The sequence below is a fragment of the Brachyspira alvinipulli ATCC 51933 genome, assembly GCF_000518245.1.
In the GTDB taxonomy this organism is placed as follows: domain Bacteria; phylum Spirochaetota; class Brachyspiria; order Brachyspirales; family Brachyspiraceae; genus Brachyspira; species Brachyspira alvinipulli.
Window position 1 is genome coordinate 316,271 of the sequence record NZ_KI912403.1, and the last position, 115,343, is coordinate 431,613.

111 protein-coding genes and 1 pseudogene (2 of these 112 running past the window's edge) are annotated in these 115,343 nt (G+C 25.9%); 56 read left to right on the forward strand and 56 right to left on the reverse strand.

The features are described 5' to 3' along the window. The 8 genes from T324_RS0108900 to T324_RS0108935 form a co-directional block, all read left to right on the forward strand. Positions 1–250: the end of a hypothetical protein gene (locus T324_RS0108900; RefSeq protein WP_028329929.1), read on the forward strand. Its footprint begins 356 nt before the window's first position; only the last 250 of its 606 coding nucleotides appear in the window; its start codon lies beyond the left edge, outside the window; the stop codon is at positions 248–250. Between the two features lie 140 nt (positions 251–390). After that, complete coding sequence (locus T324_RS0108905; protein WP_038375155.1) at positions 391–1,788, forward strand: MATE family efflux transporter; 1,398 nt, start codon at positions 391–393, stop codon at positions 1,786–1,788. A gap of 147 nt (positions 1,789–1,935) precedes the next feature. Continuing rightward, positions 1,936–3,870, forward strand: a complete 1,935-nt coding sequence (locus tag T324_RS0108910; RefSeq protein ID WP_028329931.1) for a methyl-accepting chemotaxis protein — start codon at positions 1,936–1,938, stop codon at positions 3,868–3,870. 12 nt (positions 3,871–3,882) lie between these two features. Further along, complete coding sequence (locus T324_RS0108915) at positions 3,883–5,832, forward strand: methyl-accepting chemotaxis protein (RefSeq protein WP_028329932.1); 1,950 nt, start codon at positions 3,883–3,885, stop codon at positions 5,830–5,832. A gap of 2 nt (positions 5,833–5,834) precedes the next feature. Next, positions 5,835–6,290 (forward strand): CvpA family protein, encoded by a 456-nt coding sequence (locus tag T324_RS0108920; RefSeq protein WP_028329933.1) that lies wholly within the window; start codon positions 5,835–5,837, stop codon positions 6,288–6,290. Positions 6,291–6,356: 66 nt separating this feature from the next. After that, entirely contained in the window at positions 6,357–6,926 is a 570-nt protein-coding gene (gene yedF / locus T324_RS0108925) for a sulfurtransferase-like selenium metabolism protein YedF (RefSeq protein WP_028329934.1), read from the forward strand. A gap of 12 nt (positions 6,927–6,938) precedes the next feature. Then, positions 6,939–8,069, forward strand: a complete 1,131-nt coding sequence (locus tag T324_RS0108930; protein ID WP_038375158.1) for an aminotransferase class V-fold PLP-dependent enzyme — start codon at positions 6,939–6,941, stop codon at positions 8,067–8,069. Next, complete coding sequence (locus T324_RS0108935) at positions 8,063–8,284, forward strand: putative Se/S carrier-like protein (RefSeq protein ID WP_028329936.1); 222 nt, start codon at positions 8,063–8,065, stop codon at positions 8,282–8,284. The genes T324_RS0108930 and T324_RS0108935 overlap by 7 nt, the downstream gene beginning before the upstream one ends. Positions 8,285–8,358: 74 nt before the next feature. On the opposite strand, the gene T324_RS0108940 is transcribed toward T324_RS0108935, so the two are convergent. Both T324_RS0108940 and T324_RS0108945 read right to left on the reverse strand, forming a co-directional pair. Next, positions 8,359–9,531, reverse strand: a complete 1,173-nt coding sequence (locus T324_RS0108940; RefSeq protein WP_028329937.1) for a cyclically-permuted mutarotase family protein — start codon at positions 9,529–9,531, stop codon at positions 8,359–8,361. A gap of 21 nt (positions 9,532–9,552) precedes the next feature. After that, the gene (locus T324_RS0108945) at positions 9,553–11,082 is read right to left on the reverse strand and encodes a sodium:solute symporter family protein (RefSeq protein WP_028329938.1); all 1,530 of its coding nucleotides are present in this window, start codon (positions 11,080–11,082) and stop codon (positions 9,553–9,555) included. 203 nt (positions 11,083–11,285) lie between these two features. Here T324_RS0108945 and T324_RS0108950 point away from each other — a divergent pair, with 203 nt between their 5' ends. Next, positions 11,286–11,945: a Crp/Fnr family transcriptional regulator gene (locus tag T324_RS0108950; protein WP_028329939.1), complete on the forward strand. Its 660-nt coding sequence runs from the start codon at positions 11,286–11,288 to the stop codon at positions 11,943–11,945. A 34-nt stretch (positions 11,946–11,979) separates the two neighbouring features. Further along, positions 11,980–13,248 carry a tetratricopeptide repeat protein gene (locus tag T324_RS0108955; protein ID WP_028329940.1) on the forward strand — a complete coding sequence of 423 codons (1,269 nt, stop codon included), beginning with the start codon at positions 11,980–11,982 and terminating at the stop codon, positions 13,246–13,248. A 10-nt stretch (positions 13,249–13,258) separates the two neighbouring features. Here the strand turns inward: T324_RS0108955 and T324_RS0108960 are convergent, their stop codons facing one another. Next, complete coding sequence (locus T324_RS0108960; protein WP_028329941.1) at positions 13,259–13,699, reverse strand: RrF2 family transcriptional regulator; 441 nt, start codon at positions 13,697–13,699, stop codon at positions 13,259–13,261. A 181-nt stretch (positions 13,700–13,880) separates the two neighbouring features. Here T324_RS0108960 and T324_RS0108965 point away from each other — a divergent pair, with 181 nt between their 5' ends. The 6 genes from T324_RS0108965 (at position 13,881) to T324_RS0108990 (ending at position 19,466) form a co-directional block, all read left to right on the forward strand. Next, the gene (locus T324_RS0108965; RefSeq protein WP_028329942.1) at positions 13,881–14,822 is read left to right on the forward strand and encodes an SMP-30/gluconolactonase/LRE family protein; all 942 of its coding nucleotides are present in this window, start codon (positions 13,881–13,883) and stop codon (positions 14,820–14,822) included. A gap of 200 nt (positions 14,823–15,022) precedes the next feature. After that, positions 15,023–16,756, forward strand: a complete 1,734-nt coding sequence (locus T324_RS17065) for an amidohydrolase (RefSeq protein ID WP_051436825.1) — start codon at positions 15,023–15,025, stop codon at positions 16,754–16,756. 45 nt (positions 16,757–16,801) lie between these two features. After that, positions 16,802–17,581 carry a diadenylate cyclase CdaA gene (gene cdaA, locus T324_RS0108975; RefSeq protein ID WP_028329943.1) on the forward strand — a complete coding sequence of 260 codons (780 nt, stop codon included), beginning with the start codon at positions 16,802–16,804 and terminating at the stop codon, positions 17,579–17,581. Continuing rightward, on the forward strand, positions 17,578–18,567 hold the full coding sequence (locus tag T324_RS0108980) for a CdaR family protein (protein ID WP_028329944.1): 990 nt from the start codon (positions 17,578–17,580) through the stop codon (positions 18,565–18,567). Before cdaA ends, T324_RS0108980 begins: the two co-directional genes overlap by 4 nt. 15 nt (positions 18,568–18,582) lie before the next feature. After that, on the forward strand, positions 18,583–18,945 hold the full coding sequence (locus T324_RS0108985) for a NusG domain II-containing protein (protein WP_028329945.1): 363 nt from the start codon (positions 18,583–18,585) through the stop codon (positions 18,943–18,945). A gap of 8 nt (positions 18,946–18,953) precedes the next feature. Next, the gene (locus T324_RS0108990; protein WP_028329946.1) at positions 18,954–19,466 is read left to right on the forward strand and encodes a Gx transporter family protein; all 513 of its coding nucleotides are present in this window, start codon (positions 18,954–18,956) and stop codon (positions 19,464–19,466) included. Positions 19,467–19,468: 2 nt separating this feature from the next. On the opposite strand, the gene T324_RS0108995 is transcribed toward T324_RS0108990, so the two are convergent. Then, complete coding sequence (locus T324_RS0108995) at positions 19,469–21,211, reverse strand: LTA synthase family protein (protein WP_028329947.1); 1,743 nt, start codon at positions 21,209–21,211, stop codon at positions 19,469–19,471. Between the two features lie 188 nt (positions 21,212–21,399). Here T324_RS0108995 and T324_RS0109000 point away from each other — a divergent pair, with 188 nt between their 5' ends. The 4 genes from T324_RS0109000 to T324_RS0109015 are packed head-to-tail and all read left to right on the forward strand — an operon-like array spanning position 21,400 to position 24,654. Next, entirely contained in the window at positions 21,400–22,179 is a 780-nt protein-coding gene (locus T324_RS0109000) for a hypothetical protein (RefSeq protein ID WP_028329948.1), read from the forward strand. A gap of 34 nt (positions 22,180–22,213) precedes the next feature. Beyond that, the gene (locus tag T324_RS0109005) at positions 22,214–22,990 is read left to right on the forward strand and encodes a hypothetical protein (RefSeq protein ID WP_028329949.1); all 777 of its coding nucleotides are present in this window, start codon (positions 22,214–22,216) and stop codon (positions 22,988–22,990) included. A gap of 20 nt (positions 22,991–23,010) precedes the next feature. Continuing rightward, positions 23,011–23,811: a hypothetical protein gene (locus T324_RS0109010; RefSeq protein WP_028329950.1), complete on the forward strand. Its 801-nt coding sequence runs from the start codon at positions 23,011–23,013 to the stop codon at positions 23,809–23,811. 12 nt (positions 23,812–23,823) lie between these two features. Then, complete coding sequence (locus T324_RS0109015; RefSeq protein ID WP_028329951.1) at positions 23,824–24,654, forward strand: hypothetical protein; 831 nt, start codon at positions 23,824–23,826, stop codon at positions 24,652–24,654. 61 nt (positions 24,655–24,715) lie between these two features. Here the strand turns inward: T324_RS0109015 and T324_RS0109020 are convergent, their stop codons facing one another. Beyond that, positions 24,716–25,153 carry a PepSY-like domain-containing protein gene (locus T324_RS0109020; protein ID WP_028329952.1) on the reverse strand — a complete coding sequence of 146 codons (438 nt, stop codon included), beginning with the start codon at positions 25,151–25,153 and terminating at the stop codon, positions 24,716–24,718. A 294-nt stretch (positions 25,154–25,447) separates the two neighbouring features. After that, on the reverse strand, positions 25,448–25,882 hold the full coding sequence (locus T324_RS0109025; RefSeq protein ID WP_028329953.1) for a PepSY-like domain-containing protein: 435 nt from the start codon (positions 25,880–25,882) through the stop codon (positions 25,448–25,450). A 181-nt stretch (positions 25,883–26,063) separates the two neighbouring features. On the opposite strand from T324_RS0109025, the gene T324_RS0109030 reads away from it, so the two are divergent. Further along, entirely contained in the window at positions 26,064–26,303 is a 240-nt protein-coding gene (locus T324_RS0109030; protein WP_028329954.1) for a hypothetical protein, read from the forward strand. Between the two features lie 9 nt (positions 26,304–26,312). Here the strand turns inward: T324_RS0109030 and T324_RS0109035 are convergent, their stop codons facing one another. The 4 genes from T324_RS0109035 to dhaK form a co-directional block, all read right to left on the reverse strand. Next, positions 26,313–26,813, reverse strand: a complete 501-nt coding sequence (locus T324_RS0109035; RefSeq protein WP_028329955.1) for an ankyrin repeat domain-containing protein — start codon at positions 26,811–26,813, stop codon at positions 26,313–26,315. Positions 26,814–26,900: 87 nt separating this feature from the next. Continuing rightward, positions 26,901–28,340 carry a dihydroxyacetone kinase phosphoryl donor subunit DhaM gene (dhaM, locus tag T324_RS0109040; RefSeq protein ID WP_028329956.1) on the reverse strand — a complete coding sequence of 480 codons (1,440 nt, stop codon included), beginning with the start codon at positions 28,338–28,340 and terminating at the stop codon, positions 26,901–26,903. Between the two features lie 22 nt (positions 28,341–28,362). Continuing rightward, positions 28,363–29,004: a dihydroxyacetone kinase subunit DhaL gene (gene dhaL / locus T324_RS0109045; protein WP_028329957.1), complete on the reverse strand. Its 642-nt coding sequence runs from the start codon at positions 29,002–29,004 to the stop codon at positions 28,363–28,365. A 4-nt stretch (positions 29,005–29,008) separates the two neighbouring features. Then, positions 29,009–30,004 carry a dihydroxyacetone kinase subunit DhaK gene (gene dhaK / locus T324_RS0109050; RefSeq protein ID WP_028329958.1) on the reverse strand — a complete coding sequence of 332 codons (996 nt, stop codon included), beginning with the start codon at positions 30,002–30,004 and terminating at the stop codon, positions 29,009–29,011. A gap of 220 nt (positions 30,005–30,224) precedes the next feature. Here dhaK and T324_RS0109055 point away from each other — a divergent pair, with 220 nt between their 5' ends. From T324_RS0109055 to T324_RS0109090, 7 genes are all read left to right on the forward strand, one after another. Continuing rightward, entirely contained in the window at positions 30,225–30,947 is a 723-nt protein-coding gene (locus T324_RS0109055; RefSeq protein WP_028329959.1) for a HEAT repeat domain-containing protein, read from the forward strand. Between the two features lie 195 nt (positions 30,948–31,142). Next, the gene (locus tag T324_RS0109060; RefSeq protein ID WP_028329960.1) at positions 31,143–32,159 is read left to right on the forward strand and encodes an ABC transporter ATP-binding protein; all 1,017 of its coding nucleotides are present in this window, start codon (positions 31,143–31,145) and stop codon (positions 32,157–32,159) included. A gap of 22 nt (positions 32,160–32,181) precedes the next feature. After that, positions 32,182–32,889, forward strand: coding sequence for an ABC transporter permease (locus T324_RS0109065; protein WP_028329961.1), 708 nt, complete (start codon positions 32,182–32,184; stop codon positions 32,887–32,889). A gap of 20 nt (positions 32,890–32,909) precedes the next feature. Then, a complete protein-coding gene (locus T324_RS0109070; RefSeq protein ID WP_028329962.1) occupies positions 32,910–33,485 on the forward strand; it encodes an ankyrin repeat domain-containing protein in 576 nt (191 codons plus the stop codon). A gap of 480 nt (positions 33,486–33,965) precedes the next feature. After that, positions 33,966–34,739, forward strand: a complete 774-nt coding sequence (locus T324_RS0109080; RefSeq protein WP_028329963.1) for an ankyrin repeat domain-containing protein — start codon at positions 33,966–33,968, stop codon at positions 34,737–34,739. An 82-nt stretch (positions 34,740–34,821) separates the two neighbouring features. Then, complete coding sequence (locus T324_RS0109085; protein WP_028329964.1) at positions 34,822–36,414, forward strand: tetratricopeptide repeat protein; 1,593 nt, start codon at positions 34,822–34,824, stop codon at positions 36,412–36,414. Positions 36,415–36,436: 22 nt separating this feature from the next. After that, the gene (locus T324_RS0109090; RefSeq protein ID WP_028329965.1) at positions 36,437–37,636 is read left to right on the forward strand and encodes a MalY/PatB family protein; all 1,200 of its coding nucleotides are present in this window, start codon (positions 36,437–36,439) and stop codon (positions 37,634–37,636) included. Position 37,637: 1 nt separating this feature from the next. On the opposite strand, the gene T324_RS0109095 is transcribed toward T324_RS0109090, so the two are convergent. The 10 genes and pseudogenes from T324_RS0109095 to T324_RS0109155 all read right to left on the reverse strand — a co-directional run bounded on the left by T324_RS0109095 (position 37,638) and on the right by T324_RS0109155 (position 50,219). Beyond that, positions 37,638–38,579: an alpha/beta hydrolase gene (locus T324_RS0109095; RefSeq protein WP_028329966.1), complete on the reverse strand. Its 942-nt coding sequence runs from the start codon at positions 38,577–38,579 to the stop codon at positions 37,638–37,640. 109 nt (positions 38,580–38,688) lie between these two features. After that, on the reverse strand, positions 38,689–39,411 hold the full coding sequence (locus tag T324_RS17740; RefSeq protein ID WP_051436826.1) for an ankyrin repeat domain-containing protein: 723 nt from the start codon (positions 39,409–39,411) through the stop codon (positions 38,689–38,691). Between the two features lie 21 nt (positions 39,412–39,432). After that, the gene (locus T324_RS0109105; protein ID WP_028329967.1) at positions 39,433–40,533 is read right to left on the reverse strand and encodes a hypothetical protein; all 1,101 of its coding nucleotides are present in this window, start codon (positions 40,531–40,533) and stop codon (positions 39,433–39,435) included. 118 nt (positions 40,534–40,651) lie between these two features. Then, entirely contained in the window at positions 40,652–40,888 is a 237-nt protein-coding gene (locus tag T324_RS17080) for a Txe/YoeB family addiction module toxin (RefSeq protein ID WP_245580672.1), read from the reverse strand. A 22-nt stretch (positions 40,889–40,910) separates the two neighbouring features. Further along, complete coding sequence (locus T324_RS18130) at positions 40,911–41,084, reverse strand: hypothetical protein (protein ID WP_169730110.1); 174 nt, start codon at positions 41,082–41,084, stop codon at positions 40,911–40,913. A gap of 86 nt (positions 41,085–41,170) precedes the next feature. Continuing rightward, a pseudogene (locus T324_RS17085) lies at positions 41,171–42,449 on the reverse strand (hypothetical protein). A gap of 573 nt (positions 42,450–43,022) precedes the next feature. After that, the gene (locus T324_RS0109125) at positions 43,023–44,465 is read right to left on the reverse strand and encodes a hypothetical protein (protein ID WP_425387425.1); all 1,443 of its coding nucleotides are present in this window, start codon (positions 44,463–44,465) and stop codon (positions 43,023–43,025) included. Positions 44,466–44,663: 198 nt separating this feature from the next. Beyond that, positions 44,664–46,073, reverse strand: coding sequence for a hypothetical protein (locus tag T324_RS0109135; protein WP_051436827.1), 1,410 nt, complete (start codon positions 46,071–46,073; stop codon positions 44,664–44,666). 163 nt (positions 46,074–46,236) lie between these two features. Next, positions 46,237–47,664, reverse strand: a complete 1,428-nt coding sequence (locus T324_RS0109145) for a hypothetical protein (protein ID WP_038375160.1) — start codon at positions 47,662–47,664, stop codon at positions 46,237–46,239. 692 nt (positions 47,665–48,356) lie between these two features. Next, complete coding sequence (locus tag T324_RS0109155) at positions 48,357–50,219, reverse strand: ankyrin repeat domain-containing protein (protein ID WP_028329971.1); 1,863 nt, start codon at positions 50,217–50,219, stop codon at positions 48,357–48,359. 135 nt (positions 50,220–50,354) lie between these two features. On the opposite strand from T324_RS0109155, the gene T324_RS0109160 reads away from it, so the two are divergent. Beyond that, positions 50,355–51,131: a formate/nitrite transporter family protein gene (locus T324_RS0109160; RefSeq protein ID WP_028329972.1), complete on the forward strand. Its 777-nt coding sequence runs from the start codon at positions 50,355–50,357 to the stop codon at positions 51,129–51,131. Here the strand turns inward: T324_RS0109160 and T324_RS0109165 are convergent. From T324_RS0109165 to T324_RS0109175, 3 genes are all read right to left on the reverse strand, one after another. Then, positions 51,121–52,416, reverse strand: coding sequence for a PstS family phosphate ABC transporter substrate-binding protein (locus T324_RS0109165; protein ID WP_245580673.1), 1,296 nt, complete (start codon positions 52,414–52,416; stop codon positions 51,121–51,123). The genes T324_RS0109160 and T324_RS0109165 overlap by 11 nt on opposite strands. Before the next feature lie 475 nt (positions 52,417–52,891). After that, complete coding sequence (gene dnaN, locus T324_RS0109170) at positions 52,892–54,019, reverse strand: DNA polymerase III subunit beta (protein ID WP_028329974.1); 1,128 nt, start codon at positions 54,017–54,019, stop codon at positions 52,892–52,894. A gap of 130 nt (positions 54,020–54,149) precedes the next feature. Then, positions 54,150–54,722 carry an ankyrin repeat domain-containing protein gene (locus T324_RS0109175; protein WP_028329975.1) on the reverse strand — a complete coding sequence of 191 codons (573 nt, stop codon included), beginning with the start codon at positions 54,720–54,722 and terminating at the stop codon, positions 54,150–54,152. Between the two features lie 145 nt (positions 54,723–54,867). On the opposite strand from T324_RS0109175, the gene T324_RS0109180 reads away from it, so the two are divergent. Further along, complete coding sequence (locus tag T324_RS0109180) at positions 54,868–55,167, forward strand: Trp family transcriptional regulator (RefSeq protein ID WP_028329976.1); 300 nt, start codon at positions 54,868–54,870, stop codon at positions 55,165–55,167. Here the strand turns inward: T324_RS0109180 and hemW are convergent. The 3 genes from hemW to lpxC form a co-directional block, all read right to left on the reverse strand. Beyond that, on the reverse strand, positions 55,159–56,286 hold the full coding sequence (hemW, locus tag T324_RS0109185) for a radical SAM family heme chaperone HemW (RefSeq protein ID WP_028329977.1): 1,128 nt from the start codon (positions 56,284–56,286) through the stop codon (positions 55,159–55,161). The genes T324_RS0109180 and hemW overlap by 9 nt on opposite strands. 4 nt (positions 56,287–56,290) lie before the next feature. Next, entirely contained in the window at positions 56,291–57,145 is an 855-nt protein-coding gene (locus tag T324_RS0109190; RefSeq protein ID WP_028329978.1) for a sigma-70 family RNA polymerase sigma factor, read from the reverse strand. Between the two features lie 82 nt (positions 57,146–57,227). Then, positions 57,228–58,520, reverse strand: coding sequence for a UDP-3-O-acyl-N-acetylglucosamine deacetylase (lpxC, locus tag T324_RS0109195; protein WP_028329979.1), 1,293 nt, complete (start codon positions 58,518–58,520; stop codon positions 57,228–57,230). Between the two features lie 246 nt (positions 58,521–58,766). On the opposite strand from lpxC, the gene glyS reads away from it, so the two are divergent. Both glyS and T324_RS0109205 read left to right on the forward strand, forming a co-directional pair. After that, on the forward strand, positions 58,767–60,860 hold the full coding sequence (glyS, locus tag T324_RS0109200) for a glycine--tRNA ligase subunit beta (RefSeq protein WP_028329980.1): 2,094 nt from the start codon (positions 58,767–58,769) through the stop codon (positions 60,858–60,860). Positions 60,861–61,135: 275 nt separating this feature from the next. Next, on the forward strand, positions 61,136–61,885 hold the full coding sequence (locus T324_RS0109205) for a hypothetical protein (RefSeq protein ID WP_028329981.1): 750 nt from the start codon (positions 61,136–61,138) through the stop codon (positions 61,883–61,885). 50 nt (positions 61,886–61,935) lie between these two features. Here the strand turns inward: T324_RS0109205 and T324_RS0109210 are convergent, their stop codons facing one another. The 3 genes from T324_RS0109210 to T324_RS0109220 form a co-directional block, all read right to left on the reverse strand. After that, positions 61,936–62,415, reverse strand: coding sequence for a GNAT family N-acetyltransferase (locus T324_RS0109210; protein WP_028329982.1), 480 nt, complete (start codon positions 62,413–62,415; stop codon positions 61,936–61,938). A 147-nt stretch (positions 62,416–62,562) separates the two neighbouring features. Beyond that, the gene (gene thiD / locus T324_RS0109215) at positions 62,563–63,372 is read right to left on the reverse strand and encodes a bifunctional hydroxymethylpyrimidine kinase/phosphomethylpyrimidine kinase (RefSeq protein WP_028329983.1); all 810 of its coding nucleotides are present in this window, start codon (positions 63,370–63,372) and stop codon (positions 62,563–62,565) included. A gap of 11 nt (positions 63,373–63,383) precedes the next feature. Next, positions 63,384–64,091, reverse strand: a complete 708-nt coding sequence (locus T324_RS0109220; protein ID WP_028329984.1) for a response regulator — start codon at positions 64,089–64,091, stop codon at positions 63,384–63,386. A 161-nt stretch (positions 64,092–64,252) separates the two neighbouring features. Here T324_RS0109220 and T324_RS0109225 point away from each other — a divergent pair, with 161 nt between their 5' ends. The 3 genes from T324_RS0109225 to T324_RS0109235 are packed head-to-tail and all read left to right on the forward strand — an operon-like array spanning position 64,253 to position 68,947. Continuing rightward, positions 64,253–65,674, forward strand: a complete 1,422-nt coding sequence (locus T324_RS0109225; RefSeq protein WP_028329985.1) for an alpha-amylase family glycosyl hydrolase — start codon at positions 64,253–64,255, stop codon at positions 65,672–65,674. 28 nt (positions 65,675–65,702) lie between these two features. Then, positions 65,703–68,105 (forward strand): sensor histidine kinase, encoded by a 2,403-nt coding sequence (locus T324_RS0109230; RefSeq protein WP_028329986.1) that lies wholly within the window; start codon positions 65,703–65,705, stop codon positions 68,103–68,105. 38 nt (positions 68,106–68,143) lie between these two features. Next, positions 68,144–68,947: a hypothetical protein gene (locus T324_RS0109235; RefSeq protein WP_028329987.1), complete on the forward strand. Its 804-nt coding sequence runs from the start codon at positions 68,144–68,146 to the stop codon at positions 68,945–68,947. Position 68,948: 1 nt separating this feature from the next. On the opposite strand, the gene recR is transcribed toward T324_RS0109235, so the two are convergent. Beyond that, entirely contained in the window at positions 68,949–69,554 is a 606-nt protein-coding gene (gene recR / locus T324_RS0109240; protein ID WP_028329988.1) for a recombination mediator RecR, read from the reverse strand. 3 nt (positions 69,555–69,557) lie between these two features. After that, positions 69,558–69,989, reverse strand: a complete 432-nt coding sequence (locus T324_RS0109245) for a YbaB/EbfC family nucleoid-associated protein (RefSeq protein ID WP_028329989.1) — start codon at positions 69,987–69,989, stop codon at positions 69,558–69,560. A gap of 146 nt (positions 69,990–70,135) precedes the next feature. Here T324_RS0109245 and T324_RS0109250 point away from each other — a divergent pair, with 146 nt between their 5' ends. Next, positions 70,136–71,593: a CsgG/HfaB family protein gene (locus T324_RS0109250; protein ID WP_028329990.1), complete on the forward strand. Its 1,458-nt coding sequence runs from the start codon at positions 70,136–70,138 to the stop codon at positions 71,591–71,593. Further along, the gene (locus tag T324_RS0109255; RefSeq protein WP_038375162.1) at positions 71,593–72,195 is read left to right on the forward strand and encodes a hypothetical protein; all 603 of its coding nucleotides are present in this window, start codon (positions 71,593–71,595) and stop codon (positions 72,193–72,195) included. The genes T324_RS0109250 and T324_RS0109255 overlap by 1 nt, the downstream gene beginning before the upstream one ends. On the opposite strand, the gene T324_RS0109260 is transcribed toward T324_RS0109255, so the two are convergent. Together T324_RS0109260 and T324_RS0109265 are read right to left on the reverse strand one after the other, a co-directional pair. Then, positions 72,183–72,677, reverse strand: a complete 495-nt coding sequence (locus T324_RS0109260) for an FtsB family cell division protein (protein ID WP_028329992.1) — start codon at positions 72,675–72,677, stop codon at positions 72,183–72,185. The genes T324_RS0109255 and T324_RS0109260 overlap by 13 nt on opposite strands. Before the next feature lie 206 nt (positions 72,678–72,883). Beyond that, positions 72,884–73,603, reverse strand: a complete 720-nt coding sequence (locus T324_RS0109265; protein ID WP_028329993.1) for an SDR family oxidoreductase — start codon at positions 73,601–73,603, stop codon at positions 72,884–72,886. 124 nt (positions 73,604–73,727) lie between these two features. Between T324_RS0109265 and T324_RS0109270 the strand changes: the two genes are divergently transcribed. Both T324_RS0109270 and T324_RS17090 read left to right on the forward strand, forming a co-directional pair. Further along, positions 73,728–74,078, forward strand: coding sequence for a winged helix-turn-helix transcriptional regulator (locus tag T324_RS0109270; RefSeq protein ID WP_028329994.1), 351 nt, complete (start codon positions 73,728–73,730; stop codon positions 74,076–74,078). Between the two features lie 322 nt (positions 74,079–74,400). Next, a complete protein-coding gene (locus T324_RS17090) occupies positions 74,401–75,066 on the forward strand; it encodes an FkbM family methyltransferase (protein ID WP_038375165.1) in 666 nt (221 codons plus the stop codon). A gap of 76 nt (positions 75,067–75,142) precedes the next feature. Here T324_RS17090 and T324_RS0109280 read toward each other — a convergent pair whose 3' ends face one another. Beyond that, entirely contained in the window at positions 75,143–78,889 is a 3,747-nt protein-coding gene (locus T324_RS0109280; RefSeq protein WP_028329995.1) for a phosphoribosylformylglycinamidine synthase, read from the reverse strand. 145 nt (positions 78,890–79,034) lie between these two features. On the opposite strand from T324_RS0109280, the gene T324_RS0109285 reads away from it, so the two are divergent. Continuing rightward, positions 79,035–80,123 carry a DUF3810 domain-containing protein gene (locus tag T324_RS0109285; RefSeq protein ID WP_028329996.1) on the forward strand — a complete coding sequence of 363 codons (1,089 nt, stop codon included), beginning with the start codon at positions 79,035–79,037 and terminating at the stop codon, positions 80,121–80,123. A 57-nt stretch (positions 80,124–80,180) separates the two neighbouring features. Continuing rightward, positions 80,181–80,357 (forward strand): FmdB family zinc ribbon protein, encoded by a 177-nt coding sequence (locus T324_RS18135; protein ID WP_169730111.1) that lies wholly within the window; start codon positions 80,181–80,183, stop codon positions 80,355–80,357. Positions 80,358–80,360: 3 nt separating this feature from the next. Here the strand turns inward: T324_RS18135 and T324_RS0109295 are convergent, their stop codons facing one another. After that, positions 80,361–81,251: a DMT family transporter gene (locus T324_RS0109295; RefSeq protein ID WP_028329997.1), complete on the reverse strand. Its 891-nt coding sequence runs from the start codon at positions 81,249–81,251 to the stop codon at positions 80,361–80,363. A gap of 138 nt (positions 81,252–81,389) precedes the next feature. Between T324_RS0109295 and T324_RS0109300 the strand changes: the two genes are divergently transcribed. After that, positions 81,390–81,884: an STM3941 family protein gene (locus T324_RS0109300; protein WP_028329998.1), complete on the forward strand. Its 495-nt coding sequence runs from the start codon at positions 81,390–81,392 to the stop codon at positions 81,882–81,884. Between the two features lie 3 nt (positions 81,885–81,887). Then, on the forward strand, positions 81,888–82,457 hold the full coding sequence (locus T324_RS0109305; protein ID WP_028329999.1) for a hypothetical protein: 570 nt from the start codon (positions 81,888–81,890) through the stop codon (positions 82,455–82,457). A 59-nt stretch (positions 82,458–82,516) separates the two neighbouring features. Here the strand turns inward: T324_RS0109305 and T324_RS0109310 are convergent, their stop codons facing one another. The 5 genes from T324_RS0109310 to mgtE form a co-directional block, all read right to left on the reverse strand. Then, positions 82,517–82,984, reverse strand: a complete 468-nt coding sequence (locus T324_RS0109310; RefSeq protein ID WP_028330000.1) for a hypothetical protein — start codon at positions 82,982–82,984, stop codon at positions 82,517–82,519. 115 nt (positions 82,985–83,099) lie between these two features. After that, complete coding sequence (locus T324_RS0109315) at positions 83,100–83,591, reverse strand: periplasmic heavy metal sensor (protein ID WP_028330001.1); 492 nt, start codon at positions 83,589–83,591, stop codon at positions 83,100–83,102. Between the two features lie 37 nt (positions 83,592–83,628). Next, positions 83,629–83,850: a hypothetical protein gene (locus T324_RS0109320; protein WP_028330002.1), complete on the reverse strand. Its 222-nt coding sequence runs from the start codon at positions 83,848–83,850 to the stop codon at positions 83,629–83,631. 131 nt (positions 83,851–83,981) lie between these two features. Next, entirely contained in the window at positions 83,982–84,827 is an 846-nt protein-coding gene (locus T324_RS0109325; RefSeq protein ID WP_028330003.1) for a DUF4349 domain-containing protein, read from the reverse strand. A gap of 21 nt (positions 84,828–84,848) precedes the next feature. After that, a complete protein-coding gene (gene mgtE / locus T324_RS0109330) occupies positions 84,849–86,213 on the reverse strand; it encodes a magnesium transporter (RefSeq protein ID WP_028330004.1) in 1,365 nt (454 codons plus the stop codon). Between the two features lie 128 nt (positions 86,214–86,341). Here mgtE and pfkA point away from each other — a divergent pair, with 128 nt between their 5' ends. The 4 genes from pfkA to T324_RS18515 are packed head-to-tail and all read left to right on the forward strand — an operon-like array spanning position 86,342 to position 88,867. Further along, positions 86,342–87,322, forward strand: coding sequence for a 6-phosphofructokinase (pfkA, locus tag T324_RS0109335; RefSeq protein WP_028330005.1), 981 nt, complete (start codon positions 86,342–86,344; stop codon positions 87,320–87,322). Between the two features lie 27 nt (positions 87,323–87,349). Continuing rightward, entirely contained in the window at positions 87,350–88,099 is a 750-nt protein-coding gene (locus T324_RS0109340) for a WecB/TagA/CpsF family glycosyltransferase (RefSeq protein WP_028330006.1), read from the forward strand. 8 nt (positions 88,100–88,107) lie between these two features. Further along, on the forward strand, positions 88,108–88,389 hold the full coding sequence (locus tag T324_RS18510) for a M64 family metallopeptidase (RefSeq protein ID WP_245580674.1): 282 nt from the start codon (positions 88,108–88,110) through the stop codon (positions 88,387–88,389). Between the two features lie 7 nt (positions 88,390–88,396). Beyond that, a complete protein-coding gene (locus T324_RS18515) occupies positions 88,397–88,867 on the forward strand; it encodes a class I SAM-dependent methyltransferase (RefSeq protein ID WP_425387427.1) in 471 nt (156 codons plus the stop codon). Between the two features lie 9 nt (positions 88,868–88,876). Here T324_RS18515 and T324_RS0109350 read toward each other — a convergent pair whose 3' ends face one another. The 4 genes from T324_RS0109350 to T324_RS0109365 form a co-directional block, all read right to left on the reverse strand. Next, positions 88,877–89,917, reverse strand: coding sequence for a tetratricopeptide repeat protein (locus T324_RS0109350; RefSeq protein WP_028330007.1), 1,041 nt, complete (start codon positions 89,915–89,917; stop codon positions 88,877–88,879). 20 nt (positions 89,918–89,937) lie between these two features. Continuing rightward, positions 89,938–90,900: a hypothetical protein gene (locus T324_RS0109355; protein ID WP_028330008.1), complete on the reverse strand. Its 963-nt coding sequence runs from the start codon at positions 90,898–90,900 to the stop codon at positions 89,938–89,940. Positions 90,901–90,997: 97 nt separating this feature from the next. Continuing rightward, the gene (locus T324_RS0109360; RefSeq protein ID WP_028330009.1) at positions 90,998–91,855 is read right to left on the reverse strand and encodes a DUF368 domain-containing protein; all 858 of its coding nucleotides are present in this window, start codon (positions 91,853–91,855) and stop codon (positions 90,998–91,000) included. A 107-nt stretch (positions 91,856–91,962) separates the two neighbouring features. Continuing rightward, the gene (locus T324_RS0109365; protein WP_028330010.1) at positions 91,963–92,346 is read right to left on the reverse strand and encodes a RidA family protein; all 384 of its coding nucleotides are present in this window, start codon (positions 92,344–92,346) and stop codon (positions 91,963–91,965) included. 179 nt (positions 92,347–92,525) lie between these two features. Between T324_RS0109365 and aroE the strand changes: the two genes are divergently transcribed. From aroE to T324_RS17100, 3 genes are all read left to right on the forward strand, one after another. Continuing rightward, entirely contained in the window at positions 92,526–93,377 is an 852-nt protein-coding gene (gene aroE / locus T324_RS0109370) for a shikimate dehydrogenase (protein WP_028330011.1), read from the forward strand. A gap of 31 nt (positions 93,378–93,408) precedes the next feature. Further along, positions 93,409–94,128, forward strand: a complete 720-nt coding sequence (gene aroD / locus T324_RS0109375) for a type I 3-dehydroquinate dehydratase (protein ID WP_038375168.1) — start codon at positions 93,409–93,411, stop codon at positions 94,126–94,128. A gap of 75 nt (positions 94,129–94,203) precedes the next feature. After that, positions 94,204–95,160 (forward strand): leucine-rich repeat domain-containing protein, encoded by a 957-nt coding sequence (locus T324_RS17100; RefSeq protein WP_084548640.1) that lies wholly within the window; start codon positions 94,204–94,206, stop codon positions 95,158–95,160. A gap of 78 nt (positions 95,161–95,238) precedes the next feature. On the opposite strand, the gene T324_RS0109385 is transcribed toward T324_RS17100, so the two are convergent. The 4 genes from T324_RS0109385 to T324_RS0109400 all read right to left on the reverse strand — a co-directional run bounded on the left by T324_RS0109385 (position 95,239) and on the right by T324_RS0109400 (position 98,736). Beyond that, the gene (locus tag T324_RS0109385; RefSeq protein WP_028330013.1) at positions 95,239–96,048 is read right to left on the reverse strand and encodes an amino acid ABC transporter substrate-binding protein; all 810 of its coding nucleotides are present in this window, start codon (positions 96,046–96,048) and stop codon (positions 95,239–95,241) included. A 211-nt stretch (positions 96,049–96,259) separates the two neighbouring features. Beyond that, a complete protein-coding gene (locus tag T324_RS0109390) occupies positions 96,260–97,093 on the reverse strand; it encodes an amino acid ABC transporter substrate-binding protein (RefSeq protein ID WP_028330014.1) in 834 nt (277 codons plus the stop codon). Positions 97,094–97,319: 226 nt separating this feature from the next. Continuing rightward, complete coding sequence (locus T324_RS0109395; RefSeq protein ID WP_038375170.1) at positions 97,320–98,102, reverse strand: amino acid ABC transporter ATP-binding protein; 783 nt, start codon at positions 98,100–98,102, stop codon at positions 97,320–97,322. After that, a complete protein-coding gene (locus tag T324_RS0109400; protein ID WP_028330016.1) occupies positions 98,086–98,736 on the reverse strand; it encodes an amino acid ABC transporter permease in 651 nt (216 codons plus the stop codon). The genes T324_RS0109395 and T324_RS0109400 overlap by 17 nt, the downstream gene beginning before the upstream one ends. Before the next feature lie 313 nt (positions 98,737–99,049). On the opposite strand from T324_RS0109400, the gene lexA reads away from it, so the two are divergent. Then, positions 99,050–99,679 carry a transcriptional repressor LexA gene (gene lexA, locus T324_RS0109405; protein ID WP_028330017.1) on the forward strand — a complete coding sequence of 210 codons (630 nt, stop codon included), beginning with the start codon at positions 99,050–99,052 and terminating at the stop codon, positions 99,677–99,679. Positions 99,680–99,736: 57 nt separating this feature from the next. Here lexA and T324_RS0109410 read toward each other — a convergent pair whose 3' ends face one another. Further along, positions 99,737–100,234, reverse strand: a complete 498-nt coding sequence (locus T324_RS0109410) for a YajQ family cyclic di-GMP-binding protein (RefSeq protein ID WP_028330018.1) — start codon at positions 100,232–100,234, stop codon at positions 99,737–99,739. A gap of 47 nt (positions 100,235–100,281) precedes the next feature. After that, complete coding sequence (locus T324_RS0109415; RefSeq protein ID WP_028330019.1) at positions 100,282–101,763, reverse strand: glycogen synthase; 1,482 nt, start codon at positions 101,761–101,763, stop codon at positions 100,282–100,284. A gap of 139 nt (positions 101,764–101,902) precedes the next feature. On the opposite strand from T324_RS0109415, the gene T324_RS0109420 reads away from it, so the two are divergent. After that, the gene (locus tag T324_RS0109420; protein ID WP_028330020.1) at positions 101,903–103,180 is read left to right on the forward strand and encodes a tetratricopeptide repeat protein; all 1,278 of its coding nucleotides are present in this window, start codon (positions 101,903–101,905) and stop codon (positions 103,178–103,180) included. Positions 103,181–103,241: 61 nt separating this feature from the next. On the opposite strand, the gene purB is transcribed toward T324_RS0109420, so the two are convergent. Continuing rightward, a complete protein-coding gene (gene purB / locus T324_RS0109425; RefSeq protein WP_028330021.1) occupies positions 103,242–104,534 on the reverse strand; it encodes an adenylosuccinate lyase in 1,293 nt (430 codons plus the stop codon). A gap of 153 nt (positions 104,535–104,687) precedes the next feature. Between purB and T324_RS0109430 the strand changes: the two genes are divergently transcribed. Beyond that, positions 104,688–105,713: a threonine aldolase family protein gene (locus T324_RS0109430; protein WP_028330022.1), complete on the forward strand. Its 1,026-nt coding sequence runs from the start codon at positions 104,688–104,690 to the stop codon at positions 105,711–105,713. 50 nt (positions 105,714–105,763) lie between these two features. Here T324_RS0109430 and T324_RS0109435 read toward each other — a convergent pair whose 3' ends face one another. The 4 genes from T324_RS0109435 to T324_RS0109450 all read right to left on the reverse strand — a co-directional run bounded on the left by T324_RS0109435 (position 105,764) and on the right by T324_RS0109450 (position 110,685). Continuing rightward, entirely contained in the window at positions 105,764–107,581 is a 1,818-nt protein-coding gene (locus tag T324_RS0109435) for a methyl-accepting chemotaxis protein (RefSeq protein ID WP_028330023.1), read from the reverse strand. 119 nt (positions 107,582–107,700) lie between these two features. Next, complete coding sequence (locus T324_RS0109440) at positions 107,701–108,597, reverse strand: class I SAM-dependent methyltransferase (protein WP_028330024.1); 897 nt, start codon at positions 108,595–108,597, stop codon at positions 107,701–107,703. A gap of 2 nt (positions 108,598–108,599) precedes the next feature. Beyond that, positions 108,600–110,078, reverse strand: coding sequence for a transcription termination factor NusA (gene nusA / locus T324_RS0109445; protein ID WP_028330025.1), 1,479 nt, complete (start codon positions 110,076–110,078; stop codon positions 108,600–108,602). Positions 110,079–110,124: 46 nt separating this feature from the next. Next, complete coding sequence (locus tag T324_RS0109450) at positions 110,125–110,685, reverse strand: ribosome assembly cofactor RimP (RefSeq protein ID WP_028330026.1); 561 nt, start codon at positions 110,683–110,685, stop codon at positions 110,125–110,127. Positions 110,686–110,908: 223 nt separating this feature from the next. On the opposite strand from T324_RS0109450, the gene cls reads away from it, so the two are divergent. Genes cls through T324_RS0109465 form a run of 3 tightly spaced genes read left to right on the forward strand, consistent with a single transcriptional unit; the run spans position 110,909 to position 114,193 of the window. Continuing rightward, positions 110,909–112,426, forward strand: coding sequence for a cardiolipin synthase (gene cls, locus T324_RS0109455; protein WP_028330027.1), 1,518 nt, complete (start codon positions 110,909–110,911; stop codon positions 112,424–112,426). A gap of 38 nt (positions 112,427–112,464) precedes the next feature. Next, positions 112,465–113,415 (forward strand): hypothetical protein, encoded by a 951-nt coding sequence (locus T324_RS0109460; RefSeq protein ID WP_028330028.1) that lies wholly within the window; start codon positions 112,465–112,467, stop codon positions 113,413–113,415. Continuing rightward, the gene (locus tag T324_RS0109465; protein WP_028330029.1) at positions 113,405–114,193 is read left to right on the forward strand and encodes a carbon-nitrogen hydrolase family protein; all 789 of its coding nucleotides are present in this window, start codon (positions 113,405–113,407) and stop codon (positions 114,191–114,193) included. Before T324_RS0109460 ends, T324_RS0109465 begins: the two co-directional genes overlap by 11 nt. 59 nt (positions 114,194–114,252) lie before the next feature. On the opposite strand, the gene T324_RS0109470 is transcribed toward T324_RS0109465, so the two are convergent. Next, positions 114,253–115,343, reverse strand: partial view of a methyl-accepting chemotaxis protein gene (locus T324_RS0109470; protein WP_028330030.1) — the 3' portion only. It continues 763 nt past the right edge of the window; 1,091 of the gene's 1,854 nt are visible here — the last part of the coding sequence; the start codon falls outside the window, past its right edge — the gene reads right to left on this strand; its stop codon occupies positions 114,253–114,255.

A 115,343-nucleotide genomic window follows, 5' to 3' on the forward strand; every position in this document is an offset into this window, starting at 1 on the left:
AATTAATAAAATGATAGATGCAAATATTAAATTTAATTCTATTTTAGATTTAAATATATATTATTACCTAATAGCAAATGAAAATTCAGAAAACAATATTTCAGAAAATAAAGAAAATAGAAATAGAGTTAACATGAATGAAGATTGTGCAAGATTGACAACAGATTATAAAAGCCGTTATTTCAAAGATGTAAAAATATCATCTTTTGGAAGTTTTGAAAAAGACTTTATTAGTAAATATTTTAATTAAAGAAAAATTTTATTATATCTAGTAAAAAAATTTTATAAAACATATTGACAAATATACAATTAGTTATATATTACTTCACGTTTTTTATTAAATAGGCTTAAAACATACTTCTAAACACTAAAAATAAAGAGATTATACTTATGAATACCAATTCAATAAAATCCAATAATAAAATAACTATGTTCGGCAACTTTGATTTTTATAAATTATGCATATCCATTGCAGTACCAGTAATGCTTCAGCAGCTTATTATGGGAATGGTATCATTAATAGATAATTTCATGGTTGCAGAACTAGGTGATATAAAAATGGCTGCGGTAAATGTATCTAATCAAATGAACTTTATATATTTGGTTATACTAAATACATGTTATGGTGCTGGTGGAATATATATGGCTCAAAATAATGGTGCTGATAATAAAGAAGGTATGCAGCAGGCATTCAGATTCAAAGTTATACTTCCTCTTATAATATCTATTACTTATATGATATTAATGCTCGTTAATCCTGAAATATTTATGCGTTTAATGACTCAAGGAAATGCATCCCAAGAAGAAATATTAATATCCAGCACAAAATATATGAGTATAATAGCATTTACTTTTATACCAATATCAATATCAGGTGCTATAGGTACATCATATAGAGAAATAGGAAAACCTCATATTCCGCTTATAATATCAGTTATAGCCACATTCTGTAACACAGCTGGAAATTACATACTTATATATGGTAATTTTGGTGCTCCAAGATTAGAGGAAAAAGGTGCTGCTATTGCTACATTAATAGCTAGAATAATAGAAATGATTTTATTTATAGTATATATAAAACTTCATAAAGAGAAATTTTATGTAAGAACTAGAGAAATTTTAAAAGTCAAATTAAATGTATTTTATTCTATGCTAAGCAAATCAAGTTTAATATTTTTTAGTGAAATAAGCTGGGGTATAAGCGAAATGTTTATGACAGCTCTTTATAACAGCAGAGGCGGTGCAGAAACTGTGGCTGGTATGGCATCTGGCTTTACAATAGCAAATATTTTCTTTTTAGTATTTCAAGGAATATTTGTTTCCACTATGGTTGTTGTGGGAGGCACATTAGGACGCGGAGAACTTGATGATGCTAGAAAAAAAGCAAAATGGATACGAAGCGGTGCTATAGTGGCAGGTATTATAATAGGATTAATAGAAATGTCATCAATATTTTTAATACCTATTATATTTTCAAAATTAACACCTGATGCTCAAACAATTACTAGAAACTTGGTTATATTGGTATCATGCTATATGCCTGTATGGACTTACATTAATTCCCAATTTGCCGTTTCAAGAGCTGGAGGAGATACTATGTTCGGAGTAGCTGTAGATGTTCCTGTATCTTTGCTATTATTTGCTCCTATAGCTTTAATTTTAGCTAAATTCACATCTGTAGGTCCAGTTGCAATGTTTGGAATAGCTAAACTAACTGATTTCATAAAAATAACCATTGGAATCATAATGTTAAGAAAAGAACGATGGGTAAAAAAACTTACAGAATAAAAAAATACTATTGCATGTAAATAGTTAATAAAGTAATTCCGAATATATAAACGATATTTTATTTTTTAGTTAATTTTATTTTTTATGCTTTATAATTATAAAAATTAACTTATAATATCCTAAATAGTTTTATATTTTAGAGGACTTATGAATTATAATTTTACCATAATAACACTAGAATTAGGAATTCCTGTTATAGCAACTATCATATCATTAGTTGGTATAATATTATATGCATATATATATCTTCAATTATATGAAGAAACTCAGGCTATAATATTAGCTATAGGTTTTCTTTCCTTTGTATTCTCTGCTTTAGAGGCAGCTAATATAATTATATCATTGTCTAACCCTAATTCCGAAATTTCTCTTAATTTATATAAGTTTGAACAAATAGCATTATCACTTACTATAATACCATGGTTAATATATATAAAAAATAAATTAAAATTAAATGAAAGTTATCATTCTGTATTAGAAAAATTATATATAGCAGCTGTATTTTTATTTATTTTAATATCAGCAATAGCTTTATTATATCCTCAATTATTTATATCTACAAAAGATCCAATGACAACTCTTAATGAAACAATGCAAAAGAGTATAAAAAGTAGGGGGGAATTAGGAGCAGCATATATATTTAGAGATTTTGTATTCACAATATACTGTTTTGTTATAATATCTTCTTTTATATATGAAATGTCAGTGAATAAATTAGTTAGAGAGAATATATTAGGATTAGTATTAATATCATTAATATCTTTAGCGTTTTTTGATGATTTTAATGGTATATCAATATATTATCAATATTCAAGCGGTTTTCTAGTATTCCCTAATTGGACTTTTTCAAGAGTAACACTTGTTTATTCTATATTTAATATAATAATGATATATTCATCTGTAAGCAGATTTATATCAGCAATACATAAAAAAAGCAATCAATATTATGATCTGGAAAGCATCAAAGCTCAGGATTCTATTATAATAAATACAGCAATAACTACATCTGAAAAATTATCCGAATTAAAAGAAAGTTTTAAAGAATCTGTAAGTAATTTGGTATCTAAAGTAGAAAATACATACTCAACTATAAATAATTTTAAAAATGATATCAATAAAATTATAGATTATACAAATGAATTTATTACTATAGAAAGTTTCCAATTAAATGATGGTAATACAAATTTAGAAAAAATAGAGGAACTTATAAACACCTACCCTAATTTGCAAATGTCTGTAGAATTACAAAAGAAAACATTGGAAGAATCTAATGCAAAATTACAAGAATCTATAGAAAAAATATATTATTTACAATCTGAAAGTAAAAAAGTAATTACCGAATTTGAATATTTCCAAGATAAACTTAATGCAGAAGAATTAAATTTTGCTAAAGAACTTGGAAAATCGGAATCTTTTAATCAATTGAGTTTTCAAATTAATAGAATTATATTGTTTATGAATAATATGTCAGATAAAACCAAAACTCTAGCTATAAACTCAAGTATACAAGCATCAAAGTCAGGAGAATGGTATAATAACTTTTCTGTTGTATCAAAAGAAGTATCAGAACTTGTAACTGAAACAGCTCAAGCTACAAATAGAATGCAGAATTTATTATTCAAAATAGAAGATATATTCAAAAAATTTAATTATTCAAAAAATAATATTAACAATAATATATCAAGTTTAATAGAAGAAATATCAAGTTATTATGATAAGTTAAATAGATTTAACAGAGGTATGGAAAAACAAAATGATTATAATATGAATATTATAAAAAGTACAGACAAACTATATAGCTCTATATCCAATATGACAAATATAATAATTAATGAGGAAAATGATTTTGTTAATATAAAAAATAAAATAGAGGAAATTAATAATTACATAGAAAATATAGCAGAAAAAGCTTCTATACAAAATTTAGAAGTAAAAAATCTAATGCGCGATATGAATAAATTATTAGCTACCTCTGATGATTTAGAATCTGTAACAAATAAACTTAATGAAGAAATTACAAAATTCTTAGAATATACTGATGATTTAGAATCTAAAGTTGATGAATATTCTAAAGTTATATAAAGAGGAATAGTTATGAATATATTATCAAATTTAATATCTGGATATAATATAACAATATTAAAATTATTAGTACCAGTAATCGGTGTTTCTGTAATGTCAATATTTATTATGTTATATTTATTATTGGCAATAAAAACAAGAAAGGCAACATATATAACTATTTCTATTACACTTATATTAATTTTAATATATAATATTCTATCCCTTATTATAATATTCTTGGAATTATATGGAATAAATCAGCAACTTTCCTCTATATTAGTTATATCAAATAATATTATAATACTCGCTGCTGTAATATTAATGCCTATAAACTCTACAAGTTTTATAGGAAGCATAAAAGCATTAAAAAATATTAATACAGGAATATTTATCATTAGTATAACTTCATCAATTGTTTTAATGATTGTAAGTATAATGTATTCAAATACTTTTTTTGCAACTACTGTAAATTATTATGATTCTACAAGCATATCATATTTTATAAGACCAACTGGAGAGTTCTTTCTTTATAAGACATACATAATATTATTTGTATTTTTCTTAACATTTATATCCATAATATCAGATATGATTATAAATTATAACTATAAAAATAATATAATTATGGTCCTTTCAAATATATTAGCATTAATATTGATAATTAGATATATTTATGTAGATAAAACATTAAATGGATTAGATTTTGACAGAATAGGTTTAGCTATTATAATATCTTCTTCTTTTAGATCTATAGCTATATTTGCATCATTTACTAAGAATGCTCTTGATTCTATAAAGAAAGAGAGTTTATTAAATAACAGACTTCATTTAAATTTAAAAACATTAAACAATATAGATAGAATATCTGAAGCATTAAATACAATAGATAAAAATTTAATGGATACTTCTATGTTTGTATTTGAAATAGATAAAGAAAGTAAAGATGCTTATAATATTATTAATCATAAAATAGATGCTATACTAGAAGCAAATGAAAATTTAGTAGATGCAAAAAACACAAAGAAAAACATAATAAAAGACGGATTAAAATATACAAATACAATTTTTACGTTCTTTGATAAATATAAAAACCAAATGCAGGATCATTTTAGAATATTAAATCAAACCATTGCTAACATGAAAGAATCTGACTTTTCTAATGATCAGATTATATCATTAAATAATGATCTAAAAAACATAAAAATAGGATTAAAGGAAACTTCTGATAAATTCTTAAATAATATAATGGAATCAGCTAACCAATTTAGAGATGTAAATAATATAACAGATTCCATATATGAAACTATAGAATATATCAAATCCATAACTAATAAAACAAACCTATTATCAATAAATGCCGGAATTCAAGCATCTAAAGCAGGTTTTTATGGTAAAAGTTTCTCAGTCGTAGCAAAGGAAATAGGTACTCTGTCATTTGAAATTTCTAAAGGTACAGAATCTATAGAAAAGATGCTTACAGATATATTTGCTGGATTGGTAGTTATAGAAAACTCTTCTTTCTATATAAAAGACCGTTGTAAAATAATAGAAAGAGAAGTTAATAAAATGATAAAAGGTATTGATAAATACATAAACGATATAGAAACAAATATTAATACTGATTCTAAAAAACTTAGTCATTTTAAATCATTAGATCAATATAATGAAACTATGTCAAATATATTAGTAAATCAAAATTTAATAGTATTAGCTGTTAAAGAAAATATAGCTGCTATGCTTGAAGTTCAAAACAATTTGAACTCTAAAATAGATTATCAAAATCAGGATATATCTAAAATATTCAATAATTTTAATAATATGATAAAAGCGAAAAATGAATTAAATGATATAACTAAAAAGATAGGAAATTATTCATCATTTTCACATACTGATATAGAAGCATTATCTAATATTATTAACACTCATAGAAAAAAAAGCAGCTTTACATTTGCACCTATAATTGCTTTATTAAAGAAATAATGATGTTTACAACAGTTGATACTGTATTGATTATAATATTATCCATACTTTTTATATATGGTTTTTGTAAGGGTTTTATATCTATGACTATACCTATTATAGCAATAGTTATAACTCTTATAGCAGCACCATTAATATATAATCATATGTCCAAATATTTTAATCATTCTCTCATACTAAAAATAATATCACTTATAGCTAGTTATTCTATTATAAGAATAATTCTATCAAAAATAGAAATAAATTTTAAAAAAATATTAAAAGCAATATTTTTAGATTGGGTTGATAGAGTTCTTGGAGCGATAGTATTATTATTTATATCATGTTTCATTATTGCAATAATAGTTTCTTTGCTTATATCATTAGATAGTAAATACAATGATATAATCAATCAATCAAAAATAGCAATATATATTTATAATATTTTTAGTAAAAGTAATTATAGTTTATTAGTTTAATTATAATTGACAATAAAATCATTTTATTATATTATATTATTGCAAATTTTATTTAAGGAAGTAAATATGAAAACAATAGACGCTAGAGGCATACCTTGCCCAAAACCATTAATTCTAACTAAAACTGCAATAACAAATGCAGCATTAAATGAGGAAATAGAAGTATTAATAGATGATGATGTTGCATTTCATAATATAACTGATTTCCTAAAAAATAATGGTATTACTTATACTAATGAAGGTAAAAACTTTAAAATTACAAAAAATAAAGAATTATCTTTAACATCTAACAAAGAAAAGTCATCAGGACCTATAATTGCTGTTGTTGATAAAAAAGTTATGGGACAAGGAAATGATGAGCTTGGAGAATTATTATTAAAATCATTTTTAGGAGCGTTAAAAGATTCTACGCCTAAACCTGAAGCATTATATTGCTATAATGGAGGAGTTTATTTAGGCGTAGAAGAACCTTATAAAAAATTATTACAAGAATTAAGAGATGCTGGAATAAAAATATTTTTCTGCGGAACTTGTGTAAAATTCTATGAATTAGAAGGAATAAAAGTAGAAGAACAAACAAATATGCTTGGCATTATAGAAGCTATGGCAAATGCATCTGCTGTAATAAGAGCATAAGTTTAATTTATTATGGAACATAAAGATTATTATTTTGATAATTCCACAACTAGTTTTCCCAAACCTAAAGAGGTAGCTGATGCAATGTATGATTTCATAGTCAATATTGGTGGGACATATGGTAGAGTCAATACTCAAAGGGGAAAAAAAACAACACAAAAAATAGAAGAATGTAGGGAAATATTAGCTAATAAATTTATTGGCACCAAAAATGATGCTAATGTAATATTCACCCCTGGTGCTACTAGATCTATAAACGATATACTTAATGGTCTTAATTTGCATGACTGTAAAATTCTTATATCAACATTAGAACATAATGCAACATTAAGACCGGTTCATAAATTAAGTAAAAACAGAAATGTAGAATATAATATCATACCTTCTTTAGATGGAGGTACAATAGACATTGAAGCACTTTCCAATATTATAAAAAAAGATAAAATATCATTAGTTATTATAAATATGGAAAGCAATATAAGCGGAGTTATACAGCCTATACAAAAAATAAAAGAAGCTATAGGTGAAATACCTCTGCTTGTAGATGCTACACAAGCATTAGGAGTACATGAAATAAAAGCTGATGAATGGAATGTGGATTTTATTGCTTTTACTGGTCATAAAGGATTACTTGGTCCTACTGGTACTGGAGGATTTTATGTGAAAGATCCAACAAACTTACCAGCAGGATATTTCGGAGGCGGATTTGGAGATGGATATGAAACTCCTTACAGTGTACCTGAAATATATGAACCTGGAACCCCAAATACTGTAGGTATAATAGGACTTTTAGCAGCATTAAAAAATAGACCTGTTTGGAATATTACAATAGATGATTTAGTTGATACTATAAAACATATAGAAAATATGAATAAATATAAAGTTATATGGTCTAAAAATAAAGATACTCAAGGATTTGTATTTTCAATAACAACGGAAAATAACTCTATAAGTATGTCAGATTTAGCTCACAAATTGTATGATGATTATAATATAGAATGCAGATATGGTTTTCATTGTGCTTTTTTAGCTCATAATTTCTATAAAAATGAAAATGGAGCTATAAGATTTTCATTCTCACCATATACTACAAAAAAAGATTTAGAATATTTAAAAAATACATTAGGAAATAAATTATGGTAAAAAGTTTTTGTTATTTACAAACACCTAGAGATTTAATAAAAGCAGAAAAAATATTATTAGATGCTGGTATAGAAGTTGTTGTACGTCCTGCCCCTGAGCCTGTATTTGGAGTATGTAATATGGCCATAGATATAGAAGATAATGACAAAGCATATATAATTTCATTACTTGAAGCTGCAGGTTTAGTTGTTGTTATAAAAGATATGGAAAACTAAAAAATATTATACATAAAAAATAATAACGGCTTATCTTTTAATAAAAAGATAAGCCGTTCTTTATGGAAAACTTTTTAGTTAGATATGGCAGTAATTGTACCAATATACATTTTATCTGTTCTAATACCAGGCTTAATCTCACCATTTATAGAATAAATTTTATTTCCTATAAGCACTAAACCTTCTCCGCAAGGAGCATCAAAAGGAACCTCCCCTATTGTTCTCCAACTATTATATTCACAATTATAAATTAATATATTGCTGTTCCAATTAAATTCATAAGGATCAGCACCGAAATATTTTGCTCTGAAATCAGCTAATACAGTACCTTGAAGATTTCCTAAATTATAAACAGCATCATCATAAACAGCTTTATTGAATCCGCCTATAACAAGCATTTCTGTTTCATTAAGTTTAACAGATACAGCACCAAGTAAAGATATTGCTTCATTATTCAAAGCTACATCAGCAACTTTTTCCCAAGTATTTTTTTCAAAATCATATTTATATCCGTCAGTATAAGCTGTTAAATCTCCTCCGCTGAATACATATATATTTCCATTCAATAATTGAGCAACGGCTTGAGTTCTGCTTGCCTCACCAGGTACAGGAGCTAATTCTTTAGTTTCTTTAGTATTCAAATCATACTCACAAACTTTATTGCTTCCTTTACCTGCTTGTTTACCAGTGATAACATATAATTTACTATCTTTATAAACAGCCACACCATTTTGTAATGAGAAAGGCAAATCACCTATTTTTTCAACATTTAATTTATTATCTTTTAATGTTATAAATAATATATCATCATCAGCTTCAGGGTTAGAAGAACCGCCGATATAGTATATTCCATTTTCAACAGTTATAGAAGCACCATAGCCTAATTCATTTTCCCAATTAATATGTTCTACTACTTCTAATACTCCGTTTTTATCTTCCAACATATAAATATCAGAATAAGTTTTTTTCACTCCTCCATTAATAACAGGATCATTAGGAAAATTAGCACCTCCGCCTACAACTATATATTTACCGCCTAAAGAACCATATAGAAGTCCAGCAGTTCCGATATTTTTATCCATACCTGTTTGAGCAGGTAAATGTCCTCCAACTTCCCAAACTATTTTCTTATTAACTTTGGAATCTAATACATTAACAGCATTATTACTGTTTGAAACAGAATTAGAACATCCGCAAATAAATACTATAAAAAAAGCAGTAAATAAAATTAAGCGTACTTTTTTCATACATACATATCCTTACATTTATTATTTGTTTTTTATAGTAGTAGAATAAGTTAATCCTTTTATTTTTTCTGCAGATGGTTTTCCAAAAGCAAAAGAAGCTAAGAAAGAAGCCAATACGCCTACACCTATGATTATGAATGAAATCATAAACTCAAAGATTTTTGGTTTAGCATAACCAGGTATAAATTTAGTAAGCATACCAGCAGGATCACTTATATAGAATGCTACTATTACAGATACTATAAATCCAACCCATACTGCTTTAGTTTCGACTTTATCAAAGAATATACCTACCAAGAATACAGCAGCTATAGGACCTCCTAAAAGACCTGTTATAGCTTGGAAATATAAGAACATATCACCTTGACCATTAAATATGAAGTAAATAGCAAGTAAAGTACTGAATATACCTACTATCCAGCTTGATAATCTAGCAAATTTTAATTTACTAGCATCTTCCATACCAGGTTTTAAATATTCTAATATATCAGCAGTCATACAAGTAGAAACAGAATTCAAACTAGATGATACAGTAGATTGAGCAGCAGCGAATATAGCAGCAATTACAAGTCCGGATATACCAACTGGTAAAGCATTTACAACAAAGTAAGGAAGTATAGCATTACCATTAACGTTTTCTGGTAATGTAGTTTTGAAATGGAAGTAAATATATAAAGCAGAACCCATACCTATGAATATTATTACACTTGTACAAAGTAAAGGAACATTCATAAATAAACTTTTTTTAGATTCATTTTCATCTTTATTTGTAGCATATCTTTGAACTATATCTTGGCTACCTACATAAGAATAAATAGAGTTAACAAATCCACCAACTATCATAACCCAAATACTTGATTTAGCTAAATCTAATGAGAAGAAATCAGGGCTTATGATTTTTCCATCATCAGCCAAAAGTTTAAATCCTTGACCTATTCCTTCAGGTGCAGATGAGAAACCTACTATAATTACTAAGAAAGCACCTAAAAGAAGTACAACTGTTTGTATAGCATCAGACCATAATACTGCCTCTATACCACCCATAGATGTATAAGCAACACAGAATATTGATACTATAACTGTTATTAAAACAGGGTTAAGATCAGGAAGTACTTGCTGTATTGCTAAAGTAGGAAGATAAATAACTATTGCCATTCTTACAACGTGGAAAAGTATGAATGTTAAACTACCAACAAGTCTGAAAGAATTATCAAATCTTTTTCCTAAATATTCATAAGCAGTAGTAACATTAACTCTTCTAAAGAATGGTACAAAAGTATAAGCAGCCCATAATACCATTAAAATAATACCTAAAGGAGCCATACCAAGCAACCAGCTGTTATTATAAACAGAAGCAGGTATAGCAATAAATGAAATAGATGATAAAGCTGTAGCGTAAATACTCATAGCTGTTACCAAAGCAGGAACCCTTCCGCCGGCTTTGAAATAATCATCTGTTGATTTTGTTCTTCTAGCAAAGAACATACCGATTAAAAACATTACAATGAAATATAGTCCAATGACTACCCAGTCAAACCAATGCCAAGCCATATAGTTCTCCTAATATATGTATTGTTCACGTGAACAATTATAGTATAGTAAAATAAAGTTACATTGTCAATAAAAAATATAAAATTATAAGTACTTTATTTAAATAAAAAATAAAAATAATCTAATTAAAAATTCTTATATTTTATATATTAAACATAAAAACTCATTGATTTTTTAATAAAAATAGTTAGAATAATAAAACTATGGAAAAATATATAGATACTTTAATAAATTCAAATATTTTCAATGAAATACCAAAAGAAGAAATCATAAATATATTAAATGATTTTAAATACAAAAAAAAATATTTTTCTAAGGGTAGCACTATAATAGATATTGGAGATAAAGTTCATAATATATACATAATAGCAAAAGGAAAGATAGAAATTTCAAAAGAATATGAAGATGCAAGAAAAAATATAGTTAATATTCTAACAGATGGAGATATATTTGCTGAAGCATTTGCATTTTCAAGCAATAAAATATCATCAATACAAGCCATTTCTTTAGATTCATCAGATATAATAGAAATAGAAGCAATGAATATATTTAATTCAAAAAATAACTATATAAAAGATAAATTCATAGAAAATTTGCTAAGAGTAATTTCTGATAAAAATAAATTTTTAGCTTTTAAAAATGATATATTAAGCCAAAAGAGTTTAAGAAATAAAATAATTATATACTTAAAATACATGTCTAATATTCAAAAATCATCAAATGTTGTAATACCATATAACAGAGATAAACTTGCTGAATTCATATCAGCGGATAGAAGCGCATTGTCAAGAGAATTAAACAGACTCTATAAAGAAAATATTATAAACTTAAACGGAAATAAAATAAGCATTATCAATATATAATTTTTATTAAAACATAATTATCTAAGGAAATAAAATGTCATACTTTGAAAAAGGTTTAGAATTATTCAGAGAAACTCAATTTGAAAAAGCAGCAGAATTATTTATTAAAGCTTTAGAAGAAGATAGTAATAATTCTGAAATATATAATTATTTAGGTATTTCTAAACAGGCTTTAGGATTTTTTGAAGAAGCAGTTAATTACTATAGCAATGGAATAAAAATAGATGAAAACTATGCAGAACTTTATTATAACAGAGCAGACTGCAAATGCAATTTAGGTCTTTATGAAGAGGCTATAAAAGATTATGATAAAGTAATAGAATTAATGCCTAATCATTCAAAGGCTTATGATGATAGAGGATTTGCTAAAGGAAATTTAGGAGACTATGAAGAAGCTATTAATGATATTGATAAAGCCATAATTTTAGACGGCAATAATATTGATGCATACATTGACAGAGCATTCATAAAATTAATGTCAGGAAAATATATTGAAGCTATAGATGATTATAAAAAAGTATTAGAATTAGATGATACTGAAATACATGCTTATAATGGTATAGGCGATGTAAAAAGAAATATGGGACTTTATGAAGAAGCTATTACTTACTATAATAAGGTTTTAGAACTTTCTCATGCAAATAGTTCTTATGCTTATAATAACATAGGAATTTGTAAAATAGGACTTGGAATGTATAATGAAGCTATAATTGATATAAATAAGGCTTTAGAAATATACAATGAATATACAGATGCCTACAATAACAGAGCAATAGCAGAATATCATTTAGAACTTTATAAAGAATCTATTGAAGACTGCAGCATAGCAATAAATTTATCTCCTCAATATTTTTACGCATATAACAATAGAGGAAATTCTAAAAGTGCATTAGGACTTTATGAAGAAGCTATTAAAGATTTTGATGCTGCAATAAATATAGAGCCTTCATATATTGAAGCATATTATAACAGAGGATTAGCAAAAAATAATATGGAACTTCATCAAGAGTCTATTAAAGATTATGACAAAACAATAGAGCTTGATAATACTTATATAAATGCTTATTACAATAAAGCGCTTTCATATTATAATCTATCTAATTATGAAAAAGCAATAGAGAACTACGATAAAGTTATAGAATTAAATACAAAATCTGCTGATGCTTATAATAATAGAGGATTTGCAAAATATAAAATGGGACTATATAAAGAAGCTGTAAAAGATTATGATAAAGCTATTGAAATAGATCCTAATTATATAAAAGCAAAGTTAAATAAAGAAGAAGCATTAAAAGCATTTTAATATATCAATATTATTTATTCATAAAGTGTAAATGCTTTTTTCTCTTTCTAACTTCATCAACTATTTTTTTTAATGTTATCTTAGACATAGACTTTTCAAAATCAAGTCTTACAGAATTAAATTCCTCTCCTAAAACATCGAACATAGCACATCCAACAGGGCAAACATGATTAGGCTCATGAAAATTAAAAAGTCCCCTCTCCTCTTCTGTAAATACTGCTTCATATATGGATAATAAAGTTATATCTTTTTCATCTTTTATTAATCTGCTGCCCTTTTTATCTGTTTCTATAATTCCAGCGTCTTGCAATTTAAGTAGAATTCTTCTTATAACAGCTGGATTTGTTTTCACACTCTTTGCTAGTAAATGAGATGTAGTGCCTTCATTTTCAAAAAATGCTATACATAATACTATATGGGTAGCAACTGATAATTTTGTATTAATCTTCATGCTGTATATGATAAAATAAAAAATAATTATAGTCAATAATTGAATATAAGGCATAGTATATTTTTATTAATATAACAAAAACATATTGTAACAACTTTGGTAACAATTTTTCTACATTTTATTCTTGATATATATATTGGCAAAGTATATATTATTGCAAATAATTTTAAGGAGATTCAAAATGAATAAAATTTTTAATGTCATAGCCTTATTTACTTTTATTTTTATAGTATCATGTTCAAATAATGCAAATAAAGATACAGCATCAACTACTAATACTACTGATACTAATGCAGTAAAACAAGCTGTTGCAATAAATGTTGAAGGAGCAGCTGCACCAGAAAGTATAAAATTTAGAAATGGTAAATTATATATTGCTAATTTAGGAGACCCTAATACTCCTAAAGATGGTTTTATAATCGTTGCTAATGAGGACGGAACAGGTGTTGAAAAATTATTTGAAGGAGAATTAGACAGCCCAAAAGGTTTCTCTTTCTTAACTGATGATATTATTATCATACCAGATCAAGTTAATGACAGCTCTATGGTAGGAAACTTAGTATTAGCTAACATAAAAGATAAAAAAATCATTACTAAACTTCCAATAGAAGGATCTAAATTCTTAAATGATACAGTAGTTATAGATCCTACAACTGTAGCTTTAACTGATACAGGAGCTTCTACAGTTCATTTCATAAAAGTAGATAACAATTCAGCTTTATCAATAACTTCTTCAGTTACAAATGTAGTTGGTGCTAATGGTATATTCTTAGATAACGGTGTTTTATATATAGCTGGAAGCACATTTGGAGGAGATGCTAACGGAGGAGACATTTATACATTAAATATAGATGGTACTGGTTTAACTAAATGGACAGCTTCAAGATTAGGAGCTGGTGCTTTAGACGGTATAGCTATAGCTAATGGTAAATTATATGTTTCTGATTGGGGAGAAAACGGTGCTAACAATAATGCTTGCATATATGTATTTGATTTGAATACCAAAGAACAATTAGAAAAAATTGAAGGAGAATTAAGCGGAGTTGCTGATATAGATTTAGTTAATAATGTTATATATATACCAGAACTTTCTACTAGCTTAATCAAAAAAGTACAATTATAATTTTTTCATTCATAGTACATAATTAATTTCCTAAGCATCTCTTATATTTATTATAGGAGGTGCTTTTTATTTTAATTATTATGAAAAAATTTTGTATATATTTTTATTGTTAATGTTATAATGATATTATATGCAGTTGTATATATTTAGAAAGTATAAAAAATAAAACAGTTTCAAAATATTATTTAAGAGGCTTTATAATGAAAAAAATATATTTCTTTCTTGTTTGTATAATAATTGGAATATTATCAAATTCATGCTACGATAAGATAACACATAAGATAAAAGTTTATCATAACGGTGACATACTTACAATGAAAGGAGATGAGCCTACTTACGCTAAAGCTATTGAAATAAGAGATAATACTATAATGAAAGTAGTATACACAGATGAAGATGAAAAAAGTTTATTAAATAATGCTTATGCTGAGGTAATAGATTTAGATGGAAAAACTTTAATGCCGTCTTTTATAGATTCGCACAGCCATATAATAAGATTTGCACAATCACTTACAACTGTAGATTTAACTGGATCAACTAATTTATTAGAAATTGCTGAAAAGATTACAAATTATATACAGGTAAATAAATTAAAAGATGATTCTTGGGTAATAGGATTCGGATATGATAATAATTTATTGCCTGGTAAAAAAAATCCAAACAGAGATGATTTAGATAAAATTTCTACTACACATCCAATATTTATAACACATGCTTCAGGGCATGTAGGGGCAATGAACTCAAAAGCATTAGAAGAATTTGGGGTTGATGAAAATACTCCAGATATAGAAGGAGGTGTTATAGAAAGATATCCTAACAGCAAAAAACCTACTGGATATATGGAAGAAACAGCTTTTATGCATTATGCTCAAAGTATAAATTTTGCAATCACAGATGAAGATTTAATGAATTTTATTAATCAGGCAGAAAATGTATATTTAGGATACGGTATTACAACAGCACAGGATGCCTTAATTTCAACAGCAGAATTTCCTCTTATAAACAATATGGTAACAAATAGTAGATTTAATATAGATATCATTGCTTTTATAGATTTGAAGAACTCAGAATCTATTGTTGAAACTAATAAAGAAATGGTTGGAAAATATGTTAACAGATTTAAAATAGGAGGATACAAAATATTTTTAGATGGTTCTCCTCAGGCAAAAACAGCTTGGTTGGATCAGCCTTATATAAGCGGTCCTGCAAGATATAGAGGATATGGTATATACGATGATGCAGCTGTAGAAAAATATGTTGAAAAAGCATTAGACGATGAATTGCAGCTTCAAGCACATTGCAACGGAGATGCAGCAGCAGAACAATACATTAATGCTTTCAGCAATGTTATGAATAGAAGAAATACTACCAACAATTACAGGGCTGTATTAGTACATAGCCAGATAATACAAGAAGAACAATATAAATCTATGGCAGATCTCAATATAATACCTTCAATATTTGTAGCACATGTATATTATTGGGGTGATACACATTTAGAAAATTTAGGAATGGAAAGAGCTTCTCAAATAAGTGCTTCAAAAACAGCATTAAATAATAATTTAGCTTTCACATATCATCAAGACACACCTGTTATAAAACCTAATATGATTGAAACAGTATGGTGTGCTGTTAATAGAATAACTAAAGATGGAGTATTATTAGGTGAAAATCAAAAGGTTACACCTTATGAAGCATTAAAAGCTATTACTATAAATGCCGCATATCAAAATAAAGAAGAGTATTTAAAAGGAACTATAGAAGAAGGCAAATTGGCAGATTTGGTAGTACTTAGTGATAATCCTATAAAATGCGATCCTATGAATATAAAGGATATTGAAGTTATTGAAACTATAAAAGAAGGAAAAACTCTTTATTCAAGAAGCAAAATAAATACAAGATTTAATAATGTAAGTCTTAGTTTTAATAAATAAAATATATTTACAAATACATACAAATGTGATATAATATATAGGTATATGCTTTATAATATTAATAATTTTATATCTACAACAAATTGGAGATATCTTTCTTATGGTATTGATATAATATTAGTTGCAATATTATTTTATATAATATATATGCTTATGTATAATACAAGAGCATATAGCATAGCCATTGGATTTATAATATTATTTTTCATCACTTTAATAGCAAAAATATTCGGACTTGCAACATTATCATGGATATTTGATAAATTCTTTCAAGTTGGACTTATTGCTATAGTAGTGCTTTTCCAAGCAGAAATAAAGCATGGACTTAGAATATTGGGAGGACGTGCCTTTTTAAAAAAATCCTTTAGATATGATGAAGATCAAATACAAAAGATTTTGAGTGCAACATTTAACTTATCGTATAAAGGATATGGAGCCTTAATAGTATTTCAAAGAAACATATCATTGCATTCTTTAGTTGATAAAGCCGTTAAGCTTAATGCTGATATATCTATAGAACTTATAGAATCTATATTTTTTAAGAATAATCCAATACATGACGGAGCGGCTATTATTATGGAAAATAGAATAGTAGCAGCGAGTGCATATTTGCCTCTCACAGAAATAGAACCTAAAATAAAAAATAGAAGACTTGGTACAAGACATAGAGCCGCACTTGGTGTATCCGAACAAACTGATGCTGTTGTAGTTGTAGTTTCAGAAGAGACACAATGCGTATCTATAGTGCATAATGGCATATTAGAATATAATTTAAGCAGAGAAGAATTGGATAAAAGACTTGGAGAACTTTTAGAAATAAAATGAGTAACAAGAAAAAGCTAAATATTAAAAAATTTAATTATAAAAAGGCGTTAAATTATATAACGAACAGATTTTGGATTAAATTATTATGTCTTGCTATGTCTTTCTTATTATTTTTATTTGTAAGATATCAAAAAGAATATACCAAAGATTATGTTACTAAAATAGAAATAAAAAATATACCTCCAAAATTATTGATAGCTAATGATGTTCAGGAAAATACTACAATAACTTTGAAAGGATTTAAAGATAATGTTTATGAACTTCCAACAGCATTTAGTACTTATATAGATCTCACAAATGCATCTATAGGAAGCAACATGTATGAAGTGTATTTAGTTGGAGATATAGATTATACAAAAATGAATATTACTGTAAATCCAAGTAAAATACCTGTTATATTAGATGAATTAGCATATAAAACTGTTCCAATAGAACCTTCAACTACAGGTATAACTTCATTAGGATTAGATATTGATAATATTATAATAAATCCATCAAATACAATTATATCAGGTCCTAAAACATTAATATCTGCTATAGATAGTGTAAAAACATATAATATAGATTTAAATGATAAATATTTGGATTATTCTACAATATCAAGAGTAAATGTACCTAAAAATATTAAATCTGATGTATCAAGAGTTAATGTAAGCATTATTTTTAATAAAGATGTAGAAGTAGTAGAGTTTAATAATATCATTGTGAGCTTTGATAATTTGGACAGCAGATTCACAGTAAACTCTGCAGAAGGATTTATAGTAAATAAAGTTGTGTTAGAAGCAAATAAAAGTTTCCTTACTAATGTATCAGCCGATGATATATTATTATCATTAGATTTAAAAGATATAACCAATACTGGTAAATACTCTAACATATCAGTTGAAGCTAATATACCTATGAATACAAAATTAATAAAAATAGAACCCTCATATTTTGACATAGAAATATCAGCTAAAAGTAACAGTAATACTACAAATAAATAGGTAAATCAATAATTAATGAAAAAATTAAGATACGGGGATATAATAATATTTCTATTTATAATAATATTCTCATTTTTTTACGCTAAAAAAATAATAACAGGAAAAAGCAATAAAGTCATTATAGATACTTATGAAAAATCTTTCAGATATGATTTAAATACAGACAGAGAAATAAAAATAAATGGATTATTAGGAGAATCTAAAATAGTTATAAGCAATAATCAAATTATGTTTGAAGAATCCCCTTGCAGAGATAAATTATGTATTAAAGCAGGAGTGTTAAAAAATGCTCCTATAATATGCATGCCTAATGGTATAATTATAAGATTTGAAAAAAATGTTGAGAATAATTTAGAAATAGATTCTATTGTTCAATAGGGATAATTATGGTATTTTTTGAAAGTATTAAATCACATACAGGAAAAAGAAGAATTTATGATATAATATTTTTTGCTTTTATATCATCATTTATCGCTGCAGTTGAAAATATGTTTCCAAGACCTATACCATATTTTAGAATAGGTTTTTCATTTATAGTTATATTAATGGTTATAGATGTATTTAAATTTAGAGAATTACTGCTTTTAATACTGATAAAAAATGTATCTGTAGCTATAGTTTTTGCATATATATTAACTCCCCCATTCTATTTAGGTCTATGCGGAGGTATAATGTCCGTTATCATAATGAAGCTGATGAGTTATTTAAAAAATACATTCTCAATTTTTGGTATAAGTTTAGCCGGAGCTTTAGTAAGCAATCTATCTCAGGCATTTTTATCAAAATATTTATTTAATCTGCCGGATATTAGATTTTTGATAGTTCCAGTATTTATACTATCACTTATAACAGGAAGTGTAGTAGGTGTTATAACAATGATATTATATAACAATGAATAAAATTATTTATTTATTAAAGTGTGAAAATACTTTTTGCCTCTTAATATATCCTCCGATAATATTCTTTGAGCTTCATTTTGCCTATATGATAAACTCTCCTTATCTACTTCAATTTTTACTATCTTACCATTATCATTTGTATAAAAAGAATTGTAAAATCTTATAATATTATCTGTTTTATCCTTATAAAGGAGTGATATTATAGAGTTTGTATAATCTATTTTTGCATTAGCAGCAATAAACATAGGTATATTTTCTGGAGGAAAACCATCCTCTTCAAATTTATAAATACCATTTGTACCATTCCATATTAATATAGGGGAAATCGTATATGTAGTGAAAAAATCTTTTTTTATATTTTGATCTATATTTGAATTATGTATTATATTTTTTAAATATGGATATAAATGATCATGTTTAAATATTATAAGAGCATCTGGATATTTTTCTAATATTACATCTCTAGTATCTATTATATCTTTTGCTGATAATGCTGAATTTTCCATCGTTTCTACAAGAACAGGTATGTCTTTTTTACTTATTTTATCCATAAGCCTTTTATTATTCTCATATACATCTAAATCATTTTCAACATGACTTCCAGCATGCCCCATAAATGTAAAGCCAGACAAAAATATAGGCTTATCACTTTCATTTGTTTTTATATAATTTTTTATATTTGTAAGTCCCAAATTGAATACAACATCATCCATTCCAATATTAGGAAATAATGCATCAAGATAATATGTAACACCTGATTCCTCTAATGCTATTGTATGATATCCATTTTCTTTCATCAAATATGGTAAAGTTGAATATATTGGTGTTTTTTGTTTTTTTGGAAATAATGGAGAACTTCCTATCAAACCGGATGTTCTTGCAAATAAACTGCCGTAACTGTCATTAGGTCCTACTTTTGTAGAATTGCTTGCCCATTCTCTATATTCTTTAGAAAAAGGATCTTTATCCATAAGAGGTAAAAAATGCTCATAATCATAAAAAGATTCCATAAATATAACAAATACATTTCTTTTTATCTTATTATCATAAGGAACTATCAATTTTGATATATCTCTTATACTTTCTGCTTCTTTCAATAAATTAAATGCCGCCTCTACATTATCTTTATTTGCAGTTATTTTTATTGATTTATCATAAGATATTCTATAGCTTATAGTATTTATGATACCATATCTATTTGCTATATCTATATAATCAGCATATATTGATTTTATAGCAACAGGTCTAAAAAATGATATATAAGTTACAGCTGCAACTATTAAAGTCATTATAATAGCTTTCTTTATATTTATTTTGTATATTCTATAAAGTCTATATATAAAATATACAGCATAAGCCAATAGAAGACCAAAATAAAGTGTTGTTGCTGATATTGTAATTATTTGCATATATAAAGGTAATACCTCTATTAAAGAAGGATACATATCAGGCATATCTGTAAAAAATAATGGTTTAGCTTCTATTGTTATTCCAAGAGGCTCTATAGTAAAAAAAGAAAATACAACAACTACTATAAATAAATATGATGTTATTTTATTTTTATTGGAAAGTATATATGATATCAAAGAAAATATATAAGCATAAATAATATCTATTATATTAAAATCAACTTTATTTACTGAAAACATAGGAAACAATAATTGAGTTATTAAATAGTATAATATTAGAATTATTAAAAAAGAAACTATATAAAAACTATTATTTTTTAATGCTAAATTTTTCATATATTTATCCGTTTAAAAATATAAATAATATATTCTAAAAATTATATAATATAATTTATTTTCTACAAATAATTTTTAATAAAAAAATGTTTCATTTGTAAAAAATATATATTTTTATGTAAATTTAATATGTTGTATAATATGTTAACACATGTTATTATATTCAATAAACAAATATAAGGTCAAAAATGAAATCAGTAAAAATACTAATTATATTACTAGTTGTAAGTTCAACATCATTTGCTAAAAGCGGATTAGAACTAGGTATTTTTGTGCCGTTAGGAATGAGCATAGGAATACATTACTTTAATAAACCTCCTTCAAATTTTACTAAACAGCAAACTAATAACTATAATACTTACATAAGCAATAATACAAGAACTTCACATATAGGTTTTGAAGCTGGGGTATTATTTCAGGCAGGATACAGATTAGAGCTTAATAGAGATATAAGTTTTAGTTTTATGGGAGAATTTGGATACAACAGAGATACATTTAATTACAGACTTAAAGATGACAATACAAACTCTTTAGCTCTAAAAATGCAGCATTATAAATATTATAGTTTTGACAGTATAGTTATTGGAGTATTGCCTAAATTCAATTATAAAAGATTTTCTATAGGTATAGGAGCAGGAATGAAAATTTTTGTTCACGGTACCATTAATGATTCGTACTATAATAAATTATTAGGCTATAGTGATGAAACTATAAAAATAATTAATACCAAAAACTACAAAGACTATTTTTCAAGTAATATAATACCATATCTAAAATTAACATTGGATTATGCAGTATATACATCCCGTAAATTTGATTTTGTTATAGGCGGATATATTAGCTATGACTTTGCTTTGAAATATAATGATAAAAGTAAAGGCAACAATCAGCTTAACAATCCTATAGAAAATATATCCAGTCTTGATATAGGTTTGCAGCTTGGTACTAAAATAAGGCCAATGAATTAGAAAATATAAAATAAGGTTATAAACAGAGAAAATTATGAAAAAATTATTAAATATATTTATAATAGTATTATTAGCATCTGGAACTTTATTTGCTAAAAGCGGTTTAGAAATCGGTATATTTGTACCGTTAGGAATTGGAGTTGGAATTAATCAATATGCTTTAACAAATAATAATGCTACTCAGCAGCAGCAAGAAAACTTTAATGCAGCTGTTAAACAGGCCAATAAAAACTCAGGTGTTGGTTTTGATGCTGGGGTTTTATTTCATATAGGATATAGATTTGACATAAACAGAGATTTCAGTTTCAGCCTGCTTGGTGAAATAGGATATACTCATGATGAATTTGTATTTTATAGAAAAAGCGGTGATAAGATTTATAAAAATGATTTTAACTATATGTTTGAAAGTCTTGCCTTTGGTATTTATCCAAAATTAAATTGGAAAAAATTTTCATTTGGAATTAATGCTGGTATCAAAGTACCTTTATATGCTAGAATAATATCATCATATATGAATTATAATACATTATATATCAATAGAAATATAGAACATTATAATGCATCACAAATGGAAAAAATATTCAGCAACCCTATTATAATACCTTATCTAAAATTTTCAGTAGAATACTCTATTTATACTGATAAAAAATTTGCTATTGCTCTAGGCGGTTATATAGGAGGAGACTTCGGAATGACATTAAAAAATCCTACACTTAATAATAATCAGGCTCTTGCCAAAATGACAAAACAAACAATATCCAGCTTTGATATTGGTTTTCAAGCAGGTATTAAGATACTGCCTTCTAATTAAATTATATTGGAGAAATATTAATGATAAAAAAATTATTTATACTTAATTTATTATTGTTATTTATGTTTGGCTGTAATAATAACATGTTAAAACCTGATGATTACAGCAAAGAAACTATTAATAAAAAATATCCTTATTGGCAGGTAGGAGTTGCTAACTTTCAAATAGCTAATAATTTAACATCTTATGCTACAATAACAGTTGAAGAAAAACGTTTTATATTAAGATGTATGGCACTTATTAGAACAGCTTTAAATTCTGATGAATTTCCAGCTGCAGTAAAAGCTAAAGGAAATCTAACAGCAGCAGCAAATTACTCTTATGGAAATTTTAGTATTAAGGCTGGAGAAGCATACAATCCTGATAAATTAACAGAAGTAGTACGTACATTAAAATATAACTTCACCTATGAAAAACTAAAAACAGGAGGAGCAGGTTTAGGTACTGTAGGTGTATCAAGATATGCAAGATATTGCGGAGGTCAGCCGGCAGATCAAATACCAACAGCAGATTGGGTAGGATTTGAAAATGATAACTGGATAAAATGGTCAGGGGATAGCCCATATGGATATGCTTCTTTTTCAGGATTAATGTTTCATGAACATATGCATAATATTGGATTTACTCATAACGATGTTAATAAAGATAGTAATGTACCTTACGGACTTCAAGATGTTGTGCAACAATTAATTGAAAGAATATTATATAAAGATTTGAAGGATAAATATGCAAGAGAATTAGATGAACTTACAGCTTACTATTACACTGAATATAAAAATTTATTAAGAGAAGATAGTATTTTCGATCCTAATATAAAATAAAAGTTGGTTATTATGATAAAAAAATTATTTACACTTAATTTATTATTGTTATTTATATTGGGATGCAATAATAATGTATTAAAGCCTGATGATTTCAGTAAAGAAACTATAAACAAAAAATATCCATATTGGCAGGTTGGTATAGATAGTTTTGAGATAGATAGCAATGTAGATAAATATACTGCTATCACAGTAGATGAAAAAAAATATATGTTAGTATGTATGGCTCTTATTAGAATGGCTGTTAACACTGAGGAGTTTGTAAACCGTGTAAAGGCAGCTGATTCTCAATTAGGCTCTTCTGTAAATGACAGCTATAATGGACACAATCTTAAAATAGGAGACAAATATGATGCTCAAAGAGTTATCGATTGTGTTCGTTCTCTCAAATATGATTTTGGATATAAAAAAAGAGTAGGAGTTCCTGCAGGTACTGGAGTTGGACCAGTAGGTAAATCAAGATATCTTCGTTATGGACTTCAGCCAGAAAATGAAATACCTATAGGTGAATGGATAGGGTTCAGCACAGGTAATTGGGGCAGTTTAAATGATGTTTTATTTGGTGACTATTTTACTTATATGCAAAGTCAAAAATATGCTAATACAGCAGGTTTAATGTTTCATGAACATATGCATAATATAGGTTTTCACCATGTAGGACAATATGCTGTTCCTTATACTCTTCAGAATGTAGTAACTGGAATTTTAAATGAAATATTGTGGAAAGATTCAAACATGAGAAATAAATATTCAAAACAGATTAATGAACTTATAGCTTATTATCTTACTGAATATAAAGATTTATTGAATGAAGATAGTATTTTCGATCCTAGCTTAAAATAATTATAAAAAATGAAAGGGCTAGTAAATCGATCACCAGCCCTTACTTAATTAAGCTTTTCTATCAATCTAATTTATCACCTATTACTTTTCCATTATTATCAACATAAACTTCTCTGTTATTACCTAATTTTAATTTGTAGCTAAGATATTCTTTACTAATTTCTAATACAGCAACACCTTTGTATTTTGCTTCAACAGCTTGCATTATATTTGCAGGTATAAATGTTGTAGGTAATGGTTTATTATTAGCAGATACATCAGTCCAATTTCCATCCTTATCAAAATCAATTTCTACACCGCTTTGTAATTCAGCCATAAAACTATTTCTGTCTTGTTCAGCATATACTATAGGATCATTAGCAAAATTAGCTTTGATAAAATCCTGTGCAGTTTTTGGAAGCTGATTTGCTTGTATAGGTATGTCAGCTCCAAATACAGTAGCGATAGATAACATCATTACAGATGCTACTAAAATGATTTGTTTTAATTGTTTTTTCATAAAAAATGCTCCTTGTTGTTTAATTGTTATATTTATAATATAATACATAAAAATAGATTTGTCAATATTTTTTACCTAAATTTTATAAAAAAATTACATTTTTATAGAAAAAGTAAAATATAGGTAAATTATTCTATTATAATTGTAAATAAAATATTATATTATAATACATTTTTTACTATTATTTTACTAAATATACAATAGTTTTACAAAAATCAAGGAGTTAATATTTAAAAATAAAAAAGCTAGTATGAATAAATAGTTCATACTAGCTTTATATTAAGTAAAATTTTATTAATCTAATTTTTCTCCCATTAGGTTGCCATTATTATCAACATAAACTTCCATTCTATTAGCTAATTTTAATTGATAGCTATTATATTCTTTGCTTATTTCCATTATAGCAACTTGAGGATATTTTCCTTGTACTGCTTTCAAAACATTAGCTGGTATAAAACCAGTAGGTAAAGGCATTTTAGAACTTACATCTGTCCAATTACCGCTTCTGTCAAAATCAATTTCTACTCCACTCTGTAATTCTACTTTAAAACTATTTCTATCCTGTTCAGCATAAACTATTTGATCAGACGGGAAATTAGTTTTCACAAAACTTTGAGCATTTTGAGGTAATTGATTTGCTTGTATAGGCATATCAGCTGCAAATACATTTGAAATAGATAATACTGTTAAAGAAATAATTAAAATAAAAATTTTCATACTGTTTCTCATTAGTAGCTCCTTTATCCTTTATACTAATAAAACAAAATAAAAATCTCTAATGTAAAAAATATATAAATAATTGTTTATTTTTTTTAATTTTTAAGATAGAATATTTCGACAAAATAATGTATTTGACTTTTTTTAAAAAAATACTAAATTAAATAATAAATGATATAAAAATGGAGGGTACATGGAACATAATATTATAGACGGATATAGAAAAATAGAAGGAAATTATCCAACTTATAGAGAATATTTAATACATTTTTATTGCAAAGATTGTTCTAATTTTTGGGCAGTTGATGATAAAGAGATAAATATATCAGAAGATGATGATATAACACAAATTGATGATATTATAGAAGACTCTGTATCTCATTGCCCTATATGCGGTTCTACAAATATAACAAGAAGCAACAATAATAGGTAATATGTAATTTTAATTAGGAGAGATGGTAGTATCTTTATTATCATCTCTTTTATTTTTTATAAATTCAATCATTTCTTTAGAATCTATATCCGATGCTATACTTAAAGCGTCTTTATCATCTTCATTTTTTATGTATAAATTAGCACCTTTTTCTATTAATAACTTTGATGCTTTTACATTATTGTTTTTCAATGCTATAATTAATGCACTATCTCCCCTAACATCAATATCATTAATATTGGCACCATTTCTTATCAAATAATCTATAGTATCAATGGCACCATCTTCTGCTGCATACATTAATGGGGTTTTATTACTAAAATCTTTAGAATTAATATTGACCCCAGATTCTAAAAGCCTTTTTATTTTTGGTAAATCTCCATATAAACATGCTATATGTATACTTTCCTCAGAATTATCTATTTTTATATGTCTAGCAGCTTTTTTTAATATAGGCCATAATATCACAATAGAAACTATTACTATTATAATTATAGTATTAATACTCATATTTTTATCCAATCATAAAAAATATAATAATATTTATTATATCATATAACAATAAAAAACCATTACCAGTAAAACAGGCATAATATATCATTTTTTAAATGAAATTATCTTATCTACCTCATTTTTTGTATCTATAATAATATCTTTTCCCTTTAATTGCATAGCTCCTGAAAATATAACATAAGGTATATTTAGTGCTTTCAATAAAATAGCAGCATGAGACATAGGGCTTCCATTTATAGATATTACACCTTTAATATTCTGTTCAATCTCTGTTACAATAGAAGCGTATATATTATCAACTATTAATATAGTATTTTCTTCTTTAGGCAAATCTAATCTTATATCTAATAAATATTTCAATACTTGATAAAGAATATCTTCTATATCATATTTTCTCTCTTTTATATATCCATCATCCAAAGCATCAAAACTTTTAAATATATTTTTCATAACCTTATTATAAGAATATGCCGCTGAATATTTTTTATTTTCTATTAAATCGTAAACTTCTTTTAAGACATAATCATCAAACAACATAGATATGTAAGTTTCAAATATTAAATATTCATTATTTTGTAAATTCTTATCTTCTATTATGCTTTTTTGTTCTAACAAATCTTTTTTAACATTATTAATAGCAAGTATAAACTTTTCTTTCTCAGCTTTAGGATCTTTTATATATTCTTTTTTTATATTTACTCCAAAATACACATACAATGCAGTTCCAGCAGCATAACCATCAGAAACTACTATTAAATTACTATCTATATTTTTTATTTTTACTGTTTTATTTCTAGTTTCAAATTTACCATTAACCAAATATTCAAATCTTTCCAATACTTGTTCAGCATCAGGACCTTTTGCATATATTTCCATTACATCGCCATATTCTATATTAAGCAATGTAACTTTTGTTATACTATCAGCAGATACTGGAGCTTTATGCTTAGTTTTATTTGATATGTATACTAAACTTTTAGAATTGGCTATTATATTAATAAACATAAATACCGGTCTTGCATGGAAACCATTTTCAAGTAAAATCTTATATTCACCTTTTACATAATCTTTAAACTCTATATCATTTGAAACTTCGCCAGTATTATAATCTAATTTATCTTTTACATAAAATATTTTAGGAGTTAAACTTTCTATAGCCTCAGATACAACTTCATCTAATGATTTATTAAGAGATGATTGTATTGCCGCATTAATACCGCCTTCTATAAATGGTGCCGATGTCATTCTTACATTAACTGATTTTTCTTCATCAAGCATAGATATTGCAAGTTCTGAACTTATAAGTGAACTTCCTAAATCGCAAAATATTAAAACTCCATCATCTGAATATACGCTCTCTATGGCATTAAAAACATCTATTGAATCTGTACCCATTTCGCTGTGATTATCACCAGTTCCTCCAGAAAAAGCCATTTTTACATTTGTATTTGTTACTTTCCTTATATAATCAACTGCTGTTTTAGCAAGTTCATAACTATGTGAAACAAATATTAAACTAACCACATTAATTCCTTTTTATTAATTTTTATAAAACATTTATTAATTCTTTTATTAACATATAAGAAGATGTTGCTCCTGGATCTTGATGCCCTATGCTTCTATCCCCTAAATAACTAGCTCTACCCTTAGTTGCAAGCATATCTATAGTAGATTTCATAGCATTTTCTGAAATATTCAAAATATTATTTTTAAACTCTTCTAAATTTTCATTTGTTATATCATTATTTTTTGATGCAAATTCTTTTATAGCTTCCAATGTAGGATAAAAAGTATCAAGCATAGTTTTTTCACCAGCTTTTGATTTTCCCAATGCTGCTATGGCATTTGTACCTTTATTAAATATTTCTAATATATCTGACAAAGATAACTCTTCTTTATTGGAAGAAACAATACTAGCATTAAGAAAAAAAGTACCATATAAAGGACCTGAAGAACCACCTACATTTTTTATAAGCAAGGTTGCCGTTTGTTTAAATATAGACGATATACTAACATTTTCATCTAAAGAATTAATCATATCTCTTACGAAATTAAATCCCCTATTCATATTTATTCCATGATCAGCATCCCCTATATCAGAATCCAACTTTGTTAAATAATCTTTATTTTCTTCATAAACATATGACAAATTCATAAGCCATTCTTTTATTTTAGCCTTAGTATACATAATATTACATTCCCCATCTTAAAGCTGCCGTATGTACTGGATAATCCCACAACTTTAATATTTCATCATTAGCTTTAATTAAACTAATAGAAACACCAGCCATATCTATAGAGGTAACATAATTACCAACAAGATTTCTTACTATTTTTAATCCTTTTTTTACAGCAATTTCTTCAACTGCATTATAAAAAAGATAAAGCTCCATTAGAGGGGTAGCCCCCATACCATTAACCATACAAATAAGTTCATCATTGTTTTTATAAGGTATATCTGAACATATAGAATCCATCATAATATCTGCAATCTCATCAGCAGTTTTTATTTTCATTCTCTCTCTTCCAGGTTCTCCATGTATTCCGATACCCATTTCTATTTCATCGTCAGATATATCAAATGTAGGTTTACCAACTGCAGGTACTGTACATGAAGTTAAAGCCATACCCATAGAACGTGCATTATCTTTACAATAATCAACATATTCCAAAACTTTATCTATATTATCACCGCGTTCAGCAGAAGCTCCGCATATTTTTTCAAAAAATACAGTAGCTCCAACTCCTCTTCTTCCTGTAGTATATAAACTGTCTTTAACCGAAACATCATCTTCTATAATAACACTTCTTACATCAATATCATCTGCTTTGCAAAGCTCCTCAGCCATTTGAAAATTCATAACATCACCGGTATAGTTTTTAACTAAAAATACCACACCATTACCGCTATTAACAGTCTTTGCTGCCTCTTCCATCTGATCTGGAGTAGGAGAAGTAAATACAGCTCCTGGACAAGCAGCATCCAACATACCATACCCTACAAATCCTCCATGCAATGGCTCATGCCCGGAACCTCCTCCAGATACTAAAGCAACTTTTTTATTTTTATTAATCCTTGTAATAAAAATAGGATCATAACACACATTGATAATGTTATTATGGGCTTTATGCATACCTTTAAGTTCTTCTAATATGATATTATCTATATTATTTATAATCTTTTTCATATATGGCCTACACATTATGGATATTAGTTAAATACATTAAAAATATAAACTAATATAAAGTATAATAGAAATAGATGTTTTTTCAAGGCATTCTTTAAGAATTTGTATAAATGTAAATAAAAATTTATGATTATAATAAATATAAATTTTATAAATTTACTTGCAATTATTGAATAATAGAGTATTATTAGTAGAACTTAATATATTAAGGGGTTGTATAATGCTCAAGAAAATATTTATTGTAACATTAATGTTTGCATTTTCTTTAACATCAGTTTTTGCTCAAGAAACTACTACTACAGAAACAACAACTACTACTCAAGGTACTAAACCAAGAGAAGAGCTTTCTCAAAATTTTGTAGATGCTTTAGCAAATCAAGATGAAAAACTTTTGATCTCTGCTATAGAAAGCGGTAGTCCTCAAGTAAAAGCTTTATGTTTCAAAGCTTTAAGTGAAAAGGGTGCTAGTTCTGAAAATTTATTAAACGCAATTAATAGATATGTAAGTTATGGTTTAGATAGCACTTCTCCACAAAATTCTGATTCTATGGTTCGTTACCAAGCTTTACAAGCTGCTAAAGCTGCTAAATCAGAAAATTCTGTTAGATATATTTCTCAAATGTTATATGCTGAACAAGAAACTTCTAACATTATAGCTGCTGCTCAGGCATTAGGTGAAATAGGAAGCGTTCAAGGTGTAGCTCCTTTACTTTACCAATTAAGATTAGCTAAAACTCAAGGTATAGTATATGAAGTTGCTGTAGCTTTAGGTAAAATAGGCGATCAGGCTGCTTTAAGTGATTTAATAGATTTAGCTCAAAATGAACAATATTATATTGCTGTTAGACAAGCTGCAATTGATGCTATTAAAAATATTAAACCTTCTTCTTCTAATGGAGGCGGTGAAACTACTACTACTGAAACTGATACAGCTGCTCAATAAGAATATTATTAAAATTAAAAATAAAAAACCTATCATTAATTTGATAGGTTTTTTTTTATTTTTATCATTTTTTTTATTTATATAAAATTATTATTTTGCGATAATATAGCAATTAGGTGTATACTATAACTTGATAAAATTAAAATTCCTTGTTATAGTATTATCCAATTTTATAATGATAATTAAGGATTATTGATGATAAAAGTTGATAATATAGTTAAATATTATGGTGAACATTTGGCATTGAAAGGAGTTTCCTATACTATCAATAAAGGTGAAGTAGTAGGATTTTTAGGTCCAAATGGTGCTGGAAAAAGCACAATGATGCGTATTATAACTGGATATCTTCCTGCAACTAGTGGGTATGTTTATTTAGATGATTATGAGGTTTATGACAATCCTATAGAAATAAAAAAGAGAATAGGATATATGCCTGAAAATGTTTCTTTATATACAGAAATGACTGTTATAGATTATTTAAGGTTTTGTGCTAAATTAAAAGGAATACCAACTAAACATGTAAAAACAGCATTAGAAAATACAATAGAAATAACAGGATTAACTAAGTATAGAAATAGAATAATAGGTCATTTATCTAAAGGTTATAAACAGCGTACAGGAATAGCACAAGCAATAATACATGATCCGGATGTTTTAATACTAGATGAACCTACTAGCGGACTTGACCCTAATCAATTAATAGAAGTAAGATCATTAATTAAAAGTTTAGGCGGAACAAGAACTGTTATACTTTCTACACATATATTGAGCGAAGTAGAAGATACTTGCGAAAGAGCATTGATTATAGACAGCGGAGAGTTAATAGCTGAAGACACAATAGAAGGGTTAAAAATGGCTATGGATAGAGAAATATTAGGAGGAAATATAGAACTTAAAGTAGCTAGCAGATACGAAGACGCACTTCTATGTGTTAGAGAAGTTAATGGGGTTATACAAGCAGAAAGTAATTCTTATGGTGATATTATAATAGAATGTGAAAGAGGCAATGATTCAAGAGCAGCAATAGTAAAACATTTAGTTAATAATAATTTTGATGTTTTAGAGATAAGAGCTAAAGAGAGATCATTGGAAGAAGTATTCATTTACTTTACTGATAAAAAGAAAAATGAAGACTTTGATAAATCAAAATATATAAAAGATGATATTATAAATAATAAAACAGAAGTAACTGAAGAAAAGAATGATTTATAAATAACAATTAAAGAGGTTAATAATGAGAAACATATATGTTATATTTTCAAGAGAGATTCAATCCTTTTATGTATCGCCTTTATACTATATATTAGGATTTATATATTTAGCATTAACAGGCTATTTTTTTACTATAGAGGTTTATTATAGCAGATTAGCTGTTATGGAAAACACAATGTATAATATTGGTTTCTTTACAATATTATTTCTTTCAATTCTTTGTATGAAATTAATAGCCGAAGAGAGAGCATCAGGTACTTTTGAGCTTATAATGACTGCCCCTATAACTTCATTACAATATGTTATAGGAAAGTATTTATCTGTATTAGTAGTATATGCTTCTCTTCTCGTTATGACATTTGTTTATCCTATACTTCTTATGATATTTGGAAAACCTGATATAGGAGTAATATTTAGCGGTTATTTAGGTTTATTCCTTCTTGGAACTGCTATACTTGGACTTGGATTAATTGCTACAAGCATATCTAAAAGTCAATTAGTAGCTGCTATTTTAGGTGTATCTATGGGAGTATTTGCCTACATAATAAACTGGCTTAGCGAAATGTTTACAGGAGCAAGTAAATTATTAAATGCCATTTCTATAACAACATACTTTTCTGATTTTACTAAAGGTATGGTAGATATACAAAATGTTATATTCTTTCTTATTTGGGCTGTTGCTTGCATATCTATTTCAACTATGTTTGTAGAATCTTATAAATGGCAGTAACAAATAAAGGTTTATAATAAGTGCATAAAATACTAGAATATACCCAAAATAATGATTTTGATAATGTAAAAAAATGTTTGGAAGAGGATAGCACTTTGGCTGACAGCAGGGATGAAAATTCAAGATTTACATTATTAATGATTTGTTCTAAAAAAGGGTATTTTGATATAGCAAAAATTTTAGTAGAAAGCGGTGCAAATATTAATGCAAGAAGTAAAACAGGTATTACTGCATTAATGTTTGCCTGTGCTGAAAAACAAGTTCGTATTGCAAAATATTTAATAGACTCTGGTGCTGATGTAAATTTAAGAGACAGACCTTTATTTTCTGCTTTGCTTTATGCTTCACTTACAAAAGAACATGAGATAATAAAAGCATTAATACAAGCAGGAGCTGATGTTAATGCTAAAAACTTTAAGTTAGTAACACCTTTAATGTTTGCCTCTGGAATAAACGATATAGAAACAATAAAATTATTAATAGAAAATGGTGCGGATATAGAATATAAAAATAAAGATGGAGAAAGAGCTTTAGAATTCGCTATTCGTAAAGAACAAAAAGAAGCAGTAGATTATTTAAAAACTATTTCTAAATAACTTTGTATTTTTAAAAATACAAATAAAAGAAATAATTATACTTTCTAATATTAAAATAATAGTAAATATCACAGTTCCAAGATATATTTGATTATCCTTATCTATAAACGCCGTTAAATCTACTCCGTAAGTATTTATATCATATAAAAGCATAATAAAGAAATAAGCACTAATTAATATATTTATAGATACAAATAGAATAATATGAACTTTATCCAATAGTTTTCGGTCTATATGAAAGTATTTAATTAAAAAAATTTTTATTATTTTTATAAAGTAATAAAGAATAATAAATAATAAATAATAATAAACTTATTAAACTTTGAGCTATTAATATTGGGCTAAACATTATTATTTCAAATATTCTTACCATCATAATTTTATTATACTATACATATGTACTTTGTCAATTATAAAAATATTTAACATAATTATTTATAATCTGTTATATATGTTTGTAAATTTGTTACGGATATTGTTATGGAAAAATATTTGATTTTCATATTTATAATATTAAGTAGTATATCATATACACAATATAATATAGCAAATAAATATGATATTAGTAAAGAAGAAGACAGACTTTTTATATATTCAGAGAATGGTAATTATGAGGGAGTTAAAGAATTATTAAAAAATGGAATAGATGTTAATATATTAGATAGCGATAAAATATCTCCTTTAATGCTTGCTTCATTCAATGGACATGAAGATATAGTGAATTTACTCATAAAAAATGGTGCTGATATTAATATTTCAAATAATTTTGGATATAACGCTATTATGGCAGCAGTATCTCAGGGACATTTTAATATTTTTAATATTTTATTAAAAAACGGTGCTGATATTAACAATATTAATAATGATGGAAATAACATCTTGATAGAAGCTTGTTTTTCTAAAAATATAAATATTATAAAAAAAATAATAGATTTAGGCATAGATATAGATCATCAAAATAATATGGGATACAGTGCCTTAATACAGGCTGTAATAAATGGATATGATGATGCTGTCAATGTTTTACTTGACAATTATGCTGATATAAATATAAAAAGTAATGATGGAAAAAATGCTTTGATGTTTGCTATTATTAGAGAGAATATTAATATAATTGATATTTTACTTAAACATAGTCCTAATATTAATGTATATGATAATAATTCAAACAGTGTTTTAGATTATGCATATGACACTAATAATGAAAAAATTATTAATATGATTACAGAATATTACGAGAATAATAATTTTTAAAAAATTCTATTTAGTTATCATAATTTATTTTTTTTATTAATTTCAATCCGATAAATAATCTACCAAATATCGGGATTTTTTAATGGAACAAGAGCAGAATTTTATAAAAAATGATGAAAATTATGAAGCCCCAAATGAAAAATCCTCATCAAAAAGTATTATGTTAATCTTATTGCTGTTCATATCTATAGTAGCAGGAATATGCTATTGGATTTATAACAGAAATAGTTCATATTATAATAATTACATTACAAATGTTTATAGTAACTCTGCCTATACATTAAGCAACTTTCAGATAAGCAATAAAAATGATATTTTAAACAGGTATAATATAAAAAAGAATTTAGATTATCTTATGGATATAAAATATGATGAGTATATAGCTCCTCATGTTAATAACTTCAATTCAATAATAAATAACAATCCATTATTAAATTTAGATACAAGAACATTAATTATTATATTTGCAGGAACTATATTAACAATTTTAGCTTCCATATTTTTATTCAGAGGAAAAGAATTAGAACCATCAGAAGGAAATACAGAAAATATTGAAATAGAAAACAACAAAAAAGGAGATACAAAATCAAAAGAATTTAATGATATAAACTCAAATGATATTATAGAAAACAATGATAATAAAATAATAAATACAAATTATGACGGTGATAAGGTTGTTCTTAATAATTATTATAAATACAATAAAAATGGAGATAATGTCCTTTGGAATGTTGTAAAAAAAGACAAAAATAAAATAAATGAAGAAAATGATATAAAAAAATTATCTATTATGGCATTAAGAGAAATAGAATCAGGAAATGATGAAAAAGCAATTAATTTGTATACAAAAATCCTAGATATAGATAATGAAAATGTGCATGTTCTAAAAAACAGAGCATTGGTTCAAAGCAAAAAGTATCAAGAAACTTCTGATAACAAATATTTTGATTCTGCTTTAAAAGACTATAATCAAATTATCAATATTAATACACTTCAAGAAGAAGATAATACAGATGCTCTTAAAGACAGGGCTGTACTTTATACAAAAAAATATCATTATACTTCAGATGAAGAATATTTTAATTTAGCTTTAAATGACTATAATAAGGTTATAGAAAATAATGATAATACAGATGATTTAAGTACATTACTTATATATTCAGATCTATATAATGAAAAATACAAAAATACACATGATAAAAAATATTTTGATATGTCTTTAGATAATTACAACAAAGCCTTAAATATAGATAAGAATAATACATCTATCTACATAAATAGAGGATGGTTATATTTAATTGATTATCAAATTTCTAATGATATAAAAAGTTTAAATAATGCTAAAAAAGATATTGAATACGGACTTAATATAGAAAAGAATAATTTTTATCTATTAAATAACAATGGTATAGCATCTCTTTACAAATATAAATTAGAAAAACAAGTAAAACTTTTAAAAGAATCAGAATTTAATTTTTTAAATTCAATAAAAAATAATAAATCTATTTCTGTACTTGCAGAAAGCTATTATTATTTATCACTAGTTTATGAAGAGTATTCAAAACTATCAACCATTACAGCAGAAAAAATGAAAGAATACACAGAAAAATCTAAACATTATTTAGATGAAGCTGTAAAGTTAGGTTATAAAGATGCTGTAAAAACTGCAAATTAAATAAAAATAAATTGGAGAAATTATGACTGTAGAAGAGTTTTGCAGTAAATATACTGTAAATAGAGAAAATACAAATTCAGAAAAATGGGAAACTATTAAAGATAAAAGATTTAATGCTTCAGGACTTACTCCTATGTGGGTAGCAGATATGGAATTTAAAGCTCCGGATGAAATATTAAATGCATTGCATGAAAGAGTATCTCATGGAGTATTTGGATACACAGTTATTTGGGACAGCTATTTTGAAGCTTTCTTTAATTGGCAGAAAAACAGATACAATATATTTTTACAAGAAGATTGGATTTTCTTCTCTACGGGTTTGGTTACGGCTTTATATTGGCTTGTAAATGCTTTTACAAATAAAAATGATAGTGTAATAATACTTACGCCTGTTTATTATCCTTTTTCAAATGCAGTTAAAGATAATGAAAGAAAATTAATAACTGTTGATTTAAAAAATGATAATGGAATATTCTATATAGATTTTGATATGCTTGAAAAAAAGATTATAGAAAATAAACCTAAACTTTTTATTTTCTGCAATCCGCATAATCCTGTAGGAAGAGTTTGGACTGATGAAGAAATAGATAAAACTTTTGATATATGCAAACGCCATAATGTTTATATAGTTTCTGATGAAATACATCAGGATATTAATTTAGGTATTAAACCTTTTCTATCTGCCCTATCCATAAAAAATAAAGATAAATATATTGACAGATTAATAGTATTAACTTCACCTTCTAAAACATTTAATTTAGCATGCCTTTTAAACTCTCATATAATAATACCAAATGAAGATATGAGAAATACATATACAAAATACATAAATACAATAAATAAAACAGAGCTTAGTTTAATGGGTATGATAGCAGCTGAGGCAGGATATAGATATGGAAGTGATTGGCTTGATGGTTTATTAAAAGTTATTAAAAGAAATTATGAATATATAAGAGATGAATTCAAAAAAGAAGTACCAGAAATAGTAACTTCCCCTCTTGAAGGAACATATTTGCCGTTTTTTGATTTAAGAAATATAATCAATAAAAACAGAGTGAAGGAGTTTATACAGGATGACTGTAAAATAGCTGTAGACTTTGGAGAGTGGTTTGGAGATAATTTTAAAGGTTTTATAAGAGTTAATATAGCAACAGATTTTAAATATATAGAACATTTTGTAAAGCAAACTGTTTGGCATTTAAAAAACAAAAGCTATAAATAATTCATTCACCGCTTACTCTGCTGCATATACCTTCTAGTATTATATTATAATCTTTTGTATTTTCTATATTAAGAAGATGTCCTGCATTTTCTACAATAAATAAATCTTTATCCGGTGCTGTTATAGTTTCAAAATATTTTTTTACTAATACAGTAGGAACCTGCCAATCATTAGCTCCGCATATAAAAAATATAGGTATATCAAAGTTTTTAAAACTGCTTGTATCATAGTCTATCAAATAATTTATTATATTCTTATTCAATTTTAATGTAGAATTAAAAACATCTTTAAATGAAAAAACAGGGCTTTTATGAATAATAGCTGAAAGTTTATCATTACCTTCATAGTATCCGGCTAATTTATATTTTGCCTGAACTTCTCTAAAATCTTTAAACATCTTAAAAACATTATCTTTATTTATACAATATGGATAATCATGCAGTTTATTTAATTTATCAATATATTTTTTATTTCCGCTTTTTTTAACAATATCAAAACAATAATCAAAACCTATCTTCTCCCCTACCCTAAAACTCACAACCTGTCCCATTCCTATATATGCAGAAACATAATTTTTATATTTCTTTATAAACTCCATTCCTAGAACACTACCCCATGAATGCCCTAATATTATAATATGCTTAGTATTATATTTAATTCTTACATAATCAATAGTTTCTTTCAAATCATTTATAAGCGTTTCTAATGTTATACTATCCGGTAATGATTTGTTTTTTATTTGAGTTTTTCCTGCACCTCTTTGATCATAATAAATTAAATTATAATTCTGAGTATTTGAATGCATTTTATATAAAAAATAACTTTCGGTTTCTCCAGGTCCTCCATGAAGAAATATCAATGATGTATTAGATTTCTTTGGGTAATGTATAAAATACTGCTTTATGTTATTTATATCAACATATTCTTCAAAAAACTCATCCATTTATTATGATCCTATTATTTTATATATTAATTATATAATATAAATAATAATTACTGTCAACAATTTTTATAGTAATACTAAAAATATGTATTTAATATTTAATTAAATTTTATTTTTTAATGTATTTTTTAGCATTTTCTAAAATATTCACAATATCATTATAGCCTTTTGATCTTGCCATATCTAAAGCTGTTCTATCTCTATAATCTTTGGCATTAATATTCGCACCTTTAGAAATTAAAAGTTTTATAATTTCAAGATTGCCATTTTGTGCTGCATACATTAAAGGTGTTTGATATTGATAATCTCTTGAATTTACATCGGCTCCATTTTCTAATAAAAATTCTGCAGATTCTAAATTATTAAAAATCAAAGCATGCATCAAAGCATTAATACCATAAGCATCTTTATCATTAATATCAACATACCTCATCAACTCCTTTATTCTTTCAATATCGCCTTTTTCAGCAGCTTTAAAAAACCTATCTTTTGCTAATGCTCTATCTAAAGAATTATGTACTTCTTTATCTTTTTTTACAATTTTATTTCTTTTCACTTTACTTACATATTTAATATAATTGCTGGCAGTAAATACAAAACTAAATGATAATATCAAAACAAACAGTATAATAAATACTTTATAATTCTTTTTTAAAAGAAATATTACAGAGTTTAGTATAAGTAATAAAGCTATGATATTAATAGTATAAAATAAACTATTTCTATTATAAAATATCATCATTGAAAAAGAATAAATAATAATATTGACAGATGCAACAATGATAATAACTGCAAATATATTTATTATAGCTTTTAATCTATTACTCACCATTGATTTATTATAAACTAAAAATCAATTAAATAAATAATCCAAATAATGCTCCTTATTTATATACTCTTTTATATTATTATAATCAATATTTATATACTCTTTTATATTATTATAATCAATCAATATTTTTTCATATCCATCATTTTTCATTACTATAACCCCAATATCAGTAATAAGAAATATTAAACTATTTATATCATTATAAAAATTATTTGGAGCATTATATTTTTTTAATAATTTTTCAGTATCGTTCACTAAATCTTTCAAATAAGGAGTAACTAATTTTTGATTATTCAAATCATAAATAAGAGAAACATTATTTATAATAATTTCTTTACTGTTTTCTATTTTAGTAAGTCTTTTATATATACAAATAGTTTTTTCATCACAGTATAATATATTAAAAGCATATAAATATTTAATTTGAATAAAATATTTTCTTAATTCAGAAACAGAATTTTTTTTCAAAAATGAATTAATTTCATCTGAAAGCTCATTTTCTTTTTTATACTGAAAATCTTTTGAAAAACTAGATTCACCGTTAATATCAGAATTTATTTTTTCTTTATTATCTATAAATACATAATAAAAATTAAATAAATAACTAAGAATTACGCTTAATTCTCCATAGTTTTTTAAATATCCAAATTTGTATATATTAAATTTTTTTATATTTATTTTAGGTTCATCTATTAATTCAAAAACTCCTTCTATTTTTTTGGAATTAATATCCATAACATATTCAATCTTTGAAAGATTTTCAGTTTTTAAATTTATCTCTGAAATATTTTTTCTTTTTAAGCTTATAAATTCTTCTTCAGTATAATAATTAAAAATTTCTATTTTACTGCTGTTTCCTGCAATTTTATAAATACCAAAAAAATCTGCATTATTTATAAAAATTTTACCAGTATACAAATAATGAATACCTTCATCAATATTTTCAAATTTATTGCAGTAAATGTATATATTATTAATCTTATCTTTAAGTATGGTAAAAATTATATCCTTTATATAAAAATAAGGACGATATTTATTTTTCATTAATAATTTAAAAATAATAATTAAAATAATAATAGAAATAATCAAAACAAAATATTCGTTATATAATATACTTTTCATCTATTAAACCTCATTTGCTATTATAATGTATCAAGTCTACAAAAGTTATAAGTCCTATAAACTTTATTGAAAATAAGTGATAAAAATAATTTCTGAAAATAAAATTAATTAATATAATTTATTCTTTATTGTAATGGTATTTGCAAGAAGTGATGATTAAATTATCATTTTCTATATGATAAACTAATCTATGCTCTAAATTAATTCGTCTGGAATATATATCTTTTTTATCATATTTTAATTTTTCAGGCTTACCTATACCAGAATATGGATCTCTAATAATATCTTTAATAAGTTCATTAATCTTCTTTACAATCAATTTATCATTAGATACCAGAACATATATTCCTGCCAAGCTCTTTCATTAAAAACTATTTTCATTTTTCAAACTCTTCAAGTTCTTCTAAAGTCTTAACTATAACTTTTCCATTAGCTTCCATATTAATGGCTTCATCAAGATATTGCTGTTCTTTTATCATATTAATAATTTTTGTTAGATTTTCTTCTGGCATATTATCTATAATATTTATCAATTCTTCTTTTACTGTCATAATTCTTCCTTAACAATTACTCATTAATAGTATAAATAATAATTAAAACAAAATCAAATTTTTAATTATTATTTATACAATATAAATTAATTAAATAAATAAGCCAAATAATGATCTTTTTTTATATAATCTTTGATATTCTTATAATCAATAAATATTTTTTCATATCCTTTTTCTTTCATTACTATAATAAATGAGTCAGTTATACCAAAAATTAAATTATCTATATTAGAATAAAAATCACTAGGGGTATTATATTTTTTTAATAATGCTTCAGGATCATTTACTAAGTCTTTAAGATAAGGGCTTATTAATTTTTGACTTTCCAACTCAAATGTCATAAACATATTATCTATTTCAGAAAGTTTTAGATCTTCCAGCTTTGAAACTCTTTTATATAAAGATATTGTTTTATCATCATAGTATAATATATTAAAACTTTTAAACTCTTTAAGTTCATTATAATAATCATCATAATTATCAATATAATTTAATATACTCTCATCCATTAATGATTTCCAATGTCTGTTTTTAGACTCTTTTACATACGATTCAACTATATCCTTATTTTCATTTATTTTATCTTTCAAAAACTCATCTGAAAACTCTCTAACTCCATTAATAGATGAATTTATTTTTTCCTTTCCATTTATAAAAAGATAATCAAAATTAAATACATTGCCAGAGAATATTCTCTCAGAACTGAATAAAATACTTTTGTCATTATACAAACCCAATATGTCTGTATTATGCAGTCTTATTATTTCTGCTTCATCTTCTCTTATAATTTCAAAAGTTCCTTCTATTTTTACAGGCTCTCTTAAAGTTTTTTTATATTATCACCAACATAGTCAACGATACTGTCATAAGGCTTAAACTCAATAACATACTCAATTTCTGATTTTGATGTATCATCTAATTTTGTCTTGAATTTTATTTCAGCAAAAGTTTCAGGCTCATATCCATAAGATCTATTACCCTCTGATGAGTGTTTATTAATTAAAATTGGATTATCTTTATCATAATAATTATTAACTCCTATTCTTTCAGATGAAAAGTAAACATCATTTATAATAAAGCCATTATCATTATTTATATATACTCTTCCTAGATATGGAAATACATTATCTTTAGGCAAGTATAAATCATTATAATCATCATTTTTTTGTGTTCATAAGCATAAACATATATATTGTTAACTTTATCTTTAAGCATGAAAAAATTATTTTTATAAAATTTTACAGGATTTTTCTTAGCCTTATTTTTAGGTATATTAATAATTATTATGACAGCAGCTACTAAAATCACTACTGCCAGCAAAATTATTATATCTTTATCTATAAATTTAGTTATTAAATTTTTCATTGTTTCTATGTTCTCCTATTATTGTTATGTTCGCCTACGCCTATAATAAGCTAGTGAGTAAACTCACTAGCTGGCTTCGGCTCACTTATTAATTGTTATACTAGTATTGCCTGAAAGTACCTCTATACTGACTTTGTCCGCATTTTGCGAAGTATAGAGAATGGCTCTGCGCGCTTTTATTATTGTTATGTTCTCCCACACGAAGTGCTATATTTTAACTTAAACTAATAGTTTATACCTAAACAAATATATTTTGTCAATTTTATTTTTTATATTGTTATTGTTTTCGTGGACTAGCCCCCGAACCACCACTTCTTTTGTTGCCACAGGCGAAGCCCGCCTACGGCAAGAAGCAAGAAGGCTATATTTGGGCTTTAATTCAACAAATTATCTTACATGTAAGACAATTTTAGTATGATTTAATACTAATTTTATCCTTGCACTTTTTGCAACTTTTTGCGGCGGGAAAAAGTTGAATAAAAAATTAACAAACTTAAAATTTTAAGTGTATATTCGCATTTTATATTTTACACTATGCACTCCGCATTATATAAAAATTAATTATAAAAGCAATTATTGCCTATCAAAAAAACTAAATAAAGAATGACTTCTATTTAAATAATTTTTTAAATCAGCTGAAGAAATAAATATTCTATTTGCAATTTTTTCATGTGCATTTTCTAAATCATAATCCTCATCGCTAAGAATTAGATTTGTGTATTCAGGCATTACTATAATTCCCGTATCTGTTAAAAGAAATATTAAACTATATATATTGTCATAAAAATAGTCAGGAACTACATATTTAGACAATAATTCTTTACTATCAGCAACTAAATCTCTTAAATAAGAACTTATACTTTTTTCTCCGTTTAATTCAAATATAAAAGAATGATTCTTTACTGCAGCTTCATTTCTTCTTTCATCTGCTTTTACAGTTCTTTTATATATACATATTAATTCGTCATCATAGTATAATATATCAAAGCATCTAAAGTCTTTAAGTTTCTTATAATATATAATACCAATTTCATCAGCATAATAGCCTTTATTTTGGTCATAATGATGGAATTTTTCTATAATAAGCTCTTTATTTTTTAATTCTTCTTCAAGTTCTCTTCCTTTTTCTTCTTTAAAATTTTCATCAAAATTGTAAGCTCCGCTGATAGCTGAATTTATTCTTTCTTTTCCTCTAATAAAAGGATAATTGAAATTAAATAAATAATTAGTGAGCATTTTTCTTACTTCATCCATACCTAAGTAAGATGAATCTAATACCTTTGTAAAAGTAGTCTGTTCTACTGGAATATAAAAATCTTTTATTTCTATTTCAGGCTTTCTAATAACTTCAAAAACTCCTTCTACTTTTCCTCCTTCAATATCCATAGTATATTCAATTTCTGATGTTCTTTCATAATCGAATTCTCTTTTGAATTTTATCTTTAATAAAATTTCTCTAACTTCTTCTTTTGAACTCCAATTATCAAACTTAAATTCTCTCTTCCATAAAAAATCATATGTTAGTTCATCATATTTAAATTGCTGTTTTTCTAGTCTTTCAAAATATTCCATATCATAATTGCGGTAAACATTAATTTCATTATTATTTAATTCATTAGTTTCGCGAATTACTAATTTATCTCCTGTATTTATAAAGATTTGTCCTGTAAAAGAAGCAAAATATTGACGTGCAAATTGATCGAAGTCTATCTCTAATAAATTATCAAGTTTCAACTTATGTTTTTTGTACCAGTAATTATAATTATTATCATCTTTATATTTATAGCAATTAATATATATATTATTTACTCTATCTTTCAGCATAAAAAAACTTTTTTCATATACAGATATTTTGTTTTTAGCATACCATTTCTTTGCTTCCTTTTCAATTTTAAATAAAAAATACACATAAATTACTCCTGCTACAAAAAGAATCTGTAAAGTATAATTAACAAGTATAAACTTTAATGTTTCTATATTATCCATTATAATAAATACTATAATATATAATATCATAAATACTCCTTATTATTACTATGCTTGCATCGCCTAAAAATACCTCTATACTGACTTTGTCCGCATTCTGTGAAGTATAGAGGTGGCTCTGCTCGCTTTTCGCCGCCACCATATAATACTTACTTTGTGCTTATTTGTTATGTTCCTCTTTTATTGTTCTTATATAACTTAACTACAAATATATATAAAAATTAATTATCAAACTAATTCTTTTCTATTAAAAAAATTAAATAAATAATGAGTTTCATTTAAATAATTTTTTAAATCATTTGATGAAATGAATATTCTTTCTGCAGTTTCTATATTTGGGTTTTCTAAACACTCATCTCCATTATCAAGCTTCATATTTGGATATTCAGGCATAACTATAATACCTGTATCTGTTAAAAGAAATATTAATTTATTTATATTATTATAAAAATTATCAGTAAGTTCATAATTAGATAATAATTCTTTACTATCAACAACTAAATCTCTTAAATAAGAACTTATACTTTTTTCACTCTCCAATTCAAATATAAGAGAATGATTTTTTACAATAAGTTCATTAGTTTCTTCATCTACTTCTACAGTTCTTTTGTATATGCATATTAATTCATCATCATAGTATAATATATCAAGACATCTAAAGTCTTTAATTTTCATATAATATGCAATACCAGTTTCTTCTAAAATACCAGAAAATTTATCTAAAATAATATCTTTATTTTTCAATTTCTCTTCAAGCTCTTTTCCTTTTTCTTCTTTGAATCTTTCATCAAAATTGTAAGCTCCGCTGATAGCCATATTTATTTTTTCTTTTCCTCTAATAAAAGGATAATTGAAATTAAATAAATAATTTGTCATCATTTTTTCTATTTCACAAGAAGCAGGTATGGCTTGCTGTTCAATCGGAAGATGAAATTGTTTTATTTCTATTTCAGGTTTTCTAATAACTTCAAAAACCCCTTCTATTCTTTTGTTCTTAATATCTATAGTATATTCAATTTTAGATGTTTTTTCATAATCTAATTCTTTTCTGAATGTTGCTATTGTCAATTTTTTTCTATTGTCTGCTTTTGGCCAAAATTTACGAAAACGACGGAATATTTTTGGCTCACTAAGAGAGCGTTTTTTTTCATGTTGGTTTAGAAACATTTTATTGAAATATACAGTATCATAATGATGGTAAACTATAATTTTTTCACTAAGTAATTCAGTAGTTTCATTAATTATTAATTTATCTTCATCATTTAGAAAAAATTGACCTGTAAAAGTATCGAAATATTGATGTGCCAAGATATCAAAATGGAATATAGCTTTGAATTTTAATACCAGCTTAAGTTTTCGGAGGTATTTATCATACATCTTTTCATTTATAGTATCATAGTTATATTTATAGCAATTAATATATATATTATTTATTTTATCTTTCAGCATAAAAAAATTTTTTTCATGTATCCATAATTTATTTTTAGGGTACCATATATTTACACTTATAAGCGAATATAACATATAAATAGCACCTATAACGTAATAACCAACAATAGCAGTAAGAATAACAATAGCAATAGCATATATTACATTATTAGTTATAACATTAAATATAGATATTATATTTTCTATCATAAAAACTCCTGTTGTTGTTAGGAATAAACTCGCTTAATATAAGCTGACAACTAAAGTTGAGAGCTGCTAGTTTATTTGCTTTAAAAATTATAATTTGTAATACTAATAAAAATATAAAAAAATTATGTTTTATTATCATTAAAATACAAAATATAAAAATTAATTATCTCCTACTAAAAAAATTAAATAAATAATGACTTTTATTTAGATAATTTTTTAAATGCTCTGTAGGTATAAATATTCTTTCTGCAATTTCTTCATATTCATCTGCAGAATCATTAACATCTAGATCAGGATATTCAGGCATTACTATAATTCCTGTATCTGTTAAAAGAAATATTAATTTATTCATATTATTATAAAAATTATCAGTAAGTTCATAATTAGATAATAATTCTTTACTATCAGAAACCAAATCTCTTAAATAAGAACTTATACTTTTTTCACTCTCCAATTCAAATATAAGAGAATTATTCTTTACCATAGCTTCTTTACTTTCTGCATCTGCTTCTACAGTTCTTTTGTATACGCATATTACTTCATCATCATAGTATGATATATCAAGGCATCTAAAGTCTTTAAATTTCCTATAATATATAAGACCAATATAATCTAAAGGACAGAATATATCAAAAAGAGCATTTTTATGGTTCAATTTCTCTTCAAGTTCTTTTCCTTTTTCTTGTTTGAATCTTTCATCAAAATTATAAGCTCCGCTGATAGCCATATTTATTTTTTCTTTTCCTTTAATAAAAGGATAATTGAAATTAAATAAATAATTAGTAAGCATTTTCTTTGTTTCATCAACTCCCAAACCATCATATTTGTAAGACAGTTTATCAGGAAAACTCATCTGTTCAATTGGAATATAAAATTGTTTTACTTCTATTTCAGGCTTTATAACTTCAAAAACTCCTTCTATTTTTTTATTTTCAATATCCATAGTATATTCAATTTTAGATGTTCTTTCATAATCTAATTCTTTTCTGAATGTTATAGTTGTAAGTTTATCTCTTACATCTTCTTTTGAATACCAACCCTCAAATTTAGGTTTATCATTTGGATTAAATTCATAATATTGAAAAGGGGTTTCTATTTTGTATTGTCTGTAATATAAATCCTTAAAATATTTTTTGTCATAATCATGATAAACCGGCATTTCATCTATGTATAATTTACTAGTTTCACGAATAATTAATTCATCGCCGTTATTTATAAATATTTGACTTGGGAAACGGTCAAAATATTCATTTGCAAAACCGTCAAATTGTCTTTTGATTCTACTTTCATCTTCTGCCCAATTATTGTTTAATGATAGTATATCCTCCATTTTAGAATGGTGATCGTTAAACCATTTGGCATAAGCATTATCTTTATATCTATAGCAATTAATATATATATTATTTATTTTATCTTTAAGCATAAAAAAATCTTTTCCATCTACTATTATTTTATTTTGAGAATACCATTTTTTTGAACGCTTTCTTATATACATAAAAATAATATAAAAAATAACAATAAAAACTAAACCTATAATAAATTTAGTATTTTCATTTTGATTCAAGAGAAAATCAAATATATTATCTGTCATAATAAACTCCTATTGTTGTTATGTTCGCCTCAGCTTAATATAAGCTAGTGAGTAAACTCACTAGCTGGCTTCGGCTCACTTGTTTTACTTGTTATGATTGCTAGCAATAAACTCGCTTAATATTAGCTGACAACTAAAGTTGCCAGCTGCTAATTTATTGCTTTAAAAATTATTTTTGTTGCTATGTTCGCCTTTTATTGTTGCTAGCAATAAACTCGCTTAATATTAGCTGACAACTAAAGTTGCCAGCTGCTAATTTATTGCTTTAAAAATTATTTTTGTTGCTATGTTCGCCTTTTATTGTTGCTAGCAATAAACTCACTCAATATGAGCTGACAACTAAAATTGCCAGCTGCCCGTTTATTGCTTTAAAAATTATTTTTTATTTTTATACTCGCATTTTATTATTTTTTTTTGCGATATGCATATAAATCCATTATTAAAAAAATAATAAAGTGAATAAAATTTTAAAATACAATTTTTCATATAACTTCCTATAGTATGGTATTATAAAAAAATATTTGATTATGTCAATACATACGTAATTTTTTAAATTTACCGGTTTTTTTTATTATTTTTTTGCAAATTTACAATACGGCAAACTGTAGTATTAAATCATGCAAATTATATATTATATAAATAAGTCAATTGAAACTACACTTTAAAAAACAAATTTAACTAAAAAATTTCAATTAATTAAACAAATAAGATAAATAATGATCTTTCTTAATATGATCTTTTATATCGTCTAAAGGGATAAATATTTTTTTATGTCCTTTATCATTCATCAATATAATACCAGCCTCTGTTATAAGGAAAAGTAAATTATCTATATTATTATAAAAATTAGAATTATGTTTTTTTAATATTTCATCAGCATTATTAACAAAATCTTTAAAATAAGGACTTATTAATTTTTCATTATCTAAATCAATTATGAGCGATATATTATTTATTATAAGATTATTATCAGATTCTATTTTAGAAAATCTTTTGTATACGCATATTGTTTTATCATCAAAATAAACTATATTATCAGCATTATAAAAATCTTTAAGTTTGTCATAATATTTAATTTTTATATCATTAAATAAAACTTTATCATGTTTCTTTAAAATCTGTTCAACATTTATCTTCAATTCGTTTTGTTTCTGAGAATATGGTTTATTATCTCCGTTTATATATGAATTAATTTTATCATTGTTTTTTATATTGAAATGATATAGATCAAATAAATAGCGAAGAATATTTATCAAATGATTAGATTTTGCTATCTTTTTAAATATTAATTTTAAATATTCTACCTTAATATCAGGATTTCTATTTACTTCAAAAACTCCATTCATAATTTTAGAATCAGATACTTCCATAATATAATTAATTTCATTTTTATCACTATTTATAAAATCATAAAGAGAACAATCAAATTTTATGATAGCTTTTTCATTTCTTTCTATAATAATATCATACCAGCTAAAATATTCTTTATCATTTTTTTTATTATCATTAAAATCATAAATAGAAATATAATTATCCATAAAATTACTGAGTATATTATAATACCCTTTTATCTTATCATTATTTATAAATATATTTCCAAAACAACCACTAATTACAGATAATAGTCTGCCATAATAACCATAACAGTAAATATACATATTATTTACTTTATCTTTAAAAGTTATAAACGTTACTGTCTTTTGATAAATATCAGGAATATATCTTTTTTTATATGCTTTAATAAAAATAATAATAATGGCTATAAGAATAGCTATAAGAATTAAATATTTACCAAATACCAATTTAAAATAATATAAAAAATTATCAGTTTTAGCTCCGTTTAAAACCAATATAGCTGCTATATCTTTATTACCTTTATCAAGTGCTATTTCAAGCCCTTTGTCTAAATCCATTTTGAATTTATTTCCAAAGAATAAAAATTTCTTTTTTAATAGACTTTTTAAGATAAACTCATTTTCTTTATTAACAGCTAATAAAAACTCATCATTTATATCATCATCGTTTTTATAATGTTTCAAAATAATTTCAACAACATCATAAGCATAATTATCTACAGCACTGTAAAGAGCTGTTTTACCATTAATAGATTTTTGATAAACATCAGCATTATTTTCAAGTAAGAACTCTATTATATCAGGTTTGCCATTATATTTTGAATAAGTATAAAGCAAAGTATATCCGTCATATACTCCGTTTATATCATACTTTTGTATAAACTTCTTAACAGCTTCTAAATTCCCATAACCTTCTGCAGCATTTTGATATCCATATTCTAAACTATCTATTCCTATAACATTATATTTTTTATAAAATTCTATTTTTTCTTTTAATACTTTTTCTGCTGCCTCTTTAAACAAGTTTTCCATATATTCTTTAGGTTCTTTTGCCATTTCTTTTAATTCATCTTCATTTGTAAACATTTTATCAAAAAGATTTTTATAGTAATTAGTATCATATTCCTCTGAGTACAAAAAGAAAGATGTAAATGTTAATAAAACAAAAGAAACAATTATTCTGCAGATATTTTTTTTCATAAACTCTCCCTCTATTTAACAAATAATAATATATTACTATGATAAGCACGTCAAGTATATGAGAATTATTTGACAAAATGATTCTTTTATTATACTATTTTTTGTATAAATATAAAATCCTTTTTAGGGGTTATTATGTTCAAAGATGAGTTAAATTCTGTATGCAATGCCTCATTAACAAAAATAAATCTATTAAAAAATAATATACTAGGCTACTTTACAGCCTCAATGCTTGCCGGAATATATGTCGGTCTTGGAATAATGCTTATATTCACCATAGGAGGCTTGCTTGCAGATTTCAGCGGAACTAAAATAATAATGGGAGCTTCTTTCGGAATAGCATTAAGTTTAGTTGTGATTGCCGGAGCAGAATTATTTACAGGAAACAATCTTGTAATGATAATTGGATTATTAAATAAAAAAGTTACATTTTCTGATACAATAAAAATTTGGATAGTAAGCTATTTAGGTAATTTATTAGGTTCTATAATTTTAGGTTTACTATTTTATTTAACAGGACTTTCTACAGGAGCTATTGGGGAGTTCATAGTAAAATCAACTTTAACAAAAATGACTTTATCACCCCAGGCATTATTATTTAGGGGAATATTATGTAATACATTAGTATGCATTGCTGTATGGTGCAGTTTCAAATGCAAATCAGAAAGCGGAAAATTAATAATTATATTTTGGTGTTTATTTGCATTTATAACAAGCGGTTATGAGCATAGCATAGCAAATATGAGTTTAATGACTGTAGGATTATTAACCCCGTCAGAACTTAATGTTAGTATTTCAGGATATTTTTATAATTTATTTTTTGTTACTATAGGAAACATGATAGGAGGCATATTTTTAGTTGCCATTCCTTATCATCTTATAGCAAGAGATAAAAAAAATATTAATTTATAGGAGTATATCCGGTTTCTTCGATTAAATACTGACCTTGTTCTGATAATATAAAATCTATTAGTTTTTGAACATTAGGATTTTCTTCCAAAGCTCTTTTAGTTGTTATAGTATAAAAATCATTAGCTAATTTGTATGTTCCATTTTTTATATTTTCTCTGTTTGGCTCTATATTATCAATAGATATAGTTTTTATTTCATTATTCTTTACCATTTCTGTTGCATAAAATAAAAATGAATAACCTATAGCATTTTTTCTATTTCTATACTCACTTACTATATCTATTACCTCAAACATTCCTCCTATTGTTGTTTCTGTATCAGGTGCCATTATATCATTCTCAGCATTCATTGAAGCCATAAATCTTATAAATGCACTTTGACTTCCGCTATATTTATTTCTCTGATAGGCTTTTATTTTCATGTTATCTCCGCCTAATATTTTCCAATTATTTATTTTTCCTGTGTATATGTATTTTATATTTTCTTTTGAAAGATTATATATTTTATTTTGAGAGTTTACAAAAAATACAAATGCCTCCTTTCCTATTGGCGTTAATATAAGCTCCCTATTATTTGTTCTAGCTTCTTCTATTTCTTCATCTGAAGGTGCAGCACAAAATATTAAATCAACCTTATCATAAATAAGATTAATATAAGCATCATGTGTTTTTGAACATAAAACATAAGCTGTATCATAACTGCTGTTTGTTGCTCTGCCATAATTAGTTTCCATTACTCCATCAGTATTAGTTTCTATATATTCTTTAAACGGTACATATTCTAAAAACATATTAGTATATTCATTATTTGTAAATGTTAGCTTATAGACTGCATTTGCAAATGATGAATAAAGAGGAAATAAGGCAGTAGCTCCGTCTAATCTTGGAAAATTATTTGTTATTATTAAACTTGGTTCATTTGTGAGTTTCGCTATTTTTGAATTAGTATCATTTCTAATATCATCAAAAGGATAATATAAATAAAGTCCTATATCATTACTAACTCTTGTAATTTTCTTTTCATAATTATTATAAAGAATGATAGAAAATATACTTATAAATAAAACTATTGCAGTAGATGAAAATATAATGATAAATCTTCTATAGCTCTTTTTTATAAATAGCATAATAGAATTTACTATGAAAACTATAGAAGCTATAATTATAATATATGCAATATTCTGTTTAAAAAGTATCATTATTAAAGAAATTAAAATTGATAAAATAGAAATAGGTATTAAAATAATAGCAAGTACACCCATACCTGCTTCTAATTTTTTATTCACAATGTTTTCCTAAGTAATTTTTTAATCACAATTTATAATATAATAAATAAAAATAATTATCAATATACATTTATAATAAGTGTTATATTTATATAATTAGAAATATTTTATATTGCTATTCAAATTTGAAATATTATTAATAAAACATTTTATTATATTATTCGTATAACATAATAATTCAATTTCTGATATCATAGAAGTAAATATGTCATATATGTTTTAAAATACAAATTTACCATTTAAGAAATATACAATTCTATTAGTATCAACTAATATATTATTTCCATTCATTTATTATTTATTTTTGAAATTCTAATGGATATTATTTAAACCACAGTTAAAATTATTTAAATCATTTTTAATAATTTTATTTTGTTTACCTAATAATAAATCATAAAAATCTATTATCTGTTTTTTGATTTCTTATCCATACAGACAAATCCAAAATTTCCATGAGAATTTCCTATAAAATAAGTTACTCCTCACCTATACTCATAGGCATAATAATATAATAATAATCCTCTCTTTCTATCTCTTTTACCATAGTAGGACTAGAATCTTTATTAACCATAAAAGTAACTATTTCAGAATCTATTTGTTTAATAACATCTTGAATATAAGTATAATTATATGCAATTGAATGCTCTTCTCCTGAGTATTTTATATCAATCTCTTCTAAAGACTCACCCATTTCTTGGTTTATACCTTTTACTTTTAATGACTCTTCAGAAACAGTTAATATCATTCTCTTTGAACGCACATCATTTATCATAGGAACAACACGTCTTATGGCATCAAGTAAATCATTTTTGTTTACTCTAAAACTGTAAGCAAACTCTTTAGGTATAACCTGTCTGAAGTTAGGATATTTTCCTTCTATAAGACTAGATACGAAATCATATTTACCAACTTGGAAATAAACCTGCTGACCATCAACACCCATTTTTACTTGCTCTACCTCATCATAGTTAGCAGTTACTAATATTTCATTTAATACCTTAGGCTCTATAATTATTGAAAAAGAACCGCTTTCTACTCCTTCAAATTCTCTTTCTATTACAGCCATTCTTCTGCCGTCAGTAGCAACAGCAAGAAATTTAGAATCAGTTTTCTCAAAACAAATACCTCTTAGAGCAGGCTTAAAAGGCTCTTTAGCTATTGAGCTAATAGTTTTATTAATCATTGTAACCAATTCTTTTGTAGGAAGCATTATATAATTAATATCTCCATTACTCTCAGGATAAGCAGGAAAATCATCAGTTTTCATACCAATAATTAAGTGTTTTGTTTTTCCATTTTCAGATTCTATATTTATTTTTTCATTTTCTTCAACATTTATAGTTATAAGTCCATCAGGCATCTCTTTCAATATTGAACTTATTTTTTTTGCATAAACAGCAACAGAACCCTCGCCTTCGCAGTCATCAAGTATTATTCTGCTTCTAGCCCAAACTGATCCATCAGTAGCAGTTAATGTAAGCATATTGCCTGCAAGATGAAAAAGTACATTACTTTCTATATTATAAATTACTTTACCTTCAACAACATTTTCTGTAACACCTATAGATTTTACTATATCCTTTTTTAAACATCTAAATCTCATTGCTTCCTCTTAATTTATGTATTTTTATATTAATCTTTAATTTGCAATAATTATAATAGTAGATTTTAATTTTAACATTAAAAAGTATTTTTTACAATATTTTTTTATATTAATGCAGCTGCTAAAAATATCATAGATTCGATAAATATTCGTATATATCTTTATATCCTTCATACTGTGCTATATCTAAAGGAGTAAGAGAATAATCGTCTTTAATGTTAGTTTTTGCTCCTAATTCTATAAGAGCAGCAACAGCATCATATTTATTATAATAAACTGCCCAATGAAGTGCTGTTCTGCCATTATTATCTGTCTCATCTATATTATCAGTATGGTTTGCTATTTCTTTTATTATTTCTTTATCACCGTTAAACACAGCATACATTAAAAGGGTTTTACTATCATTATCTCTAATCTTATAATCTATGTTATTCCTATTATCTCTAATAAGTTTTTTTATATCATTGATAGTTAATTTTCTATCTTCATTCAAAAAAGATTTCATTATAACAGTAAGTCCGGCATCATCAACTTTATTTATATCATTTGTAAAATTTAATTGTTCATTATATTTCTTTTCATAAGTAATATGTAATATCACAATTAATGTAATGAATATAATAAATACCAATATGAATATATTATTTGAATTTTTTTCTTTTGTCGATATTTTTTTTATTGTATTAGATTTCTTTTTTTTCATACATATATACTCATACAAAATATATTTTATATTATAACTTTAATGTAATTAAAAACAATAAAATACACTTGAAAAAATTATTTTTTATCCTATACTCAATATAGTAGTATTCTAAACAGTAATATACAATTAAAGGAGATATAAAATGGAATTATTGGCTCATATTTTAGCAACTGAAACAGATGAGGAATTTATTAAAAAGCTGTTAAGCGAACTCTTTACTAAGGATGAGCAAGATATGATACAGCAAAGGCTCAGGATAGTCACCTTACTCAGGAGAAAAATGCCGCAATATGAAATAGCGAAACATCTTAATGCAAGTCTTTGTTCTATAACAAGGGGTGCTAAAGAACTAAAAAAAGATGACAGTGCTTTAGCTATAATAGTAGACAAATATTTAATACATGATAAAAACTTTCAAGAATCATTATCCAAATCACAGTAACAACAAACTAATCTCATCAATATAATTAAAATAATACTTTTTTATAGATAAATACTCATTGGATATATTAAAATATTCATTGTTATTATTTACTATTTTTTGGTATTTTAAATAAAAGTTTTCATTAAACATGCAATTATATTTATTTATATTTATTCCTTTTACTGTTCTAAGTGAAAGGAATATAAATTCTTTTTTTCTAGTATCTTCATCTAAAAATTCTTTATCTTTTACTGGAAGTTTATAATTATATAAAAAATTAAAATAATCTTTAAGTATTTTAACATTTTCATATCTTGTATTATCATAACATCCAACAGCAGACACTCCCAAACCCAAATAATCTTTTAATAACCAATAATTACTATTATGAATAGATTGAAAACCTATTAATGAAAAATTTGAAACCTCATATCTAATTAATCCCAAATTTTCCAATGTATCAGAAGCCTTTTTATAATATATTACAGATTCTTCATCGCTTGGAAGTATATCCAACCATTTTTTTTTCAATGATTCTGTAAGTTCCAAATAATAAAGAGAGGCATGTTTTACTTTAGGAAGCAAGTCATAAGAGAATAATATATCATCTTTAATTTGATTTTCTGTATTAAGAGGCAATCCGCATATAAAATCAAGAGAAATATTTTTTAAAGATGATTTATTTATTAATCTAAGTGCATTTATAATATCTCTTTTTTCAGTATGCCTATTTATAATAGATAAGCTTTTTTCATTGAATGTTTGAATTCCAAATGAAAGCCTTATATTAGAAACCGATTCTAAAAAACTAATATATTCTTTGTTAATATCATTAATATTGCTCTCTATAGTTATTTCTTTAATATTTTTAATCCCGTTATGACTATAAATTATATTTAATACATTATCCAATAAATATTTTAATAAATCAGCACCTAATACAGAAGGAGTCCCACCCCCCAAATATATAGTCTCAATTTTTTGATTATAATTTTTTATTCTCAATTTAAATTCTATAATCAATGCCTCTATATATTTTTTATATATATCTTCACTGTTCATGTTAACAATAGAATAGAAATTACAATAGCTGCATTTATATGTACAAAAAGGAATATGTATATAAAGTCCCGACATTAAACTATTTTAAGAAATCTTTTAAAGAATTATATTTTTGAGAATGCATCTTTCTTAACGCCTTTTTTTCTATCTGCCTAATTCTCTCTTTTGTAAATGAAAACATTTCACCTACTTCTTTTAAAGTTTTTCTTTCTTGATCTATACCATATCTAGCATTTATTATCTGTTTTTCTATATCTGAAAGATTTTCAATAGCAACTTTTAATTCTTCCATAAGCTCTTTGTTTGTGATTATATCTTCTACAGTTTTGGAAGTTTTATCTTCTATTGTATCTATAAGTCTATCTTTCATGCCTTCATAATTATATTCGCCTTCGAGAGAAATATGATCTGTACTCATAGACATAATATGAAGTATATCATTAGGATCTTTTTTTAAGATTGCCGCAAGCTCATTAACATCAGGAGTATATCCGCTTTTATAATAATATTGATGTACAGCACGCTCTAAATCAACCAAATCCATAGCTTTATTTAAAGGAAATCTTATTAATCTTGATTTTTCATTTATAGCTCTTAATATACTTTGTCTAATCCAATATACTGCATAAGAAATAAAATGATATCCTTTATCTGGGTCAAATCTGTCTGCTGCTATAATAAGACCTAAATTACCTTCGCTAATTAAATCCTCTAATAAAAGCCCGCTGTTTTTATATTGTTTAGCAATAGTTATAACAAATCTTAAATTACTTCTAATAAGTTTTGAACGAGCTTCAGCATCACCTTCTTTAAGTCTTTTTGTTAATTCTATTTCCTCTTCACGAGTTAACAATTTTTCTTTTTTGGCATCTGCAAAATATAAGGATATATTATTTTGTTCCTCTGTATTTGATTTTAAACTGCTATCTGCCATAATATTATACCCTTAAAAACAACAATTTATAGTGTATTATTTTAACTCTTTTTATATATAAAATCAACATATCATAGAATGTTTATAAATATCTATTGGCAAGATCATGCACAACAGAATGATTAAATGAATGAGACGATTTATTAGCTATTATTTTAGCTTTTATTGGTCTCGATAATATATATAAATCTCCTATTATGTCTAAGATTTTATGTCTTACAAACTCATTATCAAAATGTAATTTAGTATTTATTACTTTTCCATCACATAATAATATATGACTTCCTATCATTCCGCTGCCTGCCATGCCCATCTTTTGAGCATAATCTATGTTATCTATGGTATTAAATGATCTAGCCCTTCCAACTTCTTCCATAAATTGATCAAAGTTTTCAAATTTATATGTATATTGCTGAACTCCTATAGAACCAGCAAAATCAATACGCAAAGTTACTTCAAGTCCATCATAAGGAGAAAGTATAATATAAGTCTCATTATCATTAACATTACCATAAGTTAAAGTTTCATCTATAACTATTGGTTCTATATAATCATCCTGTTCAACAAAACCAGCATCTTTTAAAGCTTCGCAAAAAACTAAGGCAGAACCATCAACATTAGGCACTTCACCATCACATTTAACCAACAAATTTGTTATTCCCATCATATGTAATGCAGCCAAAAAATGCTCAGTTGTTTTTATATATCTATTTCTAGATATCAAAGCAGTAGAATTAACCGCCCCTGATTTATCTTTTGATAAAATATTATCATGAGAAAGTTTTATATGTGTATTGGTATTGATATCAACAAATACTATACCAGTATTTACCTCTGCTGGAACAAGAGTTAAAGCAGTTTTTCTTCCTTCCATTAAAGCAAAACCACTTACAACAACACTTTTAGCTATTGTTCTTTGAGGTACTTTATATCTACATTCATGCTTTTTATTTGAACAAACATTATTATTACTTTCTTCAGAAACATTAATATTATTATTTTCTTTAAAAACCTCATCACAGCTGGATAATAATTTTGAAATACTGATAGGTTTTTCTAAAAAATCATAAGCTCCTATTTTTGTAGCTCTAACTGCTGTTTCGACACCAGCATGTCCACTCATCATAATAACTGTTATAGATGGAAATTTTTCTTTAATATTAGATAATATATCGAGACCATCAACATCAGGAAGCCATACATCTAAAAATACTAAATTTATATTAGTATCATCTAAAATTTTTAATGCTTCATTATAGTTTTTAGCTATATATACATCATAACCTTCATCTTCTAAAATACTTTGACAAGTACTAAGAATATCCTCTTCATCATCTATAATTAATATATTCTGTTTAGTTTTTACATTCTGCATATTAACAATTCTTCCATTTATATAAATATAGTATATTAACAATATAAAATCAATACTAAATTTTATTTATTATCGATAAATATGTGTAATTTTCCTAAAAATATTATTTTAACATATATATAACCTTACAAATAAACAAATAGTTAATAAAATTATAAATTAATATATAAAAAACATTGTGTTTTTTATACTATAATTGTACAATATAGCATATTCAATATATAATTATTTTTTGAGGATATAAAGGTGAAAGATTTACTTATAGAAATATTGGTTGAAGAGATACCTGCAGATTTTGCTTATCCTGCAAGTATAAGTTTTAAAAAGATTATGGAAAATACATTAAAAAACAATGGTGTAAATTTCAAATCTATAGCATCATATACCACTCCAAGAAGATTATCTATTCTTGTTGAAGATGTGGAAGAAAAATCTAAAGATGAAATTATAGAATTCAGAGGTCCACTTTTTGAAAGTGCTGTAAAAGATGGTATTCCTACAAAAGCAGGGGAAGGCTTCTTAAAATCACATAATATTGATGCCAATTTAATAAAAAATATAGATGAAAATGAATCTTTTGACAAACCATATCTAAAAGATGTAAATGGAAAAAAATATATCTTTGTTAAAAAAGAAAAAAAAGGTATAGAAACAAAAAAATTATTTGAAGAAAATCTTGAGGATATAGTTTCTAATATAGATTTTAAAAAGAAAATGAGATGGGCTGATAAAGATTTTGCTTTTGTACGTCCTATTAGAAATGTGCTTGCTTTATTTGGAAATGAAATTATAAAAACTACTGTTGCTGGAATAGAAACTAATAATAAAGTAACAGGACATAGATTATTATCTCCTGAATTTGTAGAAATAAAAAATCCTAAAGATTATGAAAAAACATTACTTGAAAAACATGTAGTAGTTTCAAGAGAGAAAAGATTAGAAAATATAATAAATCAGTTAGAAAGTATTGAAAAAGAACATGGATATGAAGCTGTTTCTAAGAAAAAAGTATCAGAAATAGTTGTAGATTTGGTAGAAGAAGCATATCTTCTTACAGCTGAATTTGATTCTAAATTCTTAGAAGTCCCTAAAGAAGTTCTAACAAGTGAAATGATAGAACATCAAAAGTATTTCCCATTATGCAAAAAAGATGGTTCCCTTACTAACCTATTTGTAATAACAGCTAATCAGCCTAAAACTCCTCAGATAATAGCTGGTAATATAAGAGTGTTAACAGCTAGATTATCAGACGGAAGATTCTTGTATCAGGAAGATATTAAAAAAGGCATGGATGAGATGAATGAAAGACTCGAAATGCTTATGTTTAGAAAAGAACTTGGAAGTGTTTCTGATAAAGTAAAAAGACTTGAGAAAAATTCTGAACTTTTAGTAAAACTCTTAGGTTATGAAAAGTATAAAGAGAATATACTTAAAGCAATTAAGTATATGAAATCAGATTTAGTAAGTAACATGGTTTATAACTTCCCAGAACTTCAAGGTATTATGGGCGGATATTTTGCTAAATCTATGAATCTTAATGATGATATCGCATTAGCTATTAACGAACAATACAGACCTTTATTTGCAACTGATGATATACCTTCAAATGATATTGGTAAAGCTATAGCTATACTTGATAAAATGGATAATATTGTTGCTGGTTTCTATGTTGGAGATATACCTACAGGTTCTCAAGACCCTAACGCTTTAAGAAGACAGGCACTTGGTATTATCAATATACTTACAAAATCTAAAAAGCATGTTAATCTAAAAAAATTAATAGAAGATGCTATCAATTCTATGCCTAAAGATGCAAGAAACAACAAAAGTGAAGATTTAGTTAATGATATATTTGAATTCTTTAAATCACGTTTTGAAAATGATGTTGATTTTGCTAAAGATTCTATAGCTGGAGTTTTATCTACAGGAATAGATGATATGTATGATGCTTACTTAAAAATAGAAGCCATTGATGCATTTAGAAAGAAAAATGAAGAGTTATTCTCTAATCTTCTAGCAGTATTCAAAAGAATTAAGAATATGATTAAATCAGCTAAAGATGTTAATTTAGATGAATCTCTATTAAAAGAAGAGGCAGAAAAATCTCTTTATAACATATATAAAGAAAAATTAAATGAAGTTAATAAACTTATGGAAAATAGAGAATATGAAAAAACATTCGCTCTATTAGCAAGTTTATATGAACCATTAGATAAATTCTTTAAAGATATTATGGTTAATGTAGATGATGAAAAAATCAAAAATAACCGTATAGCTTTACTTTCTTCTGTAGATAAGATTTTTAAGAATATGCTTGATTTCTCTAGTTTGGTAAAATAATATAAATTATAATAGTAATGAGGCTTTATTAATAAAATAATAAAGCCTCATTTTTTATATCAAAAATTAAATTGATCATTCTAAATTATTGTAATTTTAGCTAAATTTAACATTTGTTTCAAAATGAACAATATGTTTGATTTATATAACAAAATAAATCTTATCAAATATGAAATCAATAAAAAACAAAAAATAAATAAATTTTACAATTGTAAAATTTATTACATATACTTATATTATATAACAAATATATTATAATTTTTAAGGAGAACAAAATGAAAAAAGTACTTTTAATCACTTTAATTGTGTCTGCTTTTGTATTTTCATGCGGTAAAACAGATACTGCTGCATCATCGACAACAGATACAGTAACAAATGAAGCTGGAACTATGAATATAGATTTCCAAGCAGTATTTGGAGAAAAAGCTAATGATGATAACAATTTAACACAAAATTCATATTTGAAAGTGTCAGGTACTTATGGAAATATCGATGCAAAAGTTGATGCTGCTACAGGAGCTTCTACTCCAGCAGGAGCTACTAAATCTTGGGATGCATACAGATACCAAAACGGTCAATTTGCTGACAATAAAATAGAACGCGGATTTGGATTCTTTGTATTATACGGCGTGTCACCAGCAAAAACTTACAACTTTGACGGAATGGTTACAGGAACTTCTCAAAAAATCTTAGACGGAACTAACGGACCTATGGTTACAGGTACAGGAGTTACTAAAGATGAAACAGGAGTAATCACTATAAGATATGCTCATGCAGGAGGACCTACTGTTTATCCTTGGGTTTATGAATTAAAATCTGATACTAATGGTATATTTAAAATAGGATATGGTTTAGAAAATAATAAAATGAGTACTTCTCAAATTTCTAATGACACAGATTTTACTAATATACAAATGACAACTGATAAAGCTAAAGACGGCATATCTTATTGGCAAGGTGATTTACAAGGTACTTTTGAAAATGATACTTTAACAATAAAAGGTACATTACAAGAAGTTAAATAAAATAAAAAAATAAAGGGCTTTATTTTGATAAAGCCCTATTATTTATATAATTATAATTGTTTTGTAAACATTATACCATCGCAATAACTTCCATCCTTTAATCTGTATCCATTCTTTATAACACCAGCCTCAGTAATTCCTAAAGAACGATATAATTTAAGTGCTCCTTCATTCAATGAAACAACCCCATTATACTGCAATACTTTAAAGCCAAGGTCTTTACATCTTTTAAAAGAATCAAGTACAAGCTCTCTTCCTATACCCTTTCCTCTCATATCAGCTCTTACACCATAAGTTGTATTGCATATATGAGAACGTCTTCCATAACCATTAGGGTGAATAAGATAATAACCTAAAACTGTATCACCATCCACAGCACATATAACATCTATTTCTTTTTTGAAAAAGGAATATGCCTCATCAAGTTTTAATGGATATTCATCAGGATAAGCAAGAGCAGATTCAACTATTTCATTCCAAATCTTAACAATTTGCTCTACATCTTTTTCCTCATAAGAACGTATAATCATTTAAATACCTCCAAAAATATTAAAATTTAAAATATTGTAATGTATAATAAAATATGATGCATGAAACTATGCATTAATTTGATTGAAAAATATTATAAAAAATCAGTATATTTATAAAAATGTATAATCATACAAAACCAAGCAACACTAAAATTTTAAATGCTTCCAAGCTTCATAAAAATGATGAACAGGACCATGTCCTTTACCTACACTGTCAATTTTAGCTGCCTCTAAAGCATTAAATAGATATACTTTTCCCAATTTTGATGCTTCCAAAGGTGTTTTACCATGAGCAATATAACTGCATATAGCAGCAGAAAGAGTACATCCTGTTCCATGAGTATTTTTTGTATCTATTCTCACTGCATCTAAGAACTCTTTATAATCTTTACTCATAAATAAATCTCTTGAAAGATCTCCTTCTAAATGTCCGCCTTTAAGCATTACATTTTTTGCTCCCATATTAAGTATATCATTGGCAGCATATATCATATCATCATCTGTTTTTATTTTTTTTAATGTCAAATCTTCCGCTTCCGGTATATTAGGAGTAATAATAGTTGATATTGGAATTATATATTTTTTCAAGCTATTAACAGCCTCTTCTAAAAGTAATCTGTCTCCGCTTTTTGCAACCATTACAGGATCAACTATTATTGGTATATTTTTAGCATTCTCATTTAAAAATTTAGCAACTAATTTTATTATATCGCTATTAAAAAGCATTCCAATCTTTATAGCATCAGGTATAATATCATCAAATATACAATAAAGCTGTTCTTCTATTGCCTTTATATCTATTTCATAACAGCTTTTTACACCCTGAGTATTCTGCACAGGTAAAGCAGTTAACACACTCATACCATAACAGCCCAAAGCAGAAAAAGTTTTTAAATCTGCTTGTATACCTGCTCCACCGGAACCATCGAATCCTGCTATAGTTAAAGCTTTTATCATTGCAGTATCCTTTATTTTAATTTTTCCATATATTTATCATATATAAATTTACATATTAATCTTGAATTAAATGCTGATAAATCTGCGTATTCTCCAGTATATTCATTTCCTACTTTTTCAAGTATATTAATAGAAAAAGTAATCTTATAAGAACCTATGGACATTGATGCGTTTTTAATTACATGTCCAATCTCAATATCTGCCTCTTGAGGCGGCATAATAAACTTTAATCCTATAGGCGACATTTCAACTATCATACCATGAAGTATTTGTCTTACTCCATCATGTCTGAATACAATCTTAAAATTATCTAAATCATTTATAACTATATGCTTTAATTTCTTCGGCTTTATATTAGCTTTCTCTAATAGCATATTAAACCTATTCAAAAAATCTTTTTCATTAAATGGTTTTAATAAAAATCCTGAAACCCCTATACGCATCATATTAGAAATAAATTCTTTACTAGGCTCTAGAACATGTATTATTACATGGACACCATCATACCTATCATCCACATAAATTTTTTCAAGTATATCTAATATTTCTGCATCATCCTCATTAGCCTCTATAATAGCTACAGGAAATGGTCTTTTTCCAAACATTGGAAGAATATTTTTTTTATCTTTTACTTCAACTACCTCATAACCTGCTGTTATTAAAATACTGATAAAACTATCTCTTATCTGTGAAGATGAATCATAAACTAATACTCTCATAAAATTATACCTAGAATTAATTATAATATTTAGTAATATTATAATATAGAAACAATTAAAATCAATAATATATAAAATTTTAATATTCCTAAACTTATACTTCTAATAAAAATAATATTAAAAAAAGTTGTTTTTTTTCTTTAATTATATATAATTAAAGAATGAAGATTTCAGGATATAATTTATTTCCTCCGCTGCTTGGACATATAAAAAATTGGTACAGCCATATTGATAGAATAAAAAATATGGGCTTTGAATGGATTTATATAAACCCTATCACATATACAGGTTTCAGCGGAAGTTTATATGCCACTAAATACTATTATCAATATAATCCAGCCTTTTTTACAAGTTCTAATCAAATTGAAGCAGAAAATGAATTAAAAGAATTTATAAAATACTGCAATGATAATAATATAAAAATTATGATGGATCTTTTAATTAATCATTCTTCTAAAGACTGCAGCCTTGTTCAAGAACATTTTGAATGGTATAAAACTAAAGACGGAGTATTGCAATCGCCTGGAGCTTGGGATAATGGAAAATGGATTGAATGGGGAGATTTGGCCAGTTTTAATAATAATGCAGATCCTAGCAAAGAAGAAGAAAAAGAAAATAGTACCGATAATGATAAAGAAGATGAGGAAGATATTATAATAGAAAAAATAATTAATCCTATATGGTTTTATTGGAATGATCTTATAAAACATAATTTAGATTTGGGATTCAGCGGCTTCAGATGCGATGCTGCTTATAAAGTGCCTAAAGAATTATGGAAATATTTAATAGATAATGCTAAAAAAATCAATAATGAAGCAATATTCTTTGCTGAAAGTTTAGGATGCTCTATAAAAGATACTAAAAACCTTATAAATGCCGGATTCGATTATATAGCAAGCAGTGCTAAATGGTGGGATTATGAAGGAGAATGGTTTATAGAGCAATATGATTTAGCTAGAAAAAGAACCAAACAAATAGCATTTCCTAGTAATCATGATACAAGAAGGCTTATAGAAGAATATGACGGCAATATATGGAGATTGAAACAAACATTCCTATTCACTGCAATAGTATGCGATATGTGGATGATAACCACTGGCGATGAATACGGTTTTATAAATAGATGCGATGTTGTGGGCGGAAATGAAAAAGACTATGAAAATATTAATTATGATTTGACTGAATATATAAAAAATATGACTAGTTATGTAAAAAATAATAATATACTTGCTAATTGCGGAAAAATAGTATCTTTGGATATAGAAGAAAATAAAAAATTAGAAGAATTAAAAAAAGAATGCGAAAATAATCAATCTCAAGAATGCCATAATGATAATGAAAAAGAAAACGATAATAAAAAGGATCCTTTTAGGAAATTTTACAAATATAGTTTAGATGGTAATGATAAACTTTTAATTATAGTAAATATAACCGATAAAAAAGAAAAATTGGATACTTCAAAATATGAAATAAGGAGCGATATATCTTTAGACAATAGAGTAGAAGATATAACAGAAACTATTGAAATATTACCTTACCAATTAAAAATATTTACAACTAGAGAAAGAGCATATTGGGTGTAGAAAGCAGATAGTTACAAGGTGTTTTATTATGGAAAAGAGAAAATCTATAGACAGTTTTTTTTTAGATCTATCTATGGGGCTACTTTGGGCAGAAAATACTAATGAAATAGATAGAGTTGTAGATTTGTTTTTAGAAAAAACTTGTCAATATTACGGTTTCGACTGCGGAGAAGTGTATTTCCCTAAAGGAGATTATCTAATTTTAAGAGGGGTATATGGTATTGACAGATACTATGTATGTAAAGTAGATTTTCCAATAGAAGCCAGTCATTGTAAAGAAATATTATATGAACAGCAAATATATATAGGAGCAAATATTAATCATACTGATATGGAAGTATTTTCAAATTATTCATCGATATTTGTACTTCCTATATTTTTTTATGCTAAGCCTATAGGTGTAGTAGCTTTTAGAAATAAAGAAAATAAAATAGATTTTTACAACAGCATAGTAGATGAAGTAAAAAATGTTATAGGTCATTTTGCTGTATATGCTAATAATGTACTTCAAAATGTAACATATCAGGAAAGAGATAAACAATTAAAATTGCTTAGAGAATTGTATATAAAATTAAGCGATGTTGATTATTTTGAGGACAATTTAACTCAATTAGCATATGATATAGCAAACATATTTACAGCAAGTAAGGCATTTATAAGACTTAGAGATGAAAATGATAATTTGTATACTAGGTCAAGTTATGGTTTTCCGGATGATTTTGACTATTCTATTTTTGATGATAAAAAATATATATATCAATATCTAGATAATAATATTTATTATATAAACAATGCCTCAACACATGAAGACTATAGAAGATTTAAGGGAATAATAAACAGATCTATATTATTTAATAGTATACCCGTCAAAAGAGGATGTATAGGCTATATAGCCGTCATAGATAAAATACCTGATGCGGTAAATCCATTAGGAGATTTTGATAATAATGATTTGAATTTATTTAACCCGCTTTTCACAAATATATCAAGCAGAATGTCAGAACATTACAATCTTATAGAATTAAGCAAAGCAAATGAAAAAAACACCAAACATATGTCGCGTTTAAATACATTATACGACATAAGCAACATTTTATTAGAGCGTTCTAAAACTGAAGATATATTATTTTTACTTCTTACAATAGCAACAATAGGAGATGTATTTGCTTTTAATAGGGCATTTGCATTTCTTTATGACAAAGAATTTAATGTATTTAGAGGGCGTATGTGTGTTGCTCCAAAAAATGCAGATGACGCAGGAATGATATGGAGAAATATGCAAAATATGGATAAGTATGCCCTTAGAGAAAAATTAATGCTTTCATTTGATAAAAGAAGTTTAGAAGATTCATGGGATTTAAATCAGAAATTTTTAAATACTGTTATACCTAATAATAAAAACTGCAAATTATTTTTTGATGTATTTAATAATAAAAACAATATAAATGTAAAAGATATAGATAGCAGCAGCGAAGAAATAAATCAAATAAAAAAATATACCGATATATTTGGCGACCATCCATTTGCAATAATACCAATAATGAATTCTATAAATTGTATTGGAATGGTAGTGGTAGATAATCCATATAATGGAAAACCAATACCTGAAGACGATTTGGACTACCTAAGAATGTTTGGAAGGCAGGCTGCCGTAGCATTAGAATATTCTTCTCTTTATAATGAAATAGAAAAAAATAATAATGCACTTAAAGCAGCACAAAAAAGTTTATTAGATGTAAAAAGTTTAGCTATAATAGGAGAAATGAGTTCATCTATGGCTCATAATTTAAGAAATTTCATAGTTCCTATAGCAGGATTTGCCAACAGACTTGTAAAGGTAAGCAAAGATGAAACTATAAAAAATTATGCTCAGATAATTGCAAATGAGGTTGAAAATTTAGAAAATTATCTAAGAAGAAACTTATCATTTGCTAAAAGCATTAATTTAGAATTGGATAATATCAATATTGAAGATATGATAAAATATTTAACTATTTTAGCAAAAGAATACATAAAAAAGAGCGGCAAAAATATAAAATTCTATGCTGTGAAAGTTACAAAAGAAAATATAGTAAAGTGGGATTATGGCAAAATGAATGATGTTATATCCAATCTTATAATTAATGCTATAGATGCTATAAATGACAGCGAAGAAGATTCTATTATCAGTGTTATATTTAATGATAATGCATATAAAGAATCTATGATAGATATAATAGTTGAAAATACCAATTCATACATAGAACCTGAATTGGCTGATAAAATATTCACTCCGTTTTTTACAACAAAAAGCCATGGTGTAGGAATAGGTTTAGCAATATCCAAAAGGATAGTAGAAGCACATGGCGGAAGTATGATGGTAAAAAGTGTAAATAGCTGTTTTAAGGTAACAACATTTTTTGTTTCTATACCAATAAGTTTAAATAATTAATCATCATTTTCCGACAATTATTGGGGAGAGTTTTTATTATGGCAAAAATAAGCGAAGCTGCTAAAGCAGAATGTACAAGGATGCAAAATAAATATAAAGATTTGCTTGCTGGTACTGAAGAGCTTTTAGCAAAAGTTGAAAAAGATTTATTATCTATAGAAGATCCGTTTGAAGCATCAAGAAAAAAAATCGATGCTGCCATACTTTATATTAGAGCATCTTCTTTTATTGCAACAATATGCTATATTGCTATAGAATACATAGAAGTACGTTCTGATAATCAATTAAATGATGGTAGAAGATATATTAATAAAGCAATAATGCTGTTAGAAGAAGTATTCGGCAATCATACAGATGACTCTTTATCTTTAAATGAAGAAATACATGAATATTTAAAAGATAAATTAACAGATGAATGGAGATATAAATTTATTTGTTCATTTGGATATGTTATAGATTATTTCAAATACTGCTATGGAGAAAACTCGAAATGGCTTCAAAACTTTATTGAAATAGAAGGCAGATTTGCAATACTAGCAAAAAATATGATAGATTTCAAAAATTACATAAAAGAATTGAGTCCTGAATTAGAAGGATATAAATTCAGAGTAAAAATGATGGAGCTTGTAAAAACTTTATTAGCTGCCGCTGCTGAACAATACAGAATTAAATACGAATTACAGGATAAAAGATTAGATGATATAAAAATAGCATTAAATATCATTGCTTCCCTTAGAAGAATACATGTTTATTTAAATGAAGTAGAAGAATCTGAAGAGAAGAAGAAAATGTATGACCTTTGGAAGAAAAAAATGGATGCCGATATAAAGAAAATGAAATAAATTAATCCATTTCTACTCTATCTATTATACTTCTGGCCAAAGACCTTGAATCAGCATTTTCTATGTCGCTGGATAAAGAAATTCCATAAGTAATACGTGTAATTTTACCATTAAAATTATTATCTTTTAAAACCTTATGTATATATGATGCTGTTGTATCAGCTTCTAACGAGGCACTAAATGCTATCATTATTTCATCAATTATATTGTTATTAATACGTTCTATAAGTTCTTTTATTCTTATATCACTTATACCAATACCTTTAAGAGGTGCTATAAGACCTCCTAATACATGATAAACACCATTATATTCCTCTGTTTTTTCTATAGCAAGCATATCCGGATAATTTTCAACAATGCATATTTTTCTATGATCTCTATTTTCATTTGCACAAATATAACATATATCTTCTTCGCTCAAGCTATAACATTGAGTACATAATTTTATATTATCATGCAATGTTAATAAAGTATTAGCAAACTCTTTTAAATACTCTTCATCGCAATCAAACAGATATAATGCAAGACGCATAGCCGTTCTTCCGCCTATACCTGGAAGCCTTGATATTATTTGATTGAGTTTATCCAAAGATGGAATATTATTCAAATTTTAATCCTTATCATCATCTTTATCATTATTATTATTCATATTGTTCATCATGTCATTCATTTTTGAAATCATATCTGGTGTTATAGAATCTAGAGATATATTGAGTTTACCATCTTTATATTCTACAGAAGTCATTTTACTTATATCACTGAACATTTTATTCATCTCTCCCCAATTCATATTGAATGGGTTAATATTATCTCTAGCATTTTTATTAATATGCTCAGGCTCATCATCATCATTATGTTTTAATTCTTTTACTTTTGAAACCGCCTCATTAATACTTGAAGTTATCATTTCTTCCAATAGTTCTTTTTGATCCTTAGTTAATAAGCTTTCATCTATATTTAAACTTAATATATTAAAAGATTTATCCATAGTTAAAGAAATCAAATTACCAGCAGAACTATATTTAATAGTATTTTCACTCATATAAAAACTCCACATATTTTTTATTAATAATACATTCTTTTTAATAATTTATCAATCAAATTTACATTTATATATTTGACTTTTTTGGATGATGTAGTATCATAAATACAAGTTGGTTATGAATTATCTTATATTGGATTAATTTAATGAAAAAATTTATTTTATTATTTATAATTTTATTTGCCAGTGTCCTATTTCCTCAAGAAATAGGTGAAAAATATCAAAAAGAAAATATAGCTGTATTTGAAATACAAGACCCATCAGGAGCATATGGTAAAGGCTTAGGTAAAAAATTAACAGCATTAATAGAAAATGCTCTTACTAGAATGGGAAGATTCAATGTTGTAGACAGACAAAATTTAGATAAATATTTAAAAGAAATGGAACTTCAATTAACAGGCATAACTGATAAGCAAGTTATTGAAGTAGGAAAAATATATGGATATTCTAAGGCTATTATAGGAAAGTTAACATCAGCAAATGTAACTTATGATTATGACAGCTATGAAGGAACAGGTGTCATATATGGTGATGTAGAATTAGTATTGCAAATAGTAGATGTTGAAACCACTAAAATATTAACTTCTTCAAGATTAAAAGGTACAAGCTATTACAGCGTTTCAAGCTATCCATCCTATGCTTTAAGAGAAGCTGCAATTAATGATGCTATTAACGATTTAGTCGGAAAAGTAGAAACTAAAATGAGAAATACATTTAAAATAACAATAAAGATTGCAGATATAAGCGATGGAAATGTTATATTATTGGCAGGAAAAACTCATGGTGTAGATAAAAAAACAAGATTTAAAGTATATTCTCAAAAAGATGACATAGTGCTTCCATCCGGAACTACAATAAAAGGCGGATATAAATATAAAGGAACTTTGAGAATAAAAGAACTAGGAAGTGAATATTCAATAGCCAAAATTACAAGAGGAAATAGTATAGAAATTGGAGACATAGCAAGAGAAACATATATAGGTGATTTTGGAATAGGCATAGCATTAAATTATGCTTCATACAATATAAAACCATTTGAAAAAACATATCAAAGTCCAATAAAGCCTAATGAGGGAAAATTAAGAATATTATTAAATAAAAATGAATATGCTTTAGGATTGCATTTAAAAATAGGATATAACGGAGAATTATTTTCACCTAATTTAAGTGTCGGTATACTTTTCGGTGATTTTCTAAAAAGCAGTTATGGTGTAGATACTAGATTTAATTTTGATATTAATATAAATCTTTATAAAGAAGTGCTAAGGCTTGTAATATCTCCATATATAGGAATGGGTATAACATTTACAACTATAGGAGAAATATACGGCGGAAATTATTATACAGATAATTACAGTTATTTATTAAACGGCAGTAAAATTGAATCCAGAGATATTATGTTTGGTATAGGAGCGATAGCTTCTTTACAGTATAATATTACTGATACTATAGGAGTTAATTTTGGTGTTGGATATAGATTTTATACCGATCCTATTAATTTAGGTGTTTATAGTGATGGAAATGAATTTACTTTGCCAGAAAAAATTAAGACAGTTAATCTTACAGGTTTAGAATTTACTTTAGGAGCGTATTTTATTTTATAATGTATAGGTTGTTTAATATATTAGTAATTTCAATTTGTTTATTTTCAAATACAGTTTTTGGGGCATTTTATTTTTCTGATATTACAAAGGAATATGAAACTAATGCCTCACAAGAGCAAAAGGAAGTAATAGAAACTCAAGAAGAACTTAAATCTGAATATAATATTGATACAAACAATATGAATTCTTTTTTTATGATGGATGGAAATAATATTATAAGTCAAAGCGGTGTAACAAGTTCTCCTGTACTACCTGAAGAATCTTTTAAAAGTAATCCGTTTAGATATACAGAAGTCACTTTTATACTTACTGCATTTTTCTCCTATACTTATGCCACTTATTTAGTATTCGGATTAGAAAGTTTAGAAAATGCTAATGTAGCACCATCAACCACTGGAAGAAACAGATATAAATCTTTGTGGATATCCCCTACTCTATTTGAAATAACGGCAGCTGTTTTCTGCGGTGCCGCTGTAGCTTATGATAGTTACCAAAGAGTATTTGGTAAAAATAAAGATGGATTTAGTTGGCATTTTATGCCTTATTATGAACCTGTAACTAAAGACGGCGGATTTTTGTTATCATTAAGTCACCCATTATGATGAACAGGTTTTTTCCTTCTTATAAGTTTTGGAAGTAAATTTTTATTTAATAATATTAAATAGAATACAAAGCATAATGCTATTAAAAATGCTAATATTAAAGCACCTCTTATATTTATATAATTATCATTCTCACTATTTGAATGAGAATATGACATTGAAGGCTTTTCACTTTCTTCTGTATCATCTTTAATTATTTTTATTATTTTTTCATTTTTAGCTTCATCCAAATAGCCAAAAGTTTTTGCATAAGAAAGTATATATTCTTTATCGTTTTTTAATCTTTCTATATTATTTGATATTTGGGTTTTTCTTCTATTTAACTCTTCTATCTTTTCTTTTTTATTGTCTATTAAGACCTTTTTAGAATCTAATGTAAGAAAGCCTTTTGAACTGAAAACAAAAATATATATTGTAAAAAGAATACATGCCAATATAAAAAAATAAAAAATTTTGGAACTAATTCTTATATTAAAATACATAAACATATAACCTTTTCAAATATGAGTATATTATCGGATGCAATTTCTTAAAATTAATATGCCAGCTTATAAAACCATATCGTATATTTATATACTGTATTATTTTATAATAACAATATTTTTTATAAAAACAATTCTAATATATGGATATTATTATCAATAAAATAAAAAGCCATAATAAAGATCATTATGGCTTTAATTATTATTTAATATATTTGTTTTGTTTTCGCTATTACCAACTCTCTTACACATATATCCTGAGGCATATTATAGGCAAATTCTATACAATTAACTATATCAGTTGCATTTAAGCCATTACCTATGCTTTTTTTCCATTCAATATAATTAGCTTTTATAGATTCATTCGTTGTATGATCTAAAAGATGAGTTTCAACAACACCAGGAGCTACAACAATCACTCTTACATTTTTATCTGCAACTTCTTCTCTTATACTCTCTGTTATTGCATGTACTGCAAATTTAGTTCCGCAATATATTCCATGATTTTTAAATGTTTTTCTTCCAGCTATTGAACTTATATTTATAATAGTGCCTTCATTTCTTTTTACCATATCTGGAAGTATAACATTTGTGGTTGTTAATATTCCGTTGATATTAACATCTATCATATTTTTCCATTCTTCATAGCTTTGCTTATCTATATTACTAAGAAGCATTACACCAGCACAGTTTATAAGCAAATCTGTTTTTCCATATTTATCTTCAGCCATTTTTACAGCTGATTTTACTTCTTCTAAATTTGTAACATCAACTTTAGCACTAATAGAATTAGACAAATTCAAGTTATCCATAATATCCTTTCTTCTTAACATTAAAAGTGTTGGATATCCATTTTGTGAAAATCTTTTTGCTATCTCCATTCCTATTCCAGAACTAGCTCCTGTAATTGCTACTAATTTTTTCATATAAAAAACTCCTTTATAAAAAATAATTATGGCTTATAATACATTAATAAATTAGTTATACAAGAACGGAAATAATTGTTATTAAGTAACATTAATTTCACTATAAAAATAATAGGATTCACTTATGAAAAAAATTAAAGTAGCATCAGAAATAGGAATAACACTTTATATGATAGGAGGAAAATACAAGCCTCTTATACTAAATTATCTTATAGAAAATAAAACAAAAAGATTTAATGAAATGCTGCGTTATATGAAACCTATATCACAAAGAACATTAACTAATCAGCTTAGAGAGTTAGAAGAAGACGGACTCATTAACAGAAAAGTATATCCGGAAATACCGCCAAAGGTAGAATATTCTGTTACAAAGAAAGGAAAATCATTATCAAAAATATTAGAAGCTATGTGTGAATGGGGTGAGAAAAATATCGATGAAAGATTTGAAATAACTAATCCGCAATGTTTAGATTAATTTTCACAAAAAATATTGTATTATTTATTTAATAATATATAATGTAAAAATGAATATTCAATATATTTGTACTAATCTAGGTTTGAATCTACAAGCCAAGCCAAGCCAAGCCAAGCCAAGCCAAGCCAAGCCAAGCCAACTAATACAATAATCTTTATTTTTAAAAATTACATAAACCTAACAATCAATGTTAGGGTTTTTTATTTAAAAAATTGTTATAGGAGGAATTATGGATATTAAAACTATTAATAATTTTTTATGGTGGGTTCCATTTAAAGAAATAAGAAAATATTTATAAAATGCCGTTGGGGAAAATATTTCTTTGAATAGGAATTATTCATTTTTAAAAAAAATTATAGAAAAAAACAATAATATAAAATTTAAAAGTCAATTTGATCAAGATCTTTTAGCATATTCATATTTTAATGGTAAAAGAAATGATTTTTTTGTAGATATAGGTGCTCATAATGGAGAATGGATAAATAATACTTATATTTTTGAACAATTAGGTTGGAATGGTATTTGTGTGGAAGCAGATCCTGATAATTTTGAACTGTTAAAGAAAAATAGGAAATGCTATACATATAATTTTGCAATTGATAGTGAAAATTCTGATAATATAAAATTTATCAAATCTAAAGTGGATGCTTTAAATGTTTTAGAGAAACATTGTTCAGAAGAACATGCTAAAAGAATAAAATCTGAAGCCAAAATAGATAATTTAGAATATGTGAATATTAAATCTATTACTTTTAATGATTTAATGAAAAAGTATCATAGTGAAATAAAGCATATAGATTTTTTATCTATTGATATTGAAGGCGGAGAACTAGATATATTAAAAACTATAGATTTTTACACTTATACTTTTGATCTTTTAACTATTGAAAATAATGAAAAAGAAAATGTATTAATTGATTTTATGAAAACGAAAGGATATAAAGTATTAATCGATATAGGTTGTGATATATTATTTGTAAAAGAATAATATTTTAATTATTTAATAAAAGCCATAATTTTTTCATTTAAAACTATGGCTTTATTTCTAATAATTGTTTATATTTTTACTTAAAATAATTCACACCATTTTCAAATATGCTGTAGATATCTTTTGTGATTATATTTTTGTATAAATTATTTCCGTATCTCTCACTATGTCCCATTTTACCAAATACTTTTCCGTCCTCTGAAATTATACCTTCAATGGCATAAACTGAACCATTAGGATTAAATCTAAACTCATTAGTAGGTTTTGATTCAAAGTTAACATATTGTGTAGCAACTTGTCCTTTTTTGATTAATTCTTTTACTGTATTTTCATCAGCAAAGAATCTTCCTTCACCATGAGAAACAGGAACAACTAATTCGCTTCCTACAGGTACATTGTAAAGCCAAGGAGAATTGTTTGATACTACCTTTGTTGTTACCATTTGGGAAATATGTCTTCCTATTTTATTGAATGTAAGAGTTGGAGAGTTTTCTGTAATATTTCCTATTTTTCCATAAGGAAGTAAACCTGATTTTATTAATGCTTGGAATCCGTTACATATACCCAAAACAAGCCCATCGCGTTCTAATAATTTATGTATAGAATTTTTAATTTTCTCATTTGTAAGTATTGCAGAAATAAATTTTCCAGAACCATCAGGTTCATCTGCAGCACTGAATCCTCCGGGAATCATAAATATTTGAGAATTATCTATTTTTTTAGACATATCTTCAATAGATTCTTTTATGTATTCTGGTTTAATGTTTCTAAATACAAAAATATCAGTATTAGCTCCTGCATCAGAGAATGCCTTTTGAGTATCATATTCGCAGTTAGTACCCAAGAATGCAGCTATTAATACATTAGGCTTAGCTATTTTATTTTTGCATATAAATGGTGCTTCTCTTTTGTATTCAGATATCTGGTAAGTTTCTATATCTTCATAAGTTTTATAAGGGAATACGGAAGATAATTTATTAAGCCATAATTTTTCTATTTCTTCTAAATCTACAGTTTCACCGCATACTTTTATTTTGTATTCATTGATAGTTTTTCCTATGAGTACAGCATTTTTATAATTTAATTCTTCTTTAGTTTCTACTATAAATGAAGCAGGCATCAAATTAAAGAAATAAAGCTCATCTTTTATATCAACGCCTATTCTGTTACCGAAAGACATTTTAGTTAAAGCTTCAGCAATACCTCCGAATTTAATAGTATAAGCTGATAATATTTTTTTATCTTTTATGTTTTGATGCATGAATTCAAAATTCTCTTTTATTTCAGCAACATTTGGCATGTAATTTTCTAGCATGTTATGTTTTATTAAGTAAACATAATTATTAACAGATTTGAATTCTGGAGATATAACATCTTTAGAGTTTACAGTTGATACTGCAAATGATATTAAAGTAGAAGGCACTGATATATTATTGAAAGTACCGCTCATAGAATCTTTTCCGCCTATAGCAGGTATATCAAATTCAGTCTGAGCATATATTGTACCAAGTAATGCAGAATAAACCTTACCCCATTTTTTTGCATCATTTCCTAATTTCTCAAAATATTCTTGAAATGATAATCTTATGCTTTTATAATCAACGCCTATAGAAACTAGTTTTGACATTGATTCTATTACAGAATATATTCCTCCGTGAAATTCTGACCATTTCATTATAGAAAGATTATAACCCCAAGATATAGCGGAAGCAGTATTTATTTCTTTAGCATTATTATCGAATATAGGTATTTTCTGAATGCTTACATCGCTTGGAGTCATTTGATACTTTCCGCCGAAAGGCATTAATACAGTTGTCGCTCCTATTGATGAGTCGAACATCTCTATAAGTCCTTTTTGAGAAGCAACATTCAAATCTTCTGCCATATTAAACCAATGAGATGTTAGAGAACATTCATTCTTAGTATTGAAAGGATTATTTTCAAAATTAATATCTTTAAGTACAGCATTAGTTTCCTGTTTAGCTCCGTTAGTGTCTAAAAACTTACGGCTTATATCTACAATCTTTTTGCCTTTCAAATACATTACAAGTCTGTTAGTGTCTGTTATAACAGCAACTTTTGTAGCTTCAATATTCTCTTCATTAGCAAGTTTTATAAATGTATCTGCATCTTTACTTTCAACAACAACAGCCATTCTCTCCTGAGATTCTGATATTGCAAGTTCAGTACCATTTAAACCTAAATATTTAACAGGTAAAACATCAAGATTAATATCAATTCCGTCTGATAATTCACCTATAGCAACGGAAACACCGCCAGCACCGAAGTCATTACATTTTTTTATTAATTTGGTAACTTCCTTATTTCTGAATAATCTCTGTATTTTTCTTTCTTCCGGAGCATTACCTTTTTGTACTTCAGCACCGCAAAGTCTTAAAGATGTATCAGTATGGCTTTTTGATGAACCAGTAGCACCACCGCATCCGTCTCTTCCTGTTCTTCCTCCAAGCACTATAACTATATCGCCTGCTTTTGGCTTTTCTCTTCTTACATAACTCACAGGAACAGCACCTACAACAGCACCTACTTCAAGTCTTTTTGCCTTATATCCTTCATCATATATTTCATTAACTAAACAAGTTGTAAGCCCTATTTGGTTACCGTAAGAAGAATATCCTGCTGCTGCAGTTGTTGTTATTTTCTTTTGAGGAAGTTTGCCGGCTAAAGTATCTTCCAATTTTTCTAATGGATTAGCACTTCCTGTAACTCTTATTGCCTGATATACATAGCTTCTTCCAGAAAGCGGATCTCTTATAGCTCCGCCCAAACAAGTAGAAGCTCCTCCGAAAGGCTCAATCTCTGTAGGGTGATTATGAGTTTCATTTTTAAACATTAATAAATATTTTTCTGTTTTACTTTTTCCGTTCTCATCAACAGCATCAACATCTATGTAAATAGAACATGCATTTATCTCATCTGAAATTTCTAAATCTTCAAGTTTTCCTTTTTTCTTTATATATTTAGCGGATACTGTTGCCATATCCATTAAATTAATATCTCTTTTACTGTCAACATCTTCACCGTAAAGCCCTTTTCTCATACTATAATATCTATTAATAGCATTAAGTATCACTTCTGAAAAGTTGCTTTTATCATTTTCTAATTTTACATCATTTATTTTTGTCATGAATGTTGTATGGCGGCAATGATCTGACCAATATGTATCAAGAACTTTTATTTCTGTTTCTGTTGGGTTTCTTTTCTCTTCATTTTTGAAATAACTTTGTACGAACTCTATATCCTTATAAGTCATTGCCAAATCAAGAGTATCTCTATATTTATGAAGTTCATCTATATTTAAATTAATAAAATTTTCTACATATTTAATATCATTAGCTTTTTGATGAGGTTCTATTTCTAATTTGCTTAAATCTTTTTCTCTACTTTCTACTGAGTTAATATAGAATTTTTTTATTTTTTCTATTGTACTGTCATCTATATTGCCGTCAAAAATAACAACTTTTCCGCTTACTATAGTTGCATCTTCTATATCATTATAAATAAGCTTCAAACATTGTAATGCTGAATCTGCTCGTTGATCGAATTGGCCTGGTAAATATTCAACAGAAAAATGTTTTAAACCATCAAAATCTTTTTTTTCAACAATTTTATCAGTAGGAGGTTCTGAAAATATTACTTTAATTGAATTATTTAACTGACTTTCTTCAATATTAAAAATATCATAAACATTGAGAAGTCTTACATTGCATTTTATTTTGAAATTCTCTTTTAATTGATTTTCTAATCTTTTAGCTTCCAAATTAAAGCCGTCTTTTTTTTCGATGAAAATACGATAGTTCATTGATATAATTTCCTAATTTAATTTTTTTATATAATGATTATATATATAATGATTATTATATCAATAGCATTATAAATTGAATATATATAAATTATTTTAAATAGATTTTGACAAAATAAAAAATTTTAAGTATAATATATTCATAATGAAAAATAAAACAAAGATAATATTCATACTTTCTATTATTTTTATAGCTATTATATTAAGAATAATAACTTTTTCTCAAAATTTCATAGAAAACTTTTATTCAAGAACAGTATATAAATTCATAGCAGGCAATATAGGTAATCTAACATCATTATTAAATTTTTCACTTGGAGAATATTTATTAATTGTATTTATACTTTTAATAATTTTATATATTATTTTAAGTATAAAAAAAATACTTTTTTCCAAAAACAATATAAAAGATAAATTAAAAATATTTGGAAATTTTATTTATAGTTTGGTATGCATAGCAATCATTATATATATTATTTTTCTTGTAGTATGGGGATTAAATTATAATAGAGTACCATTAATAGAAAACTATTCATCATATAATGATAAACCAATAAATAATGATGATATTTATTCATTAGCTGATAATTTAATAAAAAATATTAATAATTTAAAAGATGAAATGAAATATATTAAAATAGTTACTAATTATCAAGCTTTAAATAGAATGGTAGAATCTGAATATAATAAAGTATTTGAAGAATTTGATTTTTTATCAATGTCATATTCCAAAACAAAGCCTATAATGATGTCAAAACTATTTTTGTACTTGCAAATAACAGGCATATACTCCCCATTTACATCAGAAGCAAATGTTAATACACTTATACCTAATATATCATTACCTTTTACAATAGCACATGAAATGGCACATAAAATAGGAATAGCTTATGAAGATGAGGCTAATTTTATAGCATATATAGCATGTTCAAAGCACAGCGATCCTTTCATAAGATATTCTGCCAATTTTGAAGCATTATTATATGTGCTTGGAGAAGTAAAAAGAGATGAAAATTATGCTCATTTAATGTCTAATTTAAATAATGAAACTAAAGAAGAAATAAAAAAATATTATGAGTTTTGGCAAAAATATATGGGAAATTTATCAAAAGTGAGTCAAAAAGTTAATGATACATATTTGAAAGCAAATAATCAAAAAGATGGTGTAAAAAGCTATTCAAGAGTTGTTAAATTATTAGTATTGTATCATAGAAGTATAAATTCACTTACTTAAATAAAAATTATATTTTTACGATAATAAACAATATAATAAATTTAATAAAGGTATTTTATGCGTTTAGATGAACCACCTTATTTTTATAAGTGCAAAAGCTGTAATAGAAGATTTACTGTAAGAAGAAAAAAAACAACAATATCTATATTATTTTTTAAATTAAATTCTCAAAAATGCCCCTATTGTAAAAGCGGCAGAACAAAAAATATTGATGAGATGGTAAAAAATACATAATCATCAATTATTCTTTTTATTAGGCATACTAAGTAATATTAAAGCAATTATAGTCAAAATAATACCAAACACAGAAAGAATAGTGGGTATTTCATTAAAAAATATTATGCCGAATATTGTTGAAGCTGCAGGCTCACATGATGCTAAAATAGAAGCCTTGCCTGCATCCATATGATTTAATGATATTGTATAAAATAAATAAGGCAGTATCAAAACTAATATAGAATGCATAATAATAAATATAGATACAGATATTTTATATTCTTTTATAAGATATGCAACAGTATTCCAATCAGCAAAAGGCATTGTAACAATCGAAATAAATATAAATGCATATAAAGTTATAGTAAGTGAATTATATCCCCTATTTATGGCTTTTCTTGATATTATAGTATAAAGAGCATAAGAAAGAGCACATAGCAATCCACTTACTACCCCCCATAATGATAGTCGTACATCTGAATACAAAACATTACTCACAAAAACGCATCCTATAAATGCTAGTATTATAGAAATTATCTTTATTAAAGTAATTTTCTCTTTATAGAACAAATAAGAAAGAAGCACAACAAATACAGGAGACAAACTCAGTAAAACAGCTGCTAATGATAATGATAAATATTTTACAGATTCATTAAAAAAAATATTTATTCCGAACATACCTACTATACCAGCAGATATAAAGATAAATATATCTTTAAGTTTTATTTTTAGTAATTCTTTTTTATATATAAGTATTGAAACAAACATAACAATAACAGCTATAATCATTTTAGAAGATACTATAGTTATATTATTCATACCTAAATCTATAGATTTTCTTACAAATATTCCAGCTGCTCCCCATAATATTCCTGATAGTATAGGAAATATTGGTATAATCCTTTTTAACATTTTATTCCTTTTATATTTAAGTTTAATGTAGGCGGAATTTTAAATTAAAATAATTATTTGTCAATTAGTAATACTATTGAATTATTGTATTATTTAGTATATAAGTTACTTATAGATAAATAGGAGAATCTATTATTTATGAATAATGATTTATTAAATAATGATGAATTGCCTGAAATGCAAATATATAATAGTAAAAGAAAATTATTTTTTATGGCATTTCTATCTTTGATATTTATTTCTATTTCTATACTTATCTTTATTAACAATAATGGATATAAAGAAATAATTATAAGCATTGTAATTTCTATATTTTTTGGTATTTGCTTTTTGGTTTGTATTTTACAATTATTAAAATCAGGAAAACCAATAATTACATTAGATAAAAACGGCATAAAATACTATGTTCTATTAAGAAATAAAAACATTTTTATTAAATGGACAGAAATTAAAGAAATATATTTTTCAAAAACATTTATATATATTTACTTAAAAGAAGAAAGCAGTTTATTAGAAAATAAAAAAAATAAAAATGAACCTATGGTATTATATATGTCTGAATTAAAAATGAAAAAAGATAATGTTATAGCTCTTATTACATATTACTTTGAAATAAATACAGGAATTATATAATTTATGAAAGATGTAAATAAATTATTTTCTGACAGTAAATTTTCTATTAAAATTTATATAAATAATATAAGATTTTTCTGCATCATGATGATAGGACTTGTTATTACAATACTTTTAATAAGTGTATTATTTACTGAAGCTGATCAAAATATGAAAGCTGCGATTATATTTGTAATATTTTTCTTTATGTTCGGAGTTATTATATTATCTATCATTTTAATTAAAAGTGTAATTTTTAAAAAAGCTAGTTTCATTCTTGATAATAAAGGAATATATTATAATAACCTATTAGTAAAAAATTATATATATGTACTTTGGAAAGAAATAAAAGATATGGATATAATAGGAGGATATCTATTTATATATCTTAAAGACCATCAAAGCTATTATTTAAAAAAATTCAAAGGAAGAGTAATATCAGAAAATCCGCTTTATATACACCTTGGAGATTTAGATATAAACAATAAATTTTTAAATAGTATGTTTGATTTCTTTTATGATAATTATTCAAATGATGAAGATGATACCAATGAAAATGACGATTACAAAAAATTTTACAGAGATTATTATTAAGTAAAAATCTATTGCAGCTAATAAAAAATTGTTAGCTTTAAATATTGTAACAATAACTTTTATTTAAAATGTCTGTTTAAATCAAGCTCTCTGAAAGTTCTTATCATTTGCATTTCCATTTGTATTCTAAAATTATCATTTACCGCACTATTTATAACATTATTATTTGGATTTCTTTGATATATTTGAGACTTTATTCTCGAATTATTAACTCTCATCTGATTTTCAAGCATTCTATATCTTGGAGAATATCTGCCGTCTATAGCTCTTAATTTTTCTCTTTCCATATAACTCATATATCCGCTTCCAAAATAATGAAATCTTCCATTTCTATAATATGTTTTAGTGTATCCTGGATTTGCAAATCTTGGTGTTGTAAGATCATTTTTATACGGATAAACAGGTATTGCAGATCTTCTGTTTGCAGGTACAAAAGGCTTAACATTACCTACTCCTGGTTTAGGAGCATAATAATACTGAGAAAATGCTGTAATTGAAAGTATTAAAAATAATGATAATATTTTCATAATATAATATCCTCCTAATTATTACTATTATATATATTAAAACAGTACAAATAATATAAAATAAAATACCCGCATAACATTTTCATATCATGCGGGAACAATTTTGAGCGATTTTTTATTTATTTTTATAAACTTTGTCTGTCTCTATAAAACATTGAGTTCTCAATTTATCCAAATCAGCTCTAGCTTTAGTTCTAGCATCTATTGCTGTATTAATAACAGTCTGATCTGGATTTTCTTTATACATTTCAGCATTAATTATTTGTGACTGATTGTATATTTCTCTTCTTAATTCATCCATTTGAGGGAAATATTTATCTCTTATAGCCTGAATTTGAGATATTTGTTCTTGAGTAAGTGCATTATTGTAGTATCCATAACCCCTTCCATATCCATAACCGCATCCGCCTCTCATTCCATGCCCTCTGCCGTAACCATAATCACAACCGTGGCCTCTTCCATATCCATGATGTGCTCCTCTGCCATAACCTCTTCCATATCCGTCACCATAACCTCTGCCGTATTGAGCAAATAAAGATATTGAAGCCAAAGCCATAATTGCTATTGAAATAAAAATAACTGTTTTTTTACTAATTCTGTTTTTCATATTGTTTTCTCCTTTTTAATTTATTTATATATTTTTATTATTTTATTAGAATATTGTTATAATAACCATAATAGCAGCCATTATAATTATTATATCTATTTTCATTATTATATCTGTAACCCATATTGTATCCTCTTCCATTTCCGCAGTATCCAGCACCGCCTCTTCTGCCATAACCTCTTCCATATTGTCCAAATAAAGATACAGAAGCCAATACCATAATTGCTATTGAGACAAAAATTATTATACCTTTTCTCATAATGTTTTCTCCTTTTTAATTGTTTTTATTTTGTTTTATTATGCCTTATTAGACGCATACCAATTAAAAAAGTTCCCAAAAAATTATAAAAAAATTATTTTTTTATTATACTATAGATAAGTATATGAAATTTATTTTATTTTTCTATATAATTTCTTTATTAATCCAATTTTTCCAAAACATATATAATAGAATAAAGCTAATATCAAAACAACTGGTATAGCAACTGCTACAAAGCCAACCAAAAAGAATAATATACCAGAGAAAAATTCTTTTAAAAATGATATTAAATTTAAATATTTGTTATATATATTTGTATTACTCTTGATAGCTTCTTGATTTGAAATATTTAAAGTTACCCTTGAATAATCTATAGATGATGTTAATGTTTCTAAATTACCTTTCATAGTTTCTATTTCATAAGTTAAAGTATTAATTCTATCTTCAACTTTTAATATCTCATCAATACTTTTAGCTTCTCTTAAATAAGTTCTTAATTTCTCTAAAAGTACTTCTCTATTTTTTATTCTATTCTCTGTATCATAATATGTATCTGTAACATCTTGAGTATTAATATTTTTATTTTCGATATTTTCTGTTTCTTCTAAAAAATTTATAAAATTATACAAATTATCTTTTGGTACTCTTATAGTAAGATAATATCTATTTTTAGAAGATTCCACTGTATCAAAATAACCATTATATTCTTTAATTTTATTTTCAACAGATTTATAAGTTTTTTCCACATCTCGTGAATTGATTCTTACATCAACAGTTATTATTAATTTTCTTTCTATATTAGCAACATTATCAACATTAACACTATCACTTACAGCAGCTTCTTCAAATTGAGGAGCTGGCGCAGATACAGAAGAAGTGCTCTGTAGAGAAAAATTCACATCAGAAGAACTGCCGCTTTTTCCACCGCATGAAATTATAAATAAACTAACAATAAAAAAATATACAATTTTTTTCATTTTTAACCCCCAAATTTTATTTTAAACAGTAAATTTAGTTAATATAGCAGTGGCTAACAATAAATATATAGCAGTACCGCTAATATCACATATAGAAGTTACCAAAGGCACACTACTTGTTGTAGGATCTTTTTTCAATTTTACAAATAAAAATGGAAGACATAAACCAATTAAACTGCCTATAACAACAACTAATATCATAGATAATGATACAACTAAAGCTATCATCAATCCGCCTCTAAAAACTGCAATTAAGGAAACAGCTAAACTCATAGTAAGTCCAAGTATACTTGAAACAGCTATCTCTTTACCAAGCATAAAAAGCCAATCGCTTTTTTTAACATCCCCAACAGATAAACTTCTTATTATTAAAGTAGATGACTGTGCTCCAGCATTACCAGCACTATCTATAAGAAGTGGGAGAAAAAATATTAAAGAAACATATTGGCTTATAGTCTCTTCAAATAATCCTATAACATATCCTGATATTATGTTAACAAACACCAATATAAAAAGCCAAGATATTCTTCTTTTATAAAGAATTAAAGGATTAGCTTGTTTTATATTGCTGTCAAAATCATCATCTATACTAATAGCTCCCAATTTATGAAAGTCCTCTGTATCCTCCTCTTCAGCTATATCAAATATATCGTCTATTGTAACAATACCTATCAAAGCATTTTTAGAATCAACTACAGGTATATAAAGCAAATCATATTTTCTTCCAACGCGTACAGCTTCTTCTTGGTCAGAATATACTGACAAATATATTATATCCGTATGCATAAGATCTTCTATTTTTTCTTCTGGTTTAGCAAATAATAAATCTTTTAATAAAATATATCCTAATAAAGTGCCATTTCTGTCAACAACATAAATAACTTCAAAAGTCTCAGAATCCTTACCATACTTTCTAATATATTCTAAAGTTTGTTTTACAGTATAATCTGGAAGAACATCAATATATTCCGGTGTCATTATACGTCCTATACTGTCTTCAGGATATCCTAACAATTGTCTTGTTATATTTAAATCTTTTTCTCCCATAAGGGAAAAAATCTTTTTTGTTATTTCAGCAGGAAGCTCCTCAAAAAGAGAAGTTCTATCATCCGGACTCATTTCATGTATAAGGTCTTTAATTTCATTATCATTTATTGAAGAAATAATCTTTTCTTGTTCTTCGGTTTCTAATTCAGAAAAAACATAAGCTGCCATTTCTCTAGATAAAAGCCTAAAAACAATACTTCTATTTTTATCATTATCTAATATGCGTATTATATCCACAACTTCAGCAGCATGCATACTTGCCAGCAGATATTTAAGTTTATCCCATCTTTGATTCTCTATAATATTAATAATTTCTGTATATTCTTTACTTTCTATCATAATTTTTTATGTTTATAGTATATCAATTCTTTCATTATTATTATATAATATGTGCATTATATAATTTAATAAAAAAAAATCAAACAAGGTATTTTTATATTATTAAAATGTAAAGGAGTTATTTTAATATGGCTGATATCAAAAAAATTGGTGTATTAACAAGCGGCGGAGATGCTTCTGGAATGAATCCTACTATAAGAAGCGTTGTAAGAACTGCTATAGCTAATGGATTGGAAGTAATGGGAATTAGAGAAGGTTATCAAGGACTTATGTATAATGATTTATATCAAATGACACCAGGAAGTGTTGGAGGAATTATAAATCATGGAGGAACTATATTATTTTCTGCAAGATCTCCAGAATTTCAAACAGAAGAAGGAATGAAAAAAGCAGCAGATAATATGAAATATCATGGAATAGATGCTTTGATAGTTATTGGAGGAGATGGTACATATAAAGGAGCTTTAGATTTTACTAATCATCATCCTGAATATCCTGTTGTTGCTATACCTGGTACTATTGATAATGATATATTTGGAACAGACTATACAATAGGATATGATACTGCTGTTAATGTTGCTATGGATGCTATAGATAAATTGAGAGATACTGCTACTAGTCATGGAAGATGTTTTGTTGTTGAAGTTATGGGAAGACATGCTGGATATATTGCTTTAGAAGTTGGTATTGCATCTGGTGCTGAAGATATATTGATACCGGAAACACCTACTGATATGGATAGAATAGTAGAAGAATTACAGCTTGCTAAGAAAAGAGGTAAAAAATCTTCTATTATTGTAGTTGCTGAAGGAGATGAATCAGGCGGCGCTATGGAAACAGCTAAACAAATAGAAGGAAAAACAGGCTTTGATACTAGAGTAACAATATTAGGACACATGCAAAGAGGCGGCTCTCCTACTTCAAGAGAACGTTTAATGGCTGCAAGATTCGGGTATATTGCTGTAAAAGCATTATTAGAAGGTAAAAAAAATGTTGCTGTAGGAGTTTGGAAAGGAGAATATACTTATACTCCTTTAGCTGATGCTGTTAAAAAAGTTCCTAAGATAGATCCTATAGATTTAGCTTTATGCAGAACTCTTGCTATATAATTTAATTTATGATTGAGGCTATAGACTATGATAGATAATAAATCCATTTTAGGTGTTAGAGTAGATAATTTTCATGTGAGTTTTGAAGAAATTTTGGAATATCTTAAATATGGTAAAAATGTACTTATAACTAGTTTGGATGTCCATCAATTACTTAAAGTACGTTCTAATAAAAAATTAAAAGAAATTATAAAAGATGCTTCATTAGTAATTGCTGCTCATCCATCTATAGCCAAAGCATATAAATTTATTCATAAAGAAGAATTAACGTATATAAAAGATTTTATTTTATTTTCTAAAGTAATGGATTATATAGAGCAAAAAAAGATGTCTATGTTTTTATTTGGAGATGAAGAAAAATATTTCTTTACTATTTCAGAAAAAATAAAAAAAATATATCCTGGAATTTATATGCTTGGAAACTTTCAGAATACTAAAGATAAAGATGAATTAGAAAAAGCTTTTATAGGATTTAAAAAAATAGAACCTGATGTTTTTTTGATACATATGAATTTAAAAAAATCTTTATATTGGTTTAATAATAATAAAGACAACCTAGAAATGAAATTCTGTATACCAATAAAAAGGCCATTAGACAGTTTTGCAGGTAAGATAAAACCTCCAAGTATGGATATATTAAATTCTAATAAAGAAGAAAAATTCTATCTCAAAAAAAATATATTTAGAATATTTTTATATATAAATTACTTACGTTTTTGGACATTAGTTCTATTTGAAAAAATAACTACAAAAAAACCTAAAAATAATACAGATTAACATTATAAATGGAATACTCAAAAATTAACTCTGAGACTATAGATAAATGGGTAGAAATGGGATGGCAATGGGGAATTCCAATAACACATGAAGTATTTGCAGATGCAAAAAACGGCAAATGGGAAATGCTTTTAACACCTACAAAACCAGTTCCAAAAGAATGGTTTCCAAATTTAAAAAATAAAAAGATTCTAGGATTAGCTTCTGGAGGAGGTCAGCAAATGCCAATTTTTGCTGCTCTTGAAGCTGTATGCACATTAATGGATTATTCTCAAAAACAAATTGATTAGTGATTTATTGGTTGCCAAAAGAGAAAACTATAAAATTGAAACTGTAAAAGCTGATATGACAAAAACATTTCCTTTTTCAAATGAAACTTTTGATTTAATATTTCATCCTGTATCAAATTGCTATATAGAAGATGTTATGCATGTATGGAAAGAATGTTTTAGAGTCCTTAAAAAAGGCGGTATACTTATGTCTGGTTTGGATAATGGTATAAATTTTTTATTTGAAGAAAATTCAGAAAATGAAAAAGAAATAAAATACAAACTTCCATTTAATCCTTTAAAGGACAATAATTTATTAAATAATGCAATTAAAAATAATGACGGTATACAATTTTCACATACTATAGAGGAACAAATTAGAGGCCAGTTAAAAGTAGGTTTTAAACTTGAAGATATTTATGAAGATACTAATGGATATGGTATACTACATGAATATAATATTCCTACTTTTTGGGCTACTCTATCTGTAAAACAATAAACTTTTTATCTAATTAATTGTAAGCAGAGTTTCTTGTAAAGCCTGCATATATTCTCTTGCTCTTGATGCATTAGGATTAGCTGGATATTCCGAAATAAATGCATCTAAAGCTTTATAAGAATCAGAATATCTTCCAACCTTAAAGTATGATAAACCAATATAAAGTAATGCTTCCGCATCTAATGTATATACATTGTTTAATCTAACTCTATTATAATAATCCAAAGCCTTATTATAATTTTTTTCATTATAATATGATTGAGCTATTCTAAATAATGCTTCCTCTTCATATTCTGTTCTAGGAAACAATTCTGAAATTTTTATATAATACATTCTGGCTTTAGTATAATTTGTATTGATAAAATATCTATGTGCCATTGCTGGAACCTGAATTAAATATGTTCTGACAACCTCATCATAGTATATACTTGTTTTATTATATCTAAGAAACTCTTCATAAATTTCAAATGCCCTATCATACTCATTCATATTAAAATAAACTCTTGCTCTTCCTAATACAGCAAGTTCTCCGTCAGCTCTTAAAAAATAGCTTAATGCTTCGCCATATTTTTTTTGTAAAAACAACTGATATCCATATTGAGTATTCATTTTTGATGATAAATCTTTATCTGAAACTTTTAAATTTTCCTGCAATTTAGATATGATATATGAATCAGCATTATTCTCTAGTCTTGATATATCAGCATAAGCCAAAATTGCATTAGTAGAATAATATATAAAATTGGGATTATTAATTATATCAGTAAGTCGTTCTTTTGCCAAAGTGTATTTCTTCAATTTTTTTAATGAATCAGCAACCATAAAATATGATTCTGCTATATTATTTATAGGTCTTGATTTACTATCTATGGATAAATATTCATTTAAACTATTAATAGTATCCTGATAATTTTCTATTTCGTAGCTTCTTTTACCTTTTTGAAAATATCTTTCTGGCGAAGACAGAGCAGAAATTTTTGTAATAAACACCCCTCCCAATATTGCCACTATGGTTATGACAGATGCTAAAACTGCTGCATAAGTTTTCATAAAATATTTCCCCGCTCCAATTATAAATCAGTTAAAACCTGATTTATCCAAAAATTAACCTCTTGAGCATTATAAGTCTTTATACGATTAAAAACGTCTAATGCATTCTTTTTTCTTCTCAAATTCTTATAGCACTTACCAAGAAGCAAATTAATATTATAATATAATGTTCTGCTTACATTCACTTTTGACACAGGTTCCAAAATTGATGCTGCTGATAAATAATTACCTGCTTTAAATTGTATTACTGCTCTGTCATATTCATTCTTATATTTGCTAACTAAACTAGAATTATTATTATATGTATTACTGCTTTTAATAACTCCAGAAGTATTATTAACAACATTTGTAGTAGTTATTATATATGTATTTGTTATGTTATACACATTTGTAGTTACCAAAACATTAGTATATTCATAAATTATAGTATTGGTATTATCGATTTTATATTGATTATTAGTAATAGCATCATCAATTTTATACTGACTATTATTAGTAGTATTATCAATTTTATATTGATTATTATTAGTATTTACTACTCCATTAAATATTATGGATAATGTATCAACTTTAGGTTTTGAATTATAAAAACTTACATTATCTATATATGAAACTACAGCATAATAATAATTAGATGATAATACTGGTCTGTCAACTACAGCATATTTTCTAGAAGTGTTTGTAGCTTTAACATAATCAACCACTTTAGAATTTACTAAGGAATATTTACCAATTATAGGACTTTCACTTCTATATACATAATAAATTAAATTGCTGTTATTTATTCCATCCCATTCTATTAAAATTTCACTATCATTAGTTGTAGATACTGTAATGTCTATATTATTTACAAATTTTTCAGCACTAGGCAAATTATTAGATGTTTGTGTATATAAAATATTTATAGATAAATAAAAAATTATTATACTTACAAAGGCAAATAATATGTATATGCTTTTTTTGTTTTTTATTAATTTATTCATTACAATTATCCTATATATGCTATTTCAATTCTCGGAAATGAAATATATAAAATTTAATTAAGCAATTTAGGATATGTAATTATTAAAAAATTATATTTTATATTTTTTCCATTACTATAGCTACTAAAAAACCCAAACACATAGAAATAACAGTAGCAGCAAGCATTGGTATACTCAAAGCTGTTATATTAGGCCATAAACTCAAAAATGATACTATTATAATTCCAAGGACAAAACCAAATAATATTGATTTATATTTTTGAAGTAAAATAGTTACTAACTTTGAGATTGTAAATATTCCTATAATAACACCAAAACCTAAAAACATTAAAGGTATTAAAAGCTGAAGATTGAATGTATCAAAAAATGATGATATAAAATTTGATATATTTTCATATTCTCCTAATATTAATAATAGAAGAGAACCAGAAATACCAGGTATTACCATAGCAACAGCCGCTGCAATACCACATAAAAATAATTTAATTCCATAAAGTACTGAAAAATCACCAGCATAAGTAGTTGTACCAACAGGCTTGTTTACATCAAAGTATACAAATATAGCCATTATAAAAGCACCTAATAAAAATGCCACAAAAACTTTTATATTAAATTCTTCTACTGTTTTTGTTATAAAAGGAAAAGAGCCTAATATTAATCCTACAAAAAATATTCTTGTAGGGATAGGATAATGTATAAATGTATAGTTAATTAATTTTAAAAATAATACTATAGAAACTGCAGCACCTAAAGCAATTGGTATTAAAACTTTTAAACTATCTTTTATTTCTTTCCATTGAAGTTTAATCAATGCAGTAGGTAAAATAGATATGGAATATGTCAATTTCTCATATATACCAAGTACAAAAGCAATAGTTCCTCCAGATACTCCAGGTATAGCATTTGCCACACCTATAGCCATTCCTTTAACGATATAAGATATATATTCTCTCATGTAACCCTCTTTATATTATATTATGAAAAAATGAAAATATTTGATAAATAAAAAACCATGAATAATTATAAATTAAACATGGTTTTATATATTTTTATGAATAATAATTATTCAACTACTGCTATAACTTCTACTTCTACTAAAGCATCTTTAGGAAGAGCTTTTACTGCTACAGTGCTTCTAGCAGGAGGATTTTCTGTAAAATAAGTTGCATATACTTCATTAAAAGCTGCAAAATTAGCCATATCACTCAAAAAACAAGTTGTTTTAATAATATTAGACATAGTTAAATTTTGTGATTCTAGCAGCCCTTTAATATTTTCCATTACTCTTTGTGTCTGTTTCTTTATTTCATCTCCTTCAATATTACCGCTTACAGGATCTAGAGGTATTTGACCAGAAGCAAATATAAAATTTCCGCTTTTCACAGCTTGTGAATATGGTCCTATAGCTTGTGGAGCATTTTGGGTTTTGATAATTTTTTTATCCATGTATTTAGTTCTCCTTAATTATATTATTAAAAAATTCTTGCAATTTTATTATGTTAATTATAATAACTTTTTAATAAAATATCAAGTAATTATCAATTATTTTTATAATAGTATTTGACAATAGTACAAATTATATTATTATATAAGATAATACTAATGAAAATAACAGGGTTAATAATATGAAAATAGATGCAAAAACTATATTAACAGGATTATTTGCTTCACCTTCTAAGCACAGCATATCTCCTATAATGCATAATGAGTCTTTTGCAAAACTAAATTTAAATTATGCATATTTATCTTTTGAAGTAGACAAAAATAATTTAGAAGATGCTGTAAAATCTATAAAAACATTAAATATGAGAGGTGTTAACCTATCAATGCCTAATAAAAAGGAAGTAATAAAATATTTAGATAAAGTATCAGATGCAGCATATATGACTCAAAGTGTTAATACAATAGTTAATGATAATGGAATTCTAACAGGATATAGCACAGACGGAGAAGGATTTATAAGATCATTAGAATCAGAAAATGTATATATAAAAGATAAATGTATTACAATATTAGGTACCGGAGGAGCCTCTATAGCTATAATATCTCAAGCAGCTTTGTATGGTGTAAAAGAAATATCAGTATTTAAAAGAGATACTAATTGGCATGAACAAAAAAATATAATAGATAACATTGCCGACAAAACCAACTGCAATATAAATCTTTACTCTTTAGAGGATAAAAACAGATTAAAAAAAGAAATAGATAAAAGCTATGTTTTGATAAATGCCACAAGTGTTGGTATGAAAGATGATGTTTCTCTTATAGAAGATAAAACTTTTTTTAGAAATGATTTAGTAGTAAGCGATTGTATATATAATCCTTCAAAAACAAAATTATTAAAAATAGCTGAAGAAGAAGGATGTAAAATAATAAACGGAATGGGTATGTTATTGTATCAGGGGGCATTAGCTTTTGAACTTTGGACTAAAGAAAAAATGCCTGTAGAATATATAAAAAATATTATATTTAAATAAAGATTAAATACACTTAAGAAAGGATAAAAATATGAGAGTAGGAAAAGGTTCTCCAAAAATATGTATACCGGTGGTTGAAAAGAATGAAAAAGATATCATCAAATATATTAAAGAAATAAATAAACTTCCTGTTGATATTATAGAATGGAGGGCTGATTTTTATATAGATAATCTTGATAAATATGATAACATAATTCAGATTTCAAATGACATGAAAAAAGCTGCTAATAAGCCAATATTATTTACATTAAGATCATCAAAAGAAGGCGGAAATATAGATATAAAATATAATGTATATAAAAAAATAATAGATATTTATTATTTTATAATAGAAAATAAATGTTTTGATTTAATAGATTTAGAACTATTAACGATAAAAGAATATGATATAAAAAAAATAATAAAATTAGCTCATGATAAAAAGATAAAAACAATAATATCAAATCATGATTTTAATAAAACACCATCCAAAAAAGAAATAGTTTCAAGAATAAATAAAATGATAAAATTAAACTGCGATATTGCAAAAGTTGCATATATGCCTAAAAATAAAAAAGATGTAGTTACTTTATTAGATGCTTCAAGTGAAATAAAAGATTTTCCTATAATTGCAATATCTATGGGGGAACTTGGAATTATAAGCAGAATATTTGGTTCTGTTATTACATTTGCATCTGCTAAACGTTCATCTGCACCTGGACAATTAGAGGCTATGAAATTAAAATATATACTAGATACAATTTATAATTAAAAAAAATTATATATGACAAAATTTGTCATAGTAAACTCTTATAATGCTAATATATCATAAAAGGAGAATATTTAGATGAAAGATATATCAGCAAATAAAAGTTTAGAAAAAAATTTAAATAATCTATATGTTTTTTTTAGAAAAAACAATATAAACAGATTGGCAAATTATTCTAAAAAAGAATTATTAAATCTAAAAAAATTAGATTTAAGCTGCTGCGGGTTAAAAGATATACCAAATGAAATATCAATACTAAAAAACCTGGAAATTTTAGATATATGCAATAATAATATAAAAGAAATACCGGAAACTATATTTAATTTAAATAATTTAAAATATATAGATATTAGCTTTAATAAAATAAAACATTTATCTGATAAAATATCAAATCTACAAAAACTTGAAGAAATAGATATATGCAATAACATGTTTAAAAAGTTTCCAATAGAAATATTAAATTTAAAAAATTTAAAAAACTTAAATTTATCAGGACATAAATTAAACAGTATACCTAAAGAAATATTTAAACTTTCAAAACTAGAAGAACTAAATATATCAAATAACAATATTAACGATATACCTAAAGAAATTACAAATTTAGAAAATCTAAAAGAGCTTTATCTTGATAATAACAAGATAGATAATATACCTAGTCATATAACTAAATTATCAAAATTAACTATTTTATCATTAAAAAACAATAATCTTAATGGTAAATTTGATTATATAGGTTCTCTTACCAATTTAAAAGAATTCTACTTTTCAAGTTATGATACTATAACAATACCACGCAATATAAAAAATGTTAAAGGATTAAAAAAACTATATATAAAAGGAAATATATATTCAATACCAGAAGAAATGTACAGCTTAGAAAATTTGGAATATCTATATTTTAATAATGTAGAGGAAATCCCAAAAGAAATTAGCAAATTAAAAAAACTAAAATTATTAAGTATTGACCATAAAACTATTCTGCCTAAAAATATTAATTTACTACTTCACAATGCAGATATAATAAAAATTTCATAATTCATATTACAACATAAAAGTGTATATCAATATATAAATATTAATATACACTTTTATTTTTATGGATAAACGGTATGATTATTTCAAAATTATATCCTTTCCAAACCACTTTATAGATATCTTAGCAGCTGTTCCATCATTTTTCATTTCATCTAATATTCTGTTTACCTCATTTAAAAGTTCGGTATCAGATTTTCTAAATCCTACAGCATATAATCCATCTGTTAAAGGAGTATTTTCAAGAATTATAAAAGGAGATTTTTTTTCATTTATATAATATTGAGCAAAAATATCATCTATAATAACAGCATCTAATCTTCCTGATTGTAAATCCAAAAGCAAATTAATATTATCATCATATTTATTTATATTTTTCATTTTAGATATTATAGGATTATTGGCAACTTGTTCATGATTACCGCCGGACTGAATACCAATATTTTTTCCAACTAAATCATCTATAGAATTAATTGTTTTATCATCCATTGATTTTACTATAACAAGTTTATTATTTAAATATGGCTTAGAGAAATTAATATATTTCTTTCTCTCTTCATTAATATTTACACCATTCCAAAGAACATCAACTTCTCCATTAGTTAAAATAGATGTTGAATTAGACCATTCTATAGGCTTAGTTTCAAGCTCTACTCCAATACGTCTTGCTACTTCAAATGCTAAATCGATATCAAAACCAACTATTTCTCTGTTGCTGTCTCTAAATCCCATAGGAGCAAACGTATCATCCAAACCTAAAACAAGTTTGCCTGCATCTTTTACCTTTTGCAATGAATTATCTGTTTGAGCTATAGTTTGTTCATTATTAGTTTTTGAATTACATCCAATAATTATTAAAACTGTTATAAATAAAAATATATATTTCTTCATAATTTAATCCTTAATACAATAAATCTTTATAAATAGATTTTATTAAATGAGCAATATTATCATAAAAGGCACATTTAATTATTTACAGACTCCTAACAAACCAATTACTATATATTGTATTACTATTAACGAAAATATCAATAGTAAATTTAATTTTTTTGTAAAAAAAGTATATATTTATTTCAAATATATAGTTTAAAAAAATAATTAATTATTTTAAAACTATATCTTTAGAAAACCATTTTTGAGATATCTCAGCTGCTTTTCCATCAGCTTTCATTTCATCTAATATTCTGTCAATTTCAGCTAAAAGTTGTCCGTCAGTTTTTCTAACACCTACACCATATAACTCTTCAGTTAAAGGGCTATTATCTACGACAACAAAAGGTGCTTTCTTATCGGATATATAATACTGGGCTGCAACTTCATCTATAATAACAGCATCTATTCTTTTTGCCTGTAAATCTAAAAATGCATTAACATTTACATCATATCTGCGTATTTCTTTAGCATCTTTACTTGAAGGATCAGCTGTTAATGCCTCATCATTGCTTCCAACTTGAACACCTAATACTTTACCTTTCAAATCTTCTTTTGAATTTATTGTATTATCATCAATAGCTTTTACTATAACAAGTCTATTATTAAGATAAGGCTTTGAAAAATTAATCTGCTGTTTTCTAGCTTCATTGATAGTAACTCCATTCCAAAGAACATCTACATCACCTTTATTTAGGCTTAATATTGAGCTAGACCATTCTATAGGTTTAATTTCAAGCTCAACCCCCATACGACTAGCTACTTCAGCTGCTAAATCAATATCAAAACCAACTACATGACCATTCTCATCCCTAAAACCCATAGGAGCAAAAGTATCATCCAAACCTAAAACAAGTTTGCCTGAATCTTTTACTTTTTGCAGTGAATTATCTGCTTGAGCATTTGTCGTATCTGCAGATGCTCCATTACCTTCATTTGCTGTATTATTAGATCCGCAGCTAATAATCATAATTACTGCAAATAAGAATAAAAATATACGTTTCATCATAATTTACTCCTTTGATGATAAAAATTAATAAATTTATTTTTTATATTTTGATGATTTATAATAAAAATTTAATTGGTGTAATGTTTGTTATAAAGAATTGAATAAAAGATATTATTGAAATGGAATTTGCAATTATGCATCTAATAACTCCTGACAAACATTCATTACTAGTTATTGTAATACTATTCATAAAAATGTCAATAAAAAATATATATTAAATAAACTATTTATGAAAAATTTTATTCAAAAAATCTTTTATTCTGTCATTATTTTGATTATTAAAAAAATTATCTGATGAATCCATAGCTATTATCTTACCGCCATCCATAAAAGCTATATTTGTAGAAAGTTCATGTACAAAACTTATTTCATGGCTTACAACAATCATTGTCATTTTTTCTTTAGCAAGTTCTTTTAATACGGCAAGAACCTCTCCTATAAGTTCAGGGTCTAAAGCAGATGTAGGCTCATCACATAAAAGTACCTCAGGCTTCATAGCTAAAGCCCTTGCAATGGCAACTCTCTGTTTTTGTCCCCCTGATAACTCGTTTGGATAACTATCTTTTTTATGTTTAAGTCCTACACTATCAAGCAGCTTCAATGCCTCTTCTATAGCTTCATCTTTATTTTTCTTTTTTACAACAATAGGAGCTTCTATTATGTTTTCTAATGTTGTCTTATGAGGAAATAAATTAAAATGCTGAAATATCATGCCTATCTTTTCTTTACGCTTCATAAAATCTGCATGAGTAATAAATTCTGCTTTCTCACCTTCTCTCTTACAAAATAAAACCTCATTATCTATATAAACTTCTCCATAATCTGGTTCTTCTATCTGTATAATATTTCTTAAGAGAGAACTTTTACCAGCACCAGAAGGACCTATAATAGATAATATATCCCCCTTATTAACTTCAAATGATACACCATTTATTGCTGGAGTGTCTTTATAATGTTTTTTTACATTCACAACTTTTAAAATAGTTTCTTTAATTTCTGATGACATATTTCTTCTCCAATTGTCTGAATACAAATACAAGCACAGAAGTAAATAACAAATATATAATAGCTGCTATTAAAAATGGAAGCAATTTGTAATCCCTTGTAAGTATCTGTCTTGCATGAAGCATTAAATCTCCTATTCCTAGTACTATAACTAAAGCAGTATCTTTTATTAAGTTTATAGCTTCATTAGATAAAGGAGGAAGTACCCTTCTTACAGCTTGCGGAAGAATTATTCTAGTCATAATCTGCCTGTAATTTAAATTAAGAGCAAAAGCCGCTTCATACTGTCCCTTCTCTATACTTTCAATACCTGCTCTAAATATTTCCATAAGATAAGCTGAATAATTGAGTACGAATGTAATGGCTGCTGATGTAAATGCTGGGAAAGCTATTGCATTATTAGTCATAAGAGGAAGACCATAATAAAAGAATATAAGCTGAAGTATTAATGGAGTACCTCTAAATATCCAAGCATATATATCAAAAATATATTTTACAAATTTTGGGGCACTGAATTGTAATGCTGCAAATAACATTGATAAAGGCAGGGAAAATAATACAGTTACAATATAAAGACATAAAGTTGTGTACGTACCTTTAAGCAGATAAATAGTAGTAGATATTACATAATCCATAAATACAACCAATAATTATTTTTCATTCATTAATGAGTTATCATTATAATATTATTCACAAAAATATCAATAATCAATGTAATCTGCTTTGTATAAGCAAAAAATAATATAATAAATTTAAATACATATATTTATAAATACTTTATATAAAAGTATAATAATTTCATAAAATAGATTAAATTTAAACTATATTACACTTTTATTTATGCTCAAATAACCGTAAAAATACAATTTTTTTCACATTATAACTTGACATCATATTTTTATATAGTATAATAACAAATACTACATGTAAATATAAAGAGGTATAAATATGACTGAATTAACAGATAAGCAAAGAGATATATTTAACTTTTTGCAAAGATTCACCAATGAAAATGGATATCCTCCAACTGTTAAAGAAATTATGGTTCATTTTAATTTTGCTTCTCCTACTGCAGTAACAACACATTTAACAGCTTTGGAAAAGAAAGGATATGTTAAAAAAACAGGAAAAAGAGCTAGAGGAAGTGTTCCTATAGACACTTTTAATAAGGGAAATCATAATCTTATAAAGATACCGCTTTTAAGTAATGAAGTAAAGGCAGGACTTTTAATGGATGTTGCTGATGAATCCGTTGAAGAAACTTATTCTCTTCCTAAATCTATAGTACAGGATGAAAATAATTTTCTTATGAGAGTTGCAGGAGATTCAATGATAGATGCGCACATTAAAGAAGGAGACATGATTTTAGTTCATCCTACTACAAGTGAACCTGATAACGGAGATATAGTTGTTGCTAAAATTGATGATAATGGCAATGAAGAGATAACAGTTAAGAGATTTTTTAGAGAAAAAGACTGTATTAAATTAATGCCTGAAAACAAAGATTATCCGCCTATCATAAAGGAAAGTGTATCTATAGTTGGTAAAGTTGTGGGGTTAATAAGATTAAAAATATGATAAATATATATAACAAAAATTAAAGGGGATATTGAAATCCCCTTTTTATTTTATCTTTTATCTATAATTTGTAAATTGCAAAGGTATAGGATAATCTTTTTCTTTAAGCATAGAAATAACCGCCTGCAAATCATCCTTCTTAGCACCTGATACTCTTACTTGCTCATCCTGTATACTTGCTTGAACTTTTAATTTCATATCTTTTATATCTTTTACTATTTGCTTAGCCAAGTCTTTATCTATTCCATGTACTATTTCATCAATTTCTCTAACAGAATCTCCAGCAGCTTTTTCTTTTTTCTTCTCTTTCAAACACTTCTGATTTAAACCTCTTTTAATAAACTTTTGAAAAAGAATATCTTTAACTTGATTCAAAACAAAATCTGCAGGTGCAATTATCGTAATAGTTTTTTCACCTTTATTTAATTCAATCTTAATATTTTGACCTTTAAAATCGAATCTATTATCTATTTCTTTAGTAGCTACATTTACACAATCATCTATAACCTGCATATCAACTTCAGAAACTATATCGAAACTTGGGTCTTTTGCCATAATAATTCTCCTTTAACATTTTTTTATTTTTTATATTCTTAAAAATATTATTTTTTATTGCTTAACATTTTTTTATATAGTTTAGCATACTCTAAAGCTGTTTTATGAAGTGAATAATCTTTGCTCATTGCATTGAAAATTAATTTATCCCATATCTCTTTTTTATTATAATATAAATCAAAAGCTAAGTCCATAGTTTGAACAAAACTTTTTATAGAATATTCATTAAATGAGAAACCTGTAGCCTTATTAACTGTCTTATTGCCATTATAATTTATAACAGTATCCTTTAATCCGCCTACTGCATGTACTATAGGTAAACTTCCATATTTCATGCTGTATATTTGATTAAGTCCGCATGGTTCAAATCTGCTAGGCATTAAATATAAATCGCTGCCTGCTGTTAATCTATGTGCTAATGATTCATCAAATGTAAATAACACTTTTATATTCTTTGCTCTTTTTGCTCTATTTGTAAACTCGTATTCAAAATCTTTAAAATAATTATTCTTAGCAAATAAAAAAATAAAATTTGCTTCATAAGTAGATAATTCAAAAAATGATGAATATATCAAATCAAGTCCCTTTTGAGGATCAAATCTTGAAATCATAGTTACAAGAGGATATGATTTATTAATAAAACCTAATTCTTTATATAAAGAATTCCTTATAAGTTTCTTTTTTTCCGGATTATTTATATCATAATTATTTTTTATATATTTATCTGTTTTAGGGTTCCAAGAATCATCGTATACACCATTAAGAACTCCGTATAGTTTATGAGAAACATCCGTAAGAAGACTATTCATACCGCATCCAAATTCTTCACCCTGTATCTCTTTAGAATAAGAAGGACTTACCGTTGTAACAATATCTGAAAGTATTATACCAGCCTTTATAAAACTTACATATCCATAAAATTCAAGTCTGCTATGAACAAAGAATTTCCAAGAAATATTAAGCAATGTATATATATCTGTATTAAAATTACCTTGATAAGCCAAATTATGAATAGTAAACATCACCTTTAAATATTTTAACGCATCTTCATCATTATAAACTTCTTTTATATAAAGTGCTGCCAATGCCGTCTGCCAATCATGAATATGAAGTATATCTGCTTTTAAATTTTCTTTTTCATATAAATATATAATAAGTTTTACAATAGACTTTGAAAATAATATATATCTGCTAGCATTATCATTGTAATCAATTCCATTTTCTGAATATATGCCGTTTCTTTTAAAGAAATGATCATGCTTTATAAAATAAACATCAACATTACCATTTTCAGGATGTTTAATTTTTATTATTTCAACTTCCTCGGTATCTTTTCCATGTTCTATTTTTATTTTAGTCAATATATTTTTCTTATTTACTAAGTTATAATTTTGCTTATAAAGAGGTATTATTAAAGAAGTATTAATTTTAATAGAATCTAATGCTAAAGGAAGACTTCCTGCAATATCACCTAGCCCTCCTGTCTTTGAAAAAGGATAGGCCTCACTAGATGCTATAAATATATTCATAACTTTACTTCCATAAAGATTTTATTATAATATATTTATATACCTTTTAACGTTAAAAATCAAGTTTAAATAAATTTTAATATTTTAATTATTCTAATTTTAGAATAAAATATAAAAAATATATTTAAGGGCAAGTCTTATGAAAAAAAATAATAAATCCAAAAGATCTAAATTAAATAAACAAAAAAGAATAAGACATTATAAAAAAAATAAAAACAATATCAATAATAAAGGATTTATAAATGATGATAATATACAAAAGGCTAAAGATTTTGCTGGTGAAAATATAGAAAAAGCTAAAGATTTTGCCAATGAAAATATAGAAAAGGCTAAAGATGCAGCAATAAAAAGTTTTGAAAAAGCTAAAGATTTTACATCAGATAATATAGATAAATTCCAAAAATATTTAGATGAAAAAGATGTTAAAGGAAAAATTAAAAATATAGCTGATACCGGAATAAATACAATAAAAGAACATTCAAAAAGAAAATATCCAACTAGAGTCTTAAAATTCTTTCATAGATATTATATGCTTACTTTTATAATATTATTTGTATTATCAATGCTTATATTCAGAAACATATATTTAAATCATAATATGGAAATAGAAAGAAGATTAAATTATTCTATAACAAATTATTCACCTTCCCTTGAAAATATAATTATAGCTAAAGAAGATTATTATACCAATATGTTAATAAGACAAATATCAAGTAATAAAACAGCAACCAATCATATAATATTAAAAAGCTCAAATATTGAAAATTTAGAATCTGCATTAAAAAATGTATTTGACAATTACAATAGAAATTTAGAACTGTCAATGAATGAAACTATTAAGTCGTCAAATAATGTAATAAATTTCTGGTTTGCTTTTTTGACTGTTATAATGATAGTTTTTACTTTAATAAGTATAGTTATAAATAATAATATATTAAAAAAATCAAAACTAAAAATGAAGAAATTTAATACTTTATATAAAAAACAATTAAAAGTATTAAAGAAAGAAATAAGAAATTTTGAAAATTTAAAAAATAAAAATGAAGAGATAAATAATTTTTATAATTTAGGAAATATAGCATTTGATAATAATGAGTATGATGCAGCTATATCCTACTATGATAAAGTTATAGAATTAAGCGGAAATTTTTTTAATGCTTACTATAACAGAGCAATATCCTATTATCATACAAATAACTATCAAAAATCTTCTGAAGAATTAATAAAACTATATAGAAATAACAGTATTATAAAAACAAAAACAATCAAAGAAATTATAATAAAAAATATTATAGAATTAGCAAATAAAAATATAGAAACAGCCGTAAAATTCTGTAATGATGAAAATATAGATTATAAGTCTTTAGAAAATGATAAGCAGTCATTATTTAGTAGAATAAAAAATATATTAGGATAAATAAAAAGCCAAATAGAAATTATATTATTCTATTTGGCTTATTATTAATTTTGAAATATAATTATATTCCAAATCTCTTCATTATAACATCAATATTTCTTAGATAGTATGCATAATCAAAACAATCATCAATTTCCTGATAGCTTAAATATTTTGTTATATCTTCATCTTTATGAACATTCTCTCTAAAATCTTCATTATTAAGCCATCTTTTCATTGCATTTCTTTGTACCCATCTGTAAGCATTATCTCTGTCAATACCTTTATTAACTAAGCTTATTAATATTCTTTGGCTGAAAATTAAACCGCCTGTTTTCTCAATATTGGCTTTCATAGCCTCTGGATAAATTAAAAGCTTATCTACTATATCAATAAATTTATTAATAGCATAATCAACAGCTATTGTAGAATCTGGAAGTATAACACGTTCTACTGATGAATGGCTTATATCTCTTTCATGCCAAAGTGTAATATCTTCAAGAGACGCTAATGCATTACCTCTTACTATTCTTGCTAAACCAGATATTCTTTCACAAGTAATTGGGTTTCTTTTATGAGGCATAGCAGATGAACCTTTTTGTTTTTCACTGAAATATTCTTCTGCTTCTCTTATATCAGTTCTTTGTAAATTTCTAATTTCTGTAGCAAATTTCTCTAATGAACTAGCAACTATTGCTAAAGTTGTAAGATACTGTGCATGTCTGTCTCTTTGTATTATTTGAGTAGAAACTCTGTCTGCCTCTATATCTAACTTTTTACAAACAAGCTCTTCTATTCTAGGATCAATATTACTGTAAGTACCGACTGCTCCTGAAAGTTTACCAACAGAAACCTCTTTTTTTGCTTCCTCTACCCTTTTAATATTTCTTTCATTCTCATCATACCATAATATAAATTTTAAACCCAATGTCATAGGTTCAGCATGTATACCATGAGTACGTCCTATACAAGGAGTATATTTATGTTCTTTTGCTCTTCTTAACAATACTTCTGATAATCTTTTTAAATCATCCAATATAATTTCAGCAGATCTTTTCATCATAACAGCCAATGCAGTATCTTTAACATCACTTGAAGTTAAGCCTTTATGTATATATTGTCCGCCTTCTCCTACATTCTCTTGCACAGCAGTAACAAATGATATGATATCATGATTAGTTTCTTTTTCTATTTCTGCAATTCTTTCTACTGTGAAAGTTGCTTTTTCTTTAATATTTTTTACTGCTTCTGCCGGAATCTCTCCTATTTCGGCCATAGCCTCGCAAGCAGCAATCTCAACATCAAGCATAACCTGAAACTCATTTTGTAAGCTCCAAAGCTCTCCCATCTCTTTTCTTGTATATCTCTTTATCATAAATTATTTTCCTTAATATCTATAATTTTGAAATATTATAGATATAATTATCAATTATTTCAATTATTTTTTAATGGCTGTTGTAATTTATATAAAATGTATTATAATTGTGATAAAAAATCTCATTATTTTAAAAATTGGAGTAATAAAAAGATGAAAATATATGATTTAAGAACCGACACTATTACAAAACCAAGTGATGAAATGCGTAAAGCTATATATGAAGCAGAATGCGGAGATGATGTTTATATGGAAGACCCTACTGTTAATAAACTTCAAGAAATGTCCGCAGAGATTACTGGAAAAGAAAAAGCAATATTTGTTTCAAGCGGAACTATGGGAAACTTAATACCTCTTTTAATATTAAGCTCTATAACAAAGCAAATGCTTTTGGAAGAAGAATCACATATTATGCATTATGAATTAGGAGGGGCATCTTCTCTTGCTGGTATAATGACAGTAACTACAAAAGCGGAAAGAGGTATATTAACTAAAAGTATAGTAGAAAAATATTTTGCTGGACATCAGCCATATTATGTATCACCTATAAATGTTGTAGAAGTAGAAAACAGTCATAACAGACATGGAGGTTCAGTTTATCCTATAGAAGTTTTAAGAGAATTATATGGTTTCACAAAATCAAAGAATGTTCATTTACATATGGATGGTGCAAGAGTATTTAATGCTTCTATAGCTTCAAAAACAAGTGTAAAAGAAATAGCTTCAAATACAGATTCATTAACTTTTTGTTTATCTAAAGGTTTAGGAGCACCTATGGGAGCTATGCTATGCGGAACAAAAGAATTTATAGAAGAAGCAGTAATTATAAGAAAATTAATCGGTGGAGGAATGAGACAAATAGGCTTAATGGCTGCTGCTGGTATATACGCTTTAGAGCATAATATTGATGCTTTGGAAGAAGATCATATAAAAGCCAAAAAAATAGCAAAAACTGTAGTAGAAGCAGGAATTGGAACTCTTGATTTAGAACATGTAGAAACAAATATAGTTATAGCAGATACAGAAAAAACTTCAGAATATATTATAGAAAAATTGGAAAAACTTGGAGTAAGAGCTAGTTCATTTGGAGAGTATAAAGTAAGATTTGTTACGCATAGAGATATAAGTATGAAAGAAGTAGATGAAGCATGCGAAATAATAAAAAATTTAAAACTATAATTTTAAAATATAAAAGGAGCTATTCAAATAGCTCCTTTTATATTTCAATTTTACTTAAACTTTTTATCTAATTTAAAATACTCTAGTTCAGAATAAAGATTAGTAGTTCCATCTACAACTTCTTTTCCAAGATAAGAACTATTATTAACCAACTCAGCATTTTCCTGAGTAATTACATTTAATTCATTCATGGCAGTATTTATTTGTTTTACACTTTCTTCTTCAGAAGATGCAGATTCATATATGTCTACCAATATATTAGAAACATCCCTAGCAGAATTCTCTATTTCCAAAAGTATATCTAAAGAACGTTTAACAGATTCATCTCCTATTTCTATTTTAGATACGGTTTTTTCTATAATATTTGTTATGTTTCCAGCAGCATCATTAACATTCTGAGCTAAAGATCTAATTTCAGAAGCAACAACTGCAAATCCTCTGCCCTGCTCTCCTGCACGTGCCGCCTCTACTGCAGCATTAAGTGCTAATATATTAGTTTGAAATGCTATAGACTGTATCAATTTTGTAATATTTGATATCTCTTTGCTTGATTCAGAAATTTCATTCATATTATTTGATATTTCATTAACAGCAGAAACACCATTTTGTGTAGACTCCGCAACTTTAGCACTCATATTCTTAGCATCATAAGAGTTTTTAGATGTATTTGAAATAGTAGAAAACAAATTCTCTATAGAACTTGTAATCTGTTCAACAGCTGCTGCCTGAGATGAAGTTCTATCTGATAAATTGTCAATTCCTTTGGATATTTTCTGAGAGGAATTATTGATAAGAGATATATTCTCTTTTAATTCAGAAACTATATTATACATTATATGCTGCATATCATTAATAGAATTAGCAAGCATTCCATAAATATCTTTTCTTTTTAAGTCTTTTTCTTCAAATTGACTATCAAATCTGCCGTCTTGCATAAGTGTCATTATAGTAATTGCTTGATATACATTATTAGATAAAGATATAACTATTCTAGCAACAAGCAAAGCCTCTAAAACAATAAGTATAAGAATACATAAAAATAAACTTATCATTAAAAATCTAAATTGAGAGTAAAAAGGCTCAGCACTTCCTTTAAATACCAAAAGCCAAGGAGCATTATCAGTTTTTTGAATAGAATACCATTCATTTTTTATTATATCCAAATCTCCAATATGGGAAACTAAATTATTATTAAATCCGGAAAATATAGGATATGTAAATAAATTATTAGTTTCATTTAATATATAGTCTGCATTATCATGGGTCATAAATACTCCATTATCAGATACTATATAAATTTCTTCATAAAAATTTTTCTTTAATCCATCACTAATACTATTAATATTAGCAAAGTCTATAGAAAAAACTCCTTTTAAAAAACCATTTGTATACACTGCTTTTGCAAATGTTATAGTAAGTTTATTAACTGCAAAATCTATATAGGGATCGCTTATCATTATATCATTAGTGGCAACAGAATCCTTATACCAGTCCCTAGATGTTTGATCATAAGTTAAAGGATAAACTTCTAAAGTATTGATAAATGTTCCTCCATTAGGATATGGAACAGTATCTCCAAAATATACATTTAAATATCCTTCATTTAATTTTTGAACATTAGTTATAAAATTACCAAATTCAATTAAATTAGGACTAGATTTTAAATATGCCTCTACAACATATACTGTATTTTTTAATTCTTCTACATAACTTTCTGCTTTTGTTTTTACCTCTAATGAAGCAAGATACTTTTCATGTAAAAATCTTGTCTTATATAAAGGTCTATATACAATATAAATAACAACAAATAATACAAATAAAAAAATTACAAATGGAGATAAAAATTTAAACATTAATTTGTTTTTCACGGGAATAACCTTTATAGAAATTTAATAAAAATGAATATATTTTAAATATATACAATTATGATAATAAAGTCAAAATAATATTATATATTTTAATAAAAATAATCAATTAAAAATATAATTTATGGTTTATTTTTAATTATTACTCGTACATTTTCACCATAAGACCATATATTGTTGTTATCATCATAACTAATAAAAACTCTATTTGTTAATATTAACACATTAAAAGCAAACATAAAAAATGAAAATAGATTAGATATATTAGGAAGACTTCCCTCTAAAATGTTAGCTCTAAGTTTTTCATTAGTCTTTGAAACACGATAATTACTATATTTACATGCTATTATATCCAAATCATTTGAGGTTACAAACATTTTTATATTATCCATATTAAAATTTACAGTATGTTCTGTATTAAGATACCTCATAAGCATTTCATAACTGCATTGATTAGGCATTGGAGAATTTGGAACTTCTATATAAATATATCCATCTTTATTAAGCATGCTTTTTATTTTTAATAATATATCTTTAGGATCTTTAAAATGCTCTATAACATGGGAAAGTATTATAATATCATATTTTTCATTGCTTTCTAAGAAATTTGCTTTCAAATCTATATTATATTTATTTTTAGCATAAACTCTGGCATTGTCATTAAGCTCATATCCGAATACATTACAGCCGTTATTTTTAAATATATTTAAAAGCAAACCATCAAAAGCACCTATCTCACATATTTTTTTATTTTTAATATCAATATAATCTTTTATAAAATTAAATTGAGACAAACTTCTAGCATAACGCATTTTGCTTTTAGCTGTCTCAAATAATTTATTTTTTATATTATTATGATATTCATTTTTATATAATAAATATATCTCTTCATCAGTTGGAGGTTCTATAAAATATAAGGCACAATTACAGCATTGATAAACCTCTTTATCATTCTGCCATACATTTTTTATATATCCGATTTTAGTATACTTATCACTGCCGCAAATATTACATACCATAATTATTCAAAAGTAAGCTCAATACCACACTTAGGACATTTAGTCATATCTTCTGTAATGCTAGATCCGCAGTTAGGGCACTCATAAACTTCTATTTCTTCTACAACCTCTTCAGAAGTAGTTTCATATTCATCTTCGCCTGCTTCAACTATTTCAACAACATCTTTCATTATAAGCATTAAATTATCAACTATACTCTTATCTATACCTGTTTTTTCTATTATCTCCTCAGCAGACATATTATACAATTCCTCTATTGAATTGATATTATTCTCTATAAGTATTTTAATAATAGATTCATCAACACCTTGAAGTGAATACAAATTACTTTCTAACTCAGCAATTTCAACTGTTTCATCGCTGCTGCTTTCCTCTGTGCTTTCTGTAGTATCTGAGAATATTTGATTAAGAGGAACAATATCTTTAAGCAATTCTGGATTCTCTTTAATATCACTTTCAGTTTTTATGTCAAAATGATATCCTGTAAGCTGAGAAGCAAGTTTTACATTAAATCCGCTTTTACCAAGTGCAAGAGAAAGCTGCTCATCTGGTATTATAATCATAGCATCTTTCTTTTCAGGATCTGTAATGATAATTCTAATAGGCTTAGCAGGAGTTATAGCCTCGGCAATATACTCTCTAATATCTTTAGACCATTTAACAACATCTATTTTTTCGCCTTCTATCTCTTTTATTATAGATTGTATACGTATTCCTTTCTGTCCAATACATGCTCCTATAGGATCAACTTCCGGCTTGTTAGACACAACAGCTATTTTTATTTTTAATCCTGGCTGTCTTACTATATTTTTTATTTCTACTGTACCATCTGCTATTTCCGGTATTTCTAATTCAAAAAGTTTTTTAATAAAATCACCTTTTGTTCTAGTCAAGAATATAGTAGGATGACCTGATTTATCATTTTCTACTTTGTAAATATAGGCTCTTATTCTATCGCCTGCTGTATAATGTTCTTTTGGAGATTGATCTTTTTTTAGAAGCAAACCTTCTGTTTTACCTAAATTTACATAAATATTGCCTCTATTTTCTCTTTGGAAATATCCATTTACAAGCTGATTCTCTCTTCTTTTAAATTCATTGAAAATAATATTTTTTTCAAGCTCAGAAATTTTTTGAAAGAACGTAGTCTTAGCAACCATACTTTCTATTCTTCCGAATGCTTCAACTTGATCAACAAGTATTAAAACCTCATCGCCTAAATTAATATCTTGGTCTAATTTTTTGGCATCTTCCAATGATATTTCTTTTTTATCATCTCTAACTTCTTCCACAACGTTAGCACCCTTATATACAGTAGGATTATTCTTGCTATCAAAATGTATATGGAAATTTATATCATTACCATATTTCTTTTTTAGTGCCAATACCATAGTAGATTCTATCACTTCTTTTAAAAGCTCTATACTAATATCTTTCTCTTCAGAAAGCTGCTGTAAATAAGTTCCAACGTTTTCAAACATTTATTATCTCCAATTCTTTATTTATATATTTTTATTGTTAAAAATATTAACAATTTAATCTTGCTTTTATAATATCACTTTTTAGTATTTTTATATCTTTTTCATTAACAATATTCTCTTCATCAGTTATACTGACAATAATATAATCATCCTTAGCTTCTTTTAAAATAGCATAAGCTGTATTAAAACTTTCACCATCTCTATATTTAATTTTTATAGGCATATCTTCAAATAATTCATACCTATCATTAAACTTCCACCTAAACCCAGCAGAAGAAACTGTAATAGTGTAATCTCCCTCATCATATCCATTTGATTTAATAGCTTCCTGAATTAATCTTGTAGTTTCTATACAATGGGTATGAGATACACTTTCTTTCTTTTTATAAATAACTGCATAAACTTTTTTATTATCAGAAATACATCTTACTTTTAAATCCAATAAATATATATTGTTATTTTCTAATTTATTATTTATACAATTAAATAATAATACTTCATCTATTATATTTGTATCTGCTTTTTTAGTTTTTTCCTTTTTCAATTTCTTTTTCTTTGGCTCTCTGCCGTATTCTTTTTGTTTCTGAGGTCTTCTATCTTTATTCATTGTATTTCCCACAAATAAAAAAAGAGTGTCGGTTTCTTTCTGGGAAAGAAAACCAACGCCCTTCATTACAAATATTTTCGGAAGTAATATTATTGTACCCTACTAATAATTTTTGTCAAGTATTTAATTAAAATTTATCATTACATATAATACAATTTTTCTTGACATTTATAATTTTTTTATATAGTATTTAAAAGTATTATAATTCAAATTTGGAATAAAAATGATATTTTATATATTAACAATAATATTTTTCTTATATGTGGTATCAATAGCAATAAAAATGCTTCTTGAAAACAGACCGCCCTATTCATTCATAGCTTGGCTCACTGTATTAGTATTTCTTCCTTATGTAGGAGTTGTATTTTATATATTTCTAGGAATGAATTGGAAAAAATCTAAAAAGAAAATTTCTGCTAAATTACCGGAAGATATGATAAAACAATATTTCTCATCTTTGCTTCAGGAACAAATAAAAATACTTGACAATATGCAGGGACATTATGGAAAGCATATTAATTTAGTAAAACTTGCAATAAAAAGCGGATACTCTCCAATTACAGTACAAAATGAAGTTTATGTATTTGATGAAGGCGAAGAACTTTTTGATGCTATAATTCAGGATTTAAAATTAGCAGAAAAAACTATACACATGGAATATTTTATATGGAGAAGCGATGAACTTGGCGAAAGAATTAAAGATGTTCTTATAAAAAAAGCAAATCAAGGTGTTGAGATTAGATTAATATTTGATGGCGTAGGTTCTTTGATGAGAATAAATAAAAAATATAGGAATGAATTAAAGAAAAACGGAATAAAGTTTTTATATTATCATGATCCTTTTTCTATATTATGGACTAGATTTGTAAATTATAGAAACCATAGAAAAATAGTCGTAGTAGATGGAATAGTATCATATATGGGAGGAATGAATCTAGGTCAGGAATACATAGATGGAGGAAAACGATTTGATTCATGGAAAGATGTTCATATGAGAATAGTAGGAGATGCATGCAACCTTATACAAAATGTTTTTGTATGCGATTGGTATAATGCCGGAGGAAGAGATTTAGAAGTATTCAATATAAAAGAGAAAAAAAGAAGAAGAATAAAATATGCTAATGAAAATCTAAACGAAGAAAAAATATCCATTATTAGAAAAGATTTATTTCCTCAATCAACTACGGATAAATTTTTACCTGTTCAAATTATAACATCAGGTGCAGATTCAAAATGGGACAGCATACAAAAAGTGTATTCAAAGATGATAGAAGAAGCAAAAGAAAGTATTTATATAGAAAGTCCTTACTTTGTACCAGATGAAGGTTTTTTGCATACATTAGAAAATGCTGCTTTATCTGAAGTTAATGTTAATTTAATGATAACAGGAAAACCTGATAAAAGAGTGGCATGGTGGGTGGCACAAACATATTTTGAAACTTTACTTAAAGCTGGTGTAAATATTTATCTTTATGAAAAAGGTTTTTTGCATAGCAAATTCTGTACTATAGACGGAAGAATAGTATCATGCGGCACTTGTAATATGGATATAAGAAGTTTTTATTTACATTATGAAATGAATGCGGTTATATATGATGTTGATATAGCTAAAAAATTCGAGGATATATTTAAAAAAGATGTTTTAAATTCGCATAAAATTACATCTGAAGAGTATGCAAAGCAGCCTAAACTGATAAGACTCAGAAATTCTGCTTGCAGAATAATCGCACCTGTTTTATAATTAGCTATAAAAAATACTAATAATATATAATAAATAATATGGAAAAAATAAAAATATCTTCACTAGACAATCAATCCATTTTTGATTTACTTCTTTCTGAAAAAAGCTATATACTATTTGTAGATGAGTCAGGTATATCTAAAGAAAATATTTCAACACTTAATGAAATATTGAGAAACAGAGAAGATTTCTTTTTAAATATATCTTCTGATAAAGATGAAAATAACAAAAATAGTATAATGGGTAATGACTTATTAATAGCTTTGCCTGATATAAAAAATCTTATATATCATGCTTCATTAAAGTTCCCATTAAAAAGCGTTGATATCTTTGCTAGATTAATTAATTTAAAAAGTCTGCATTTATATGGCGATTTACCTAAAGATATGGAATTAAAACCGCTTGATAATATAGAAAATTTAGAAAGTGTATATATAGAAAATGGGCTTACATTAAGACAAGATGTTTATTTAGCTGCAAGACCTACTATTAAAGAATTAGGTGCAGGAACTTTTAGAATGGAATCTTTTGATAAAAATCCCAATATAAAAAAATTGGCTATACTTTCTGGAATGTCGCATGAAGAAGAAATGCCTAAAAAACTTCCTGAACTTGAAGAACTTTATATAGAAAAGGGTAAAAACATAAGATCATTCAATTTTCTATCATCAATGAAAACATTAAAAAAATTAGAATTAAATAATATACAAACACTTAAAGAAATTCCTGATTTAAATGAGTTGGAAGATTTAAAAAATCTTACATTAAGAAATTTAAGAAGCCTTGAAAATATAGATTCTATATTAAATCATCCTAGAATAAGAACATTAATTCTAGAAAATATAAAGTGCTTTGATGTAAATATGCTATCTAAAGAAACTATGCCTAGATTAAAATTTGTATCTGTAATAACTGATGATAAAAGTATAGACAAAAGAATAAGAAAAGAACTTGATGAAAAAGGATACAAAGATCCGAATGAAAATTAGTGCATTTCAATTTGATGTGCAAAAAGATAAATATACAAATATTGAAATAATAAAAGAAGCTTTAACTAAAGAAAATACAGATCTTCTAGTATTGCCTGAATTATCTTCTAGCGGATATCTCTTTGAAAGTAGAGATGAATTAAAAAAGACAGCTGAAAAAATAGAAAATGGCATATTTGTAAATAGCCTATCTGAAATGTCAAAAAAATATGATACTTCTATAATTGCAGGATTTGCAGAAAAGTTTGAGGATAAAATTTATAATTCTGCAGTAATAATAGAAAAAGGAAGTATAAAAGGCGTATACAGAAAAATACATTTATCCGATTTTGAAAAGAAATTCTTTGACTCTGGAGATATAAATAACGCTGATTTAATTTTCAATATAAATGGTGTTAATATATCAGTACAAATATGCTTTGATTTATGGTTCAATGAAATATCAAGAAAGCAAATATTAAATGGAAGCAATTTAATATGCGTACTTGCTAATTTTGGTTCAAATACTACTTTTGAAATAGCTAGAATAAGAGCCATAGAAAATTTAACTCCTCTAGTATTATGCAATCGTATAGGCATAGAAAAAAATTCTATTATAGAAGCATATTTCATAGGTAAAAGTTTTATATGCGATGAAAAAGGTAATTATCTTACAAATATAGATGAAAAATCAAATTCAAATAAAATGATAACAGAAGAAATAGAAATAAAATCAAAAAAACAAAATATAATATGTTCTGATTTTATAGAAGAAATTAAACGACACTATACAATTTAAATAAAAAATAATGAGCCTGATTATAAAATCTCAAGCTCATTATTTAAAAAACTTTTCTATTATAATTTGAAATAACTTACAACATCTATTAATTTTTGTGCTTCACTGCTTAATGTTATACTAGCCTCTTTTGACTGCTCTACTAAACTAGCATTTTCTTGAGTACTTGCATCCATTTTTAATACAGCCTGATTAACCTGATCAACTCCGCTCTGTTGTTCCACTGCTTTTGTAGAGATATCTTTCATTATGTTAGCTGTATTTTCTATTTTATCTTTAATATCTGTAAATATCTCTTGGGATTTTCTTGCTGCTTCTGTTGCCACTCTTATTTTCTCATCAGAATCTGCTATTAAAGAAGTAATATCTTTAACAGAAGTTTGTGTATTCTGTGCCAAAGTTCTAACCTCAGACGCTACAACGGAGAAACCTCTGCCCTGCTCTCCAGCACGTGCTGCTTCAACTGATGCATTCAATGCTAATATATTAGTTTGAAAAGCAATATCTTCTATCAATTTTGTTATATTAGTTATTTTTCTACTTGCCTCATAAACAGCTTCCATACTTTTTGTAGTGCTGTCTATTATAATTCCTGCCTCCTCTACAGATTTTTTTGAATCATTCATCATATTATTTCCTATAACAGATTTTTCAGCAGAATTCTTTATAGTAGATGCCATTTGCTCCATAGAACTAGCTGTTTCCTCTAATGATGATGACTGTGACTTAGTTCTTAAAGCTAAATCATTATTTCCGCTTGCTAACTCTTTAGATGTTAATTCTATATTATTAGAAGAGTCTATTATATTACTTACTATAAGTTTTAATTTTTCTATAGTATTATTAAATCCATTAGCTATTATTCCAAACTCATGATTTTTATATTTATTAGTCAAAAATTTACTAGGTGCTGATACAGTTAAATCTCCGTTTCCAAGTCTATTCAAATCATTTGCTATTCTTGATAAAACTCTTGATATATGTTTATTAACATATGCAATCACTATAAATGATGTAATAATAAGAAGTAATATACTTAACACTATAGTTATTTTTATTAAAGTATTTTTATTAGCAAAGAACTCGCTGTCAAGCATAGTAACACACATTATCCAATCTATATTTTCAAGTCTTGAGAAAGCCATTATTT

Coding starts and splice junctions, on each gene's coding strand:
- T324_RS0109410 (WP_028330018.1), bottom strand. CDS start 100,234: ATGGCAAAAGACCCAAGTTTCGATATAGTTTCTGAAGTTGATATGCAG.
- T324_RS0109260 (WP_028329992.1), bottom strand. CDS start 72,677: ATGTATTTTAATATAAGAATTAGTTCCAAAATTTTTTATTTTTTTATA.
- cdaA (WP_028329943.1), top strand. CDS start 16,802: ATGCTTTATAATATTAATAATTTTATATCTACAACAAATTGGAGATAT.
- T324_RS0109315 (WP_028330001.1), bottom strand. CDS start 83,591: ATGAAAAACAGAATTAGTAAAAAAACAGTTATTTTTATTTCAATAGCA.
- T324_RS0109225 (WP_028329985.1), top strand. CDS start 64,253: ATGAAGATTTCAGGATATAATTTATTTCCTCCGCTGCTTGGACATATA.
- T324_RS0109440 (WP_028330024.1), bottom strand. CDS start 108,597: ATGGTATGTAATATTTGCGGCAGTGATAAGTATACTAAAATCGGATAT.
- T324_RS0109250 (WP_028329990.1), top strand. CDS start 70,136: ATGAAAAAATTTATTTTATTATTTATAATTTTATTTGCCAGTGTCCTA.
- T324_RS0109300 (WP_028329998.1), top strand. CDS start 81,390: ATGAATAATGATTTATTAAATAATGATGAATTGCCTGAAATGCAAATA.
- lexA (WP_028330017.1), top strand. CDS start 99,050: ATGACTGAATTAACAGATAAGCAAAGAGATATATTTAACTTTTTGCAA.
- T324_RS0108905 (WP_038375155.1), top strand. CDS start 391: ATGAATACCAATTCAATAAAATCCAATAATAAAATAACTATGTTCGGC.
- aroE (WP_028330011.1), top strand. CDS start 92,526: ATGAAAATAGATGCAAAAACTATATTAACAGGATTATTTGCTTCACCT.
- mgtE (WP_028330004.1), bottom strand. CDS start 86,213: ATGATAGAAAGTAAAGAATATACAGAAATTATTAATATTATAGAGAAT.
- T324_RS0109395 (WP_038375170.1), bottom strand. CDS start 98,102: ATGTCATCAGAAATTAAAGAAACTATTTTAAAAGTTGTGAATGTAAAA.
- pfkA (WP_028330005.1), top strand. CDS start 86,342: ATGGCTGATATCAAAAAAATTGGTGTATTAACAAGCGGCGGAGATGCT.
- T324_RS18510 (WP_245580674.1), top strand. CDS start 88,108: ATGGAATACTCAAAAATTAACTCTGAGACTATAGATAAATGGGTAGAA.
- T324_RS0109415 (WP_028330019.1), bottom strand. CDS start 101,763: ATGAATATATTTATAGCATCTAGTGAGGCCTATCCTTTTTCAAAGACA.
- T324_RS0108965 (WP_028329942.1), top strand. CDS start 13,881: ATGAATAAAATTTTTAATGTCATAGCCTTATTTACTTTTATTTTTATA.
- T324_RS0109320 (WP_028330002.1), bottom strand. CDS start 83,850: ATGAGAAAAGGTATAATAATTTTTGTCTCAATAGCAATTATGGTATTG.
- T324_RS0108910 (WP_028329931.1), top strand. CDS start 1,936: ATGAATTATAATTTTACCATAATAACACTAGAATTAGGAATTCCTGTT.
- T324_RS0109430 (WP_028330022.1), top strand. CDS start 104,688: ATGAAAATATATGATTTAAGAACCGACACTATTACAAAACCAAGTGAT.
- T324_RS0109355 (WP_028330008.1), bottom strand. CDS start 90,900: ATGAATAAATTAATAAAAAACAAAAAAAGCATATACATATTATTTGCC.
- T324_RS0109190 (WP_028329978.1), bottom strand. CDS start 57,145: ATGGCAGATAGCAGTTTAAAATCAAATACAGAGGAACAAAATAATATA.
- T324_RS0109020 (WP_028329952.1), bottom strand. CDS start 25,153: ATGAAAAAACAATTAAAACAAATCATTTTAGTAGCATCTGTAATGATG.
- T324_RS0108985 (WP_028329945.1), top strand. CDS start 18,583: ATGAAAAAATTAAGATACGGGGATATAATAATATTTCTATTTATAATA.
- T324_RS0109180 (WP_028329976.1), top strand. CDS start 54,868: ATGGAATTATTGGCTCATATTTTAGCAACTGAAACAGATGAGGAATTT.
- T324_RS0109400 (WP_028330016.1), bottom strand. CDS start 98,736: ATGGATTATGTAATATCTACTACTATTTATCTGCTTAAAGGTACGTAC.
- T324_RS0109025 (WP_028329953.1), bottom strand. CDS start 25,882: ATGAGAAACAGTATGAAAATTTTTATTTTAATTATTTCTTTAACAGTA.
- T324_RS17100 (WP_084548640.1), top strand. CDS start 94,204: ATGAAAGATATATCAGCAAATAAAAGTTTAGAAAAAAATTTAAATAAT.
- T324_RS0109350 (WP_028330007.1), bottom strand. CDS start 89,917: ATGAAAACTTATGCAGCAGTTTTAGCATCTGTCATAACCATAGTGGCA.
- T324_RS0109255 (WP_038375162.1), top strand. CDS start 71,593: ATGTATAGGTTGTTTAATATATTAGTAATTTCAATTTGTTTATTTTCA.
- dnaN (WP_028329974.1), bottom strand. CDS start 54,019: ATGAGATTTAGATGTTTAAAAAAGGATATAGTAAAATCTATAGGTGTT.
- T324_RS17740 (WP_051436826.1), bottom strand. CDS start 39,411: ATGGTGAGTAATAGATTAAAAGCTATAATAAATATATTTGCAGTTATT.
- cls (WP_028330027.1), top strand. CDS start 110,909: ATGATATTTTATATATTAACAATAATATTTTTCTTATATGTGGTATCA.
- T324_RS0108950 (WP_028329939.1), top strand. CDS start 11,286: ATGGAAAAATATATAGATACTTTAATAAATTCAAATATTTTCAATGAA.
- T324_RS0109385 (WP_028330013.1), bottom strand. CDS start 96,048: ATGAAGAAATATATATTTTTATTTATAACAGTTTTAATAATTATTGGA.
- purB (WP_028330021.1), bottom strand. CDS start 104,534: ATGATAAAGAGATATACAAGAAAAGAGATGGGAGAGCTTTGGAGCTTA.
- T324_RS0108945 (WP_028329938.1), bottom strand. CDS start 11,082: ATGGCTTGGCATTGGTTTGACTGGGTAGTCATTGGACTATATTTCATT.
- T324_RS0109325 (WP_028330003.1), bottom strand. CDS start 84,827: ATGAAAAAAATTGTATATTTTTTTATTGTTAGTTTATTTATAATTTCA.
- T324_RS18130 (WP_169730110.1), bottom strand. CDS start 41,084: ATGACAGTAAAAGAAGAATTGATAAATATTATAGATAATATGCCAGAA.
- T324_RS0109125 (WP_425387425.1), bottom strand. CDS start 44,465: ATGATATTATATATTATAGTATTTATTATAATGGATAATATAGAAACA.
- T324_RS0109160 (WP_028329972.1), top strand. CDS start 50,355: ATGTTCAAAGATGAGTTAAATTCTGTATGCAATGCCTCATTAACAAAA.
- T324_RS0109055 (WP_028329959.1), top strand. CDS start 30,225: ATGCTCAAGAAAATATTTATTGTAACATTAATGTTTGCATTTTCTTTA.
- T324_RS0109310 (WP_028330000.1), bottom strand. CDS start 82,984: ATGAAAATATTATCATTATTTTTAATACTTTCAATTACAGCATTTTCT.
- T324_RS0109090 (WP_028329965.1), top strand. CDS start 36,437: ATGACTGTAGAAGAGTTTTGCAGTAAATATACTGTAAATAGAGAAAAT.
- T324_RS0108915 (WP_028329932.1), top strand. CDS start 3,883: ATGAATATATTATCAAATTTAATATCTGGATATAATATAACAATATTA.
- T324_RS0109060 (WP_028329960.1), top strand. CDS start 31,143: ATGATAAAAGTTGATAATATAGTTAAATATTATGGTGAACATTTGGCA.
- T324_RS0109365 (WP_028330010.1), bottom strand. CDS start 92,346: ATGGATAAAAAAATTATCAAAACCCAAAATGCTCCACAAGCTATAGGA.
- T324_RS0109220 (WP_028329984.1), bottom strand. CDS start 64,091: ATGAGAGTATTAGTTTATGATTCATCTTCACAGATAAGAGATAGTTTT.
- T324_RS0109235 (WP_028329987.1), top strand. CDS start 68,144: ATGGCAAAAATAAGCGAAGCTGCTAAAGCAGAATGTACAAGGATGCAA.
- T324_RS0109390 (WP_028330014.1), bottom strand. CDS start 97,093: ATGAAACGTATATTTTTATTCTTATTTGCAGTAATTATGATTATTAGC.
- dhaK (WP_028329958.1), bottom strand. CDS start 30,004: ATGAAAAAGATTATAAATAATATAGATAATATCATATTAGAAGAACTT.
- T324_RS0109010 (WP_028329950.1), top strand. CDS start 23,011: ATGATAAAAAAATTATTTATACTTAATTTATTATTGTTATTTATGTTT.
- T324_RS0109155 (WP_028329971.1), bottom strand. CDS start 50,219: ATGAAAAAAAATATCTGCAGAATAATTGTTTCTTTTGTTTTATTAACA.
- T324_RS0109000 (WP_028329948.1), top strand. CDS start 21,400: ATGAAATCAGTAAAAATACTAATTATATTACTAGTTGTAAGTTCAACA.
- hemW (WP_028329977.1), bottom strand. CDS start 56,286: ATGTCGGGACTTTATATACATATTCCTTTTTGTACATATAAATGCAGC.
- T324_RS0108960 (WP_028329941.1), bottom strand. CDS start 13,699: ATGAAGATTAATACAAAATTATCAGTTGCTACCCATATAGTATTATGT.
- T324_RS0109175 (WP_028329975.1), bottom strand. CDS start 54,722: ATGAAAAAAAAGAAATCTAATACAATAAAAAAAATATCGACAAAAGAA.
- T324_RS0109205 (WP_028329981.1), top strand. CDS start 61,136: ATGAAAAAAGTACTTTTAATCACTTTAATTGTGTCTGCTTTTGTATTT.
- nusA (WP_028330025.1), bottom strand. CDS start 110,078: ATGTTTGAAAACGTTGGAACTTATTTACAGCAGCTTTCTGAAGAGAAA.
- T324_RS0108940 (WP_028329937.1), bottom strand. CDS start 9,531: ATGAAAAAAGTACGCTTAATTTTATTTACTGCTTTTTTTATAGTATTT.
- T324_RS0109340 (WP_028330006.1), top strand. CDS start 87,350: ATGATAGATAATAAATCCATTTTAGGTGTTAGAGTAGATAATTTTCAT.
- T324_RS0109210 (WP_028329982.1), bottom strand. CDS start 62,415: ATGATTATACGTTCTTATGAGGAAAAAGATGTAGAGCAAATTGTTAAG.
- T324_RS17065 (WP_051436825.1), top strand. CDS start 15,023: ATGAAAAAAATATATTTCTTTCTTGTTTGTATAATAATTGGAATATTA.
- T324_RS0109105 (WP_028329967.1), bottom strand. CDS start 40,533: ATGAAAAGTATATTATATAACGAATATTTTGTTTTGATTATTTCTATT.
- T324_RS0109265 (WP_028329993.1), bottom strand. CDS start 73,603: ATGAAAAAATTAGTAGCAATTACAGGAGCTAGTTCTGGAATAGGAATG.
- T324_RS0109015 (WP_028329951.1), top strand. CDS start 23,824: ATGATAAAAAAATTATTTACACTTAATTTATTATTGTTATTTATATTG.
- T324_RS0109245 (WP_028329989.1), bottom strand. CDS start 69,989: ATGAGTGAAAATACTATTAAATATAGTTCTGCTGGTAATTTGATTTCT.
- T324_RS0109270 (WP_028329994.1), top strand. CDS start 73,728: ATGAAAAAAATTAAAGTAGCATCAGAAATAGGAATAACACTTTATATG.
- T324_RS0108980 (WP_028329944.1), top strand. CDS start 17,578: ATGAGTAACAAGAAAAAGCTAAATATTAAAAAATTTAATTATAAAAAG.
- T324_RS0108930 (WP_038375158.1), top strand. CDS start 6,939: ATGGAACATAAAGATTATTATTTTGATAATTCCACAACTAGTTTTCCC.
- aroD (WP_038375168.1), top strand. CDS start 93,409: ATGAGAGTAGGAAAAGGTTCTCCAAAAATATGTATACCGGTGGTTGAA.
- T324_RS0108920 (WP_028329933.1), top strand. CDS start 5,835: ATGTTTACAACAGTTGATACTGTATTGATTATAATATTATCCATACTT.
- T324_RS0109095 (WP_028329966.1), bottom strand. CDS start 38,579: ATGGATGAGTTTTTTGAAGAATATGTTGATATAAATAACATAAAGCAG.
- T324_RS0109460 (WP_028330028.1), top strand. CDS start 112,465: ATGGAAAAAATAAAAATATCTTCACTAGACAATCAATCCATTTTTGAT.
- dhaL (WP_028329957.1), bottom strand. CDS start 29,004: ATGTATACTAAGGCTAAAATAAAAGAATGGCTTATGAATTTGTCATAT.
- T324_RS0108995 (WP_028329947.1), bottom strand. CDS start 21,211: ATGAAAAATTTAGCATTAAAAAATAATAGTTTTTATATAGTTTCTTTT.
- T324_RS0109230 (WP_028329986.1), top strand. CDS start 65,703: ATGGAAAAGAGAAAATCTATAGACAGTTTTTTTTTAGATCTATCTATG.
- T324_RS0109135 (WP_051436827.1), bottom strand. CDS start 46,073: ATGATAGAAAATATAATATCTATATTTAATGTTATAACTAATAATGTA.
- T324_RS18135 (WP_169730111.1), top strand. CDS start 80,181: ATGCGTTTAGATGAACCACCTTATTTTTATAAGTGCAAAAGCTGTAAT.
- T324_RS0109080 (WP_028329963.1), top strand. CDS start 33,966: ATGGAAAAATATTTGATTTTCATATTTATAATATTAAGTAGTATATCA.
- T324_RS0109360 (WP_028330009.1), bottom strand. CDS start 91,855: ATGAGAGAATATATATCTTATATCGTTAAAGGAATGGCTATAGGTGTG.
- T324_RS0109145 (WP_038375160.1), bottom strand. CDS start 47,664: ATGACAGATAATATATTTGATTTTCTCTTGAATCAAAATGAAAATACT.
- T324_RS0109450 (WP_028330026.1), bottom strand. CDS start 110,685: ATGAATAAAGATAGAAGACCTCAGAAACAAAAAGAATACGGCAGAGAG.
- thiD (WP_028329983.1), bottom strand. CDS start 63,372: ATGATAAAAGCTTTAACTATAGCAGGATTCGATGGTTCCGGTGGAGCA.
- T324_RS0108955 (WP_028329940.1), top strand. CDS start 11,980: ATGTCATACTTTGAAAAAGGTTTAGAATTATTCAGAGAAACTCAATTT.
- T324_RS0109280 (WP_028329995.1), bottom strand. CDS start 78,889: ATGAACTATCGTATTTTCATCGAAAAAAAAGACGGCTTTAATTTGGAA.
- yedF (WP_028329934.1), top strand. CDS start 6,357: ATGAAAACAATAGACGCTAGAGGCATACCTTGCCCAAAACCATTAATT.
- T324_RS0108935 (WP_028329936.1), top strand. CDS start 8,063: ATGGTAAAAAGTTTTTGTTATTTACAAACACCTAGAGATTTAATAAAA.
- T324_RS0109005 (WP_028329949.1), top strand. CDS start 22,214: ATGAAAAAATTATTAAATATATTTATAATAGTATTATTAGCATCTGGA.
- lpxC (WP_028329979.1), bottom strand. CDS start 58,520: ATGCAGAATGTAAAAACTAAACAGAATATATTAATTATAGATGATGAA.
- T324_RS0109085 (WP_028329964.1), top strand. CDS start 34,822: ATGGAACAAGAGCAGAATTTTATAAAAAATGATGAAAATTATGAAGCC.
- T324_RS0109295 (WP_028329997.1), bottom strand. CDS start 81,251: ATGTTAAAAAGGATTATACCAATATTTCCTATACTATCAGGAATATTA.
- T324_RS0109030 (WP_028329954.1), top strand. CDS start 26,064: ATGGAACATAATATTATAGACGGATATAGAAAAATAGAAGGAAATTAT.
- T324_RS0109465 (WP_028330029.1), top strand. CDS start 113,405: ATGAAAATTAGTGCATTTCAATTTGATGTGCAAAAAGATAAATATACA.
- T324_RS0109285 (WP_028329996.1), top strand. CDS start 79,035: ATGAAAAATAAAACAAAGATAATATTCATACTTTCTATTATTTTTATA.
- T324_RS0109305 (WP_028329999.1), top strand. CDS start 81,888: ATGAAAGATGTAAATAAATTATTTTCTGACAGTAAATTTTCTATTAAA.
- T324_RS0109420 (WP_028330020.1), top strand. CDS start 101,903: ATGAAAAAAAATAATAAATCCAAAAGATCTAAATTAAATAAACAAAAA.
- T324_RS0109065 (WP_028329961.1), top strand. CDS start 32,182: ATGAGAAACATATATGTTATATTTTCAAGAGAGATTCAATCCTTTTAT.
- T324_RS0109035 (WP_028329955.1), bottom strand. CDS start 26,813: ATGAGTATTAATACTATAATTATAATAGTAATAGTTTCTATTGTGATA.
- T324_RS0108990 (WP_028329946.1), top strand. CDS start 18,954: ATGGTATTTTTTGAAAGTATTAAATCACATACAGGAAAAAGAAGAATT.